This is a genomic window from Chromobacterium vaccinii, from assembly GCF_001855275.1.
GTDB lineage: Bacteria > Pseudomonadota > Gammaproteobacteria > Burkholderiales > Chromobacteriaceae > Chromobacterium > Chromobacterium vaccinii.
Window position 1 is genome coordinate 669,373 of the sequence record NZ_CP017707.1, and the last position, 114,125, is coordinate 783,497.

105 protein-coding genes, 1 pseudogene and 1 riboswitch (2 of these 107 only partly in view) are annotated in these 114,125 nt (G+C 62.3%); of the genes and pseudogenes, 51 read left to right on the plus strand and 55 right to left on the minus strand.

Annotated elements, in window-relative coordinates; genetic code table 11:
• On the minus strand, positions 1-3,677 hold the 5' portion of the coding sequence (locus tag BKX93_RS03030) for an SDR family NAD(P)-dependent oxidoreductase (protein WP_070978687.1). It extends 6,967 nt beyond the left edge of the window; 3,677 of the gene's 10,644 nt are visible here — the first part of the coding sequence; it begins with the start codon at positions 3,675-3,677; the stop codon falls past the left edge of the window.
• 589 nt (positions 3,678-4,266) lie between these two features.
• On the opposite strand from BKX93_RS03030, the gene BKX93_RS03035 reads away from it, so the two are divergent.
• The 3 genes from BKX93_RS03035 to BKX93_RS03045 are packed head-to-tail and all read left to right on the plus strand — an operon-like array spanning position 4,267 to position 10,044.
• Positions 4,267-5,805: an efflux transporter outer membrane subunit gene (locus BKX93_RS03035; protein ID WP_070978688.1), complete on the plus strand. Its 1,539-nt coding sequence runs from the start codon at positions 4,267-4,269 to the stop codon at positions 5,803-5,805.
• A complete protein-coding gene (locus BKX93_RS03040) occupies positions 5,802-6,968 on the plus strand; it encodes an efflux RND transporter periplasmic adaptor subunit (protein WP_244887226.1) in 1,167 nt (388 codons plus the stop codon). The genes BKX93_RS03035 and BKX93_RS03040 overlap by 4 nt, the downstream gene beginning before the upstream one ends.
• A gap of 10 nt (positions 6,969-6,978) precedes the next feature.
• Complete coding sequence (locus BKX93_RS03045) at positions 6,979-10,044, plus strand: efflux RND transporter permease subunit (protein WP_070978690.1); 3,066 nt, start codon at positions 6,979-6,981, stop codon at positions 10,042-10,044.
• Between the two features lie 100 nt (positions 10,045-10,144).
• Here the strand turns inward: BKX93_RS03045 and BKX93_RS03050 are convergent, their stop codons facing one another.
• Complete coding sequence (locus tag BKX93_RS03050) at positions 10,145-11,827, minus strand: HilA/EilA family virulence transcriptional regulator (protein ID WP_070978692.1); 1,683 nt, start codon at positions 11,825-11,827, stop codon at positions 10,145-10,147.
• Here BKX93_RS03050 and BKX93_RS25030 point away from each other — a divergent pair.
• Positions 11,744-11,992, plus strand: coding sequence for a hypothetical protein (locus tag BKX93_RS25030; RefSeq protein ID WP_186009564.1), 249 nt, complete (start codon positions 11,744-11,746; stop codon positions 11,990-11,992). The genes BKX93_RS03050 and BKX93_RS25030 overlap by 84 nt on opposite strands.
• Here BKX93_RS25030 and BKX93_RS24450 read toward each other — a convergent pair.
• Positions 11,971-12,189, minus strand: a complete 219-nt coding sequence (locus BKX93_RS24450; RefSeq protein WP_144408730.1) for a hypothetical protein — start codon at positions 12,187-12,189, stop codon at positions 11,971-11,973. The genes BKX93_RS25030 and BKX93_RS24450 overlap by 22 nt on opposite strands.
• 148 nt (positions 12,190-12,337) lie before the next feature.
• Positions 12,338-13,792: a helix-turn-helix transcriptional regulator gene (locus BKX93_RS03055; protein WP_046166750.1), complete on the minus strand. Its 1,455-nt coding sequence runs from the start codon at positions 13,790-13,792 to the stop codon at positions 12,338-12,340.
• 694 nt (positions 13,793-14,486) lie between these two features.
• A riboswitch (yybP-ykoY riboswitch) is annotated at positions 14,487-14,652 on the plus strand.
• On the opposite strand from BKX93_RS03055, the gene BKX93_RS03065 reads away from it, so the two are divergent.
• The gene (locus BKX93_RS03065) at positions 14,629-15,696 is read left to right on the plus strand and encodes a sodium:calcium antiporter (protein WP_244887269.1); all 1,068 of its coding nucleotides are present in this window, start codon (positions 14,629-14,631) and stop codon (positions 15,694-15,696) included. Its footprint overlaps the riboswitch before it by 24 nt.
• A gap of 59 nt (positions 15,697-15,755) precedes the next feature.
• Here BKX93_RS03065 and ddlA read toward each other — a convergent pair whose 3' ends face one another.
• From ddlA to BKX93_RS03090, 5 genes are all read right to left on the minus strand, one after another.
• Positions 15,756-16,859: a D-alanine--D-alanine ligase gene (ddlA, locus tag BKX93_RS03070; protein ID WP_070981666.1), complete on the minus strand. Its 1,104-nt coding sequence runs from the start codon at positions 16,857-16,859 to the stop codon at positions 15,756-15,758.
• A 71-nt stretch (positions 16,860-16,930) separates the two neighbouring features.
• Positions 16,931-18,406 (minus strand): DNA recombination protein RmuC, encoded by a 1,476-nt coding sequence (locus BKX93_RS03075; protein ID WP_455580242.1) that lies wholly within the window; start codon positions 18,404-18,406, stop codon positions 16,931-16,933.
• 123 nt (positions 18,407-18,529) lie between these two features.
• On the minus strand, positions 18,530-19,087 hold the full coding sequence (locus BKX93_RS03080) for an AAA family ATPase (RefSeq protein ID WP_244887227.1): 558 nt from the start codon (positions 19,085-19,087) through the stop codon (positions 18,530-18,532).
• On the minus strand, positions 19,084-20,772 hold the full coding sequence (recJ, locus tag BKX93_RS03085; RefSeq protein WP_070978697.1) for a single-stranded-DNA-specific exonuclease RecJ: 1,689 nt from the start codon (positions 20,770-20,772) through the stop codon (positions 19,084-19,086). The genes BKX93_RS03080 and recJ overlap by 4 nt, the downstream gene beginning before the upstream one ends.
• An 8-nt stretch (positions 20,773-20,780) precedes the next feature.
• Entirely contained in the window at positions 20,781-21,779 is a 999-nt protein-coding gene (locus BKX93_RS03090; RefSeq protein WP_046156845.1) for a hypothetical protein, read from the minus strand.
• A gap of 195 nt (positions 21,780-21,974) precedes the next feature.
• Between BKX93_RS03090 and BKX93_RS03095 the strand changes: the two genes are divergently transcribed.
• From BKX93_RS03095 to BKX93_RS25970, 8 genes and pseudogenes are all read left to right on the plus strand, one after another.
• Positions 21,975-23,309 (plus strand): M23 family metallopeptidase, encoded by a 1,335-nt coding sequence (locus tag BKX93_RS03095; RefSeq protein ID WP_070978699.1) that lies wholly within the window; start codon positions 21,975-21,977, stop codon positions 23,307-23,309.
• Positions 23,309-24,412 (plus strand): anhydro-N-acetylmuramic acid kinase, encoded by a 1,104-nt coding sequence (locus BKX93_RS03100; protein WP_070978701.1) that lies wholly within the window; start codon positions 23,309-23,311, stop codon positions 24,410-24,412. The genes BKX93_RS03095 and BKX93_RS03100 overlap by 1 nt, the downstream gene beginning before the upstream one ends.
• 58 nt (positions 24,413-24,470) lie before the next feature.
• Positions 24,471-26,771: a DNA translocase FtsK gene (locus BKX93_RS03105; protein ID WP_046156842.1), complete on the plus strand. Its 2,301-nt coding sequence runs from the start codon at positions 24,471-24,473 to the stop codon at positions 26,769-26,771.
• Positions 26,772-26,826: 55 nt separating this feature from the next.
• Positions 26,827-27,915, plus strand: coding sequence for a ferrochelatase (gene hemH, locus BKX93_RS03110; protein WP_070981668.1), 1,089 nt, complete (start codon positions 26,827-26,829; stop codon positions 27,913-27,915).
• A gap of 289 nt (positions 27,916-28,204) precedes the next feature.
• Positions 28,205-29,407, plus strand: a complete 1,203-nt coding sequence (locus BKX93_RS03115; RefSeq protein ID WP_046156841.1) for a branched-chain amino acid ABC transporter substrate-binding protein — start codon at positions 28,205-28,207, stop codon at positions 29,405-29,407.
• Positions 29,408-29,740: 333 nt separating this feature from the next.
• Positions 29,741-30,337 (plus strand): TetR/AcrR family transcriptional regulator, encoded by a 597-nt coding sequence (locus tag BKX93_RS03120; protein ID WP_052717353.1) that lies wholly within the window; start codon positions 29,741-29,743, stop codon positions 30,335-30,337.
• Positions 30,338-30,396: 59 nt separating this feature from the next.
• A pseudogene (locus BKX93_RS25965) lies at positions 30,397-30,882 on the plus strand (heparan-alpha-glucosaminide N-acetyltransferase domain-containing protein); the annotation flags it as partial.
• Between the two features lie 293 nt (positions 30,883-31,175).
• Positions 31,176-31,334: a DUF418 domain-containing protein gene (locus BKX93_RS25970; protein ID WP_425304935.1), complete on the plus strand. Its 159-nt coding sequence runs from the start codon at positions 31,176-31,178 to the stop codon at positions 31,332-31,334.
• A 60-nt stretch (positions 31,335-31,394) separates the two neighbouring features.
• On the opposite strand, the gene BKX93_RS03130 is transcribed toward BKX93_RS25970, so the two are convergent.
• Genes BKX93_RS03130 through BKX93_RS03140 form a run of 3 tightly spaced genes read right to left on the minus strand, consistent with a single transcriptional unit; the run spans position 31,395 to position 33,363 of the window.
• Positions 31,395-32,210, minus strand: coding sequence for a crotonase/enoyl-CoA hydratase family protein (locus BKX93_RS03130; RefSeq protein WP_186009483.1), 816 nt, complete (start codon positions 32,208-32,210; stop codon positions 31,395-31,397).
• The gene (locus BKX93_RS03135; RefSeq protein ID WP_021479070.1) at positions 32,207-32,719 is read right to left on the minus strand and encodes a DUF4442 domain-containing protein; all 513 of its coding nucleotides are present in this window, start codon (positions 32,717-32,719) and stop codon (positions 32,207-32,209) included. The genes BKX93_RS03130 and BKX93_RS03135 overlap by 4 nt, the downstream gene beginning before the upstream one ends.
• A gap of 53 nt (positions 32,720-32,772) precedes the next feature.
• Positions 32,773-33,363 carry a TetR/AcrR family transcriptional regulator gene (locus BKX93_RS03140; protein WP_046156838.1) on the minus strand — a complete coding sequence of 197 codons (591 nt, stop codon included), beginning with the start codon at positions 33,361-33,363 and terminating at the stop codon, positions 32,773-32,775.
• A gap of 141 nt (positions 33,364-33,504) precedes the next feature.
• Here BKX93_RS03140 and BKX93_RS03145 point away from each other — a divergent pair, with 141 nt between their 5' ends.
• The gene (locus tag BKX93_RS03145; RefSeq protein WP_235429412.1) at positions 33,505-35,544 is read left to right on the plus strand and encodes a site-specific recombinase; all 2,040 of its coding nucleotides are present in this window, start codon (positions 33,505-33,507) and stop codon (positions 35,542-35,544) included.
• A 37-nt stretch (positions 35,545-35,581) separates the two neighbouring features.
• On the opposite strand, the gene BKX93_RS03150 is transcribed toward BKX93_RS03145, so the two are convergent.
• From BKX93_RS03150 to BKX93_RS03160, 3 genes are read right to left on the minus strand one after another with little or no spacing between them, the layout of a single operon-like run.
• Positions 35,582-37,189: a GMC family oxidoreductase gene (locus BKX93_RS03150; protein WP_046166760.1), complete on the minus strand. Its 1,608-nt coding sequence runs from the start codon at positions 37,187-37,189 to the stop codon at positions 35,582-35,584.
• Positions 37,186-37,728, minus strand: a complete 543-nt coding sequence (locus BKX93_RS03155) for a twin-arginine translocation signal domain-containing protein (RefSeq protein WP_145929241.1) — start codon at positions 37,726-37,728, stop codon at positions 37,186-37,188. Before BKX93_RS03155 ends, BKX93_RS03150 begins: the two co-directional genes overlap by 4 nt.
• The gene (locus BKX93_RS03160; protein ID WP_046166762.1) at positions 37,701-39,158 is read right to left on the minus strand and encodes a coniferyl aldehyde dehydrogenase; all 1,458 of its coding nucleotides are present in this window, start codon (positions 39,156-39,158) and stop codon (positions 37,701-37,703) included. Before BKX93_RS03160 ends, BKX93_RS03155 begins: the two co-directional genes overlap by 28 nt.
• Positions 39,159-40,010: 852 nt before the next feature.
• Between BKX93_RS03160 and BKX93_RS03165 the strand changes: the two genes are divergently transcribed.
• The 4 genes from BKX93_RS03165 to BKX93_RS03175 all read left to right on the plus strand — a co-directional run bounded on the left by BKX93_RS03165 (position 40,011) and on the right by BKX93_RS03175 (position 43,749).
• Entirely contained in the window at positions 40,011-40,976 is a 966-nt protein-coding gene (locus BKX93_RS03165) for a BON domain-containing protein (protein ID WP_145929242.1), read from the plus strand.
• Positions 40,977-41,346: 370 nt separating this feature from the next.
• A complete protein-coding gene (locus BKX93_RS23540; RefSeq protein ID WP_082107046.1) occupies positions 41,347-41,517 on the plus strand; it encodes a CsbD family protein in 171 nt (56 codons plus the stop codon).
• A gap of 96 nt (positions 41,518-41,613) precedes the next feature.
• Positions 41,614-42,435, plus strand: a complete 822-nt coding sequence (locus BKX93_RS03170; RefSeq protein WP_070978704.1) for a universal stress protein — start codon at positions 41,614-41,616, stop codon at positions 42,433-42,435.
• A gap of 33 nt (positions 42,436-42,468) precedes the next feature.
• On the plus strand, positions 42,469-43,749 hold the full coding sequence (locus BKX93_RS03175) for an NRAMP family divalent metal transporter (protein WP_200895981.1): 1,281 nt from the start codon (positions 42,469-42,471) through the stop codon (positions 43,747-43,749).
• Positions 43,750-43,955: 206 nt separating this feature from the next.
• Here the strand turns inward: BKX93_RS03175 and BKX93_RS03180 are convergent, their stop codons facing one another.
• The 7 genes from BKX93_RS03180 to BKX93_RS03205 form a co-directional block, all read right to left on the minus strand.
• A complete protein-coding gene (locus BKX93_RS03180; RefSeq protein ID WP_070978705.1) occupies positions 43,956-44,273 on the minus strand; it encodes a chaperone modulator CbpM in 318 nt (105 codons plus the stop codon).
• A complete protein-coding gene (locus BKX93_RS03185) occupies positions 44,270-45,217 on the minus strand; it encodes a DnaJ C-terminal domain-containing protein (RefSeq protein WP_046156831.1) in 948 nt (315 codons plus the stop codon). The genes BKX93_RS03180 and BKX93_RS03185 overlap by 4 nt, the downstream gene beginning before the upstream one ends.
• A 109-nt stretch (positions 45,218-45,326) precedes the next feature.
• Positions 45,327-45,551 (minus strand): lmo0937 family membrane protein, encoded by a 225-nt coding sequence (locus BKX93_RS03190; protein ID WP_070978706.1) that lies wholly within the window; start codon positions 45,549-45,551, stop codon positions 45,327-45,329.
• A 40-nt stretch (positions 45,552-45,591) separates the two neighbouring features.
• The gene (locus BKX93_RS03195; RefSeq protein ID WP_070981672.1) at positions 45,592-46,425 is read right to left on the minus strand and encodes a BON domain-containing protein; all 834 of its coding nucleotides are present in this window, start codon (positions 46,423-46,425) and stop codon (positions 45,592-45,594) included.
• A gap of 155 nt (positions 46,426-46,580) precedes the next feature.
• A complete protein-coding gene (locus BKX93_RS24455; protein ID WP_144410204.1) occupies positions 46,581-46,796 on the minus strand; it encodes a hypothetical protein in 216 nt (71 codons plus the stop codon).
• 264 nt (positions 46,797-47,060) lie between these two features.
• Positions 47,061-49,151: a catalase gene (locus BKX93_RS03200; protein ID WP_046156828.1), complete on the minus strand. Its 2,091-nt coding sequence runs from the start codon at positions 49,149-49,151 to the stop codon at positions 47,061-47,063.
• 306 nt (positions 49,152-49,457) lie between these two features.
• A complete protein-coding gene (locus tag BKX93_RS03205) occupies positions 49,458-49,856 on the minus strand; it encodes a PRC-barrel domain-containing protein (protein WP_046156827.1) in 399 nt (132 codons plus the stop codon).
• Between the two features lie 257 nt (positions 49,857-50,113).
• Between BKX93_RS03205 and BKX93_RS03210 the strand changes: the two genes are divergently transcribed.
• Positions 50,114-50,965, plus strand: coding sequence for an alpha/beta fold hydrolase (locus BKX93_RS03210; protein ID WP_070978707.1), 852 nt, complete (start codon positions 50,114-50,116; stop codon positions 50,963-50,965).
• Between the two features lie 626 nt (positions 50,966-51,591).
• Positions 51,592-52,218 (plus strand): hypothetical protein, encoded by a 627-nt coding sequence (locus BKX93_RS03225; protein ID WP_144408734.1) that lies wholly within the window; start codon positions 51,592-51,594, stop codon positions 52,216-52,218.
• 280 nt (positions 52,219-52,498) lie between these two features.
• On the opposite strand, the gene BKX93_RS23545 is transcribed toward BKX93_RS03225, so the two are convergent.
• The gene (locus BKX93_RS23545) at positions 52,499-53,071 is read right to left on the minus strand and encodes a hypothetical protein (RefSeq protein WP_145929243.1); all 573 of its coding nucleotides are present in this window, start codon (positions 53,069-53,071) and stop codon (positions 52,499-52,501) included.
• Here BKX93_RS23545 and BKX93_RS03235 point away from each other — a divergent pair.
• From BKX93_RS03235 to BKX93_RS24460, 5 genes are all read left to right on the plus strand, one after another.
• Entirely contained in the window at positions 53,057-53,752 is a 696-nt protein-coding gene (locus BKX93_RS03235) for a VIT1/CCC1 transporter family protein (protein ID WP_070978711.1), read from the plus strand. The two genes, BKX93_RS23545 and BKX93_RS03235, sit on opposite strands and share 15 nt — an antisense overlap.
• Positions 53,753-53,932: 180 nt before the next feature.
• Positions 53,933-54,424: an SRPBCC family protein gene (locus tag BKX93_RS03240; protein WP_070978713.1), complete on the plus strand. Its 492-nt coding sequence runs from the start codon at positions 53,933-53,935 to the stop codon at positions 54,422-54,424.
• Positions 54,425-54,654: 230 nt separating this feature from the next.
• On the plus strand, positions 54,655-54,846 hold the full coding sequence (locus BKX93_RS03245) for a CsbD family protein (RefSeq protein WP_222103283.1): 192 nt from the start codon (positions 54,655-54,657) through the stop codon (positions 54,844-54,846).
• A 70-nt stretch (positions 54,847-54,916) separates the two neighbouring features.
• Complete coding sequence (locus BKX93_RS03250) at positions 54,917-55,234, plus strand: BON domain-containing protein (protein ID WP_070978714.1); 318 nt, start codon at positions 54,917-54,919, stop codon at positions 55,232-55,234.
• Between the two features lie 92 nt (positions 55,235-55,326).
• On the plus strand, positions 55,327-55,494 hold the full coding sequence (locus BKX93_RS24460; RefSeq protein ID WP_115618076.1) for a DUF3309 domain-containing protein: 168 nt from the start codon (positions 55,327-55,329) through the stop codon (positions 55,492-55,494).
• Between the two features lie 501 nt (positions 55,495-55,995).
• Here the strand turns inward: BKX93_RS24460 and BKX93_RS03255 are convergent.
• The gene (locus BKX93_RS03255; RefSeq protein ID WP_046156935.1) at positions 55,996-56,499 is read right to left on the minus strand and encodes a permease; all 504 of its coding nucleotides are present in this window, start codon (positions 56,497-56,499) and stop codon (positions 55,996-55,998) included.
• Between the two features lie 413 nt (positions 56,500-56,912).
• On the opposite strand from BKX93_RS03255, the gene BKX93_RS03260 reads away from it, so the two are divergent.
• Entirely contained in the window at positions 56,913-57,674 is a 762-nt protein-coding gene (locus BKX93_RS03260) for a Crp/Fnr family transcriptional regulator (RefSeq protein WP_046156934.1), read from the plus strand.
• 120 nt (positions 57,675-57,794) lie between these two features.
• Positions 57,795-58,190 (plus strand): BON domain-containing protein, encoded by a 396-nt coding sequence (locus BKX93_RS03265; protein ID WP_145929244.1) that lies wholly within the window; start codon positions 57,795-57,797, stop codon positions 58,188-58,190.
• 34 nt (positions 58,191-58,224) lie between these two features.
• Here the strand turns inward: BKX93_RS03265 and BKX93_RS03270 are convergent, their stop codons facing one another.
• Positions 58,225-59,448 carry an SAM-dependent methyltransferase gene (locus BKX93_RS03270; RefSeq protein ID WP_070978716.1) on the minus strand — a complete coding sequence of 408 codons (1,224 nt, stop codon included), beginning with the start codon at positions 59,446-59,448 and terminating at the stop codon, positions 58,225-58,227.
• 497 nt (positions 59,449-59,945) lie between these two features.
• On the opposite strand from BKX93_RS03270, the gene BKX93_RS03275 reads away from it, so the two are divergent.
• A complete protein-coding gene (locus BKX93_RS03275) occupies positions 59,946-60,509 on the plus strand; it encodes a lipid-binding SYLF domain-containing protein (protein WP_046156932.1) in 564 nt (187 codons plus the stop codon).
• An 86-nt stretch (positions 60,510-60,595) separates the two neighbouring features.
• On the opposite strand, the gene BKX93_RS03280 is transcribed toward BKX93_RS03275, so the two are convergent.
• A complete protein-coding gene (locus tag BKX93_RS03280) occupies positions 60,596-61,390 on the minus strand; it encodes a Crp/Fnr family transcriptional regulator (protein ID WP_070978718.1) in 795 nt (264 codons plus the stop codon).
• Positions 61,391-62,125: 735 nt separating this feature from the next.
• Here BKX93_RS03280 and BKX93_RS03285 point away from each other — a divergent pair.
• From BKX93_RS03285 to rnk, 5 genes are all read left to right on the plus strand, one after another.
• Positions 62,126-62,884, plus strand: coding sequence for a Crp/Fnr family transcriptional regulator (locus BKX93_RS03285; RefSeq protein ID WP_046156931.1), 759 nt, complete (start codon positions 62,126-62,128; stop codon positions 62,882-62,884).
• Between the two features lie 189 nt (positions 62,885-63,073).
• The gene (locus BKX93_RS03290) at positions 63,074-64,264 is read left to right on the plus strand and encodes a vWA domain-containing protein (RefSeq protein WP_070978719.1); all 1,191 of its coding nucleotides are present in this window, start codon (positions 63,074-63,076) and stop codon (positions 64,262-64,264) included.
• Between the two features lie 123 nt (positions 64,265-64,387).
• Positions 64,388-64,522 (plus strand): hypothetical protein, encoded by a 135-nt coding sequence (locus BKX93_RS25870; protein WP_021479079.1) that lies wholly within the window; start codon positions 64,388-64,390, stop codon positions 64,520-64,522.
• Between the two features lie 172 nt (positions 64,523-64,694).
• Complete coding sequence (locus BKX93_RS03295; protein ID WP_046156929.1) at positions 64,695-65,552, plus strand: flagellin N-terminal helical domain-containing protein; 858 nt, start codon at positions 64,695-64,697, stop codon at positions 65,550-65,552.
• A 161-nt stretch (positions 65,553-65,713) separates the two neighbouring features.
• Positions 65,714-66,118, plus strand: coding sequence for a nucleoside diphosphate kinase regulator (rnk, locus tag BKX93_RS03300; protein ID WP_046156928.1), 405 nt, complete (start codon positions 65,714-65,716; stop codon positions 66,116-66,118).
• A gap of 167 nt (positions 66,119-66,285) precedes the next feature.
• On the opposite strand, the gene BKX93_RS03305 is transcribed toward rnk, so the two are convergent.
• The 7 genes from BKX93_RS03305 to BKX93_RS03335 form a co-directional block, all read right to left on the minus strand.
• The gene (locus BKX93_RS03305) at positions 66,286-67,419 is read right to left on the minus strand and encodes an HD-GYP domain-containing protein (RefSeq protein ID WP_046156927.1); all 1,134 of its coding nucleotides are present in this window, start codon (positions 67,417-67,419) and stop codon (positions 66,286-66,288) included.
• The gene (locus BKX93_RS03310; RefSeq protein ID WP_070978721.1) at positions 67,416-70,493 is read right to left on the minus strand and encodes a response regulator; all 3,078 of its coding nucleotides are present in this window, start codon (positions 70,491-70,493) and stop codon (positions 67,416-67,418) included. The genes BKX93_RS03305 and BKX93_RS03310 overlap by 4 nt, the downstream gene beginning before the upstream one ends.
• Positions 70,494-70,651: 158 nt before the next feature.
• Positions 70,652-71,227, minus strand: coding sequence for an HD domain-containing protein (locus BKX93_RS03315; protein WP_046156926.1), 576 nt, complete (start codon positions 71,225-71,227; stop codon positions 70,652-70,654).
• A 57-nt stretch (positions 71,228-71,284) separates the two neighbouring features.
• The gene (locus BKX93_RS03320) at positions 71,285-71,893 is read right to left on the minus strand and encodes an alpha/beta hydrolase (protein WP_046156925.1); all 609 of its coding nucleotides are present in this window, start codon (positions 71,891-71,893) and stop codon (positions 71,285-71,287) included.
• Positions 71,893-72,201, minus strand: coding sequence for a (2Fe-2S) ferredoxin domain-containing protein (locus tag BKX93_RS03325; RefSeq protein ID WP_021479086.1), 309 nt, complete (start codon positions 72,199-72,201; stop codon positions 71,893-71,895). The genes BKX93_RS03320 and BKX93_RS03325 overlap by 1 nt, the downstream gene beginning before the upstream one ends.
• 20 nt (positions 72,202-72,221) lie before the next feature.
• Positions 72,222-73,628, minus strand: coding sequence for a replicative DNA helicase (gene dnaB, locus BKX93_RS03330; RefSeq protein ID WP_046156942.1), 1,407 nt, complete (start codon positions 73,626-73,628; stop codon positions 72,222-72,224).
• A 79-nt stretch (positions 73,629-73,707) separates the two neighbouring features.
• Positions 73,708-74,883, minus strand: coding sequence for a BaiN/RdsA family NAD(P)/FAD-dependent oxidoreductase (locus tag BKX93_RS03335; RefSeq protein WP_083340424.1), 1,176 nt, complete (start codon positions 74,881-74,883; stop codon positions 73,708-73,710).
• A gap of 111 nt (positions 74,884-74,994) precedes the next feature.
• Here BKX93_RS03335 and BKX93_RS03340 point away from each other — a divergent pair, with 111 nt between their 5' ends.
• Positions 74,995-75,582, plus strand: coding sequence for a superoxide dismutase (locus BKX93_RS03340; RefSeq protein ID WP_021479089.1), 588 nt, complete (start codon positions 74,995-74,997; stop codon positions 75,580-75,582).
• A gap of 77 nt (positions 75,583-75,659) precedes the next feature.
• On the opposite strand, the gene BKX93_RS03345 is transcribed toward BKX93_RS03340, so the two are convergent.
• The 16 genes from BKX93_RS03345 to BKX93_RS03420 form a co-directional block, all read right to left on the minus strand.
• A complete protein-coding gene (locus tag BKX93_RS03345) occupies positions 75,660-76,868 on the minus strand; it encodes an EAL domain-containing response regulator (RefSeq protein ID WP_070978723.1) in 1,209 nt (402 codons plus the stop codon).
• Between the two features lie 2 nt (positions 76,869-76,870).
• Complete coding sequence (locus tag BKX93_RS03350; protein ID WP_070978725.1) at positions 76,871-77,953, minus strand: protein-glutamate methylesterase/protein-glutamine glutaminase; 1,083 nt, start codon at positions 77,951-77,953, stop codon at positions 76,871-76,873.
• Positions 77,950-78,801, minus strand: a complete 852-nt coding sequence (locus tag BKX93_RS03355; RefSeq protein ID WP_070978726.1) for a CheR family methyltransferase — start codon at positions 78,799-78,801, stop codon at positions 77,950-77,952. The genes BKX93_RS03350 and BKX93_RS03355 overlap by 4 nt, the downstream gene beginning before the upstream one ends.
• A gap of 15 nt (positions 78,802-78,816) precedes the next feature.
• Positions 78,817-79,356, minus strand: a complete 540-nt coding sequence (locus tag BKX93_RS03360; protein WP_021479093.1) for a chemotaxis protein CheW — start codon at positions 79,354-79,356, stop codon at positions 78,817-78,819.
• 11 nt (positions 79,357-79,367) lie between these two features.
• A complete protein-coding gene (locus tag BKX93_RS03365) occupies positions 79,368-81,023 on the minus strand; it encodes a methyl-accepting chemotaxis protein (RefSeq protein WP_046156921.1) in 1,656 nt (551 codons plus the stop codon).
• A gap of 46 nt (positions 81,024-81,069) precedes the next feature.
• Positions 81,070-83,229, minus strand: a complete 2,160-nt coding sequence (locus tag BKX93_RS03370; RefSeq protein WP_070978727.1) for a chemotaxis protein CheA — start codon at positions 83,227-83,229, stop codon at positions 81,070-81,072.
• Positions 83,219-83,539, minus strand: coding sequence for an STAS domain-containing protein (locus BKX93_RS03375; protein ID WP_046156919.1), 321 nt, complete (start codon positions 83,537-83,539; stop codon positions 83,219-83,221). Before BKX93_RS03375 ends, BKX93_RS03370 begins: the two co-directional genes overlap by 11 nt.
• A gap of 13 nt (positions 83,540-83,552) precedes the next feature.
• Entirely contained in the window at positions 83,553-83,924 is a 372-nt protein-coding gene (locus BKX93_RS03380) for a response regulator (protein WP_021479097.1), read from the minus strand.
• A 39-nt stretch (positions 83,925-83,963) separates the two neighbouring features.
• Entirely contained in the window at positions 83,964-85,106 is a 1,143-nt protein-coding gene (locus BKX93_RS03385; RefSeq protein ID WP_052729244.1) for a methyl-accepting chemotaxis protein, read from the minus strand.
• A 158-nt stretch (positions 85,107-85,264) separates the two neighbouring features.
• Positions 85,265-86,005, minus strand: coding sequence for a substrate-binding periplasmic protein (locus BKX93_RS03390; protein WP_244887229.1), 741 nt, complete (start codon positions 86,003-86,005; stop codon positions 85,265-85,267).
• 106 nt (positions 86,006-86,111) lie between these two features.
• Complete coding sequence (purF, locus tag BKX93_RS03395) at positions 86,112-87,638, minus strand: amidophosphoribosyltransferase (RefSeq protein WP_046156917.1); 1,527 nt, start codon at positions 87,636-87,638, stop codon at positions 86,112-86,114.
• Between the two features lie 98 nt (positions 87,639-87,736).
• Complete coding sequence (locus BKX93_RS03400) at positions 87,737-88,255, minus strand: CvpA family protein (protein ID WP_046156916.1); 519 nt, start codon at positions 88,253-88,255, stop codon at positions 87,737-87,739.
• 5 nt (positions 88,256-88,260) lie between these two features.
• Positions 88,261-89,025, minus strand: a complete 765-nt coding sequence (locus BKX93_RS03405; protein ID WP_070978731.1) for an SPOR domain-containing protein — start codon at positions 89,023-89,025, stop codon at positions 88,261-88,263.
• Positions 89,026-89,032: 7 nt separating this feature from the next.
• Positions 89,033-90,301, minus strand: a complete 1,269-nt coding sequence (folC, locus tag BKX93_RS03410) for a bifunctional tetrahydrofolate synthase/dihydrofolate synthase (protein ID WP_070978733.1) — start codon at positions 90,299-90,301, stop codon at positions 89,033-89,035.
• Positions 90,298-90,756, minus strand: a complete 459-nt coding sequence (locus tag BKX93_RS03415) for a protein YgfX (protein ID WP_046156913.1) — start codon at positions 90,754-90,756, stop codon at positions 90,298-90,300. The genes folC and BKX93_RS03415 overlap by 4 nt, the downstream gene beginning before the upstream one ends.
• A gap of 5 nt (positions 90,757-90,761) precedes the next feature.
• Positions 90,762-91,118 carry a hypothetical protein gene (locus BKX93_RS03420; RefSeq protein WP_021475596.1) on the minus strand — a complete coding sequence of 119 codons (357 nt, stop codon included), beginning with the start codon at positions 91,116-91,118 and terminating at the stop codon, positions 90,762-90,764.
• Positions 91,119-91,251: 133 nt separating this feature from the next.
• On the opposite strand from BKX93_RS03420, the gene BKX93_RS03425 reads away from it, so the two are divergent.
• Together BKX93_RS03425 and BKX93_RS03430 are read left to right on the plus strand one after the other, a co-directional pair.
• The gene (locus tag BKX93_RS03425; RefSeq protein ID WP_070978735.1) at positions 91,252-93,165 is read left to right on the plus strand and encodes an ATP-binding cassette domain-containing protein; all 1,914 of its coding nucleotides are present in this window, start codon (positions 91,252-91,254) and stop codon (positions 93,163-93,165) included.
• A 156-nt stretch (positions 93,166-93,321) separates the two neighbouring features.
• Positions 93,322-94,119, plus strand: a complete 798-nt coding sequence (locus BKX93_RS03430) for a substrate-binding periplasmic protein (RefSeq protein ID WP_145929245.1) — start codon at positions 93,322-93,324, stop codon at positions 94,117-94,119.
• Positions 94,120-94,125: 6 nt separating this feature from the next.
• On the opposite strand, the gene BKX93_RS03435 is transcribed toward BKX93_RS03430, so the two are convergent.
• Positions 94,126-95,082, minus strand: a complete 957-nt coding sequence (locus tag BKX93_RS03435; protein ID WP_046156910.1) for a substrate-binding domain-containing protein — start codon at positions 95,080-95,082, stop codon at positions 94,126-94,128.
• A 366-nt stretch (positions 95,083-95,448) separates the two neighbouring features.
• Here BKX93_RS03435 and BKX93_RS03440 point away from each other — a divergent pair, with 366 nt between their 5' ends.
• The 8 genes from BKX93_RS03440 (at position 95,449) to BKX93_RS03475 (ending at position 101,096) form a co-directional block, all read left to right on the plus strand.
• The gene (locus tag BKX93_RS03440) at positions 95,449-96,012 is read left to right on the plus strand and encodes a C40 family peptidase (protein ID WP_235429266.1); all 564 of its coding nucleotides are present in this window, start codon (positions 95,449-95,451) and stop codon (positions 96,010-96,012) included.
• Positions 96,013-96,168: 156 nt separating this feature from the next.
• Entirely contained in the window at positions 96,169-96,543 is a 375-nt protein-coding gene (locus BKX93_RS03445) for a COG4315 family predicted lipoprotein (protein WP_046168333.1), read from the plus strand.
• A 29-nt stretch (positions 96,544-96,572) separates the two neighbouring features.
• Positions 96,573-97,553 carry a YncE family protein gene (locus tag BKX93_RS03450; RefSeq protein ID WP_046168332.1) on the plus strand — a complete coding sequence of 327 codons (981 nt, stop codon included), beginning with the start codon at positions 96,573-96,575 and terminating at the stop codon, positions 97,551-97,553.
• 26 nt (positions 97,554-97,579) lie between these two features.
• Positions 97,580-98,050: a sigma-70 family RNA polymerase sigma factor gene (locus BKX93_RS03455; RefSeq protein WP_268750417.1), complete on the plus strand. Its 471-nt coding sequence runs from the start codon at positions 97,580-97,582 to the stop codon at positions 98,048-98,050.
• The gene (locus BKX93_RS03460; RefSeq protein WP_046168331.1) at positions 98,047-98,832 is read left to right on the plus strand and encodes an anti-sigma factor family protein; all 786 of its coding nucleotides are present in this window, start codon (positions 98,047-98,049) and stop codon (positions 98,830-98,832) included. Before BKX93_RS03455 ends, BKX93_RS03460 begins: the two co-directional genes overlap by 4 nt.
• A 160-nt stretch (positions 98,833-98,992) precedes the next feature.
• Positions 98,993-99,823: a diaminopimelate epimerase gene (dapF, locus tag BKX93_RS03465; protein WP_046168330.1), complete on the plus strand. Its 831-nt coding sequence runs from the start codon at positions 98,993-98,995 to the stop codon at positions 99,821-99,823.
• 56 nt (positions 99,824-99,879) lie between these two features.
• Entirely contained in the window at positions 99,880-100,530 is a 651-nt protein-coding gene (locus BKX93_RS03470) for a DUF484 family protein (protein WP_046168329.1), read from the plus strand.
• Positions 100,527-101,096 (plus strand): hypothetical protein, encoded by a 570-nt coding sequence (locus tag BKX93_RS03475; RefSeq protein WP_070978738.1) that lies wholly within the window; start codon positions 100,527-100,529, stop codon positions 101,094-101,096. Before BKX93_RS03470 ends, BKX93_RS03475 begins: the two co-directional genes overlap by 4 nt.
• 75 nt (positions 101,097-101,171) lie before the next feature.
• Here the strand turns inward: BKX93_RS03475 and BKX93_RS03480 are convergent, their stop codons facing one another.
• Positions 101,172-102,113, minus strand: a complete 942-nt coding sequence (locus BKX93_RS03480) for a DMT family transporter (RefSeq protein WP_046168328.1) — start codon at positions 102,111-102,113, stop codon at positions 101,172-101,174.
• 284 nt (positions 102,114-102,397) lie between these two features.
• Here BKX93_RS03480 and moaA point away from each other — a divergent pair, with 284 nt between their 5' ends.
• Entirely contained in the window at positions 102,398-103,372 is a 975-nt protein-coding gene (moaA, locus tag BKX93_RS03485) for a GTP 3',8-cyclase MoaA (protein WP_046168327.1), read from the plus strand.
• A gap of 1 nt (position 103,373) precedes the next feature.
• On the opposite strand, the gene mobB is transcribed toward moaA, so the two are convergent.
• Entirely contained in the window at positions 103,374-103,868 is a 495-nt protein-coding gene (mobB, locus tag BKX93_RS03490; RefSeq protein ID WP_046168326.1) for a molybdopterin-guanine dinucleotide biosynthesis protein B, read from the minus strand.
• 138 nt (positions 103,869-104,006) lie between these two features.
• Between mobB and BKX93_RS03495 the strand changes: the two genes are divergently transcribed.
• From BKX93_RS03495 to BKX93_RS03525, 6 genes are all read left to right on the plus strand, one after another.
• Positions 104,007-105,902: a type IV pili methyl-accepting chemotaxis transducer N-terminal domain-containing protein gene (locus BKX93_RS03495; RefSeq protein ID WP_070978740.1), complete on the plus strand. Its 1,896-nt coding sequence runs from the start codon at positions 104,007-104,009 to the stop codon at positions 105,900-105,902.
• Entirely contained in the window at positions 105,899-106,546 is a 648-nt protein-coding gene (locus BKX93_RS03500; protein WP_046156899.1) for a response regulator, read from the plus strand. Before BKX93_RS03495 ends, BKX93_RS03500 begins: the two co-directional genes overlap by 4 nt.
• A 385-nt stretch (positions 106,547-106,931) precedes the next feature.
• Positions 106,932-107,567 (plus strand): hypothetical protein, encoded by a 636-nt coding sequence (locus BKX93_RS03505; RefSeq protein ID WP_070978742.1) that lies wholly within the window; start codon positions 106,932-106,934, stop codon positions 107,565-107,567.
• Between the two features lie 965 nt (positions 107,568-108,532).
• The gene (locus BKX93_RS24465) at positions 108,533-108,781 is read left to right on the plus strand and encodes a hypothetical protein (RefSeq protein ID WP_145929246.1); all 249 of its coding nucleotides are present in this window, start codon (positions 108,533-108,535) and stop codon (positions 108,779-108,781) included.
• A gap of 24 nt (positions 108,782-108,805) precedes the next feature.
• A protein-coding gene (locus BKX93_RS03515) for an IS3 family transposase (protein WP_145929247.1) occupies positions 108,806-109,905 on the plus strand; the annotation gives its coding sequence in 2 pieces (ribosomal slippage) (positions 108,806-109,067 and positions 109,067-109,905; 1,101 coding nt in all).
• A 430-nt stretch (positions 109,906-110,335) separates the two neighbouring features.
• On the plus strand, positions 110,336-111,166 hold the full coding sequence (locus BKX93_RS03525) for a hypothetical protein (RefSeq protein WP_145929248.1): 831 nt from the start codon (positions 110,336-110,338) through the stop codon (positions 111,164-111,166).
• A 282-nt stretch (positions 111,167-111,448) separates the two neighbouring features.
• Here BKX93_RS03525 and narI read toward each other — a convergent pair whose 3' ends face one another.
• From narI to narH, 3 genes are all read right to left on the minus strand, one after another.
• Positions 111,449-112,135: a respiratory nitrate reductase subunit gamma gene (narI, locus tag BKX93_RS03530; protein ID WP_070978748.1), complete on the minus strand. Its 687-nt coding sequence runs from the start codon at positions 112,133-112,135 to the stop codon at positions 111,449-111,451.
• 73 nt (positions 112,136-112,208) lie between these two features.
• On the minus strand, positions 112,209-112,850 hold the full coding sequence (gene narJ / locus BKX93_RS03535; protein ID WP_070978749.1) for a nitrate reductase molybdenum cofactor assembly chaperone: 642 nt from the start codon (positions 112,848-112,850) through the stop codon (positions 112,209-112,211).
• A gap of 11 nt (positions 112,851-112,861) precedes the next feature.
• A protein-coding gene (narH, locus tag BKX93_RS03540) for a nitrate reductase subunit beta (protein WP_070978751.1) crosses the window boundary here: on the minus strand, positions 112,862-114,125 show its 3' portion. Its footprint extends 287 nt past the window's final position; only the last 1,264 of its 1,551 coding nucleotides appear in the window; the start codon falls outside the window, past its right edge — the gene reads right to left on this strand; the stop codon is at positions 112,862-112,864.

A 114,125-nucleotide genomic window follows, 5' to 3' on the forward strand; every position in this document is an offset into this window, starting at 1 on the left:
CCGTAGACCTGATCGCGGTCAAGCAATGCCTGATCCAGCGGTTTGAGCAACAGCGCGCCCACCCCTTCGCCGGCCACATAGCCGTTGGCTCCGGCGCCGAAGGTGCGGCATACGCCGTCGGGGGACAAGGCGCCGCCGGCCTGGTTGATGTCGAATTTGTGCTGGTGCGCATCCAAATTGACGCCGCCGACGATGGCGCTAGCGCAATCGCCGTTGCGTATCGCCTCGCAAGCCAGATGCAGGGCGGTCAGGCTGGACGAGCAGGCGGTGTCCACCGACAGGCTGGGCCCGTTCAGGTTCATCCAGTAGGACACGCGGTTGGCAATGCTCCACTGGAAGGAATTGGGGTGGACCTCGGCGCCGGCCAGCTTGGCTTCCACGCCGGCCACCTGGTACATCGCCCACACCGCGCCGACGAAGACGCCCACTTTGCGGCCGCCGTCCGGCCCGCCGAGGATTTCCGGATAATAGCCGGCGTCTTCCACCGCCTCCCAGGCCACCTCCAGGAACAACCGTTCCTGAGGGTCCAGCATTTCCGCTTCGCGCGGCGAAATGTTGAAGAACAGCGAATCGAAACGGTCGATGCCGTCGATGAAGCCGCCGCGGTAGGCGCAGTTGAAAACGCGGCTGGCGCGCAGGGCCAGCCGCTCTGCCGGCATCTCGGTCACGCAGTCGCGGCCCTCGCGCAGATTGTCCCAGAACTCGGCCAGCGTGCCGGCCTGCGGATAGCGTCCGGCCATGCCCACCACGGCGATATCGCCCGCGGCGCGCGTGGCGACCGGTGCGGACGCCATCGCCGATGAGGCCTCCGCGCGCGCTTCGGGCGCAGACGCCGCCGATTCCGCGCCAGGGCGGAGGCGGTGGTAGCGGATCAGGCCATGCTCGGCATGCATGTCGCCGGCGGCGGCCTGCTTGCCGCCGACCGGCTCGACCTCGGGAATATTCGCCCGCTCGCGGAAGGCCTGGGCCAGCCGCGCGGCCAGTTCATCGATTTCCGCCGCTTTCAGCCCCAGGGGCACCGCCAGCCTGATCATGCCGCCCAGCGGCCCGTTCTGTCGCATGCCGGCGCTGTGCGCGCCGGCGCGGATGCCCGTGCTCAAATACAACCAGGCCAGGAAGGATGGCAGCGGATGGGCGAAGCCGGAAAACTCAGGCATGCGCGCGACATCGACGACCACGCAATGGCCGCCGGCCGGCGACATGATCGGCGCACCGGCGTTTTTTAGCGCCTGCCACAGTTTTTCGGACGACTCCACGCGGCGCGCGGCCTGAGCGGATGCCCAATCGCTTTCCGCCAGCGCGTGCCCGACGAGTTTTTTGTCGAGCACATCCAATCCGCCGCCATCGCGCCGCTGCTGCTCCTGCAGTCGCCGAAACAGGCCTGCGTCCCTCACCGCGACCACCCCGCCGCGGTTGACGCCAAAGTCCTTGGCCAGCGAGGCTGTGACAATATCGGCGCAGTCCAGTATTTCGCGCGCCAGCTCCCAAACATCGCGCCCGGTCTGGCCAGTTTCTCGCCGAATCAGCAATAACGCGTTTTCCAGCACCCGGGTGGCGTCGATCACCAGCGCGATGCCATGCGCCGACAGCAGCTCCTTGACCTTCTTCAAGTGGGACAGCGCGGCGGGCTGGCCGCCGCAGGCGTTGTTGCACACCTCCACGCAGACGAAGGCGATGTCCCCGGCATGGTCAGCCGTCTGCGCGCGTAGCGCGTCCCAATCGAGATTGCCCTTGAACGGCTCGCCCGCATCCGGCCGCAGCGCCGCCGGGTGCGGCAGCTCGCAGGGTTCGTAGCCCTGGTCTATCTGGTGGAACAGTCCCGACGGAAACAGCAGGTTCTCCAACACGCGGCCGCGTTTCGGCCATGCCTTGCACAACAAGCTCTCCGCAGCGCGGCCGGACTCGGCCGGCAAACAATACTCGAAGCCCAGCAGCCGCTTCAGTTCGGCTTCGATATTGGCCGGTTGCTGCAACTTGGCGCGAAGATAATCGATGCGGCGGCTCACCGCCGGGGTTTCCAGCTGCGCCCACGAGTCGGTCCGCAGATCGAATTCCACCTGCGCCGCCGCCAGATTGTGCGGATTGAAGCCGCAAGCCTCCAGGGCGCGGACCCGCTCGCCATCCAGCCGCGCCGCGCCCTGCGGCGCTGTGCCGGCCGCCACCTCGGCCTCCGTTGCGGCAGGCCGGATGGCCGGCGGATCCATCGCGATGATAGGCTGGGCCATCGCCTCGCTTGCGCCGGACGCAGACAGATTATGATTCTCGTCGTCCGGGGTCTGGGCCCGTTCCGGATCGGCGATCATCAAGATAATGTCGATCACATTGTCGGCGCGGCCGCTGTCAGCCGGACGGCTCAGGTAGATGGTGCGGTTTTCCGGACGGAACTTGTTCTTGAATTGCAGATTGCCTTCGTCGTTGAAGATGCCCTGGCGGTGCAAGTCGTCCAGGATGCGATCTACCTCCGGATCGGCGTTGCCGCTGCCCTCCAGCCGGCAGCCGTAGGTGCCGCCCAGGCTGAGCATGTCGCAGCCTTCTTGCGCCAGCGCGCCGATGATATTGACTATCGCGAATTCCAGGCCGCCCAGCGGCATGTCCTTCGGATAGAACTCGAGGTCCATCAGGTAGCCTTTATGTTCGGCTGCGCTCATCGCCGAGATCAGGATCACGTTTTGCAGCGCGCCGTCCAAATAGGTCAGGAACAAGCGATGCTGCGCATCCAGGCGGCCGGCCAGGATTTCCTCGCGCACGATGCGGATCAGCGGATTGACCATGGGCTTGGCTTCGCACCAGCGATCAATGACAGCCGCGATCTCGCCATCCACCTTGGCGTCCGTTCCACAGCGGTACTCGACCGTGCGCCCCTCGCCGGCCTTCTCGAATTTGGATACCTGATAGCGCAGCCGGCGCATCGCGCCGCCTTCCAAAGTGAACGAACCGATGTCCAGCACCCGCTGCACCACGCCGAAAGGCGTGGAGGAGAACGCCGTCTCGCCCACCGTCTCCACCGGCGCGTCGGTCAGCATGTTCAGCTGGTAGCCTCGCGATTCGCAGTAGCGATGGAATTCGGCGGCAAGATCCGCGAAATGCTCTGCCGGGCCGGTGTAGGCGTAGGCCATCACCAGCTCCTTGTAGCGGCCGTAATGAAAATAGCCACGGCGGGCCGCGCCGATGAACAGATTGGGAGCGATGTTGCGGGTGCCGCGGGATACGCTGCCTTCGTTCTTGTGTTCGGCGAACAGCTTTTCCATCCGCGCCTGCAATTCCGGATGCGCGGACAGATTCTTTTCCAGCATGCGTATGCTGTCGGCCGGCATCGCCGGCGCCGCCGCGCTTGCGGCCGGGAACACGCTCGCAGCGGCAGGCTGCGCAGCGACAGAAGCGCCGCATTTTTCAGCCAGCGCCGCCGCGTGACGGCTGACGAAATAAGCGGCCAGCAATTCGATATTGAAATACTCGAACAGCAGGGTTTTCGGCAAGGTGCCGAAATCGCACTCCAGCCGTTTGATGACTTTCAGAATGCGAAAGGAATCCAGGCCCAACTCGCCGAATGGCGCGGCAATATCGAATGAAGCCGAGGAGCCTGCCGCCGCCTCCGCCGATTCCGCGATCGCGGCCTGCAAATAGGACTGGGCCAGCTCCTGCAAATGTTCATTATTGAACTTTTCAATCTCAGCCATTTCGACGGACACCCCAATGTTCAGGAATGCGAAGCGCGCTCAGCGTTCGCATCGCAGCGATGGCGACAAATTGTCACGGCCGTTCCCCGATAAAACCGGGTCCGGCCGGCGTCGATCCATTCAGCCGCTTGCCATGCGCATGGGTTTTACTGACGCAATTGGCGCGACGGATCGATTGCCGGCGACTATAGCAAAGCGGCATCCCCCGCCATCCGGATAGGCGAACCAGGGGAATCAAATGCGAATGCGCGATATTTCGCCTCCATCCGCCGCGCTTCCCATTGCCCGGAGTGAAAAAACAAAGCCGGGATATATTGAGCCGCATGCCGGGAGTGGCGTTTCCAACGGTCGAAACCATGCCGGCCATCGAATCGGTTTTGTCTGCGGGATTTCGCCGTAAGCCGGAAGCGGAAATCCGTCCTTGTTTCGCCCCTGCGGTTTGTCCTTCGCCTGTCAGCCATCGCCCAACCGGCGCCGGCTCGAAGGAGAGGCCGGACAAGATCAGCGGCCTGCCCTGGCAAATCCTCACGCCCGTCCGCGCTTGCGGCGGAAGCCGGCTTCACGCATAGCAACATCATGAGGTGACTGAATGATCGAAGGTTTTCGGCCGCGCGCCGACAGAACGATCCCGTCGCGCGCGCCGCGGTTGATTTGCGCCGCGGCCCTCGCCGCCGCACTGTCGGCATGCGCCGTCGGTCCGGAATACCGCCGTCCCGCCACGCTTCAGGCAGACCGCTACACCGAAACAGCCTTGCCCGCGCAGACTGTCGACAGCCCGGGGCCGGGAGGCCTGGCTCAACGGTTTTCCGCTGGCGAGGACATTCCCGCCGACTGGTGGAAACTGTTCCGCAGCGAAGCGCTGGACGGCTTGATCCGCGACGCGCTGGCGCGCAGCCCCAATATCGCCGCTGCGCAGGCGGCGTTGCGCCAGGCGGGAGAAATCTATCAGTCCGAACGCGGCGGCCAGTCCTTGCCCAGAGTGGATGGTCAACTGGGCGCACAGCGGCAAAAGATCAACGGCATCCCGTTCGGCCAACCCGACTTCGCCAGCGCGCTGAACCTGTACAACGCCTCGGTCAACGTCAGCTACCGCTTCGATCTGTTCGGCGGAACCCGCCGCGAATTGGAAAAGCTACAGGCAAGCGTGGATTACCAAGGCTTCCAGCTGCGCGCGGCCTACCTGGCGCTGAGCGCCAATCTGGTCACCTCCGCCGTGCAGGAAGCCTCGCTGCGGGCGCAGATCGAGGCCACCGAACGCATCGCGGCCGACCAGGCCAGCCAGCTGGACGTGCTGCGCCGGCAATTCGACGCCGGCGGCGCGGCGCGCACCGACGTGCTGTCGCAGCAAACCCAGCTGGCGCAGACCGAAGCTTCGCTGGCGCCGCTGCGCCAATCCCTGGCTCAAACCCGGCATCGGCTGGCCGCTTTGTCCGGGCGCCTGCCTGGAGAAGGCGGACTTCCGGCTTTCCACCTGGACATGTTCACGCTGCCGGACAGCCTGCCCGTCAGCGTGCCGTCCGAACTGGCGCGTCGGCGTCCCGACATTCTGGCCTCGGAGGCTTTGTTGCGTCAGGCCAGCGCCCAGGTGGGCGTGGCCGCCGCCGCGCTCTATCCCCAACTGACCTTGTCCGCCGGCTACGGCAGCCAGGCGGGGTCGGGATCGCAGTTGCTCACCCCGGCGGCTGCCGTGTGGAACTTCGGCGCGGGACTCGCCCAGCCGCTGTTCCACGGCGGGGAACTGCGCTCGCGCAAGCGCGCGGCCGAAGCGGCGTACGAACAAGCCGAAGCCCAATACCGCGAAACCGTGCTGTCCGCTTTCCAGAACGTAGCCGACGCGCTGCGCGCGCTGGACAACGACGCGGCAGGCCTGCGCGCCCAAACCCAGGCCTGGTCCTCCGCCCGCGACACCCTTGAGCTTGCGCGCAAGCAATACGGCCTGGGCGCCATCGGCTATCTGTCGCTGCTGGATGCTCAACGCCAATACCAACAGACCACCATCGCGCTGGCCCAGGCCCGGGCCGCTCGCTATGCCGACACCGCCGCGCTGTTCCAGGCGCTGGGCGGCGGCTGGCGTCAGGACGAAACCGAGAAAACGGCCGCACCGCCGCAACAGGAGAATACCCGATGACCACAACCACCCTGCCGACTCCGCGACCGCTGCGGAAGCGGATGATCGTGATGCTGATCTGTCTGGCGCTGCTGTTCGGCGCGCTGGTCGGATTCAATTTTCTCAAGGGTTATATGATCGCCAAATTCGTCGGCGAGATGTCGGCGCAACCGGTCACGGTCAGCACGGCCCGCGCCGGCTACCAGACCTGGCAGCCGCAAATCCACGCGGTGGGCAGCATCCGCGCCGCCCAGGGCGTGGACGTCACCACCGAGGTGGCAGGCCTGATCCGTCAGGTACGTTTCAAGTCCGGGGAGGAGGTGAAAGCCGGACAAGTGCTGCTGGAGCTGAACGACGCCGACGACATCGCGCTGCTGCAATCCCACAAGGCCGCCGCCGAACTGGCGAAGACGGCCTATGACCGCGACCGCACCCAATACGAGATCAAGGCCATCCCCAAGGCCACGCTGGATGCGTCGGCGGCCGACCTGAAAAGCAAGCAGGCGCTGGCCCGGCAGCAACAGGCGCTGGTGGACAAGAAAACGATACGCGCAGCCTTCGCCGGCAAACTGGGCATACGCACCGTCAATCCGGGCCAGTACTTGAAGCCCGGCGACGCCATCGTCACGCTGCAGGCGCTGGACCCATTGTTCGTCGACTTCAGCGTGCCGCAAGAACAATTAGGCCAGCTCTCGCCCGGCCAGACCGTCAACGTGGAAACCAACGCGCGCGCCGGGCAATGGTTCGGCGGCAAGGTCACCTCCATCAGCCCCAAGGTGGACGATGCCACCCGCTCGGTACGGGTGGAGGCCCAGCTCGCCAACCACCAGCAGAAGCTGCTGCCTGGCATGTACGCCAATATCCGCATCGATGCCGGCGCCCGTCAGCGCCACCTGACCCTCTCCCAGGCCGCGCTGTCCTACAACGCCTACGGCGCCACGGCCTTCATCGTCAAGCCGGGAACCAAGGCCGGCGAAGACGGTAAGACGCTGCCGGTGGCCGAGCAGGTGTTTGTCACCACGGGCCCTACCCGCGGCGACCAGGTGGCCATCCTGAAAGGCATCCAGGCCGGCGACCAGGTGGTGACCAGCGGCCAGCTCAAGCTCAAGAACGGCACCGCGCTGGTCGTCGACAACCAAGTCCAGCCCGCCAGCGAAGCCAATCCGGCTCCGCAGGAACAATAAGGACGGCCAGATGAAATTCACTGACATCTTCATCCACCGGCCGGTGCTGGCCATTACCCTCAACCTGCTGATCCTGGTGCTTGGGCTGCATGCGTTCTCCTCGCTGAAAGTCAGCGAATACCCGAAGACCGAAAATGCGATCGTCACCATCAGCACCGCCTATTACGGCGCCAGCGCCGACACGGTGGCCGGCTTCATCACCCAGCCGCTGGAAAGCGCCGTCGCCCAGGCCCAGGGCGTGGACTACATCTCGTCCACCAGCTCCAGCGGCATGTCCACTATCGTCGCCACGCTGCGGCTGAACTACGACCCCAACAAAGCGCTGACCGAGATCAACACCCAGGTCCAGTCGATGAAGAACCAGCTGCCGCAGCAAGCGCAGCAGCCTACGCTGAACGTGCAGATAGGCCAGACCACCGATGCGATGTATCTGGGTTTTTACAGCGACGAGCTGCCGGGCAACCACATCACCGACTACCTGCTGCGCGTGGTCAAACCCAAGCTGGACTCCATCGAAGGCGTGCAGAAAACCCAGATGCTGGGCGACCGCCAGTTCGCGCTGAGGGCCTGGCTGGACTCCACCCGGCTGGCCGCCCACAACGTCACCGCCAACGAAGTCTACGCCGCGCTGGCCAGCAACAACTATTTGACGACGCTGGGCGCGACCAAGGGCCAAATGGTCAGCGTCAATCTGAACGCCGGCACCGAGCTGCACTCGGTGGATGAATTCAAGAAACTGGTGATCAAGCAGGAGAACGGCGCGCTGGTGCGTCTGTCCGACGTGGCCAATGTGGTGCTAGGCGCCGACAACTACGACTCCAGCGTGTCTTTCGACGGCAAGCGTTCGGTATTCCTCGGCGTCAAGGTCGCCCCGGGCGCCAACGCGCTGGACGTGGCCAAACGCGTGCGCGCGGCCTTCCCCGAACTGCAGAAAGAGATGCCCACCGGCCTGAAGAGCAGCATCGTCTTCGACGCCACCGACGCCATCAACATCTCGGTCAACGAAGTGGTGAAGACGTTGATCGAAGCGTTCATCATCGTGTCGGCGGTGGTTTTCCTGTTTCTGGGCAATATGCGCGCAGTGATCGTGCCGGTGATCGCCATTCCGCTGTCGCTGATCGGCACCTTCATCATCATGCAGATGCTGGGTTACACCATCAATCTGCTGACCCTGCTGGCGCTGGTGCTGGCCATCGGCCTGGTGGTGGACGACGCCATCATCGTCATCGAAAACGTGGACCGCCACATGCGCGAAGACGGCCTTTCGGCGCTGGAGGCCTCGCTGCTGGCCGCGCGGCAGCTGGCCGGCCCGGTCGTCGCCATGACGGCGGTGCTGATCGCCGCCTACATGCCCATCGGCTTTCAGGGCGGCCTCACCGGCGCGTTATTCACCGAATTCGCCTTCACGCTGGCCGGAGCGGTGACGATATCGGGCGTGATCGCGCTGACGCTGTCGCCGATGATGAGCGCAGGCCTGATGCGCGCCGGCCACCAGCCCGGCCGGCTGGCCCGCTTCATGGACCGGAGAATGGAGCGCATTCAGCACCGCTACGAGCGCATGCTGAAAAGCGCGCTGGACACCTGGCAGGTATGGGTGGCGATGGGCGGCCTGATCTTGTGCGGCCTGATCTATCTGTTCATGACCGCGATGTCGGAACTGGCGCCTCAGGAAGATCAAGGCATCGTGCTGGCGCATGTCCAGGGCCCGCCCAACGCCACCATCCAGCAGATGCAGACCTATGCCGACCAGGTGTATGAAATCGCCAGAAAGCGGCCTGAGTACTCGCAGATGTTCCAGATGACCGGCACGCCGACCGTCAATCAGAGCATAGGCGGCATGCTGCTGAAACCCTGGGACGAGCGCAAGCTGAGCGCCACCAAGCTTCAGCAGGAAATGCAGAAGGAGTGGTCGGCCGTGGCGGGCGCGCGGGTCGCCGCGTTCCAGCTCCCCTCCCTTCCCGGCGCCCAGGGGCTGCCGATGCAATTCGTGATCCGCACCGCCGAGCCGGTGGACAAGCTGAACGGCGTGGCGCAGGCCGTGCTGGCCAAGGCGCAGGCGAGCGGGAGGTTTTTCTTCGTCGACTCAGACCTCAAGGTGGACCGGCCGCAATCCTCGCTGGTCATAGACCGCGACAAAGTCGCCATGCTGGGCATGACCCAGAGCGATGTCGGCCAGGCGCTGGGCGCGGCGTTGGGCGGCGCCTACGTCAATTACTTCTCCATCGACGGCCGCTCCTACAAGGTGATTCCGCAAATGAAGCAAAGCGACCGGCTGAATCCGTCCCAGGTTCTGGATTACAAGCTGCGCACGCCGGGCGGCGGCATCGTTCCGGCCTCCTCTGTCGCCCATCTGCAGCAGGAAGTGGCGCCCGCCGCCATTTACCGCTTCCAGCAACAGAACTCAGCCACACTGTCCGGAGTGCCCTTGATCGGCCTTTCCCAGGGCGAGGCGCTGGACTTCATGCGCAAGACGCTGGCTGAAGTGGCGCCCAGCGGCTACTCGGTGGACTACTCCGGGCCATCCCGCCAGTACATGCAGGAAACCGGCGGGTTTGTCATCGTGCTGCTTCTGGCGGCAATCATCGTCTATCTGGTGCTGGCCGCGCAGTTTGAAAGCTTCCGCGACCCGATGGTCATCCTGGTATCGGTGCCGATGGCCTTGTTCGGCGCGATGGTCTTCATCAACGTCGGCCTCGCCACGCTCAACATCTACACCCAGGTGGGACTGGTCACGCTGATGGGGTTGATCAGCAAGCACGGCATTCTGATCGTGCAATACGCGAACGAGCTGCAACGCGCGGGGCGGAGCAAACGAGAAGCACTGGAAGAGGCGGCGGGCATCCGGCTGCGCCCCATCCTGATGACAACGGCCGCGATGGCGCTGGGCGTGCTGCCCCTGGTGCTGGCCTCCGGCGCCGGCGCGGCGGGGCGCAACGCGATGGGCATCGTCATCTTCGCCGGCCTGTCCATCGGCACCTTGTTCACACTGTTCGTGGTGCCGGCCACCTACCTGCTGCTAGGCGCCGACCGCCAAGGCGCAAAGAAGGACTCGAGCCAGGCGGCCCTCGCATCGTAAACGGCATAAAAACAGCTGGGCCGGCAAAACCGGCCCAGCTTGATGACGGGAACTGACGACAATGACGGACACAGCCTGCCGCCGGAATGAATCGCGGAAACTATACCGCCATGTTGCGGCCGGAAAACAGCGGCTGCAAACGCGGGTCGAAACGCCAAACCCGGAGCCACACATAATCCTCCTTCTCCAGCGTCTGCCAATAGAGCTGAGCCGCTTCCACGCCATCGATTTCCAGAACCAGCGGCAACAGGCTGGTACGCACATGCCGGCTGTCGATGCCGCGCAGGTAGCTACGAATGGCGGGAATGGCCGACGGCCCCTCCACTCTGCTGCGGATATACAGATTATGCGCGGCGAGCATGCCCACCTCGTTGCCGGAATCGCGGACGCGGCGAGCCAGTTCGGCCGCGGCGGCGAGGTCGCCCTTCACCGCCAGCAAAAGGCCAAGATTGCTTTGCAGCACCGGATGGTCCTGGCCATGCTGATTCAACTGCCGCATTCCCAATGCGATGGCCTCTTCCAAATCGTGTTGGCAGTAGGAGATCCACACCTTGAGAATGCTGGCGGCGATGCGCGACGGATCTCGCCCCAGACAGCAGTCCAACTCATGCTGGGCCTCTTCCAGCTTGCCGCACAGAAACAGGTGCCAGGCATAGTGGTAATAGATATCGATCGAATCCGGCGCCAGCAGCCTTGCCTGCCGGAACAGCGTCTCCGCGATGACCGACTGGCCGCGCAAGCTGCTGATTCTCGCCAGCAGGCTGAGCGCCTGAGGATGATCGGCCTTAAGCTCAACCGCCTTGCTGACCAGCTGCCAGGCCCGCTCGATCGCCTGCTCCTGATCGAACAGGCCCAGTTGGGCCATGGACAGGTAGCACTCGGCCAGACAGCAATAAGGTTGGATTTCACGCGAACTGGCGCTGACCTGTTGGCAAAACAGGGCCAATGCTCTTTTCAGGCTGGCCGGCGTGTATTGCTGAAGATCGTTCCGGCCGTTCAAATAGGCGATCGCGGCTTCCATCGACCGGAATTCGGCCACCTCGCCCGGCGTGCCCTGCAGCGCCGGAACGCATTGCACCACCAGTCGCCCCAAGTGGGCGCGGAGCGCGGCGGCAGGCAGGTCCGGCGGCAACTGCACATTGTCATGCAACAGCACCCGGTGTCCTTCGGTCCGTACCAGCTCCAGGTTCAAACGACAGCTTTCGTCATGCCGATGGATCTGGCCGGCGAGATAGTAATCGGGGGCCAATCGATCAACCATGGACATGATCTTGTCCATGTCCTGGCAGTCCCGGGTCAGGCTTGCCGGCAGGACCGAAAGATGGGACGGCGCATAGCCTGAAAGATGCTGCACCAGCTCGGTATGAAGGACCTCTGCCTCCAGCGGCGCATCGGAGCGAAAAGGCAAGATAGCGAGGGTGTAGCGCCTAGCCTGCTGGGGCGGCGCGGAGACGAAAGCCACATGCCGGCAGAATCGGTAACCCTTGCCGTAGACGGTTTCGATGTAGCGGTTGGTTTTGTTCTCGCAAAGAATACGCCGCAAAGCGTAGATGCAGCGGCATAAGGACTCCTGCGCGACATCCCCATCCAGCCAGACTTTCTCCAGCAGTTCGTTCTTGCTTATCAGCGCGCCCGAGGCCTGCAGCAACGCAGTCAGAACCGCCAGTTCCTTCGGTGGGATATCGACTTGCAGATTACGATGCAGCAACACGCCGTCCGCTTGCAATACAAAGTCGCCAAAGATAAATTGCTGGCTCGCAAGGTGGTCTTGCTTTTGAGACATATTCTTTCAACCCTCTTTGCGAATGCAATTCTATTGCTGAGACACCATCGGCACCGCCAGTCTTTCGCAGCCTCATTCAAACGCTTGATCTATTTTTGGCGCAATGCGAATCCAGCCATCGCCATTCAAGCGACAATTCCCTCTCAAAAGAAAATCGAGGAATAAAGAAAAAGCGATGCCGCCGCCGGCCCTGAAAATGGAAGGCCGGCGGCCAAGCCAGGCAATTTGATGGTATGGAAAGAGCGTTTCATTTGATCCAGCTCAAATGCCAAGGCTATCCAATCTGGAACGGCATATGAAAAGAACTGGTCGGCATAATATAAAGTCGCATAATTACTAATGGCAAGAGTTTTTTCATGCATTATCCAAAATGCCAAATATCGATGTCATTTTCGAAAGGGCAGCCATCACCGAAGCAACAACCCCAAAAAAATAACCTGTCATTTAGGTCAGTATCGACTTGTCAATTCAGACTCAGCATGTTACATAAATGCTCTCCAAAAAATAGCTTCACTTCCGATTCAATGTTTGGGATGGCGCTTCATTGAATTGCCGTTTGTACGCATTCAGCAGGGTGGATCGATTCGGCACGCCCCACTTGTTGCCCACCTCCCTCACCTTCTGCCCCACCTTTGAATCATCGCTTTGCAGCTCCCGCCGTATTCTGACCATCCGCTCCTGGCGAATGATTTCAGATGGCGTGGAGCCCAGATTGCTGCGGAAAGTATTTTGCAGAGCGCGAACCGTTACGCCGATTTCCACGGCGATCTCGCGTATGGAAAGGTCACTGCGCTCCAAATTGTCCAGCAGGTATTGGTAAGCGCGGCGATATTTGGCCGGCAGCCTCGCCGTAATGTCATTGCTGACCCCCTGGCCATGGTTCTTGGGACCGTTCTGCGCCACCACTCCCGCCCCCTCCCGAATGCAATGCGCCGCGGCCATCGCATACTTGCTGTACAACTGGCGTGCGCGATCGGTATAGCCTTGGGCCTGATTGACCTTGGACAGACAGTACAAGGTTTCCAGTTGGCGATGGCCGCTTCCGGCGCGCGCGTCGGCGTTCAATGGCCGCAACACCATTTCCGCCAGCTGCGGGTAATCGCCAACCAAGCTGGCCAGCGCGATTTCCTGCCGCAGGGAATTCTGGTACGCCTTAAGACTATTTGAGTCAGCCCAATCTAGATGCGCCAGCAACCTGTCTCGCTCCTCTTTGTTGCCATTGGCCAAGCGATTCAATGATTCCTTGAAGTCCAGCCGCGCCCTCAGCACCGGCAACTCGATATCGTTGCTGCCGCGCGCGCACTGCGGAATGCCCTCCGGCGCGTCACGCAAGGCCATGAAATCGTTCAGCCTTCCGGAATGCCAATAGATGTGATCGGATAGCTGGGGGGCATGGCGCAGCATGCGCTGCACCGCCAAGTCCGCGTACATCGCCCGGATCAGGCCGCGCCAGTTCGAACGCTCCTCATCGGAAGCCGGCAGTTCCTCCGCCTTGGCGGCGATATCGTTCAACATATCCTCGGCATCGTTCAGATGCCCCAGCTCGAACAAGATGCTCATGATGCCGAACATCCCCTCGACCCTGCGGCGGGGATCGATGTCCGGCTCGTTGACCAACCGAGTGAAGCACCCGATAGCCGTGCTGAAACGGCGGCGAAACAATTGCTGCCATCCCATATTGCGGGAGGAAAGTGCCCGCATCTCCTCTTTTGAGGCTCGCATCGCCCGGCAGGCTTGCCGGTACGATTCTTCGGCATCGCACTCCAAACCCATAGCCAATTGCAGGTCCGCGTGCAGTTGCAGCCAGTACGAGGCATCCTGCCCACCCTCGCCATCCTGGACGTGGCGCACCAAGTCCATGGAGGCCGAAAGAAATCTGGCATTGCGTAATTTGACCCACATGCCTTCCGGCAAGGATGGGGAGGACAGCGCGGAAACAAGCGGAAAATAGAAGTCGTAGAACATGCTGGTCTTCCATATTGAGGCGTCGTTGCACACATCGACTGCAAATCAGATTGCAAGCGAAATAGAAATACTAACTATTCCATTTCGTGTTAGTCGAACCACTCAACTCAATGCCACATCACGCAGCCCGCACTCCAGGCTGCGCTCAACCAGATTCACGCCCAGGATAAGCGCGATAACTCATGGAAACGATGAACAACACCCAAACCAGCCGGGCAGTCATTCACGCCTAGCTGGAATATATGAACAAACCAGCAATGGGTCTTGATGAGAAATTGATCAATTATCCGACTGGAAAATAATTGCATGATCATTTGCAAAAAAAAGGTAAAAAAACTAACTATGTAAATGCACTGATTTGTATTGGATGGAAATCTGAGCGCGAACATGGCCAGAAACCCCTTGCAAACCCACTCCATTCTCATTTTTCGCAAATGCCGCTCGCACAATCTGCATGCGGCATGACAATGGGAATTCAGCTTTGTCGCTGTGGTGTCTTGGTGACAATAGCCTCCAGCCGCAAGAGCGTCTGCCGCCTCGGATGAAAAAACGGTGGCGCCGAAAAGAAAGCGCCATGCTGATCCGCTACCCCCAACGCATGCCAATCAAAAGCAGAGGCAAAATCGCCAAAATCATGTAACAATCCACGAACAATCACATCAAGGATTACTTGATGAAAGCTGGTAGCATCTCCCTCTCAGTCATTGGGGAGTAGCCATTTCCGGCCGGTCCGGAAAGCCCGCGTCAACAAGCTTGAGATCGCATGTCTCATGGTGTGGGCAGTTTGCCTTTGTGCTGTTTTCAGCAAGGCAAGCCAGGCAAGACCTTTGGCCGCGATGCGTTTGCCAGCCGGGCAAGCCGCATCGCGCGCCATCGGTATTCGCTTGCCCGGCCGGATCGCTTTCATGCTTGTCACGCTTGTTCTGTTTTTTCTGTCCGCCAGCGCGATCTATGTCGCCTGCGAGTATTTCGTCAATGGCGTCGAATGGCTTGGCCGCCGCTTGAATTTGGGCGCCACCGCCATAGGCTCGGTGCTTGCGGCATTCGGGACCGCGCTGCCGGAATGCGCGGTAACGCTGATGGCCGTGGCATTCGGCAACACGCCTGAACAGAAAAGCCTTGGCGTCGGCGCGGCAATGGGCGGGCCGTTGGTTCTGGCCACCCTAGCCTACGCCGTTGTCGGGCTAGCCCTTCTCTTGAACCGAAAACGATTGGGACGCTCTTCCGGACAAACGCAGGCTGACCATGCCGGGCTCAGCCGGGATCAGGCTGTTTTCTTTGCCGTGTTCGCGCTGAAGGTTGGATTGGGCTTGTTTGCTTTTGCCATCAAGCCCTGGCTTGGCTTGGCGTTTTTGGCTGCTTACGTCGTCTATGTCTGGCGTGAAATACGAGATGCGGAAACCGCGGCGGACGAGGAAGACCTAGAGCCGTTGAAAATCCGCCCTTCCGCCGGCGAAACCTCGCTGGCCTGGCCCTGTCTCCAGACTCTGCTGGCTTTGAGCGTCATCGGCCTGGCTTCCCATACCTTTGTCGGCCAGCTTGAAGCCATTGGCCTGGCCATGGGCTGGTCCCCGCATCTGACTGCCTTGTTGCTCAGCCCGGTTGCGACCGAGCTGCCGGAAATCATGAACGCATTGATCTGGGTGCGCCAAGGGAAGGAGCGGCTGGCGCTGGCCAATATTTCCGGCGCGATGATGATTCAAGCCACCATTCCCAGCGCGCTGGGGCTGATGTTCACCCCTTGGCTGTTTGATGGCCCCTTGCTTGCCGCGGGCGCGATCACGGCGCTGGCTGTCGCTTTTCTCTGGTTGAATTTTCGGCGCGGCGCGGTAGACGGCCGGGCGCTGGTGATGGTTGGCGGCCTGTATGGGATTTTCGCGTGGGCGATCGCTGCCTGTTTTTAGCCATGGCCTAGGCTCCTCCGCTCTACTCGCGCCGTACCGTTAGCAGAGCGGCATCTTGCCTAGACTTGGATATGGCTGCGGCTCAAACCATCGTCCAAACAGCCTCGCTCCAGCGCCAGCTCAATCAGCGCCGTGATCAGGTCGCGATACGACATGCCCGCAGCCTGCCAGAGTTTGGGATACATGCTGATGTTGGTGAAGCCCGGCAGCGTGTTCAACTCATTGATCACCACCTCGCCACCAGGCGTCAGGAATACATCCACCCGCGCCATGCCGCTGCACTCCAGCGCTTGGAAGGCCTGAATGGCAATGTCGCGAATGCGCTGGCACGCATCGTCCGGAATGTCGGCTGGCACAGCCACGCGAGCGCCGCTTTCGTTCAGATACTTGGTGTCGTAGGCATAGAATTCATCGTTGAGCACGATCTCGCCGCAACCGCTGGCCTGGGGATATTCGTTGCCAAGCACTGCGCATTCGATTTCCCTGCCGATCACCGCCTGCTCCACCAAAACCTTGTGGTCGTAACGAAAGGCCTCGTCCAGCGCGACGCGCAGTTCTTCCACGCGCTTTACCTTGCTGACGCCCACCGATGACCCTTGGTTGGCAGGCTTGACGAACAGCGGCAATCCCAATTGCTCGACGATGGCCGTGAGATCGGCCTGCACAGCCTTGGCGCGAGTCAATGTGACAAAGGGAGCCACTCTCAGACCGGCATCCCGCAGCAGCCGCTTGGCCACATCTTTGTCCATGCACACCGCCGATCCCAGCACGCTGGCGCCGACAAAAGGGATATTGGCCATCCTGAGCAGGCCTTGCAAACAACCATCCTCGCCCTGCGTGCCGTGGACGATGGGGAAAGCCACGTCGATCTGCGCCAGCGGCGATGCGTCGGCAGCCGCGCGCAATTGACCTGACTGCTCGCCCGGCACCAGCGCCAGGTTCTCACCGGACTCCCGCAGCGCGATGCGTGCGGGGTCGTCCGCATTCAACAGGTAGTTGGACGAATGGCTGACATGCCAATGGCCCTGTTTGTCCACGCCGATCAACGACACGTCGAAACGATCGCCATCTATCGCTTCCAGAATATTCCTGGCCGATTGCAAAGACACCTCGTGCTCGGACGACTGCCCGCCAAAAATCAAACCTACCCGGATTTTGCCCATGACCGTCTTCAACGTGAAAAACAAGAAGGCGGCATGATAATGTATTTTCGATGCCGCCGCCCTGCGCGCGATCACTCCTCGACCGGCTCTTCGTCGGCGTCCTCGCCGCTCTCCAGCCGCAACTGGGCCGATAGCTGTTTATTGTTGCGTATGCCAAGCTTGCGCAGCTTCTCCGCGCTGGCCATCAGGTTGCCGCGCCCACTGGACAACTGCTTCATCGCGTCGGAGAAAGTGTCGCGGCTGGTATCCAGCTGCTTGCCCAGCTTCTCCATATTGGCGACGAAGCCGGCGAACTTGTCGTACATCGCCCCGCCCTGCCGCGCGATCTCCTGCGCGTTCTGGTTCTGGTATTCGTAGCGCCAGATGCTGGCGACGGTGCGCAGCGTGGCTAACAGCGTGCTGGGGCCGACGATCATGATGCGGCGTTCGAAAGCCTCGTTGAACAGGCTCATGTCGTGCTGCACCGCCAGCAGATAGGCCGGCTCCACCGGGATGAACATGAACACGAAATCCAGCGTGTTCAGCTTGTACAGATCCTGGTAACGCTTTTCCGACAGCGAACGGATGTGGGCGCGGATGGCGGCGATATGGCCTTTCAGCTCGGCCTCGCGCGCGGCGTCGTCTTCCGCCGCCGTGTAGCGGACATAGGCATTCAGCGACACCTTGGAATCCACCACCAGCTGCTTGCCTTCCGGCAGGTCTATCACCACGTCCGGCTGATAGCGCTTGCCGCCGTCGTCGGTTTCCAGCGTGTCGGACACCTGTACCCGGTACTCGCGGTCCTTGGTCAGGCCGGAGGTTTCCAGCACTTTTTCCAACACCATTTCGCCCCAGGTGCCCTGCGCCTTGCTGCTGGCGCCGGTCAGGGCGTTGGTCAACGCGACGGCGTCGTCGCCCAGACGGGTGTTCAGCTCCTGCAGGCGCTTGAGCTCGGTCTCCAGCGTCAACCGCTCCTTGCTGTCCTTGTCGTAGGTGTCCTGCACCAGCTTGCCGAAATTCTGGATGCGCTCGTGCAGCGGATTCAGCAGCGTGCCCAGATTTTGCTGGTTCTGTTCGGTGAAGCGCTTGGATTTTTCCTCGAGGATGTCGCCGGCCAGCGCCTTGAACTGGTCGGACAGCGTCTGGCGCGCCTCCATCAGCAGGGCCAGTTTTTCCTGGCTCTGGCGGCGCTCATTGTCCAGCTGCGTGGCCAGTTCCTGCTCGCGCGCGCTCAGGCGCACGATGTCCTCCCCTTGCTTCTGGCTGCGTTGCTGCAAGGCGTCCAGCAAGCGCCCCTGCTCCTCGCTGGCCGCCAGTTGCGACGACAGCCGGCGCAACTCCAGCTGCAATCCATCCAGCTGTTGGCCGCGCTCCTGCAGTTGCCCTTCCAGCTCCGGCACGCGCTGGGCGCGGGCGACATAAGCGCCCAGTTGGGTCTGGCTGTCGGCCAATTGCTGGCTTTGCGCCTGCAAGGCCCTATTCGCTTCCAGCTCACGGCCTCTCGCGTCTTCCAACTGCGGCCGCAGCGCATCCAGCTGCGCCTGCAATCCAGCAGTCTGTTGCCGCAGCGCGTCCAATTCCCTGGCGCTTCTTCCGCGCGCGGCCCAAGCCGCGGCGCCGCCGCCCAACAGGCCCAGCAACAGGCCAATCACCAACATTTCCATCGAAACACCCCATGCGCGCGAGCCGCGCTACTTGCCCATCTGATTGATTACAAAAGCCGCCCGCTGTTCCAGCGAACCGCGCGGCACTTCCGCCAGCCGGTATCCCAAGCGGGCGTAGACCCGCTCCATCGCCTCGCAGGTGCGCTCGGCCTCTTCCAGGCTCTGCCGGCGCTCGCCGTCCTGCGCGAAAATCTCCGGCCAGGGACGCAGCAAAAAAATCTTGTCGTAACGAAACACGCCGGCCGCCTTTTCCAGATGGGCGGGAACCGGAACCCCCGACAACTCGAGATAGCCGATGACGTCCGGGATGCCGCGATCCAGAAACACCGGCCCTGCCTCCCGCTCCGCCAGGCGGACATTCCTCATGTCCCAGCTCAGCATCAGCTCCGCGAACGCGCGCGGGTCGGTCCAGGGCAGCGCGTTCCCGCCTATCCGCTGCTGGTCCTGGATGATGGCCCGTCCGGCTTCATCCAGCGCCAGGTAGCCCATGGCTTGCAGCGTCGCCAGCAATGACGTCTTGCCCGCGCCGGGCCCGCCGGTCAGGACCAGCAATTTGGCCGGCGCGATCCCATCTTTGCCGTTCAAGCGGCCGCCCAATGCTGCAGATAGACCTGCAGCTCCTTGCGCCCCTGCCATTCATTGGCGATCAGCTGGTACACCGCCTGGATGCGGTCCGGCAGCCAGTCGGCGTGGTTGAACAGCATCGCGTCGAATTCGCAGCCTTCGCGCGCCAGGCGCAGCTTCAGGTGCTTGTCGCCCACTAGTTTCTGGTTGACCACCATGAACTGGTCGTGAAAATACGGCACCGGGAAGCCCTGCCCCCACACCTCAGCCGCCAGCGTCTCGGCCAGCTGCAGATTGACGTCCCGCGCCGGCAGGCTGCCGTCGGTTTCTATCATCCGGGTCAGTTGCTTCTCATCCATCAGCTCGCGCGCCACCGCCTCGAATGCTTGCTGAAACTCCGCGAAGCGGCTTTCATCCAGGCTCAGGCCGGCCGCCATCGCGTGGCCGCCAAACTTCAGGATCAGGCCCGGGTGGCGCTTGTAGACCAGGTCCAGCGCGTCGCGCAGATGGAAACCGGGAATCGAGCGGCCGGAGCCCTTGATCTCGCCCTCGTCGCCGGGCGCGAATACGATGACGGGGCGGTGGAAGCGCTCCTTTAGCCGCGAGGCGACGATGCCGACTACCCCCTGGTGCCAGTCGTCGCGGTACAGGGTCAGCGTGTAGCGGTTGCCGGCGTCGATGCCGGACAATGCCGCCAGCGCCTCGTCCTGCATGCCGGCCTCGATGCCGCGCCGCTCGCGGTTGAGCTTGTCCAGCTCCTGCGCCAGCCGCACAGCCTGCTCTTCATTGCTCGCCAACAGGCAGGCGATGCCCAGGCTCATGTCGTCCAGCCGGCCGGCGGCATTCAGCCGCGGACCCAGCGTGAAGCCCAGGTCAAAAGTGTTGGCTTTATAGTGGGCGCGTCCGGCGACGCGGAACAAGGCGGCGATGCCCGGCGCCATCCGCCCGGCCCGCATCCGTTTCAAGCCGTTCTCTACCAGGGTGCGGTTGTTGCGGTCCAGCCGCACCACGTCGGCCACCGTGCCCAGCGCCACCAGGTCCAGCAGCACGCCCAGATTAGGCTGGGTCTGCTCGTCGAACACGCCGCGCCGGCGCATCTCCACCCGCAAGGCCATCAGCACGTAGAACATCACGCCGACGCCAGCCAGATTCTTGGACGGAAATTCGCAGCCAGGTTGGTTGGGATTGACGATCAAGGCATCCGGCAAGGTGTCGCCCGGCAGGTGGTGGTCGGTCACCAGCACCTCGATGCCGCGAGCCCTGGCTGCCTCCACCCCGGCCACGCTGGCGATGCCGTTGTCGACGGTGACGATGATGTCAGGCCGCTTCTGCGCCGCCAGCTCGACGATCTCCGGCGTCAGGCCATAGCCGTATTCGAAGCGATTGGGCACGATGAAGCCGATGGTGGCGCCCAACATCGACAAGCCCTTCACCGCCACCGCGCAGGCGGTCGCGCCGTCGGCGTCGTAATCGGCCACCACCAGCAGGCGCTGTTTGGCGGCGATGGCGTCGGCCAGGCGGCAGGCCATCGCTTCGGCGTTCTTCAGGTTTTGATACGGCAGCAGGCCTTTCAGGCCGTAATCCAGCTCTTCGCTGTCGGCGATGCCGCGGGCGGCGTACAGCCGCGCCTGCAGCGGGGTCAGCCCTTGGCCAAGCAGCTTATGCTGCAGTTCGGCGGGCACTTCTCGAGTGACGATTTGCGACATATCTTCTTCTAGTACAGCGCCGCCAGCGGCAGCGCGCGTTTCCAGAACTTCCACAGATCGGACGGTTTGAGCGTGAGCTCGAAACCGGCCGGGCCGGTGGCGATCAGCGTCAGTTGCTCCAGCTTGCGCTGGCGCAGCGCGGACAGCATGGGCGCGAACCAGTCGCCTTCCAGCCTCTCCAGCGTTTCGCGCCAGCCCCAAGCGTCGCGATACTGCGCGGCGGCCTGCAGCGCGTCCAGCGCCAGCAGGCAATCATCGCCAGGTTCCAGGCCGCCAAAGGCGAACGGCGCGGCGTCGATGCCCATGCCCGAGCGCTCCGCCAGCAAGCGCAGCGCCTCGTCATCAGCCAGCAGTCTGGCCGCGGGCGCGCTCCACGCGCCGGGTTCGCCCTCGCCCCACAGCCACACGCTGTTGACGGCCAGCTCGCCTCGCATTTCGCGCTCGTCATTGATCGGCTGGGTATACAGCAGCATCTGCAGCTCGTTCAGCATCCGGCTCCAGGCCAGGCCATCGTCGCCTTGCGGCAGATGGCGGTTGATGTCCTCTCCCACCACATCCCACAGCGGCGTGAAGCGCGCGCGCAGCGGTTTGTCGGATCGCAACAGCCAGCGCCCCGGCGTCGCAGGGTGGAAGCTCAATCCGTCTTCGCCGAAGTGTCGGCTCAAGGCATCCGTCAGCTTGACGGCTTCGTCCTGGCTCACCTGCATCACACCCACATCGGCCAGCAGCGCCCGGTCGCGATCCACCCTCAAATGCACCGGATCGGCGAACAGCCAGTCGCCACTTTCGGCGTCCAGGCCGGCTTCGGCGGCGGCTATCCGCGCCAAACCGGCCGGCGCCGCGCCCCATAGCCGGCCCAGGCATTCGGCGTGGCTCTGCTCGCGCCGCTGCAGCATGCCCTTGCCCAGCAATTGTTGCAACGCCGGCACACTCAGCCCCTTGCCTACCTCCGCGCCGTCATGGGCGTCCAGCCAGCATAGGCCGGGTAACAACAGGGTTAATTTCATATTCTTGCCAGATGGGTTGGGAATGGCGGCCATTTTGGCCGCTGGTCATTTGGCTCGAGCATCATTCTGCGGCACACTGACGTCTTTTGCCGGAACTATCGCGCGAGCCGCCTACCAAACATGATTTTGGCGCATGCATGCGCTGGAATCGGATCAATATTTTGCATAGGCAGGCGGCGCCTGCCCGGAAAAGTGATGGATTATCGCAAACTGCTACACATCCCGCAAAAGTGCGCCAGCCGGCTGGTCAACCACCACCTGAGCTGGCTCGGCATCGCCGCCTGCCTGCCGCTGCTGGGCACGGCCACCGCCTTCGCCGTGGCCAACGGCGCCAAAGAAACCCTGCCCGAGCAGGTTAGGCAGCAACAAGTGATCGAACGGCTGGCGCTGCCGGAATTCCATTTCGCAGACAGCCAGACCCGCTACTGGCGCGACGAAGCGGTCAAGCGCGGCGACACCGTGGCCCGGGTGCTGAACCGCCTGGGCGTCCGCGACAACGAAGCCCGCGCCTTTCTGTATACCAGCCCGGTGGCCAAGGATCTGCTCAAGCTGAAAGTCGGCGCCACGCTGACGGTGCAGACCAACGACGCCGGCGAGCTGTTCGGCCTGCGCTTCCTGCAAGACGACGACAACGGCGAGCAACTGCTGGTGGCGCTGGAAAAGCGCGACGGCAAATGGCAGGCCAGCGCCGATCCGGTGGCCGCCGAGAGCGTGGAAACCGTGCGTTCGATCACGCTGAAGCGCGGCGCCGCCGCCGAGCTGGCCGCCGCCCGCGTGCCGGCCGACATCCGCAACCAGTTGTCCGAAGTGTTCTCCGACCAGTTCGAACTCTCCAGTCTGAAGCCGGGCGACCGCATCAATCTGGTCTACGAAACCATGGTCTACGCCGGCAGCTCCATCGCCAGCGGCAACCTGCTGGCGGTGTCTATCGAACGCGCCGGCAAGCTGCACCAGGCGTTCTATTTCGCCCATGACAGCGAAAGCGGCGCCTACTACGACAGCGAAGGCAAGCCGGTCAAGAAGGGCTTCAGCCGCCAGCCGGTGGCCAGCGCCCGCATCAGCTCGGGTTTCGGCCTGCGCATGCATCCCATCCTGCGCTCCCTGCGCATGCATTCCGGCATCGACTACGCCGCCAGCGCCGGCACGCCCATCGTGGCGCCGGCCGACGGCGAGCTGGTCAAAGTGGCGCGCGAGAACGGCTACGGCAACGTGGTGGTGATACGCCACAACGCCAAGCTGACCACGCTGTACGCCCATATGCGCGCCTTCGGCAAGGGCATCCAGGCCGGCGGCAAGGTAAAGGCCGGCGATGTGATAGGCTATGTTGGAAGCACGGGCCGCTCCACCGGCGCCCACCTGCACTTCGAGGTGCGGGTCAACGACCAGCCAGTGGACCCGGCCACCAACGCCCTGCCCACCCCGGGCCTGAGCAAGACCCAGCTCGCGCAGTTCGACGCCAAGAAACAGGTGCTGAGCGCGCGGCTCGACCTGCTGCAGGACATCCCGGTCAACGTTGCCCAGATCGATTGATGACTGACCTATACATTGGAATGATGTCCGGCACCAGCCTGGACGGCGTAGACGCCGTGCTGGTGCGCTTTGACGACGCCGGCCGGCCCCGGCCGCTGGCCGATCATGTCGTCCCCTACCCTGCGGAGGTGAAGAGCGCCGTGCTGGCGCTGCAGCCGCGCGGCCACGACGAGTTGCACCGCGCGGAAACGCTGGCCAACCGATTGGCCGAGATCTACGCCCAGGCCGCGGACGAATTGCTGGCAAAGTCGGGCCGCCATCCAAACGACATCCGCGCCATCGCCTGCCACGGCCAGACCGTGCGCCACGCGCCGCACGACGGCTACACGGTTCAGATCGGCAATATGGCTAAGCTGGCCGAACTGTCCGGCATCGACGTGATCGCGGACTTCCGCAGCCGCGACGTCGCCGCCGGCGGCCATGGCGCGCCGCTGGTGCCCGCTTTTCAGCAAAGCGCTTTCTCCAGCCCGGACGAAAAACGGGTGATCCTCAATATCGGCGGCATCAGCAACATCGCCCGGCTGCATGCCGGCCAAGTGGCGATAGGCTTCGACTGCGGACCCGGCAATATGCTGATGGATGCATGGTGCCTGCGCCACACCGGCCAGCCCTTCGACGACGACGGCCGCTGGGCCGCCGGCGGAGCGGTCCACGCGCCATTGCTGGCCGCGATGCTGGCCGAGCCTTATCTGACGCAGCCGCCGCCCAAAAGCACCGGGCGCGACCTGTTCGATGACGAATGGCTGGCCGGAAAGCTGGCCGCGCTATCGTCCGCGCCTTCTGCCCAAGATGTGCAAGCCACCTTGCTGGCCTTCAGCGCCCGCGGCATCGCCGACTCCATCCTTGAGCACTGCCCCGGCAACCAGGCGGTCTACGCCTGCGGCGGCGGCGCCCGCAACGGCGCGCTGATGGCCGAGATAGCCCGCCTGCTGCCTGGGCAGCAAGTGGGCGCGATCGAAGCGCTGGGACTGCCCGCTCATCTGATCGAGGCGATCGCCTTCGCTTGGCTGGGCTGGCGTTTCGACCATCGCCAAGCCGGCAACCTGCCCTCCGTCACCGGCGCGCAGGGCCCCCGCGTGCTGGGCGCGCTGTATCCTCGGTAAGGTGAAAAGCTTCGCATCAGGCTATAATCATCAGCTGTCATAGCCAAATATGAAAAAAATGCGATTTTTCAAGCGCAAAGCCGTAGTCAAGAACAACCAGACGCCGCTGCCGCCTCAACTGGTCTCCCTGCTTCGCGAAGCATGGTGGCTGCTGATGGCGGTGGCGGCTGTCTACCTTGTGCTGGTGCTTGCCAGCTACTCCCCGCTCGACTCCTCTTGGTCGCACAGCTCCTCCGACCCCACCGTCCGCAATTACGGCGGCGCGTTCGGGGCCTGGCTGTCGGACATGCTGCTGTACGTGTTCGGCTTTTCCACCTGGTGGCTGGTGGTGTTCTGCCTGGTGGCGATAGGCTGGGGCTACCGCCGCATCGAAAGCCTGGGCTTCAAGTTCAACCCCATCACCGCCGCCGCCGTCGGCGGCTTCGTGCTGTTGCTGGTATCCAGCTCCAGCTTCGAAGCCATCGTGCTGGACGGCAAGGCCTTGAAGCTGCCGCTGGACGCCGGCGGCATGTTCGGCCACTTCATCGGCAAGGGCATCGCCCACGGCCTGGGCCTGTCCGGCTCCTACCTGCTGTTGGGCGTGCTGTCCGCCATCGGCTTCTCGCTGTTCACCGGCCTGTCCTGGCTCAATCTGATGGAGCGCATCGGCACGTGGCTGGAGGAAGGCGTGATTGGCCTGTGGCAAAGCTGGCAGGCGAAGAAAGACCGCGAGATCGGCAAGGAAACCGCGCAGAAGCGCGAGGAAAAGGTGTCGGTCGCCAAGAAGAAGATCGAGGAAACCGCGCCGGTGCGCATTGAGCCGCCGGTGCTGGAAGTGCCGGTGTCGGCCAAGGCCCAGAAGCCGGTTCAGCAGTCGCTGTTCGCCGATCCCAAAGACGCCGCCCTGCCTGGCCTGAGCCTGCTGGACACGCCCAAGGAGCTGCTGGAAACGGTGTCGCAGGAAACGGTGGAATACACGTCCAGGCTGATCGAGCGCAAGCTGGCCGACTTCGGCGTGGACGTCAAGGTGATCGCCGCCTATCCCGGCCCGGTGATCACCCGTTACGAGATCGAACCCGCGGTCGGCGTCAAGGGCGCCCAGATCGTCAACCTGATGAAGGACCTGGCGCGCGCGCTGTCGCTGGTTTCCATCCGCGTGGTGGAAACCATTCCGGGCAAAACCTACATGGGCCTGGAGCTGCCCAATCCCAAGCGCCAGATCGTGAAGCTGACCGAGATCATCGGCTCGGACGGCTACCAGAACATGGCCTCGCGCCTGACCATGGCGCTGGGCAAGGACATCGCCGGCCAGCCGGTGTCGGCCGACCTGGCCAAGATGCCGCACGTGCTGGTGGCCGGCACTACCGGTTCCGGCAAATCGGTGGCGATCAACGCGATGATCCTGTCGCTGCTGTACAAGGCGACGCCGCAGGAAGTGCGGCTGATCATGGTGGACCCGAAAATGCTGGAACTGTCGGTGTATGAAGGCATTCCGCACCTGCTGGCCCCGGTGGTCACCGACATGAAGCAGGCCGCCAACGCGCTGAACTGGTGCGTGGGCGAGATGGAGCGCCGCTACAAGCTGATGTCCAAGCTCGGCGTGCGCAACCTGGCCGGCTTCAACCAGAAGATCAAGGACGCCGACAAAGCCGGCGAGAAGATCCCCAATCCGTTCAGCCTGACGCCGGAAACGCCGGAGCCGCTCGACACTCTGCCGCTGGTGGTGGTGGTGATAGACGAGCTGGCCGACCTGATGATGGTGGCCGGCAAGAAGATCGAGGAGCTGATCGCCCGCCTGGCGCAGAAGGCCCGCGCCGCCGGCATCCACCTGATCCTGGCCACCCAGCGGCCGTCGGTGGACGTGATCACCGGCCTGATCAAGGCCAATATCCCGACCCGGATCGCCTTCCAGGTGTCCAGCAAGATAGACAGCCGCACCATCCTGGACCAGATGGGCGCGGAGGCGCTGCTGGGCCAGGGCGACATGCTTTATCTGCCGCCGGGCACCGGCTACCCCAACCGCGTCCATGGCGCCTTCGTCTCCGACGAGGAAGTGCACCACGTGGTGGAATTCCTGAAAACCACCGGCGAGCCGAACTACGTCGAAGGCATCCTCACCGGACAGGCCGACGGCGACGACAACGCCAGCTCCGGAGGCCTGGACGGCGAATCGGACGGCGAATCCGATCCGCTGTATGACGAAGCCGTCGCCATCGTGGTGAAAACCCGCAAGGCGTCGATTTCCTCCGTCCAGCGCCACCTGCGCATCGGCTACAACCGTGCGGCCCGGCTGATCGAGCAGATGGAGGCCGCCGGCCTGGTGTCCTCGATGGAAAGCAACGGCAACCGCACCGTGCTGGCGCCTGCCAGAGAAGACTGAGACCTCCACGGGCGCCGTTGCCGCGGCGCCCGCTTTCCCATAATAAAGGATGGCCATGCCCCGCTATCTGCCCGAACCCTCGTTCCGCCACGACTACACGCCCAAGACCGGCGTGCTGCTGATCAACCTGGGCACGCCCGACGCGCCCACCGCCCAGGCGCTGCGGCCCTACCTCAAGCAGTTCCTGTCCGATCCGCGCGTGATCGAGATTCCGCGCCTGCCCTGGTGGCTGATCCTCAACGGCATCATCCTGAACACCCGCCCCAAGCAATCGGCCCGCAAATACGCCAGCATCTGGACCAAGGAAGGCTCGCCGCTGCTGACCCACACCCGCAGCCAGGCCAAACTGCTGAAGGGGCAGCTGGGCGAAATGGGCCTGCGCGACCTGGTGGTCGACTACGCGATGCGCTACGGCAATCCGTCCATCGAAAGCGTGATCGGCAAGATGCGGGAACAAGGCGTGGAGCGGCTGCTACTGCTGCCGCTATATCCGCAATACGCCGCCTCCTCCAGCGGCACCGCCCTGGACGAAGCCTTCCGCGCGTTGACCCGGCTGCGCAATATGCCGGACGTGCGCACGGTGCGGCACTTCCACGATGATCCCGGCTATATCGCCGCGCTGGCGGCCCAGATACGCCAGCATTGGCAATACGGCCAACAGCCGGACAAGCTGGTGATGAGTTTCCACGGCGTGCCGCGCTTCACCCGCGACAAGGGCGACCCCTACCATTGCGAATGCCAGAAAACCGGGCGGCTGCTGGCGGAGGCGCTGCAGCTGCGGGCGGATCAATACGTCATCAGTTTTCAGAGCCGCTTCGGCCGCACCGAATGGCTGAAACCGTATACCAGCGAAGTGCTGGCGGAGCTGGGCAAGGCTAACACCTCCAAGGTGGACGTCGTTTGCCCCGGTTTTGTCGGCGACTGCCTGGAAACGCTGGAAGAAATCGCGATGGAGGGCAAGGAAACCTTCTTGAGCAGCGGCGGTGGCGAATTCCGCTACATCTCCTGCCTGAACGAAGACCCGCAATGGATAGCCTCTCTTGCGACGATCGTCAGGAACAATCTGGCCGGATGGACAGAAATCCCGACAGAAGATAGCCGCAAAAGAGCCGCCCTAGCCCATGACATGGGGGCATCCGACTGACATCAACATCAGCCGCGCCGATTTCCACCACCCCGCGCAAACCTTTTAAAATCAGCCGGATAAGCTGAAAACACGGGCGTATGACCGAATGGCCATACGCCCGTTTTCAACTTGTTTGCCGCAAAATGCCAAGTTTGGTCCTATATTCATTGAGTGCGCTTCCGGCCAGATTGACACCCTCGCAAACTGGTCACCATAATCAGTCGCAACCAACAGCCTCTTAATGGTGTTGTTGGTTTACCAAAGAGATCATCAAAGTCTACGCAGATAAGATTCAGGGGAACTCTCAATGAACAAATACGCTCGCTACAGCCTGATCGCCACCGCCGTCATCGCCATGAGCGCCTGCAGCAAGCAGGAACAACCGGCGACGGGCAGCCAGCCCGCCTCCGCTCCCAGCCAAGCCGCAGCCGGCGGCGAAACCGTGGTCAAGATCGGCCAAGTCTCACCGATGTCCGGCCCGATCTCCCACCTGGGCAAGGACAACGAATACGGTGCCAAGCTCGCCATCGAAGACCTGAACGCCAAGGGCGTGGAAATCGGCGGCAAGAAGGTCAAGTTCGAACTGGTATCCGAGGATGACCAGGGCGATCCGAAAATCGGCACCCAGGTCGCCCAGCGCCTGGTGGACGCCGGCGTGGTCGGCGTGGTCGGCCACCTGAACTCCGGCACCACCATCCCGGCCTCCAAGATCTACTCCGACGCCGGCCTCCCGCAAATTTCCCCATCCGCCACCAACCCGGACTACACCAAGCAAGGCTTCAAGACCACCTTCCGCGTGATCGCCAACGACGTTCAGCAGGGCAAGGCGCTGGGCGAATTCGCAGCCGGCACCCTGAACGCCAAGAAAATCGCGATCATCGACGACCGCACCGCCTACGGCCAGGGTCTGGCCGACCAGTTCGAAGGCGCGGTCAAGTCCAAGGGCGCCCAAGTGGTGAAGCGCGAGTTCACCAACAACACCGCCACCGACTTCAACGCCATCCTCACTTCGATCAAGGCCTCCAACCCGGATCTGGTGTTCTACGGCGGCATGGACGCTCAAGCCGGCCCGCTGGCCAAGCAAATGCAGCGCCTGGGCCTGAAGGCCAAGCTGATGGGCGGCGACGGCTGGCAAACTCCGGAATTCGTCAAGCTGGCCGGCGACGCGTCCGAAGGCCAATATGCGTCCAGCTGCGGCATCTCGCGCGACAAGATGCCTGGCTTCAAGGCCTTCGACGAGAAGTTCAAGAAGGAATTCAACACCGACGTGCAGATCTACGCGCCTTTCGAATACGACGCGGTGATGGTGCTGGTGGACGCGATGAAGCGCGCCAAGTCCTACGACCCCAAAGCCTACCTGCCTGAAGTCGGCAAAACCGACTATCTGGGGGTGACCGGCAAGATCGCCTTCGACGACAAGGGCGACATCAAGAACGGCGCTGTCACCGTCTATCAAGTGAAGAACGGCAAGTGGGAAGTGGTATCCACCGTCGGCGGCGAGGCTAAATAAACACAGCTCCCGGCTTCGCAACGTAAGAGAGGCGCTTCGGCGCCTCTTTTCATTTGCCTCGCCAGACAACCGAAACTGACGATCAATATTGCAAGAATAAGTCCCCCGCCGCATTTGGCGCGGCCTTCTTCGCTCCCTCTGCATGAAAAACTCTGGCCAGATGCTGCTGTCGCCGGGATGTCCTCACCTCAAGCACACATCGCAGACGCTCTGACGCCTGTTTTGTTTTTCCGCCACATGCAACCGCCAATCCTCACTATTTTTAATGCAAAAATTGAATGAACGTTCGTTCATTATATGATTGAAAAGTCACCTTTCCACAGAGGAAACCGCATGACGCCCAAGCGCCAGCAGCAAACTGAAAACCGCCGCGGACAGATCGTCGAGGCGGCGCTTGCCTGCTTCATCGCTTCAGGCTTCCACCAGACCGGCATGCGCGACATCGCTGACGCCGCCGGCGTCAGCCTGGGCAATCTGTACAACCACTTCCCGAACAAACAGGCCTTGATCGCGGAGATCGCCGCGATGGAAGCGCTGGAAAAACAGAACTTGATCGACACGCTGGCGGCGGACCCAGCCAGTCCCGCCGTCCGGGATTTCGCCGAACGCTATCTGCGGCTGTGCGAGCGACCGGAAGACGTCAGCCTGACCGCCGAAGTGCTGGCGGAAGCGGCGCGCGACGCCGAACTGGCCCGACTGTTCGCAGCCAACCGCCGTCGCCTGGCCAGCGCCTTGGCCGATGCCTTGCGCCGCGGCGCCGAACAGGGAGACATAGACAATGGCCTGCCCTTTGCCGCCTGCGCCCACTGGCTGCTGGACGCGCTGGAAGGCTGCGCCGTCAATCGCGTCCTGCTGGGCGCCCAACTGGACGACGCTGACATCTCCGCCTTGATCGACAAGCTGTTGTCGCCCGCGGGTGGAAAACGATGAGCCTGCGCCCCAACCGTCTGGACGGCCTGGACCTGGCCCGTTGCCTGGCCCTGATCGGCATGGTGCTGGTCAACTTCCGCCTGGCGATCGCGCCCTTCCCGTCCCGCCAGGACCCGCTGCCGCCCTGGCTCTCGCTGCTGGAGGGACGCTCCGCCGCCACCTTTGTCACCCTGGCCGGCATTGGCCTGGGCCTGGCCACCGCGCGACTGGCTCGCGTCCAGGCCATAAGCCAGACCTGCCGCCGCGCCGTGTTCCTGCTGGCGATCGGGCTGCTCAACTTCACCTTGTTCCCCACCGACATCATCCATTACTACGCCTTCTATTTCTTCGCCGCCTGCCTGCTACTGAAACTGCCTGAGCGATGGCTGCTGGCAGCGCTGTGCCTGACCTTGGCGGCGGCCTTCACCATGCAGCTAACGCTGGACTATGGGCATGGCTGGAACTGGGACACCCTCCGCTACGAAGGCTTCTGGACGCCGATTGGCTTCGCGCGCAACCTGCTGCTCAATGGCTGGCATCCCGTGTTGCCTTGGCTGGGCTTTGCGATATGGGGGCTATGGCTGTCGCGGCAATCCTTGGCCCGCTCTGACACGCAATGGAAACTGATGGAGGGCGGCGCGCTGCTGGCGCTAGCCAGCGGCCTGCTGTCGGCCTGGCTGCAAGATTTGTCGCCCGCTCGGCTTTCGCCGTTTCTGGGAACGAAGCCATTGCCGCCCGGGCCGCTGTACATGCTGAATGCAGGCGGCATCGCCAGCGCGGCGATAGGCGGCTGCCTGGCGCTGGCGTCGCGCCCGGCCTTGGCTGCCCGGCTCGCGCCGCTGCTGGCTGCGGGCCGGCAATGGGATGGCTGGACAGCGGCGAGCTCGAGCGGGTGCCTGCGGCGGCGGCGCTGTATTGCTCCGCCGCCGTGGCCTTCGCCTGGCTATGGTCCAAGCGCTTCCGCCATGGCCCGCTGGAATGGCTGATGCGGCTACTCTGCGACCGGCCGGCATCGTGAAAACCATTCCTTTCCGGCAGGAAACCATCCCGCCGGAAGGCTAGGGCTTCTTGCCGGCACTCAGTCCCGGAAGCTGACTTGCTGCTTCATCATCGCGGCCATGCCGGCCTTCTGGATATCCTCCGAGATCAGCATCGCCGCGTTCCAGCCGGCGACGAACTGCAGCCCGTCCGCCACGCTGTGGTCGCGGCTGTAGTTCATCACTTCCTTGCTGCCGCGCACCGCCAGCGGCGACTTGCTCGCGATCAGCTTCGCGCTCTGCAGCGCGGCGGCCAATACGGCGTCGGCATCCGCCAGCACCCGATTGACCAGGCCGACCTCCAGCGCCTCCTCGGCCACCATGTCGCGGCCGGTCAGCGCCAGCTCGCGGGCCACGCCCTCGCCCACCACGCGCGGCAGGCGCTGCAGCGAGCCGACGTCGGCCACCATGCCCAGGTCCACCTCGCGCACGCCGAACACCGCGCTTTCCGCGGCGAAGCGGAAATCCGCCGCCAGAGCTATATCCAGGCCGCCGCCCAGGCAGGCGCCGTGTATCGCCGCGATCACCGGCTTGCGGCAGCGCTCCAGGCTGGTCACGCAGTCCTGCAGGTCCAGGATCAAGCGGCGCAGCTTGTCGCGCTTGCGGCCTTCGCACTCGTCCTGGATGCTGGATTGCAACCCCACCAGCATCGTCAGGTCAATGCCGGAACAGAAATGTTTGCCGCTGCCGGCCAGCACCACGGCGCGGATGCCGGACTCGCCATCGGCCCAATCCAGCGCGGCGCGCAGATCCTGCCACATCTGCAGGTTCAGCGCATTGGCCTTGTCGGGACGGTTGAAACGCAGCAGAGCGACCTTATCGTCCAACTCCGCTGACAGGGTTTGCAGATTGATCATGCCGCTTTAGCCTCCGGACGTTTCTTGGGAACCCAGGCCCACAGCATCTCACAGACGATGGGGGATTCGCCGGACTCGTCGGTCACCAGCACCTCCACCAGCACCTCGCCCTTTTCCTGCTCGTACATGGTCTGGATCTGCTGCGGCGTCAGCGTCGCAACGGCCTTCATATCGCCCTGCGAACGCTTGACGTAATTGACTTTCATCGACTTGAGCAGCATCAGCTTGTCGTCCGGCATGTTCATGCCCACCACGAAACCGGTGGATGTCTCGGCCAGCAGCGCCATCGCCGCCGCGTGCACGCCGCGAATGTGGTTCTGCACCTTCTTGCGGTTGCGGATCGATACCGTCAGCCTATCATGGCCAACCTCTTCGAACCGCAGCCCGGCGGTGGACAGGAAGGGAACGATCTTGCCGAACATCATCGACAGCACCGGCCGGCGCCAACCCACCGGCAAGCGGCCCACCTTGTCGGCGATCCGGCTCATGCTGTTCTTTCTGTACTCCATGCTACCCCCTTTGTTGTTCTCGTGTTGTCTGCGCCCGGCTTGCCGCCGGCCGCTTATTCTTGCGCCTCGGGCATGCCCAGCGTGGTCCTGACCTGGCTCTTCAAAAGCGGCAGCGCGCCATCGTCGATGCGCGCCAGCTGCAGCCCGCCCTGCAGCGCGGAAAACAGCATCATGCCGACGGCCTCGGGCGTCCCGGCGTATGTCATCCGCTCGGAGTCCCGCCCCAGCCTGACGATGGCCACCGCCCATTGCCGCATCTCATCGATGAAGGCCGAGGCCTCTTGCCGCATGTCTTCCGGCAGGGTCTGGAACTCGGTGCTGAGGATGCCGCTGGGGCAGATCTGCTTGTGCTGCAGGTAATATTGGTCCGACAAGCCGAAATACGCCTCCAGCCGGCGGGCGGCGTCCCACTCTCCCTGTTGCTCGATGAAACGCTGGAAACGGCGGCGGTAACGCTGGATCAGCGCCACGCCCAAGTCGCTTTTCTTGGGAAAGTGGTAGTGGATGGCCGCGTTGCGCACGCCCAGCGCGCTGCTGATGTGCTGATAGCTGAAGCCGTTGAAGCCGCGCGTCAGCAGCAGCTCCTCGGCCAGGTCGAGTATGCGCTTGCGGGTGTCGTTCTTGCTGTCGGAACCATTATGCATCAGGCCACTCTACTTACTGGTCAGTAAGGTGTCAATTGGCCCGCCGGCGGGGCATCTTGCCCTCTTCGGCCGCGCATGCCCTAAAATACAGGCGACACTCTTTCCCATTCGCGCGCCAGCGCGCGACCACTCTGGTAGAACATGACCGAACACACCGTTCCCGATCTGGAATCCTCTTTGCGCCGGCTGTGCGAAACGCCCGGCCAGACCGAAGCGCTGGCGGGGCTGATCGCCGCGCTGCGCCCCGGCGACCGCCAGCCGGCCCAACAAGCCACCGTCAATCTGCAGGCCTTGTCCTTCCTGCTCGAGCATCACGCCGAATTCCGCGAAGCCCTGCGCCAGGCGCTCTGCACCTTGCTGGCGGAAAGCCGGCAAATCCCGCTGTACACCGACGCCGGCATCCTGGCCAACGACGGTTTCGGCACCACGCTGCTGCACCGCCTGGGCGAGCGCGCGCTGCCCATGCCCTACAATCCCGATTCGCTGCGCGACCGCTTCGGCCTGCTGTTCTGCGACAAGCAGGACTATCTGTGGCTGGAAACCGTGCCCGACGCCACCTGGCACGCGCTGTGGCGGGCAATGGCCTGGCAGGAAGCGCCGCGGCAGGACAGCGAACGCCAGACCCGGCTGCAGCTGCTCGAGTCGGTGCAGGTGCTGTCCGCCCGCATCACCGCCATCGGTCTGGAGCCGGAGCTGGTGCGCGTCTGCCCCGAGGTGGAGCGTTTCGCATCCCCCTTCATGCATCTGAGCGCCGAGGTGCAGCGCTATGTCGATGGCTATCGCCAGGCGCTGACCGACGGCGTCGAGCCGCCCGAGGACGAGAAACAGGTGCTGGTGCTGCTGGACCAGTGCGAGGCCATCCTGGGCAAAGTCCGCAAAAACGCGGCCCGTTACGGCATCTCGGTCAACCTGACCTATCACGGCCTGCGGCTGGCGCAGAGCATCGCCCGGCTGCGCGCGCTGCTGGAGCTGCTGTCGCCCGGACACAACCCAGCCGAGCGCCCGCAGCTGTTCCAGCTGCTGGTGGATTTCGCCCGCGCGGAGAACCGCAAGTACAGCCTGCGCGATCTGTTCAAGTCCAACACCGAGCTGCTGGCCCTGCAGGTGACCGAGCACGCCGGCCGCCAGGGCGAGCACTACATCGCAGAAGACCGCAAGGAATGGTCGCAGATGGGCAAGGCGGCGATGGGCGCCGGCCTGCTCGTCGGCTTCATGGCGCTGATCAAGCTGATGCTGGCGCGCGGCCACTTGCCGCTGCTATGGGAAGGCATCGCCTTCGGCCTCAATTACGCGATCGGCTTCATCATCGTGCAGATCCTGCACTTCACCATCGCCACCAAGCAGCCGGCGATGACGGCTGCCCGGCTGGCTGCCGTGCTGCAAGCCCAATACGGCCGCAAGAAGCAGCTGGAAGAGCTGTCGGAGCTGATCGTCAAGGTGGTGCGCACGCAATTTGTCGCCATCATGGGCAACGTGCTGCTGGCCATTCCCACCGCGGCGCTGATCGCGCTGGCCTGGAACGCGCTGTTCGGCGCGCCGGTGGTGGACGCGGCCAAGGCGCAAAAGCTGCTGCACGAGATCGATCCGGTGCACAGCCTGGCGCTGCCGCACGCCGCCATCGCCGGGGTGTTCCTGTTCTTGTCGGGCCTGATCGCCGGCTACTACGACAACAAGGCGATCTACCGCCGCATACCGGAACGCATCGCCAATCACCGCCTGCTTAAGCGACTGCTGGGCGAAAACCGCGCCTGGCGGCTGGGCAGCTACATCGAGCACAATCTGGGGGCGCTGGCAGGCAATTTCTACTTCGGCATGTTCCTGGGCCTCACCGGCACCGTGGGCACGATACTGGGCCTGCCGCTGGACATCCGCCACATCACGTTCTCGTCGGCCAACCTGGCCTTCGCCAGCGTGTCGCTGGATTTCCAGGTGCCGCTGTCCGCCGTGCTGCTCGGTTGCGCCGGGGTGGCATTGATCGGCCTTGTCAACCTGGGGGTCAGCTTCTTCCTGGCGCTGTGGGTGGCGTTGCGCTCGCGCAAGCTGTCCGGTTCGCTGTTGCTGCCCTTGATCCCGATGCTGGCCAAGCGTTTCCTGCGCCGGCCGCTGAGCTTCTTCGTGCCGCCCCCCCTCCTGCCCGCTCCCGCCGCGGAAACGCCGCCGTTGGACGAAACCCGCGGATAAAGCAAGCTGCCGGCGGACGCAAACGCGCCCGCCGGACTCATCCCTTGGCCAGCTCCCTCGCCAAACGATCGGCGGCTCGCCAGGAAAAAGCGTAAATGGACAGCTGGGGATTGGCGCCGACGCTGGTCGGAAAAATCGAACCGTCCAGCACCGCGAGGTTTTGCCATTCCCAGTGATTGCCCCAGTCGTCCAGCACCGATCGGCCGGGATCATCGCCCATCGCCATGCCGCCCATCACGTGGGCGCTGACCAGCCTGGCCTGCAGCGCCTGCAAGGGCAAGCCTTCTATCATCTCCCTGGCCCGCCTCCAGCTCGACACCGGTTGCGCGCGCTCATGCAGCGGCATCGCCAGGCTGGCGCCGGCGGCGAACTGCAGCTCGGCCATCGCCAGCCAGCTGCGCCGCACGCCATCCCAGATCACGTCGTTGAGCGGGTAATCCAGCACCGGCGAACCATCGCCGCGCAGCTTCACCTCCCCGCCCCGGCTATCCGGATGAAAACCGTCGCGCAGCAAAGCCAATGTCGCGTGCAGATGCGGCAGTTGTTGCAAAAGCTGCAGTTGTTCGATGCCGAAGCCCGGAAAGGTGACGCTGGCGAGCAAGGGGTGGATGGGCGGCACTTCCAGCTTGAAGCCCAGCGGCCCGTCCAGCGGCTGGGTATGCATGTAGTGGTCGGAGTAAACCGTTTGCGGCGCGCCATTGTAAGGCTCCACCATTTCCGGCATCAGCGCCGCGCTCAGCGCCACCGGATGCAAAAAGGTGCGCTTGCCGGTCTGGCCGGCGGCATCCGCCAGACCGCTGCGCAGCATGATGGCCGGCGTGCCGATGGCGCCCGCGGCCAGCACCACCTGCCGCGCCCGCACGCTGAAGCGGCGGCCGGTCGGCGTGTTGCCGTCGGCGCCGAGCAGGCTGCCCTGAATGGACGCGATGCGCTTGCCGCCCGGGTCCGCCAGCAGCCTGTCCACGCGCGCCCGGCACAGCAGTCTGGCGCCATGGGACAAGGCATCGGGAATGCAGGTGACCAGCATCGACTGCTTGGCGTTGGTGGGGCAGCCCATGCCGCAATAGCCCAGGTTCCAGCAGCCCTTCACATTGCGCGCGATCCGGGCGTGCCGCAGGCCCAGCGCCTGGCAGCCGCGCTCCAGCACCAGATTGTTGCCGTTGGGCTCGGCCTGCCACGGCCCGATGCCCAGCCGCTGCTCCGCCTTGTCGAACCATGGGCGCATGCCTTCGGCCGACAAGGTCGCCAACCCGTGGCTTTCCTGCCACCACAGCAAGGTGTCCGGCGGCGTCCGGAAGCTGCTGGTCCAGTTGACCGTGGTGCCGCCCCCGACCGTCCGCCCCTGCAAGACGGTGATGCCCTTGTCCAGCGTCTGCCGGCTGGCGGACTCCTGGTACAGCTCCGGATAGGCCTTGGCCTCCAGCAAGCGAAAGTCGCTGGAGCTGTATAATCCACCCTCCTCCAGCAGCAACACCTTCAACCCGGCCCGGCTGAGCACCTCCGCCGCGATGCCGCCTCCGGCGCCGCTGCCGATGATCGCCACATCGGCCTCCAGCGACAGGTCCTTGTCTTGCCTGGCTCCATCGAACACCTTCCAGCCGCTTGCCAATCCCGCCCGGACAGGATCGGGTATCTTGCCGGTCAAGGCAGCATCTCCATCACCGCCGCAGGCTGCCGGTAGCCCAGCGCGGCCCAGCTGGCCGGATTGCCGTACCAACCGGCATGAATCAGCCGGTGCAGGCCTTGGTAGGCGCTGCATTGCAAGGCAAAGCGGCTCTCGCGCCAACGCTGCAGGAATTGCGCCAATTCCTGCGAGGAGGCCAGTTGCCAGGGAGAGCGCACGCCGGCCAGCCAGCGCCGCGCCCAGCGGTTGCCCAGGAGATCGAACAGCTGGCGCACTTCGCGCTGCGTCGCGGACGGCAGACCCGCCACGGCCCGATCCACCCCCGCCGCCACGCTGGAGGCGGGAACACCGGGCAAACCCAGCAGCACCGGCGCCAGCGCGGCGACGATCTGCGCGTCCAGCGGCGTCAGCCATTCCAGTTTTCCGCCTGCCGAGGGACGAGGATCGGCCGCCGGCTCCGCCCAATAGCCCGCCAGCAACAGGGCGGCGCTTCCCAGCGCGCCCGCCTGCAGAAATTGGCGACGACTGGCCATCAACGCAGCATCAGTTTCAGCAGCCATTCCACCGCCGCGCCGTAGGGCGGACGCGTCAGCCAGACGCCGGACAAACGGCTCTGGCGGAATACCGGCTTGAGTTTGGAAAAGGTCAGGAAGCCTTCGCGGCCGTGGTAATGGCCCATGCCGGATGGCCCTACGCCGCCGAATGGCAGATCTTCCTGCACCACGTGCAACAGCGTGTCATTGATGCTGACTCCGCCGGAAATCGTCTCCTGCAGCACCCGGTCGATGCGCAATGGGTCGTCATCGAACAGATACAGCGCCAGCGGCCTCGGCCGGGCGTTCACATAAGCCAGCGCCTCGTCGAACTTGTCGTAAGCCACCACCGGCAGGATCGGGCCGAAGATTTCCTCCTGCATCAGCGCGCAATCCTCCGGGCAGCGCTGCACCAGGGTCAACGGCAGCTTGCGGAGCGCGGCCAGTTCCTCGCCGGCTGGATTGATCTCGTCGATGCGGGCGCCGGCCTCGCGCGCGCCCTCCAGCCAGCCCCGCAAACGCTGGTAATGCCTGTCGTTGACGATGGCGCTGTAATCGGGGTTGTTCGCCAGGGTGGGATAAGCGCGCTTGGCGGCCTCACGCACCTCGTCCAGCAGCAACGCGCAATCCTTGTCGTTGACCAACACGTAATCCGGCGCCACGCAGGTCTGGCCGGCGTTCATCATCTTGCCGGCGACGATGGCCTCCGCCGCGCGCTTCAAATTGGCGCCGCGCGCCACCAGCGCCGGCGATTTGCCGCCCAGCTCCAGCGTCACCGGGGTCAGGTTTTCCGCCGCGGCGCGCATCACATGACGCCCCACCGCGGTGGAGCCGGTGAACAACAAGTGGTCGAACGGCAGCCGGACGAAGGCCTGGGCCAGTTCCGGTCCGCCATTCACCACAGCCAGCAGATCATCGCCGAAATACTGGCGCGCCAGCCGCTGCAGCAGCTCGCCGGTGGCCGGCGTGTATTCGGACATCTTCACCATCACCCTGTTGCCGGCCGCCAGCGCCGCGGTGATCGGCCCGAAAGCCAGGAACAGCGGGTAGTTCCACGGCACCACCACGCCCACCACGCCCAGCGGCTGCGGGTGCACGCTGGCGCCGGCCGGCGCGAACCAGAACGAAACCCCGCGCCGCCGCGGCTTCATCCAGCCTTTCAAATGGCGGCGGGCGTGGCGCACACCCTCCAACGACGGAAACAGCTCGGCCAGGCGGGTTTCCACGCTGCTGCGCTGGCCGAAGTCGCGGTTCACCGCATCCACCAACGCTTGGCGATTTTCCTGGATCAGGCGCTCCAGCGCTTTCAGCCAGGAGCAGCGCATTTCGAGTGTGGGGGACCGCTCGGCCTGGGCCTGGATTGTGAGCCGGTTGAAGGCCTCAAGCAGCGCCTTCTCCTCCGGCAAAGACACTTTACTGACATCTGCACCATCGCGAACCTCGCGGACGCTTAACATGAATTTCCCTTTATTATTTGATTTCAGCGACTTGGGACCGCCAGCAAACCCTTGCAGCGCACCGAACCAAGGCCCGCCGATACAGACAAGTACAAGCCGTACGGCAAGGAGTCGCGTCGCAGGATTGGGGACGGCGGCGCTTAACCGAACCTGCCGCCGCAGACCTTGTCGGCCAGCCTTCCTCTCGCGATTGCCGCCGGCAGGACTGTTCGCCAGAGTTGAACTTCCTTCAGTCAAGCCACTCCCCAATGTCATCATACTTGGACACAGCCTTCAAGTACCCGCCAGCCCCGCTCCACTGGCATTTCCGCCCGGCCAGAAGTTAGCCCAGAGGCAGACAGGATTGGCATGCTGCGTGACCTGCCCGCGGCTACCAAACTGCCGGTCCAACAGGTCAAGCGAGCGGCACAATGCAAGATTCAGACTATCCGCTCGGTAGCGCACCGACAACCGCTCCCTCGAACCGCCACAGTATGAGTGTCGGCCGCTTGGCCATTCCGCTTGGCGCCGCGCACTGTAAAGGCAGGTCCGCCATGAACAAGCTCAATCCATCGTCCAGTCATCTCCATGCAGTCAAACAGGTCGACCAAAGGCAGAAAACCTCAGCGGCGAACCTGAAACCCGAGATGGAAACCCCGAGCCCGCCACGCCCGGCTGGCGCCCTGGACCCGCGCCCCCAAATCACCAAGGCGCCGGCCTCGTACGAAACGTCGGTCAGTGAAAATAGCAGTTGCTATCCTCTGCCAAAGTACTGAGTCGGGAGCAAAGCTTCCCAGGTTTGGACGGATAACCTGCGGGCACACATCCGTCGCACCTTTGGCATATGCCGCATTTCTCTATCGGGAGGCGCTGATGGAACGCTGTCGCAGAAATACCCTTCCTCTTGCCAAGATATCCCTGTTGGTTTGGAGCCTGGGCAGCAATATCGCCATTGCCGCCCTCCCCCCGCAGAACCTCACGGACGCCAGGCAAGAGGCTCAGATCGCCAAGACATATGCCTTGAATCCCTATTTTCGTTTCTGCAGGCTCAAGGTGTCTGTTTCTCGGGGGACGGCCCACATATCCGGCGATGTAGAAAACGATATCAATCGCGATCTGGCATTGGACATTGCGCGTGGCGTGAACGGCATCAATATTGTCAAAAGCAACATCGTGATCAGCGACCATCTCAATACGCAACCCCTGGCTCCTGCAAGCACCGCAATCGACGACGCCACCATCACCCTCACAATCAGATCCAAGCTGTATTGGAGCCAGACAACCGATGGTTTGCCTATCGCGGTGGAAACCGAACAGGGCAGAGTCATCCTGAGAGGCAACGTCGACAAGGCTGCCGCCAGAATTTTTGCCGGAACTTTGGCGCTCAGCACTCGCGGCGTGGCCGCGGTGGACAACCGGCTGGTTGTCAATGGCAAGGCCGCTGCGATCCGGGAGTACGAAACCGAACCAAACGGCGGCATCAATGCCTCGCTTTCCGATAACTGGATCACGGCTCGAGTCAAAACCGCCTTCCTGTACTCCGTCGGCATTTTCAAAGAAAATATTGAAGTCAGGACACTGAGTGGAACTGTCATTTTAAGCGGCGCCCTCGACACCGAAGCGGAACGGAACTTGGCCATTGAACTGGCGCGGCATACCCGCGGCGTTGAGCATGTTCATGCTGAGGAATTGACATTTCAGCAATCGACAGCCCCGCGTATGGCTAATCACCCAAACAAAAAGAACACCAGCATCCTCCATGTCGACTTAAAACCCGCCGCTCGCACTCCGGCATCTTTAACTGGGCCATCCTTCTGTTGCCAAGTTAATATTCAATAGCCCCCTAAATTAACTCGCAATTGAATCAGTCAAAAATTTTCGCCGGGCCACTCAAGCAAGGCATCTCATGCAGACAGCATTCTCCGCACGACAATGATGCAGCCACCGGAGCAATGGTTTTAATCATGGATTTGAATGCTGCCAATCCATCGGCAATCGAATTTCACTCGCCAGCCATTCGTCCCTGATTCAGCCTTGGCCGTACATAACAATCTACTGAGAAATCAAAATCGGCCACATCATCCCCACCGAAAATATGTGCGCTGCCGCACATACTTTTTCTTGGCAACAGCCTATTCTCCTGCCGTGCTGCAGAGAAACGCTTATCGCGCGCAGCCATGCAATCTAGTTTAACCGACTGGAGAAAACCATGAACAAGGATCAGATCAAGGGAAAACTCAAGGAAGTTGCCGGCACCGTAAAGGAAGCCGCGGGCAAGGTCGTGCACAACAAGGGCCTTGAAGAAAGAGGCCGCCAGGAGAAAATCCTTGGCAAAGCCCAATCTGACGTGGGCAAGCTGAAAGAAGACCTCAAGAAATAATCGGCCGCATACTCTCTACGTTTCAGACCTCCATGACTGGAACAACAAGTCCAGAATGCGAGGGATATAATCCTTTTTGATTCAGGAATCCCAGCCATGCTGCGCGATCTATTGGTACATGTGGACGGAAGCTTGGCGGGTCGGACCCGGGTGCAGCTTGCGGTCAAGCTGGCTGCCTGCACCGGAGCCAAGCTCAGCGGAATTCACGTCACGCCGCCAATAGAGGTTCCCTCGCGCGTCAGACCCACCGGCATCGCGGACATGACTGCCTATTTTTCCGCCATGCAGACAGTGGAATCTCAAGCGGCGGCGGATACATTCGAGGGCGCCGTCCTGGGACATCTGGCCGATGCAGGCTGGTCCGAGGTTCAGGGCGATGTCGCGCAAAGCATTTGCGACCATGCCCGCTACACCGATCTGGTCATCCTTGGTCAATACGAATGGCAAGGCACGCCGGCAAGCCACCCGCTGCCGATAGCCCACACCGTCGTGGTGCGTTGCGGCCGGCCGGTTCTGGTGGTGCCTGCCGAGACATCAATCAAAGCGTTCGATCATATTGCGCTGGCCTGGGATGGCAGCCGAGAAGCGGTGCGGGCACTCCACGACGCCCTGCCGCTTTTATGCCGAGCACGTTCGGTCGAGATCATCAAAATCCTGTCCTCGACCACTTCCTGCAACGCAGACGACGAACGTCTACGGGAACATCTAGGCAGACACAGGCTAGCCCACCGGGCAGATAGCCTGCTGATAACCAGCACCCAAGACCATGACACTTTGCGGCATCAGATAGAACAAGGCGCATATGATTTTCTTGTCATGGGCGGCTACTCGCACCCGATGTGGATGGAATTCATTTTTGGCGGCGCCACGCAATCGCTGCTGCTTTCGGCAAAAATTCCGGTGCTTGTTTCCCATTAGGCTTAAGGCGCCATGACAAACAGGAAAGCGGCGTTGACAAAAACTTTGCGGCTCTTCTGGCGCCGAATCAAGGCGCATCCGCTGGCACGGATCGGCCCGGGGTTGATCACCGGCGTGGCGGACGACGACCCAAGCGGCATCGCCACCTACTCCCAGGCAGGCGCGCAATACGGCCTCAACATGCTTTGGACCATGCCGCTTGCCTTTCCACTGATGGCAGCCGTGCAATCGATGTGCGCCAATATCGGCCGCGTCACCGGCAAAGGCCTTGCAGCCAACATCAAGGATGCCTTTCCGCCCATGGTGCTGCGGGTAGTGGTGCTGCTGCTGTTGATCGCCAACATTCTGAACATTGCGGCCGACGTCGCCGCGATGGGAGAGGTTTCGGAACTGATCACCGGCCTGAACCGCCATCTGATGACCGCCGGCTTCGTATTTGGCATCCTGCTGCAACAGATGTTCATTCCCTACCATCGCTACGTTTTTTTCCTCAAGTGGCTTACCCTCTCGCTGCTGGCCTACACGGCCATCCTGTTCACCGTTCATGTGCCATGGGGAGAGGTCGCCCTACGCACAGTCTGGCCCCGGTTCAAACCCGACGCCAATGCCGCGGCGGTGGTGGTGGCTGTGTTCGGCACCACCATCAGCCCTTACCTGTTTTTCTGGCAGGCATCGGAAGAGGTTGAGGAAATGCTCGCCATCAAGGGCAGCATCGCGCTGATCCGGGACAAGCGGGCCGCTGCGCCGGAGCTGCGCCGCATACGCTGGGACACTTGGAGCGGCATGCTCTACTCCGACATCACCGCTTACTTCATCATGTTGGCTACGGCCGTCACGTTGCATACTGCAGGCATCACCCATATCAATACCGCCAGCCAAGCCGCCAACGCCTTGCGTCCGCTAGCTGGCGATGCCGCCTACCTGCTGTTTGCCTTGGGCATTATCGGCGTGGGTCTGATTGGCGTGCCGGTTCTGGCCGGCTCTGGAGCGTACGCGGTATCCGAAGTGATGGGCTGGAAGGAAGGGCTGGAGCGCAAGGTGCGCGACGCGCATGGCTTCTACAGCATCATTGCCGTCAGCATGCTGCTGGGGCTGGGCATCCAGTATTCACCGATCAGCCCAATGCGGGCGCTATTCTGGAGCGCCGTCATCAACGGTGTGGTTGCCGTGCCGCTGATGGTGGTGATCATCATCATAGTTTCCAAAAAATCGGTGATGGGTTCCTTCACTGCCAGCAAGCCCCTGACCATCCTGGCCTGGATCGCAACGCTGGTGATGGGCGCGGCGGTGGTTCGCATGCTGATGCCCGGCTAGGGCCGATTGGCGCTGCGTATCCCGGCGAAGCCGTTCAATGCAAAAGGACTCTGATGCCGAGCGTTGTGGCCTCAACGCCAACCCGGCGCCGCCGCAGTGAACGGCTTGGCGAGGAAGCTCCCGTGGCCGATGCCACCGATGCTTCGCTTGTCCCCAAAAGAATCCTCTCCCGGATAGCGCTGGGCCTCCGGATCATGTGAGCCAACTCACCGGATGCCGGCGCGGTCCAGCCGGGCCCGCAAGGTCGCCAGCTCATCCAGCAGATCCAGAGCCAACGCCACCCCGGCTGGATTGATCTCCAGATCGCGTGACAGACGCCAGGCCGTCCGCGCCCGCCGCAGCGCATCGCCGCGAAAACGCCAACTTTGCGGAGAGTCTCCCCACGGATTCAACACGCCTTCCAATACCCAGCTGATGATAAGCGTCTCTTCGGCATGGCTGGCCTGGCAGAGCTCAAGCAGCGTCAGATCCACCTGTTCTTCCACCACAAAAACCTGGGGCAATGCGAGAGGATCCTGATTCATGACGCCTGTCCTTTCAGCGCATCGCGCGGGTTGAAGTCGAAGGCATCCGCCATCGCCTGGTAGGCCGCGCGATCACGCTCATCAACAACAGGAGGCAAGGCGATTTTCAACGCCACATATAAATCGCCGGGCGTTGCGCCGGGTATGCCGCGACCCTTCATCCGCAACTGCTTGCCCGCCGCCGCGCCCGGCGGAATCTTCAACTGGACCGGGCCTTCGGGCGTTGGCGTTTCCACCACGGCGCCCAGCGCCGCCTCCCAGGGCGACACCGGCAACTCCAGAAACACATCCCGGCCCTCCGCCCGAAACAGCGGATGGCGCTTGAATTCTATCTCCAGGTACAAGTCTCCCGCGAGGCCACCGCCCAGAGCCGGCCCTCCCTGGCCCGCCAGACGAAGATGCTGGCCCGCGCGTATGCCTTTGGGAATCGCGACGGCCAGCGTGCGCGTCTGCAGCGCGACGCGGCCTTGGGCATCCTGCACCGGCATGCGCAACTCCATGCTGCGCTCGCAGCCGCGGTAAGCGTCCTCCAGATCGATCAACACCTTGGCGTGATGATCCTGACCGGCGCCATGAGCATGACGATGCGGCCCGCCGCGCGCGCCCCGGCCAAACAGGGCCTCGAACACATCGCCAGGATCGGCGCCGGCCCCTGAGCCAAAGTCGCCTCCGCTGAATTCGAAACCAGCGTCCCAACCCGGCGGCGGCTGGAAATCCTGCCCGTCTTTCCATTCGCGGCCCATTAGATCGTAGGCCGCCCGTTTCTCGGGATCCTTCAGCACCGCATAGGCCTCGCCCAACTCCTTGAAACGCGCCTCTGCATCCGGCGCCTTGCTCACATCCGGATGGAATTTCCGCGCCAGCTTGCGATACGCCCGTTTGACGTCTTCCTGAGCGGAATCGCGCGGGATGTCCAGGATTGCGTAATAATCATGGAACTTCATGGCCGCGGACTCGCGATGCGGGGCCGTCCAGGCCAGTCACCCTTGCCCGACTCGGCAAAGCACAATACGGCATAACCTGCTCCTTCATGCGCCACGCGTCCATTCCAACCTATAGCGGCCTGCCCTGGATAAAGCGCACCAGTATCGCCACGATTGCCAGCAACAAAAGGATGTGAATCAATCCGCCCATCGTGAAGGCCGTCAACAAGCCCAAGGCCCACAAGATCAACAGCAAGACAATGATCATTTCCAACATGGCGCTCTCCCCGGCGGGCATCCCAACAATAATCGGCATCGGCGCCGGATCAGGTCCGCGCGCCAGAATGCCCGCCATCCATCCAAATCCTTGAGCTTGGCCAACATGAAAGCCCAAGCTATTGGTCCGTGGCGCTGAAAACCAGATTGGCCGCCTTGACACTTTTAACGCCACGGACATTCTGCGCCAGCTCAATGGCAAGCGCCCGCTCCGCCCCCGTCTCCACCATGCCTCGCAAGGTCACCACGCCATGAAGCGTACTGACGGCAATATTGGATCCGGCGACATTGTTGGAATAGAGAAAGGTTGACTTGACCTTTGTCGTGATCCAGCTATCGGACAGCTCGGTGCGTACGCTCTCCTGGGTATCATCAATCGCGGCTGCCGACGTCTTTCCATTGACCTGCAGCTGATTGTCGACCGATTCCACGCCGCGCGTGCTCAAAGCCAATTGGCCGGCGAAATTCCGGGATGACAGGCTGTCTGCCGTCCCCCGCAATACGACATGCCCCCGCTCCGTTTTCACCGTGATCGGCAGCCTTTCCGTACGCTGGCTCCAGTACAGCTTGGACTTGATCGAAGCGGTAATGGTGCTATCGTCAATTGCCTCACCGGTATAGGCCGAGGCTTGAGGGTCCTGATTGCTCTGGATCACAATCTGGTTTTCCACCCGAGTCACACCGCTGACGCCCAACGCGATCTCCTTTGCCAGATCGCGGTTGACATCGTCCTCGACGTTGCCGGACAAGGTAGCGGTGCCTTGCGCCACTGCCACCTTGAGGTTGTTGTGGCGCAAATAGGGGTTCAAGGCATATATCGTCGCGATTTGGGCTTCCTGCCTCGCATCGAGAACCTCCTGCGAACGGGCGTCGGCGCGCGCCTGACCGCATCCCGCAATTATCGCCAGAGGGATGGCGGCGCTCAGCGCAAGATTTCTGGAAGAGAGTTTCATGTGCTTCTCCATGGTGGCGTGGCTCAGCCCACAGGCATGGATTGAAGACCGAATCAGGCGTGGGGCTTTGATCATTTCACCGCAGTACCGCTGATTTGCTGCCTTCGACAATGCGCATGCCGCGTCAGACGCTCATCCCGAGCGTCGCTCAATCATCAGTCAGCTAACGGTCCATCAGCCTCATGGGCCTGTAAATCATGCACCAGCGGTTCGTCATTCGGGTCGCTTGCCAGCGGGTCGGAATAAAGAGGATCCTCGGGACGCGGTGTCGATCTGCGTTCGGGTAAATGCTTGCCTGGTAAGGGATTGTTATCTTGCTCGGCCTTTCGAGAAAGGTCGCTGTCGGTATCCTGCTGCTCAAGAGGGTTCATGATCATGCTCCGATGAGGCCGGCCTCCCGCGATATTGCAAAACGTCGGCATCCACAGCATGCCGATGCAGCCGAGCCTTGTCGGTACGCTATCCAACAAAGAGTTGACGTGGGTAGGTGTTCAGGCTTGCAAGCACTGAAACTGCCGCGCGATCCAAGGCCGGCCCTGTGGCCATGTCGAACATGGCCATCCCATAACGAGTCGGCGCGCCAATATCCACGATGACAGGCACTTCGGCCCCATCCCAATCGCTGCGCGCGTGTTTCAAGCCAAAAAGCGCAGCGTCTTTTCACGCGCCCATTGCCGCGTCTTCGCCATCGCGATGAAGCCCGGAATATTGTCGATAGCGACGACACCAGCATCCAGCTCCACTCCAGCCATCCGCAGCAAGCGCAGGCCGCCGCCATCGACCGCCAACGCCTTGAGATGAGCCATGGCATCTCGGACAAAATCCAAGGCGGCAACATCCTGCGCCAACCTCTCCGCAGCGTCCTCCGCCAGCACAATGGCCACGGCATCGAAAATCGCCGATGGCGTACCGGCCAATTGACCATCCACCTTCAACAAAAAATCGTTCGAAAGCGGAACCAGTCCGACCGTAACCGCGACGATCCTGATGCTGGCCCCGGCCTCCCTCACTGCCAGGCTGAGTGCGTCGACTGCGGCGGCATCGCTCCCGCTCGCCACCAACATCCCGACACACCGCCCCTCCAGGCTGCGCTTCATCTTGCCTATGATCTGCAAGGCAGAGGACGGCGCATAGTCGCGAACCGGTTCCGCCAACGGCGGCACCGGCAATTCCATAAAGCCCAGGCCATCGGCCACGCGCCGCGCCAATTCCTCATCAATGTGGCGCAAATGCCCAACCATCGCCTGGCGCACATGCAAGTGCTCGACTTTGGAAAGCTCAAACACCAGAGCCGAAGCGATATGAGCCTGCTCATAATCGGTCTGACTGAGATAGAACAGCCGTGCCTGGCTGTAGTGGTCGGCAAAACTGCTGGCGCGAAGTCTGCCTTTGTCGCCACACTCACTGATTTCTGCGGACTGAAACCCGGTGGAGAACACCTCGCGCGCCGAGTCGCTCTCCAGCGTGCTGGGCTCATACGCCACCCGACCGCGCGGCACCGACATTTGCATATGGCCATCGCGCTGCTGATTGGCAAACGGGCAGTGCGGCATATTGACCGGAAGCTGATGAAAATTGACCGATCCCAGCCGCGACAGCTGAGTATCCAGATAGGAAAACAGCCGTCCCTGCAATAAGGGATCATTAGAAAAGTCGATTCCGGGCACCAGATGCGATGGACAGAAGGCAATCTGTTCGGTTTCGGCGAAAAAATTGTCAGGCCAGCGATCGAGCACCAGCCGGCCAATCGGCAGCAGCGGCACCAGCTCTTCAGGAATCAGCTTGGTGGCGTCGAGGTGATCGAAGGGAAATTGGTCGGCCTGCTCCTGGGTGAACAACTGCACGGAGAATTCCCACTCGGGGAAACCGCCGGCGCGGATGGCCTCGAACAAGTCGCGGCGATGGAAATCGGGGTCGGCCCCAGCGATCTTGCAGGCTTCGTCCCAGAGGGTCGATTGCAGTCCTAGCGCGGGCCGCCAATGAAACTTGACGAAAGTGGACTGGCCTTCCGCATTGATCAGCCGAAAACTGTGGATGCCAAAGCCTTCTATCATGCGCAGCGAGCGCGGCAGCGTGCGGTCGGACATGATCCACATCACCATGTGCATGGACTCTGGCGTCAGCGAGATGAAATCCCAGAAAGTGTCGTGCGCGGTGGCCGCTTGCGGAAAGCCGCGATCCGGCTCCATCTTGATCGCATGGACCAGGTCGGGAAATTTGATCGCGTCTTGAATGAAGAAAACCGGAATATTGTTGCCGACCAGATCCCAATTGCCTTGCCGTGTGTAGAACTTGATGGCGAAGCCGCGTACATCCCGCGGCGTGTCCGCCGAACCAGAGCCGCCGGCCACGGTGGAAATACGGGCGAATAGCGGCGTCCGCTCCCCGAGTTCGGTCAGGATCTTCGCCGTGGTATGGGCTTTAAGCGAGTGGGTCAATTCAAAGTAGCCATGGGCGCCGGTGCCGCGGGCATGAACGATGCGTTCGGGAATGCGCTCATGATCGAAATGGTTGATCTTCTCGCGGAGGATGAAGTCTTCCAGCAATGATGGGCCATGCAGATTGGCGCGCAATGAGTTCTGGTTGTCTGAAACAGACAATCCCTGATTGGTCTTGAGCGCGGGGTGCGTCCCTTGCGCGTATTGGTGGAGCTCCCCGCCGTCGCCGGCGTATCCATCTGAAATGGCGCCCAGCGAGGCTCGCTCTGTGGATTTCCGCTTGCTCATGTTCAATCACCTGGCAGCTGCAGTGCGCCGCGTTTAACGGCATTAACAGGCCTCAGAGCCTGGTCAAGGTCTCGCGAGCCAAGGCGAAAACGGCTGAAGAAGCGGAATGTACATAGAGGATGCATGCACATTCTGAAGCTGTTTTTAACGCCATATCGCCGACGCGCAGCAGACATTGAATAAGACTCTTAGAGCCGCTGCTAACAAAACCCAGCGAAGTGTCTGAGGCAAGGCGCGCCGACGCAGGCAGTACAAGTAGTACGACAAGTCGGCGCAACGCGGCATCAGGGGTTTTGTTAGCGAGACTTAGTCCAGCCCGCCGCCATAATCGCCATCGCTTACGGGGAGACCCTGATCTGGCGATCGCCTCCGGCTACCCTCCGGAATGGGCCTGAGTTTCATTTTCTCCACATTCAGCACGAAGCGTTTGTGAGCCGGGTCGAACATGAAGGCGCGCCATGGCGCATTGAAAAGCGTCTCGTTGATGCTGGGATGGCCGATGGACAGCACCACACGAGCGACTCGGCCGCTTTGCATGTCGAGCATGATCTCCTTGACCACGCCGACAAACTCATTCTTCTGGCTATAGACATCGCTGCCGAGAAGGGCATCGGCGCCTACCAGTCCTGGCGCGGCCTCGGCCAAGGAGCCGAACTTTTCCCTCGGCCGGTACATGCCATAAATATCCCGCTCTGTGTAATCCATGCTCGCCTCCTTGCCGCGGCCTTCCAGAAAACGGAACCCTCGGTTTCAGGGCAACCTTAGCCAGACGAGTGGATGCCGTCTGTTCGGTAACACACCCAGAGCGGCGCGACGCACTACTCTCCCCGGCCATCCAGTTGGCCAACTGCGTGCGGCAACGCACAGACCGGCGGATAAGGCCGAGACTAAAACGATAAAGGCCGAGACCTGATTGCGATCGGCATACCTGCCCGCCACCGCCACCATCCGAAGGAAAGATCATGAACCACATCATCACCAAAGACGGCGTCAGGCTGCATGTCAAAGTCTGGGGAGCCGGCCGCCCTGTCATCATGGCGCATGGCTGGCCCTTGTCCGCCGACAGTTTCGATGACCTGGCGATGGCCATCGCCGATGCGGGGATGCGCGCCATCCGATATGACCGCCGGGGATTCGGCCACTCAGACCAGCCTTGGAGCGGCTACGATTACGACACGCTGGCCGACGATATGGCCGCCGTCATCGAGCAGACCTTTGCCCAAGACGCCGCGCTGCTGGGCTTTTCGATGGGCGGCGGCGAAGTGGCCCGCTACCTGTCTCGCTATGGCGGCCAGCAGGTGACGCAGGCGGTACTGATCTCCTCCATCCTGCCTTTCATCCTCAAGACCGACACGAATCCCGACGGGGTGGAGCAGTATGTATTCGACCAAATAGAAGCCGACCTCAAAACCGACCGCGCGCAGTTCTGGACCGGCTTTTTCAAGGATTTCTTCGGCATCGGCCTGACTTCCCATCCGGCAAGCAAAGAGGCCATCGAGTGGTCGCGCGTCGTCGCCATGCAGGCTGGCCTGAAGCCAACCCTGGCCTGCGTCCACGCTTTTTCCAGCACTGACTTCCGGCCGGACCTCGCCAGCTTCACCATGCCCACGCTGGTGATCCACGGCAACGCCGATAAGATCGTCCCCATAGAAAAGAGCAGCCGCAAGACGGCCAAGTCGATCGCCCAGGCAACCATGATCGAATACGATGGCGCGCCGCATGGCCTCCTGGTCAGCCACAAGGACAGGTTGATCAAGGATGTGGTCGGTTTTCTCATCGAGGGGCCAAGATGGCAGGACCGCTTCAAGAATTAAGCGTCCGCAAGCAGAGCGTGGATGACCCCGAATCTAAACGCTCTCGGCATGCCTGCGTCGCAATTCATGCAAGCAAGCGCTGCGGGGTGCCGTCCAGCGCTTGCTGCCTTCCTGAGTGGGAATCTATGGCCTGCAAGATATCTGCCTCTCCAATCAGGATACGGAAACCCAGCCAACCGCCAGTGTGCAGGCCTTCAAGAAGAAGATTCTCGCAATCGATGCCGTTGGCTTCGCTACGCCAGATCCATCCGGCTTGCTGAAAACGCCATCGATTGCGCCCCAGGCCTTTTGGCGATAGCGCCTGGGCAGACAAGCCGGCGGCAGGCGATGCGAGCTGCCTCTGGATGGTTCGGTTCCACTCGGGCCCGGCACCGCCTTAGGCAGGTCTTTGTCACGCTAAACATGCGGGCGTTGATTCAACATGCTGCCCTGGCATTCAATCTGCAAAGCCAGTTGTTGGTAGATGCAATCAGCCGGCAGCGAATACAGGAGCTGCTGGAAAATCTGGCAGTCTGGGCCCGAAAGCTGCAAGCGGATAGTTGAAACAACCACCTGGCATGCCTACCCCTGCGTTTTTACAGGCAACCCGACATGACGCGGCGCTCCCCACGCATCAGGAGAACATCATGCTCCCCCCCGTTGATCCAAAAGCATCCGCTACCAAGGAGGCCAAAGCATCGTTCCCGCCCTATGCGCTCAACAGGGACCACACGGTATCGGTAATCTACCCCAGCCACGAAGAGGCTGAGGGAGTTCGCCAGCGCCTGATCGCTAGCGGCATCGCCATCAACCAGATGCATATCCTGCATCAAGCGCCGCAGGCCATCACCGACGATGGCCGCGATGAGGTGCTCAAAAACATTCTGGTGGATGGCGCCATCGCCACGGCGGTAGGCGCCGGAGCAGGCGTTGCCGGCACATTGATTCTGATGGCCGAGGGCATCACCCTGTTTATCAGCAGTCCGGCGGTCGCCCCCCTTGTGATGCTGGGCTGGTTCGCCAGCTTGGGCGGCATGCTTGGCTCCATCAGCGGAGTGACCGCGCCCTGTTCCCCCAAAGCCGGCGCCGCGCGCAAGGAGGGCAGGTTTTCCGAATTAGTGATGGATGCCATTCAGACCGGCAATACGGTGTTGATTGTGCACACCCACAATATGATAGAACAGGGAAGAGCCAAAACGATCATCGGCGAATCGCTGCAAGGCCGAGACAAGATCCTGACGGGACATCGCGCCGACTCCACGGACAGCGATTAGTCGCGGGTTTCGGAGATCAAGCAACAGACATACGGGGGACGGGTATGCGAAATCCAACGCCCCCGGAGCGCATAGCAAGAGCGCCGACCCGAACAAGAAGCCGGCGGTAGGCGCCCCCCTGCCGGGGGGCAACACCCCGACGCAAACCACAGGCCACCCAAATCCGGCGAGCGACGCCGCTCCCCGCGACCCGGCCAAGCCGGCGGCCAGTCACGAGGCTCCGCCTCGTGAAGGCTACACCCCGCCAAAGGCCTAAACTCGCAGCCGAAACCACTACGGCTTAGATAGCTGGCTTGGGCGTTGATCCCGAATCAGGGTGGCGCACCACTGGCTTCAACCGCGGCGGGTTCCATGGCGGCGAATGAAAGAAGCGATCGCTCCGCGCAAAGTGGAGCGATCCGGCCCCAATCACCAAGTGATGGAAAGGCATCTCCAGCACTTCACTAACCGTCATCCGCTGTCGCGCCGCGCAGGCCAGCAGATGGCCCAGAGGTTCGGCCGCAGGGCCAAAGACTTCAGCGCCAAGCAGCATGCCGCGGCCCAGCCCAGCGCCCCCTTCAGCGATGCCATACTCCTCCTTGATCAACAACACCGAAAACAAACGCTCCAGATGGTAAACAACCGGTTCCGGCGGCAAGCCTAGCCGATCTGCCGCTATCGTGAAGGAGGGACGGTATCTTCCCGCCAGCGCGCCTCCCCAGTCGAAAAGGGGCATCCGGATGCCTGGAGAACATGCGCAAGAACGAATGCGCCGGCCACCGCCTACAACATACGCAAGGCGGATTTCACGCAACGCGTCGCGGCGAAACGACAGGACGCGCGCCACAGGAGCTTGAGCATGCATGTAGGCCATAGGGAGCGACACCTCTCAGACAGGATAGGCTGGCTGCGGGCAGCCGTGCTAGGCGCAAACGATGGCATTGTCTCCACCGCCAGCCTGATCGTGGGGGTGGCCGCCGCGCATGGGAACCACAGCAATATTCTGGTTGCCGGCGTCGCCGGCCTGGTGGCCGGGGCGATGTCGATGGCCACCGGAGAATATGTATCCGTCCACTCGCAGAAAGACACAGAGCAAGTGGCGCTCGAACAAGAGCGCAAGGAATTGCAGAGCAATAATGCGGCGGAACACAAGGAATTAGCCGCCATCTATGTGCGCCGTGGGCTGGATCCTGCGCTTGCCAGGCAGGTCGCAGAGCAATTGATGGCGCATGACGCGTTGGGCGCGCATGCCCGCGACGAGCTCGGCATTTTTGCGACGCAGCGCGCTCGGCCGTTGCAGGCGGCGCTGGCTTCTGCCGCCAGCTTCACGATGGGGGCGGCGCTTCCGATCGCGGTGGCGGTATTGTCCAGCGGCACCAGCCTGATTCCCATCGTATCAGCCGCGTCCTTGGCGTTTCTGGCGCTGCTGGGCGCAGTGGCGGCGCGGGCGGGCGGCGCGCCGGTCGCAGCCGGCGCCATGCGCGTCACCTTTTGGGGAGCGCTGGCGATGGGCATGACCGCTGGGGTCGGGTCCATGCTTGGCGTCGCTCCATGATTTCAGGGGAGTTTAGGGAGGCTCCTAGATAGCCGGTTTGCCGCGCCCATGGTCGTAAACGACGCAGCCGGACCGGGATTCACCGCAGCAAATTTGGCTGGATGCCAGTCTCGGCCTCTCGCTGCAGGTGAATGGAAATCGACATGGTGTGTTTTCTCCCCATGAACGGCGGGAGGCCAGATGGCTGAGTACCGGTTTTCCACCATATGGCGGATCCACGCGCCGCTGCCCGCGGTGTGGGATGCGATTTTCCATGCGGATGCCTGGCCTTCATGGTGGAAAAGCGCAAAACAGGTTGCCGAAATCGAAAGCGGCGACGCGCATGGCGTCGGCACGCTGCACCGCTATACCTGGAAAGGAGCCTTGCCATACCGGTTGAGCTTCAATATGCGGGTAACCCGTATCGAGCCCTTCCGAGTTTTGGAAGGAAAAGCCAGCGGCGCAGTGGAAGGAAAGGGAATATGGCATTTTTCCAACCATGAAGCCTGCACCGTCGTACGGTACGACTGGCACATCCATACCACTATCTGGTGGATGAATTGGCTAGCGCCACTGGCTTGCCGCCTGTTCCGCTGGAACCACGACGAGGTAATGCGGCAAGGCGCCAGGGGGTTGGCGCAGAGGCTGGGCGTAAATGTTGAAATGGATGGTCGGACATTCCCGCCGCAATAACAGGCCCGCCCCGGCGGTAAAGCCACCGCGCCCTACCCACAAAATGCTTATCGGGTCTGCAAACCGGATCCGGATGCCGCTCATCGGGACCCCATCCATCGAGAATATCCAGACATTTCCAAATATGTGTGACAACAAACAGACCTGGCACAGCCGATGACTTACTGTGCGAGTGTACGGCAGTCGCCGTGCGTCGACATTAAGTCGGCTGGACTTTTCAGGAGAGAATCATGGGCATCAATAAAGATCAGGTAAAAGGGCGTATTGAAGAAGCTAAAGGCAAAGTGAAGGAAGTCGTCGGCAAGGCCGTCGGCAATAAGGAACTGGAAGTGAAAGGCAACATCCAGAAAAACGTAGGCGCGGTTCAGGCATCGGTAGGCGATGCGAAAGAGGATATCGCAAAGACGCTAAAAGCGCCTTAACCGCCAAGCGGAACTGGCATGTGGCTTCGTTCAATGCCCGTTCGACCGAAACCAAGCAAATGGAGAAATCATGGATATCAAACTCAGCCGCACCTTATTATTGTTGGGAGTGTTGCTTGGCCCCGTAGTTGCTTATGCCTACGACACCTCGACGGACACGCCAGGACAATATTTGGATGATGCCGCCATCACAGTCAAGGTCAAAACAGCATTCACCGAAGACAAGTGGGTTAAAGGACTGGCCATCAATGTCCGGACTGATCATGGCGTCGTTGATCTGAACGGCACCGTCAACAGCAAAAATGAATCCGACCGCGCCACAGAACTGGCGACGCAGGTCAAATTGGTCAGGGCGGTTCACAACAACCTGACCATCATGTCGCGCTAGCGACTAACCGGTGGCCGCCAGCACAAGACAATGGCAAATCTGTGCGCGCCAATGTTGACGGTCAAAGTTTCGCTTCTTACTGGGAGAAAAACATGGACTTACTCATTATTGCAATTTTGCTCTTGCTGCTGTTTGGTGGAGGTGGCGGCTTATATTGGGGTCTGGGCATGGGCTGGGGCATTGGCCCTATCGGACTGATCGTTACCGTACTGATCATCTCTTTCTTGCTGTTTGGCTATCGTGGAAGAAGGGGCAACTGAAAATGATGAGCGTCTTGGGGGCGTGGCATGAGATACGGAAGGATATTTCGCTCCGCCCTGAAGCGTTGAATCTATTGATTCTACAGGTCCAACAGCGCCTTGCCCCATGTCCCGGACAAGCCGGCCGCCATGAGACACGGACGTGTGAAGGCTTGCATCCCGCCCAAGGTCTGAACGCGCTGCCACTGCCGCCATTACTCCCCTCGCTGGCTTGAAACTTAATCCTGAGTCAAATGAGAAAAGCGATCGTTCCACGTTGCGCCGACCGATCTGGCGATTCCCCGTTACCGCTCCAGAGCTGGAAGACTCATCTTCAGACTCACCTCACGCGTAAAGCCGCGAGCCGCCAACAAAACCTCATAGAGAACCTGGGACAAGATGCGCCGAAGCCGGCAGTACAAGTGGTGGGCAATAAGGCGCGAGGAAGCGCAACGCAGGATCAGAGGTTTTGTTAGCGGCTCTTCGCAATCGATGCCGCCTGCCACGCTACGCGTAACCCACTCAAACGGTTTGCCAGTTGGCGAAGCCGTCAAGAATCGCATTCGCTCTCCCGACTTCCTCAATATTCCCATGTATCACCAGCACATACTTGTCCGCCTTCAGCGCAGTTTCATACTGGACGGCCTGCTCGGCGCTTACCCCCACCCTGGTCAGCGCGGCCCCCAGCGCGGACAAGCCGCCGATCACCACCGCGCCTTCCAAGGCGCCAATCAAAGCCGTGACCACCGGCCCTGCCATGGCCATCAGCCCCAGCCCCGGCAGAAAGAAGATTGCCGGGGCGATCAGCAAGCCCCACAACCCCCCCCAGAATGCGCCTATGCCTCCCCAGGCTTTCATTTTATCGCCCACAGAATAGAAACCGAAAGGATGCTCCTCGCCATGGTAGCCCTTGCTGATGATCGATAGTTTCTTGACATCGAAACCAGCCTTGCTCAACAAACGCATGGCGTCTTCCGTTTGAATATGGGTGTTGTAGACATACCCAGACGAGTTGATATGTTCCATGGCTTTTCCTTTCGGAATTATCGCTGATTGGACTACCCACCCACATTTATGGGTTCGAATCAAGGCTTCCACCCTCCGCCTTTCAGCACGACATGCCAATATCGACAGTGACCAACTGCGTTACTGTCGTCATAAGATGTCATCCCAAACTGAAGGGTGATGCGGCATAGTGGACTTCATGATTGAAAACATCGGTGCGGTATCACACATAAATTGAAATATGATTCACAAAAACTTAGAATTAAATAATTACTCACACACCCCGAAACCATCCCCCGCTTTGCTGCTTGAAATATGAAATCAACTCAGTCAAAAAGCCTGCCGAATTCTTTATGTGCGATAGCGCACATACAATGCCATTTCATACTCCTAAAGTACAGGCCAAACAAAAGCCTGCCATCAGGGGAATAGACATGACCATGCAGACAGAAGCGGCACTCAACAGCATGTTGGCAACACTATCAGCCACCGAGTGGCAACGCATCCACCCTAAGCTCGAGATGATTGATATGCCATTAGGCACAACTCTATATGATTCCAGCCATGCGATGAGCTATGTCTATTTCCCCTGCAGCGCCACCATAGCATTGCTTCACATAAGCAAAAGTGGCATTGCCGCCGAGATCGCCATCATTGGCAGAGAAGGCATGGCTGGCATTTCTCTTATGGTCGGAGGAGAACCCATCCCTAGCCGGGCCGTGGTGCAAAGCGCGGGCTATGGTTTCCGGCTGGAATCCCGCGCGCTGAAAAACGAGTTTGGCAATTCCACTTTATCCATGCCCCTTTTTCTGCGCTATACGCAAGCCCTGATTACCCAGATGGCGCAAACCACATCATGCAGACACCATCACTCGCTGGAGCAACAACTCTGCCGCTGGCTGCTGCTGAGCCTGGAAAGACAGCCAGGAAATGAGCTGGAACTGAAGGAAGATTTAATTGGCGACATACTAGGGGCTGAACGCGAGGAGGTAATGGATTCCGCGCAGGGCTTGCAACGCTCAGGACTAATCCATTATGAAAATAGCCGCATCATCGCATTGGATAAGGCAGGCCTGAAGCAGCGCGCTTGCGAATGCTACGTCGAGATCAAATCGGCATACGAACGGCTGCTGAACGCCTCCCTTGATGGACTAGCGCCCACGTCTCGCCCGCTAGATTTGAGCAACAGCCCATGACCGTGCTACAGCGCACAGACCATTCGCGCAAGATCCGCCATTCTTTGACGGCAATGCTCTGTGGAGGCTTCAGTACCACCCTCTGCATGACATTGAATTCCCTTGCAAAAGGAGCCAATCATGCTTAGCCAATCCACTCAACACGCGACAGGCATTACGCTGCTCATTGCCTATGCCGCTTTGATCGCCATATCAGGCAACGCTTATGGCAATAACAACGCAACCGAGCAGCTTGATACGCCCCTCTCTGCCGCCACAGGCAATACCTACGCCCAAGGCACGGAGGTGAGCAGTTATGTGGCCGATGCGGTGATTACTGGCAAAGTCAAAGCCGCCATTCTCCACGATCCGGAGCTGACATCCTATGAAATCCGGGTGGAAACCGACAATGGCCGAGTGATGCTGAGCGGACAAGTCGATACCCAGGCTGAAATTGATCGGGCCGGGGATCTGGCGCTTGGGATCAAGGAAGTCAGGGCTGTCATCAACTACATGAAAGTCAATAACGTCCAATAAGCATTTTGTTTCCGATCCGTCATGCCCCACATGCTCAGGGAGTGAGCTTCGAGCCCGCTTCGGGGCCGGCATACATATACCGCCGCGACCACTCCAGGCCATCGGCATGACGGCCGGCCTTGTGGCACAGCACCTGATAGATGCTCACCACATCATGCCGGAAGGCATAGGCGCAGCCCGCAAGGTATACGCGCCAGATACGGAACTTCTCCTCGCCCACCTCCTGGCGGATGCCCTCGCTGTGGTTTTCAAAGTTTTTCGCCCAGCACGCCAAGGTCTGCGCATAGTGGCGACGTAAGTTTTCCACATCCAGAGCCTCCAGCCCGCCTAATTGCATGGTACGCAGCACCTCTCCGACATGCGGCAGCTCCCCACCGGGGAAAACGTATCTTTCAATGAAGCGGCCAGCCCCGAACGGCGCATCCACACTATCGGCGCTGGACATGGTGATGCCGTGATTCAACGCCATCCCGTTATCACACAGCAAGCCGTGAATACGTCTGAAGTAATCCGGCAAGCCCTTGACGCCCACATGCTCGCACATCCCTACGCTGGCGATGCGGTCGAACTGGCCTTGAACATCCCGATAGTCCTGCAGCCGGATCTCGACCCGGTCTTGCAGGCCGGCCGCGCGCACCCTGGCCGTCGCAGTTTCATATTGATTGCGCGACAGCGTGATTCCCAGGCAGCGCGCGCCAAAACGTTGCGCGGCGCGTATCGCCAGCCCTCCCCAACCACAACCTATGTCCAAAAAGGTCTGTCCGGGCGCCAGCCTCAGCTTGGTCAGGATATGATCCATCTTCTTGACCTGCGCGTCCGCCAAGCTCTCGCAGCCAGTTTCGAAATAAGCGCAGGAGTACATCATCTGCGGATCCAGCCACAGGGCATAGAACACGTCCGACACATCATAGTGAAATTGGATGGCCTGCTTGTCGGCCTTGCGCGAGTGCCGGAAATAGCCGGCGATGGTCTGGAAGCGCTTGTTGTGGCTGCGGGACAGGGAGTAGGCCAGGTTGATGACGTCATCCAGCGCGCCGTCCACATCGAAAACGCCACGCACATAGGCCTCGCCAAGGCCATCCAGGCTTGGCGATAACAAGTATCTCAACGCTGACGCCTCCCTGACATACATGGTCACCAGAGGGCGTTCGAAAGCGCCAAAATCGATCTGCTGATCATCCCACACCAGACGCGCCGCAAAAGGATTGTTCTGCCGAATCTGCTTTGCCCATTGTTCAATATCGTTTTGCCAAGCCATGACCCAGCCTCCTTTCAGAAGCGATCCAGACTGCTCTACCCATGGGAGATCCATATGTCGTTCTGCAACTCGCCTGCTACACCCGCCATGTTGAACATGGTTGGGCCAGGGTAGCCCCATAAATACCATCGGTATGTACGCTTGCGCACATACCAGAACCCCTCGAACGACCTCGGCTTTCAACCAAGCCGCACGAGCAAGCTATTGCGTCTGAGGCGCAACGCGCGATCAGGGATTTTACGAGCGCCACTTAAACGCGCGTCATCTGCGATGCGGACTTTTCGAAATAGCCAACGCCTAAGACTGACAGCCGCTTCCCATCGCAGGCATCCAAACGTCGATTCGAGATGCTATGTACGGCAACGAACAGAGCCCTCTCCGTCCCCCCGATAAAATGGGGTGAAATTCACCATGACTACGGCGGAGCATGAATGCGTCAAGTTTTCACGCCATGGGATTAGAGGTGAGTTTTTAAACCCACTCCAAGGAGTCCAGCCATGATCCACCTCATACGAAATTTGCAAAAAATATTTCTGCCGGCAGCAGCTGCCTTCGTTCTGTGTTTTGCCAGCGGCTCCGCCTTTGCCGCATCGGCGCAAGACCTGGATGAGGACGCGCAGCAATCGCTGCAAATGCTGTATCAAAAGAGCCCGGTAGCCGAAAATCTTTCACGAAAAGCCGCCGCCATTTTGGTATTTCCGAAGATTATCAAAGCCGGGTTGATCTTTGGCGGCGCATATGGCGAGGGTGTATTGCTGGAAGAGGGGCGCCCCAACGGCTACTACAACTCAGTCACCGCATCCTGGGGCTGGCAGGCCGGAGCCGAATCCTACGGCTATGTGGTCTTCCTGATGAACCAGAAAGCCGTCCGCTATCTGAAGAAGTCCATGGGATGGGAAATCGGCACAGGCCCCAGCGTGATCGTAGTCAATGAAGGGATCGCAAAAAATCTGAGCACGACGACTTTGCGCAACGATGCCTATGCCTTCATCTTTGACCAACAGGGCTTGATGGCCAGTCTGAGCATTGAAGGCACCAAGATTTCCCACATCAAGCGCTGATGTCCGGCATTCGGCCCCCTGGCGATAACTGTCGTCACAAGCCCAGCCAGGCAGTGGCAGGCCATCTTGGCCTGCCCACCGCCATCTCAGTCTGGGCCCAGCACGGCATGGTCCAAATTTCGCGCGGCAGCGCACGCCGCATCACAGGATTTGGCGCTGGGGACGCTCATTGCAGGCGATATTCGCCATTCACCCAGCGTGTCGGCGTAGATTTGCCGGTTAGCGGCATAACAAACACACGCCATAGCCTCAAGCCCGCCACGATCAAGCACAACAACCCGCCCGCGGTGATATTCAATCAACCCCCTGCTCTGTAGCGCGCCGGCAGCCATGGTTATGCTGACGCGGCGCACACCCAGCATATGCGCGAGAAATTCATGCGTGACATGAAAATCATCCGCACATACATGGTCGTGCTCGATCAAAAGCCTGGATGCCAAGCGCCCGCCCAGAGGGTGAAATCGCATGCAGACTGCAGACAAGGCCCATTGCCTCATCAGTACGGAAAGATATTGATGCACCACCAATTGCAGCGGCTTGTTATTTGACAGCTCGCCGCGGAACGCCTCGGCGCGAATTCTCCAGGCCAAGCCTGGTCTTTGTACCAGGGCATGCAGAGGATCGACTGCCGTACCCCATGCCAGGTGCGCGCCCAACATGCCTTCGCATCCGGCCACGCCGATCTCAAGCTGATGATGATTTAGATCTTCAGCCAGTAAGGAAATGGAACTTTGACGCGGGAAATAGGCATAAGAAGCGCTGCCGCCCTGCTTGCAGAGCGCTTCCGCCAGAATCAACTCCACGGGCTCGCAATGCGCCAGCAAGTGGATGCGGTCATCGCTAGGCAGCAATCCGATTAAATGATTCTCGATGATGGACACGGAAATGCCTCCAGGTCATTCCCCTATTGGACACACAAACAGACTCATCCCTTTAGAGCCGCTGACAAAACTCCTGATTCTGCCTTGCGCCTCCTTGCCGTACCTGTGTATTGCCTGCGTAGGCGCGCCTTGGCTAAGGTTATCTACGTGGTTTTGTTAGCCGCGCTGAGCGGGTCTAATATCGCAACTACATTCTATCCAGCCTAAATCGCGCTGACTGTGGGCAAGCGCACCTAAGCGGAATGGAGAACCTAAAATCATCAACATGTTATGTTTATTGACCAGTTCCACCATTCCCAGCCCCGGGCGTCGCTAAAATTAGTGCCCATGGTCACAAATGGTTATGAGGATATACTTTGCATGCTCAGATTTCACGAACAAATACAAAAGCTTACCAGCCGAAATAGTTGGACAAACCAGAGAACTACAGTACATTTAATTAATTCCGCAACGCACAATGCACTTCTCATGTCCAATCTGTGAATGCTTGTTATTGGGATGACGTAAAAATGCGCTTGACGCAATTCCGTGCCGGTAGGACTTGTTCCTGGTAGGAAATCCAGTCCACAGCCACCCGCTGAGGCATTGTCCGACTGGCATTGAGCGGCTTGATTGGGATGCGCAGCGATAAAGATAGGGTTCGCTTTGCCGCATGGATGATCTCCACGCTAAGCAGCTCAAAACAATCACTCCCATTTCGCGTCGCTGCAAACAGCGGCTTCGCCAGGAGGTTGTATGGAAAATACCGTGATGGAACTACCCTCATTGCAACAGAACCATATTCTGGCGTCCTTGCCAAAAGACACCTTGGAGCGGCTCGTCCAGCACTTGGAACTGGTGTCGCTGCCATTGGGCAAGGTTCTATATGAATCCGGCGACACCCTGCGCAATGTCTATTTTCCGACCACCGCCATCGTGTCCCTGCTATATGTGATGGGAAACGGCGCATCGGCGGAAATCGCCGTGGTCGGCAACGAAGGCATGGTGGGCATGGCCCTGTTCATGGGTGGCGAAAGCACCACCAATCGCGCCATCGTGCAGAGCGCAGGGAAGGTCTACCGCCTGCAAGCGTCCCGCTTCAAGGAAGAAATCAATCGGCACAGCGAACTATTGCAGCTGATGCTGCGTTACACCCAAGCCCTGATCACGCAAATGGCGCAGACAGCGGTCTGCAATCGACATCACACCATCGATCAGCAGTTGTGCCGCTGGTTGCTGCTCTCCTTGGACCGTTTACCCAGCAACCACCTGACCATGACCCAGGAGCTGATCGCCAATATGCTAGGCGTACGGCGGGAAGGCGTAACCGAAGCGGCCTGCAAGTTGCAAAAACAGGGCGTGATCGAATACAACCGCGGCCACATTACCGTGAAGGACCGCCCCAAACTGGAGCAGCTGTGTTGCGAGTGCTATGCCGTTGTAAAAAAGGAAACGGATCGCTTGCTGCCGTACACGACGCGACAGCCCCATGGCAGCTTCAGCACCATGCGCTAGGCCTGTGGGCGCTCCAGACGCCGCGCGGCTCTGGCCAAGTCGGAGGATGCCTGGAAGGATAGGCGCCCCTACCGATATTTCTTGCGCTCCCTCATCCCTGCCAGCCTCCGGCCCCTCCCCTCTCTTCGCCTCTCGACTCTGGCATGGCTATCGGATTACCATTTGCCGCCATCACCTCGCAAACCCAATATGCTAATCGATTTCTTCTATGCCTTGCGCAACGCCGGCTTGCCAGTCACCCTGAAAGAATTCCTGCTATTGCTGGAAGCGCTGCAACGCAACGTCGCCTTCGGCAGCCTCGACGAGTTCTACTACCTGTCGCGCGCGGCGCTGGTCAAGGACGAAAAACACTACGACCGCTTCGACCAGGTGTTCGGCCATCACTTCAAGGGTTTGGCGCTGACGCTGGACGACCTGCAACGCGCCATCCCCGAAGACTGGCTGCGCAAACAGGCGGAGAAATATCTCAGCGAAGAAGAAAAGAAAAAGCTGGAATCCATGGGCTGGGACAAGCTGATGGAGACGCTGCGCCAGCGGCTCGAGGAGCAGAAGGAAAGACATCAGGGCGGCAACAAGTGGATAGGCACCGGCGGAACCAGCCCCTTCGGTGCCTGGGGCTATAACCCCGAAGGCGTGCGCATCGGCCAGAACCAGTCCCGCCACCGCCGCGCGGTGAAAGTGTGGGACCAGCGGGAATTCCGCAATTTCGACGACAAGGCGGAATTGGGCACCCGCAACATCAAGGTGGCGCTGCGCCGCCTGCGCGAGTTCGCCCGCGACGGCGCCGAGGAAATCCTGGATCTGGACGCCACCATCGCCGCCACCGCGCGCAAGGGCGGCATGCTGGACCTGAAAATGCAGCGCGAGCAGCATAATAACGTCAAGGTGCTGGTGCTGTTCGATGTGGGCGGATCAATGGATGATCACATTCGCGAATGCGAGGAGCTGTTTTCCGCGGTCAAGGCTGAATTCAAGCACCTGGAGTACTTCTATTTCCACAACTGCGTGTACGAATCGGTGTGGAAAGACAACAACCGCAGGCAAAGCCAGCGTTTCCCCACCTGGGACCTGATCCACACCTTCGGCCGCGACTACAAGCTGATCTTCGTCGGCGACGCCAGCATGAGCCCCTACGAAATCACCTTTCCCGGCGGCAGCGTCGAGCATATGAACGAAGAGTCCGGCGAGGTCTGGCTCAAACGGCTACTGGAGCACTTCCGCCATGCGGCATGGATCAATCCACTGACGCGGGAACACTGGGATTACACGCAATCAGTGGGCATGATCCGACAGCTGATAGGCCAGAGAATGCACCCGATGACGCTGTCCGGCCTGGATCAGGCGATGCGCGATTTGAAAAAAACTGCCGCGCCCGCTTGAAATTTTAACGTTGACTCACAACTTTTTCCTTGAGTCGGGAGCATGTTGTAGCCCAGAATGAAGTCGAGGGGCCACAACGCCAGTCCGAAACCGGCCTCAGATTAAGTTACGGGGAGTCATACCATGCAAATCCTTCTTATCGCGGCCCTTGCCGTTGCGGTGGTCGCTGTCGCCAAATTGCTGGCTGCCCCGGTACAACAGCAAGCCAAGCTGGTGCCCATCCGCATCCGCGACGAGGAAACACGCCGTCGCCGCTGAGATTCAGCCAGCCAAAGCCCAAGCGCGTCCAGGACGCGCTTTTTTGTTGCCTCTCCGTCAAAGCGCCGCAATTAGACACAATCGTTAAGAAATGGCGCTTGCCCGAACAAGTCGTTGTTTCTAAACTAGATAGGCATCATTGCATTCAATAGATTCGCGACGGAGAAACACCATGGCGCTGACTGTCAACACCAACTCGGCCTCGCTGGCCGGACAGTACCAGCTGAACAAGACTCAGCAGGCCACCAAACAGGTGCTCGCCCAGCTGAGTTCAGGATCCAAGCTGAACAGCGCGGCCGACAACGCCGCCAACCTGGCCATCGCCCAGCAACTTCAAGCGCAGATCAACGGCAACAATCAGGCGATCAACAACACCAATGACGGCGTGTCGATGCTGCAAACCGCCGACTCGGCGCTGAGCCAGCTGCAAGACAACACCCAGCAGATCCAGACCCTGGCGATCCAGGCCGGCAACGGCGCGCTGAGCGCGAGCAACCGCCAGGCGCTGCAGCAGCAGGTTGACCAGCTGACCCAGAGCAACTCGCAAATCATCCAGAGCACGCAATTCAACGGCACCCAGTTGCTGAACAACAGCAACTCCAGCACATTTCAGGTCGGTCCCAATGGCACCAGCAGCAATCAGATCACGGTGCCTGGCATCGATCTGACCAATACGCCGGCCAATGGCGGCTTGAACGGCTACAACGCCAACCTGGGCGCGACCAACACCATAGACATCACCACGCAGGCGAATGCGCTGGCTGCCCAGCAAAGCACCGGCAACGACCTCAGCGCCATCTCGTCGCAACGCGCGACGCTTGGAGCGGTCAGCAACAGTTTCGACACTGTGGTCAACAATCTGCAGAACTCCACCCTGAACACTACGGCCGCGCAAAGCCGGATCAGCGATACCGACTTCGCCGCCGCGACCGCGCAATTGACTGCGCAGCAGATTCTGGGCCGCACGGGAGCAGCCACGCTGAGCCAGGCCAATGTCGCGCCGCAAGCCGCGCTGTCGCTGCTGGGCTGAGCAACTTTACGCAAAAGTTCCCCGGACAAAGAGAAAAATAATTCCAAATCTCTCTTGTTTGCCGGCCTTTGATTCCATTATCATCGACAACTGAATCCCTACGGGATTTGTCCATCGGGCACCGCAAGCGGTGCCCTTTGTCCATTTGCAAGGAGCCTTATATGTCGACCACGCCGGCAATCACCATTTCCTCCCTAGACTACGACAGGTTGTCCGTCCTGCTGGAGAGCTGCGAGCACGACCATCCGGTTGCCGGCCGCCTGGAAGACGAACTGGAGCGCGCCGACGTCGTGGATCCGCAGGCGATACCGCCCAATGTGGTCACGATGAACAGCTCCGTCCGCATTCGTCTGGGAGACGGGCAGGAAAAACTGCTGACCCTGGTCTACCCCAAGGACGCGGACAGCGAACAGGGACGAATTTCGGTGTTGGCGCCAATAGGCGCGGCGCTGCTTGGACTCTCTGTCGGCCAGAGCATCCAATGGCCGACTCCGTCCGGGCATACCGAATTGAGCGTGCTGGAAATCACTTACCAACCGGAAGCCGCCGGGGAGTACCACCGCTAGGAGCCTGACCGGAGAATCGCAAGCCAGGGCGAAAATGGCTGAAGAAGCGTAGATTGGTATGCTGAAGCTCTTGTCAACGCCGCATCGCCAACACGCAGCGGACAATGGCAGGAGCTAGACGCGCCGCATCCGGCCAGACGGATATCGAAACGATGGCGCCGCGACGCTCAGCCGCGCTCGACAGCCAACTTGGCACCCATGTCGGAGTCGGCATAAAGCAGGGCAATTTCGCGGAAGCTCTCCGTAATCTGCAAAAACGCCTTCACCATCTCCGGATCGAAGTGCCGGCCGCTGCCATCCCGTATGATCTCCACCGCCTTTTCATGCGAAAACGATGGTTTGTACACCCGCCGGGAAATCAAGGCGTCGTACACGTCGGCCACCGCCATCAACCTGGCGGACAAGGGAATGGCTTCACCGGCCAAACCTTGCGGATAGCCGCTGCCATCCCACTTTTCCTGATGGCAATACGCGATTTCCCGCGCCAACCGCAGAAAACTGCTGGGCGCGTCCAGCATGCGCTCCGCGGTGGCGATGGTGTCCCGCCCCAGCACCGTGTGCGTCTTCATCACTTCGAATTCCTCAGGCGTCAACGGCCCCGGCTTCAGCAGAATGTCGTCGGGAATGCCCACTTTGCCGATATCGTGCAGCGGAGCCGACTTGTACAGCAACTGCACCGTTTCGTCGTCCAGCAGCGGCCGATAGCGCGGATGATTGCGCAACTCCAGCGCCAGCGCGCGGACATAGTTCTGGGTGCGGCGCAGATGGTTGCCGGTTTCGTGGTCGCGCGTCTCCGCCAGCGAGGCCAGCGCCATGATGGTGACATCCTGTATCACCTGCACTTCCCGTGTCCGCCTCTCCACCTCTTCTTGCAGGAAAGCGGCCTTGTCCTCCAGAAAATCAGCCACCGCCTTGGCCCGCAAGTGAGTGCCCACCCGGGCCAGCATGATGGGGGGCGACACCGGCTTGATGATGTAGTCCGCGGCGCCGGCGTCGAAACCGGCCTGCTCATCCTCGTGTTCGCTCATCGCGGTCAGGAAAATCACCGGGATCGACTCGGTGCGGGAATCCGCCTTGAGCCGGCGGCAAACCTCCAACCCTCCCAATCCCGGCATCATCACGTCCAGCAGCACCAGATCGGGCAACACATCGCCTTCGACGATCTGCAACGCGCGCTCGCCGCTGTTCGCGATCAGTGTCCGATAGTGCGGCTTCAGCAAACCATACATCTGCGTCAGGCTCTCGGGGCTGTCGTCTACCAGCAACACCGTCTGTCGCTCGGGCAGGTTCGCTTCGCTCATCTCGAGTCCTCCGGCAGCTTCTTGCCATACGCCCGCGCCAGCTCACGCAAGGCGCCCAGCGCGGATACGAAATCAAAACCGTTCAAGGCTTGTTCGAATGGCCCGCAAGCGCCTTCCGGGAAGCAGCCCCGGATGCGGGGAGCGTGTTCGAGAAAATATCCCAGCGCGTCGCCATCGCCGACCGCCAGCAACGCCGCCAGCCGCTCAAGCAACGCATCGTCGGCTTTGGCGCCCGCCTCGGGACGCCCGAGCTCCGCCAGGCCGGCGCGCAAGGCCGCCACCACCTGTCCCAGCTCGATTTCCAGCTCCACCAACAGGCTCCGCCACTCCTCGCGCGCTCGGATCGCCATCTCCAGCCGCATCGCCGCGCCTTGCAGATCGACGAAGCCTATGCTGCCCGCCGCCCCTTTCAGCGTGTGCGCGATGCGCTCGGCAGTCTGAAAGTCGCCCTCATCCAGGGCCACGCCGGCTCGGGCGGCCGCGCCGGTCTCCTCCTCGACAAACTGCCTGAGCAGGTGCAGATAAAGCTGGCGGTTGCCGGCCACCCGGCGCAAGCCAGCCGACTGGTCCAGCCCGTCGATCTGCGGCAGCGGCGTGTTGTCGACAGCCGCCCCGCCCCGAACCTGCGGCTCACTGGTTTTCCCCACCCAGCGCGACAGCGTGGAAAACAGGATATGCGGATCTATGGGCTTGGCGACATGGTCGACCATGCCCGCCATCAGGCAGCGCTCCCGCTCTTCCACCAGCGCATCGGCCGTCATCGCGATGATGGGCAAGTCGATGAATCCGGGCAGCGCCCGGATGCGGCTGGAGGCTTCGATCCCGTCCATCACCGGCATCTGCACGTCCATCAGCACCGCGTCGAAAGCCTTGGGGCCGTAAGCGAGCAGCTTGTCCAGCGCCGCCTGCCCGTTTCCCGCCACCGTGATGGTGGCGCCCGTCCCCTCCAGCAGCTCGATCGCGATCTGCTGGTTGATGTGGTTGTCCTCCACCAGAAGCAGGTGGGCGCCGTCGAAACGGGGAAGCTGGTCAACCTCGTCGAACAGCGGCAACCCGCCGCTGCGGCCAAAACCGAACACCTCCAACAGCACATCGAACAACTGCGACAGATTGACCGGCTTGACCATGAAGGCGTCGCAGCCCGCCGCGCGCGCCTTCAGCCGAATATCGTCGCGCCCAAAGGCCGTCACCATCACGATGCGCATCTTGCGGCTGATCTGCCGCATCCGGCGCACCGTCTCCACGCCGTCCATTTCCTGCATCATCCAGTCGACGAAGACAACATCGAACGGCTTTTGCAGGCAATCCTGCCTCACCCGCGACAGCCCCTCGTTGCCGTTCAGGCATCCCTGAACTTCGAAGCCCAGCTGTTTCAGCTGCGCGCACAGCACGTCGACGGCGGACTGGTTGTCGTCCACCACCAATACCCGCAATCCGCGGATTTCCTTGGGCAGGGATTGCCTGCGCGAGTCCGTCTCCGCCGAAACGCCCAGCCAGCAACTGAAAATGAAGGAGCTGCCCCAGCCAGGGGCGGACTCCACCAGCATGGCGCCGCCCATCAGCTCCACCAGGCGCTTCGCGATGGTCAGGCCCAGGCCGGTGCCGCCGAACCGGCGGGTCGTCGAGCCGTCGGCCTGGCTGAAAGCCTGGAACAGCCGGCTCTGCTGCTCTTCGTTCATGCCGATGCCGGTATCGTGGACGCAGAATTTCAACTGCACTTTGTCGCCTATCCTCTCGGTCAGGCCGATGATGATGGACACCTGTCCCGTCTCGGTGAACTTGATCGCGTTGCCGGTCAGATTGGTCAGCACCTGTCCCAGGCGCAGCGCGTCGCCCAGCAAACCCTGCGGCACGTCGCTGGCGGTTTCGAACAGCAGCTCCAGTCCCTTGTCCTCCGCCTTCTGCGCCACCAGCGCCGACACGCCGTCCAGCACGTCGTCCAGCCAGAACGGCTGTGACTCCAGCTCCAGCCTGCCGGCTTCCACCTTGGAAAAATCGAGTATGTCGTTGATGATGCCCAGCAGCGACGTGCCGGCGTTGTGGATCTTGCCGATGTAATTGCGCTGCTGATCGTCCAGGTCGGTCCGCAGCGCCAGATAGGACATGCCGATGACCGCGTTCATCGGCGTGCGGATTTCGTGGCTCATATTGGCCAGGAACAATGATTTGGCCCGGGTGGCCTGCTCGGCGGCCTGCTTGGCCTCGCGCAGCTGCGCCGAGTTGTCGACCAGCCGCGCATACAGCAGACCGTACTCCAGCAACAGCGCCATCAACACGAAACTGGCCGCCATCAATCCGTAAATGCGGCCGGCGTAGAAGCCAAGATCGAAACGGCCGGCGTTGAACACCACGGACAGCGCGATGTCGAGTATCCAGCTGACCATCACCACGATCAGCCACAGGTCCAGCATGCTGCGCGGCCGGCGCAGCGACACCGCGACCAGAGCCAGCATGCACAAGCCCCAAACACAGGTGATCACGCCCCACATCAGCGGCGAATAGCGGCTGCCCTGCATGATCACCGGCAGAAAATCATGGCCCTGGGTGGCGAGCGCGCCCAGCAAGACCACCAACAGGAACGCCAGGGAAGCCGGCAACGCGATGGCGCGGCCAGTTCCAGCCCGCACGTCGCCGCTCAGGGTGCAGTAGAGAATCACCAGCAGGGGAAAGCCGCTGTGCCAGAACATATACAGCCAGGCCGTGGTCTGCGGCCCCGAGCCGAACAAGCCATGCTCCGCGAACAGTCCGGGAAAACTCAGCGCATGCAGCATCGCCATCAGCGCGGTGAACAGGTAGGCCGTCGCCAGTATTTGCAGGGAGCGCAGCCGCAGAATGGCCAACTGGCCGAACAACAGCACCGCGGTGATCAGGTCATTGACGGCCAGTGCGGACTGATACAGAGGAATGAACGCCCATACCTTGGGCAATTGGGTTTTGGCGAACGGCAGGATGGCGAGAAAAACCAGCGTCGAGACCACGATGACGCCGATGGCCAGCCGCGACTGCCCGCGCGTAGGGGGCAGCGAGGACAGGAATTCGAGTCCATGGTCGGTCGTCGAATCTGATGGCTGCATAAACAACGTTCTCCGCGCTGCGGTTCCGGTGTCTGCCCGTCCGCGCATGCTCTATGGCGGACGCGCCGGATTCCGCACCCGGCATCTGAGGTATAGCACAGCCATGGCGGCGACATACTGCCGCGCGCCGGATTCAGACCATCAATGTCGGCCGGGCCTCAGGCCAGCCAGCCGCGCTCGCGGGCCTGCCCCAAGCGGCTTTCCAGATAATCCCACAAGGCGGGACAGCCCTGGCGAACCGGAGGGCCGATGCGGTCGACCACCTGCTGATGGCGGATCCCGTTCTCGCGCCAGCTCTGCCCGTTGTTGGCCAGGTTCAGCAACACTGGCATCGCGCGGTCAGCCGCGTGGGCGAAACGGGCTTCGGCGGTTTCGGCCGCTTCGAACTCGTTCCACAGCGCGAGGAGGCGCTGCCCCTGCTCGGTCGGCAGCATGCCGAAGATGCGGGTGACGCAAGCCAGTTCCTGCGCCTTGCGCTCTTCCCAGCCGCCTTCGGCGTAGACGATGGTGTCGCCGGTCTCGATTTCGCCGATATCGTGCACCAGCAGCATCGCCACCACGCGGTCCATGTCCACCGCCTCTACCGCGTATGGCGCCAGCGAGGACGCCAGCAGCGCGATCTGCCAGCTGTGCTCGGCGGAGTTTTCATAGCGGTCGCTGTTCAATACGCGCGTCTTGCGCGTCACTTGCTTGAGCTTGTCGATTTCCAGCACGAAATCTACGATGTTCTGCATATTGTTTTCTTTCCATCGATACAAAAAAAGCAGACCAAGGTCTGCTTGTTCCGGCGCTTACCAGCACCTCTGAATCATCTGCGCCAGCTGCACCAGCCGGCCGTGGAAGAAGTGGCCCGCGCCGGGAAACACCAGCACCGGCAGGTTCTGCGGCCGCGCCCACTCCATCACCGCGGACAGCGGAATCACCTCGTCCTCTTCGCCGTGGATCACCAGCGTGTCGGCCGGCACCGCCGGCGTCGGGATCGGATACTTGCCGACCGCCACGCCCATCAGCAGCAGCTTGTCCGCCTCGATGCGGTCGCGCGCGCGCGCGGCGACGAAACCGCCGAAGGAGAAGCCGGCCAAGGCCAGCGGCAGCCCGGGATGTTGCGACTTCGCGTATTCGACCACGGCGATCGCGTCGTCCACCTCGCCATTGCCGTAATCGTGCTCGCCCTCGCTGTCGCCCACGCCGCGCAGGTTCGGGCAGTAACAGGCGTAGCCCAGCTGCGACAAGGCCTTGGCCGCGGTCTGCACCACCTTGTTGGTGTGGGTGCCGCCCTGCAGCGGATTGGGGTGGCAGATCACGGCGACGCCGGTCGCTTCGCCCTGGGCCGGCACGAGGATGGTGTCGAGCGCGCCCACCGGGCCGGCGACGCTGATCTTGTTCATGGCCTTCAGCATCAGATCTTCAGCCTTTCCACCACGCGGCCATGCTCCATATGCTCGCTGACGATTTCATCGATATCGTTCTTGTCCACGAAGGTGTACCAGGTCTCCTGCGGATAAACCACCATCACCGGGCCGTCGTCGCAGCGGCCCAGACAGCCTGCCTTGTTGACGCGGATCTTGCCCTCGCCGGCCAGCCCCAGCGCCTTGACCTTGTCCTTCATATAGCCCAGCAGTTCGCTGGAGCCGAAGTTGTTGCAGCAGCTTTCGCCGGCGGCGCGCTGGTTGCAGCAGATGAATACATGCTTGTCGAAAAAGCTCATGACTGTGTCCCGTTATCCGCTTAGCCGTCGTTGTCCGCCCAGCCGGCCGCGCCGACGGTGGCCGCGTTGTCGAACTTGGCGTAATGGCCGATGAAGGCCAGCCGCACCGCGCCGGTCGGACCGTTACGGTGTTTGCCGATGATCGCCTCGGCCAGGCCCTTGTCCGGCGAATCCGGATTGTAGTACTCGTCGCGGTACATGAAGATGATCAAGTCGGCATCCTGCTCGATGGCGCCCGATTCCCGCAGGTCGGACATCATCGGCCTCTTGTTCGGCCGCTGCTCCACCGCCCGCGACAGCTGCGACAGCGCGATCACCGGCACCTGCAGCTCCTTGGCCAGGCCCTTCAGGCCCCGCGAGATTTCGCCAAGCTCGGCGGTACGGTTGTCGCCGCGGCCGGAGCCGCTCATCAACTGCAGGTAGTCGATCACGATCAGGCCCAGCTTGCCGCCGTGCTGGCGGGCCAGCCGGCGCGCGCGGGCGCGCACTTCCAGCGCGGTCAGCGCCGCGGTCTCATCGATGTACATCGGCGCGTCGGACAGTTTGCCGATCGCGTAGGTCAGTTTCTGCCAGTCGTCATCGCCCAGCTTGCCGGTGCGCAGCACATGCTGATCCAGCCGGCCGACCGAGCCCAGCATACGCATCACCAACTGCGAGCCGCCCATTTCCATCGAAAACACCGCCACCGGCAGGTGGGTTTCCACCGCCACGTGCTCGGCGATGTTCATCGAGAAGGCGGTCTTGCCCATGGACGGGCGGCCGGCGACGATGATCAGGTCGCCCGGCTGCAGGCCTGAGGTTTTGGCGTCCAGATCGAAGAAGCCGGTGGGCACGCCGGTCACTTCGTCCGGATTGTCCCGGCTGTACAGCATGTCGATCCGTTCCACTACCTCTTTCAGCAGGCCCGGCATTTCCAGGAAGCCCTGCTTGGACTTGGCGGTGGATTCGGCGATCTGGAACACGCGGCCCTCGGCCTCGTCCAGCAGTTGCGCCGCGTCGCGGCCCATTGGCGCGTAAGCGGCCTCGGCGATTTCGGTGCCGACTTGCGCCAGCTGGCGCATGACGGAGCGCTCGCGGACGATCTCGGCGTAGCGGCGGATGTTGGCCGCCGATGGCGTGTTCTGCGCCAGCGTCGCCAAGTAGGCCAGACCGCCGATCTCGACCAACTGAGCATTCTTGTCCAGCGCCTCGGACACCGTCACCACGTCGGCCGGACGCCCCATTTCCACCAGTTTGGCGATGTGCTTGTAGATCAGACGGTGGTCGTGGCGGTAGAAGTCGGCCTCAGACACCACGTCGGCGATCTTGTCCCAGGCGCTGTTGTCCAGCAGCAAGCCGCCCAGCACCGACTGTTCGGCCTCCACCGAATGCGGCGGCGTGCGGATGGACGCCATCTCGCTGTCAAAATTATCGTACTGTTCTGTCATGTAGACCCGGAGGAAGGCGCGCGGCAAGCGGCGCGCGTAAGGCAAAACGCAATTCTAACCCGAAACAAACCGGGCCCGCTCAGCAGTTCATCCCGGCGACGTAGCCGGACGACCATGCCCACTGGAAGTTATAGCCGCCCAGCCAGCCGGTGACGTCCACAACTTCGCCGATGAAGAACAGGCCGGGCACGTCGTTGGCCTCCAGGGACTTGGACGACAAGGCCTTGGTGGAAACGCCGCCCAGCGTCACCTCGGCCTTCTTGTAGCCCTGGGTGCCGTTGGGCTTCACGCACCAGCGGTGCAGCTGCTCGGCCAATTGGCGCCGCTGCTTGGGCCCCAAGTCCTTGGCGCGCTTGTTCAGGCCTACCCGGTCCAGCCAAGCGTCGGCGAAGCGGCGCGACCAGCCCAGTTCGGCCAAGGCATTGGCGATCAGCTGCTCGCTGTCGCCCTTCTCCTCCAGCCAGCGCTCGGCGTCGCCGTCCGGCATCAGGTCCAGCAGCAGCTCCATGCCGGGCTGCCAGTACGACGACACCTGCAGGATGGCCGGGCCGGACACGCCCTTGTGGGTGAACAACACGTTCTCGCGGAAACGCCCCTTGCCCGCCCTGGCCTCCACATCCACCGACACGCCGGCCAGCGGCGTGAAGATCTCGGCATCCTCGACATGGAAAGTCAGCGGCACCAGCGCCGGCGACAGCGGCGTCACCTCCAGGCCGAACTGTTCAGCCAGTTGGTAACCGAACGGCGTCGCGCCGATCTGGGGAATCGACAAGCCGCCCGAGGCGACGACCAGCGACTGCGATTGAAAGCGCCCGCGGCTGGTTTCAACGACGAAGCCGCCCTCCCCGGTTCGGGAGACGCCCTGTATCGCGGTCTCCATCCAGCGGTCCGCGCCGCCCTTGCGGCACTCCTCGTCCAGCATGGCGATGATGCGCTCGCTGCCATCGTCGCAGAACAGCTGGCCCAGCTTTTTCTCGTGGTAGCCGATGCCGTGGCGCTCCACCATGTCGATGAAGTCCTGCGGCGTGTATTGAGCCAGCGCGGAACGGCAGAAATTGGGGTTGGCCGACAGATAGCAGTCGAACCGGGCATTGACGTTGGTGAAGTTGCAGCGCCCGCCGCCAGAGATGCGGATTTTCTCCGCCAGCTTGGCCGCGTGGTCCAGCAGCAGCACGCTGCGGCCGCGCTGGCCGGCCGTCGCCGCGCACATCAGGCCGGCCGCGCCAGCCCCGATGACAATCACATCAAATTGCAAAAACTTATCCTTATCATTTTAGTCAACTATTAGCCACGCAGAACATATTCCAGTAAACTACGATCAAAGCCACCGCTTATGCGGATTACTCTACTCAACAAGGAGAGCATAATGGAACACAAACTGCCTGAACTGCCGTACGCGCTGGATGCCCTGGCTCCGCACATCTCCAAGGAAACCCTGGAATTCCACTACGGCAAGCATCATCAGACCTACATCACCAACCTGAACAATCTGATCAAGGGCACCGAGTTCGAAAACGCCTCCCTGGAAGAGATCGTCAAGAAATCCTCCGGCGGCATCTTCAACAACGCCGCTCAGGTGTGGAACCACACTTTCTACTGGTTCGGCTTCGCCCCGAACGCCTCCGGCGCGGAACGCAAGCCGTCCGGCGCGCTGGCTGACGCCATCAACGCCAAGTGGGGCTCCTACGACGAGTTCAAGAAGGCCTTCACCCAGACCGCCATCGGCACCTTCGGTTCCGGCTGGGCCTGGCTGGTGAAGAACAGCGACGGCAGCCTGGACCTGGTATCCACCAGCAACGCCGCCACCCCGCTGACCACCGACAAGAAGCCGCTGCTGACCTGTGATGTGTGGGAACACGCGTATTATATCGACTACCGCAACAGCCGCCCGAACTATCTGGAGCACTTCTGGACCCTGGTGAACTGGGACTTCGTGGCCAAGAACTTCGCCTGATTTCCGCTGCTGTCGATCCAAAGGGGCCTTTCGGGCCCCTTTTTCATGCCCGCCGCCAAAGCGGTCTGTCAACGGCGCTAAATATGGCCGTTGTCCCGCATCCACTGCACGAACTGGTCGAACGGCAGCGGACGGCTATGGTAATAGCCCTGAGCCACGTCGCAACCCAGCGCCGCCAATTGTTGCCAATCTTCTTCCGTCTCCACGCCTTCCGCCACCGACAGCAACTGCAGCTTCTGGCACATCGCCACCGCGGAGGTCAGGATGGCGAGCTTCTTGGGGCTGCTGCCCGCGTCGTGGACGAATTCCCGATCTATCTTCAACTCGGTGAACGGGCTGCGAGATAATTGTTTCATGGATGAATAGCCAGTGCCGTAATCGTCCATCGCCAGACCGAAGCCATTCAGACGCAGCCTGGCCAGCGTGCCGAGCGAGGCGGCCAGATTGGACATCAACGACGTTTCCGTCACTTCCAGCGCGACGCTGTCGCTGGGCTGGCCGCAGGATCGGACAATGGAAGTCATCTCGTCCACCAGGTTGGCGTCGTTGAGCAAGGGCACCGGCAGGTTGATGGACGCATGCAAGCCGGGATGCAAAGCCAGAAACTGCCTTATATCGACGCAAACATCGCGCAAGAACTGGTAGAAGAAACGGATGGCCAGCTCGCCCTCCTCCAGATGATGGACAAACGCCGCCGGCGGCAACACCCCGTACTGCGGATGATTCCAGCGCACCAATGCTTCCATGCCGAACAGGGAACCATCCTTGATGGATACCTTGGGCTGGTAATACGGCACCAGTTGGCGCTGCTTCAGGGCGTCGGCGACATCCTGCTCGCTGATGTCGAGCTTGCTCATCGCGTCGCTCGCACCCGGCCATTCGGGGTTGTAGCCGTCCAGCACCCGGATCAGTTCGTCTTGTCTGAGCGGCTTGGGAAATACCGCCAGCAGATTCAGCTCGGACGCATCCACCACGCCCTGCACCGTGTCCAGCACATCCCGCGGCACGCCGCTCATCACGGCGACGAAACGCACCTTGCCCTTCAGCTTGCCGGCGATGCTCTCCAGCAGCTTGACGCCGTCCATATAGGGCATGTTGAGATCGGTCACCACCAGGTCCACCCGGTCCAGCGCCGCCAGCTTGGTCATCGCATCCAGGCCATTCTCGGCCTCGTGGACCACGCAGAATCCCATGTCTTTCAGAAGGCCAGCCGCCAGCAGCCTTTGCGTGACGGAGTCTTCCACCACCATTACCGACAGGCTCTTCCACTTGTCCAGATATCCCATGATCAGCCCCTGATGCCCGCCAACATGTGGGTGATGCGCTCCAGCGACATCACCTCATCCACGCCGCCGTGGTTGATTGCCTCGGCCGGCATGCCGAACACCACGCAGGACTCCTCGTCCTGGGCTATGGTGCGTGCCCCCGCGTCATGCATCTCGCGCATGCCGCGCGCGCCGTCGTCTCCCATTCCCGTCATGATCACGCCCACCGCGTTGCCCCCGGCGCAGACCGCCACCGAGCGGAACAGCACATCCACCGACGGCCGGTGGCGCGACACCAGCGGCCCATCCTTCACCTCCGCCACGTATTGCGCGCCGTTGCGCTTGACCAGCAAATGCTTGCCGCCCGGCGCGATCAGCGCCACGCCGGCAATCAGCCGATCGCCGTTCTTCGCCTCCCTCACCTCCACCCGGCACAACCCATCCAGCCGCTGGGCGAACGAGGCGGTGAATTTCTCCGGCATGTGCTGCACCACGGCCACGCCGGGACAAGTGGCCGGCAGCCGCGGCAGCAGGTATTCCAGCGCCTGGGTGCCGCCGGTGGACGTGCCTATCGCGATGATCTTCTCCGTCGTGCGGTACTTCTCCAGCCCGGACGGCGCCTCCAGCACCACATCGGCAGTCAGCTTGGGCGCCGGCGAGGCTGCCGGCGTTACCGAAGTCTGCGAAATGCGCTTCACCACCCCCATCTTCGCCCGCGCCGCGTCGCGCACCTCCTGCACCAGTTCCTTGGCCGCTTCCAACAGAAAGGCGCGCTGATTGAGCGCCGGCTTGGTGATCACCGCCACCGCGCCGGCCGACAGCGCGTCCAGCGTGATGCGCGCGCCCTTCTCGGTCAGCGACGAGCAGATGATCACCGGCGTCGGACGCTCGTCCATGATCTTGCGCAGAAAGGTCAAACCGTCCATCCGCGGCATCTCGATGTCCAGCACGATCACATCGGGCCAGCGCAGTTTCATCCGGTTCATCGCGAACAGCGGGTCGGGCGCGGCGCCCAGCACCTCGATGTCCGGGGCCGATGACAGCATTTGGGACAATACCTCGCGCACCACGGCGGAATCATCGACGATCAGCACAGAGACGCTCATTTTGCACCTCCACTCTTGAGGCGGGCAGCTTCGAAACGGTAGCGCGACGGCACCTCCTGAACCAGCGGCAGGTCCAGCTTGTGCAGCGATTCGGAATGGCCGATCAGCAGATGTCCGCCGTCGCGCATGCGGGTGCACACCCGGGCCAGCACATCGCGCTTGGTGCCTTCATTGAAGTAAATCAGCACATTGCGCAAAAAAACAATATCAAAATCCGTCTGCTGGAACTTGTCGCAATGCAGCAGATTCAACTTGGAGAACTCCACCCTGCGCGCCAGCTCCGGCGATACCTTCACCATGCCCTCGTACTCGTCGTGCCCGCGCAGAAAGTACTTTTGCCACAGTCTGGGCGGCGTGCGCCTTACCCTGTCCAGCGGATAGACTCCGCGCGTGGCGGCGGCCAGCACCTTGGTGTTGATGTCGGTGGCGCAGACTTTCCAGTTGCCGGTCAAGCCCAGGGTTTCCGCCATCACCATCGCGATGGTGTAAGGCTCTTCGCCGGTGGAGCTGGCCGCGGACCAGACTTTCACCGCGCCGGCCCGCTGATCCCGCAACGCCTGCGCCTGTTGTTCCAGCCAATGGAAATGCTGGGGCTCGCGGAAAAAGTAGGTTTCGTTGGTTGACAGCAGGTTCACCGCCCGCTGCCGCTCCGCCTGGCCCCGCGGATCGCTCAACAGTTTCCAGTACGCCGAATAGCTGTCCAGCCCCAGATGGCGCAGCCGTTTGGACAAGCGGGACTGCACCAGCGAACGCTTGCTGGCCGGCAGGTCTATGCCGGCCTCGCTGAGGATGAATTGCTTGAAACGGGCGAATTCCGCATCGTTCAGCACGGGATCAGCGGTGTGCATGCGGACTCTCCGGCATCAGGCCACCTCGGCGTCGTCGCTGAAATGCTGCAGGGAGACGGTCTCCGCCATCGCGCTCAATTCCGATACCGACAAGGCTTGCTGGACATTGAGCAGGATGGCGAATCGCTCGTTGATGGTGGCGATGCCCTGGATGAAATCGCCGCGGATGCTGACCCCGAAAGTAGGCGAAGGATCGATGTCGCTATCCGGTATCTCCAGCACTTCGCATACTGCGTCCAGCAGGATGCCCACATCGTTGTAGCCGCCCTCCAGCCCTGGCAGGGACAGGATCGCCACGCAGGAGGACGGCTTCAGCTCGGTCAGCCCCCTGCCGAAGCGGATCGACAGGTCGATCACCGGCACCACCGACCCGCGCAGATTGATGATGCCGCGCACGAAACTGGGCATCATCGGCACATGGGTGATGCCGTCAAGCTCGATGATCTCGCGGATGAAATTGATCTGGATGCCGAACAGGTCCTCGCCCAGGATGAAGGTAACGCAGTGGAACTTGCCGCCCTGCGCCGCGCCTGCCGGATCGGAACGCTCGCTCATGCCCGTGCTCCTCAGTATTTGGAAAACTTGCCGTCGTCCACTTCTTCATCGAAGTCTTCGTCGAAGGCGCGGTTGGACGACGCAGGCGCAGCCTTGTGGCTGCTTCCGCCATGTCCGCCGGAATGCATCATCACGCTCTTGCGCGCATTGCGGCTGCTGCGCAGCTTGAACTGCTGCATCAGGTCCTGCAGCTGCATCGCGGCGGAGCTGAGCTCTTCCGAGGTGGAGCTCAGCTCTTCCGCCGACGAGGCCGATGACTGCATGCCGGTGCTGATCTGCGATACCGCGGTGTTGATCTGGTCGATGCCGGTGCGCTGCTCCCGCGAGGCGGCGGAAATCTCCTGCACCAGGGAGGCGGTCTGGTCTATGCCGGGCAGCATTTCCTGCAGCAATACGCCGGAGCGTTCCGCGACTGTGACCGAACGCCCCGCCAGGTCGCCGATTTCCTTGGCCGCCACCTGGGAGCGCTCCGCCAGCTTGCGCACTTCCACCGCCACGGTGGCGAAGCCCTTGCCGTGCTCGCCGGCCCGCGCCGCCTCGATCGCGGCGTTGATCGCCAGCAGGTCGGTCTTGTTGGCGATATCGTTGATCGCGGTGATCCGCGACGCGATCTCCTTCATCGCGTGCACCATGTCGCCCACCGCCTTGCCGCTCTCGGTGGCGCTGTCCGCCGACTTGGACGCGATGCCCTCGGTGACCCGGGCGTTGTCGGCGTTCTGGGTGACGGTGGAAGCCATTTCCTCCACCGAGGCGCTGGTTTCCTCGACGCTGGAGGCCAGCTCCGACGCCGTCTGCGCCAGCGAGCTGGCGGTGGACGCCACCTCTTCCGACGCCGCGCCGATGGACTCCGACATCGAGCTCACCTCGGCCAGCGTGTCGGACAAGCGGTGCGCCATGCCCTTGATCGAATACAGCAGGCTGCTGTCGTCATTGGGGCGCAGCTTGATCGGCACCGCCAAATCGCCGTCCGCCACGCGCGCCACCACCTGCATCGCGTAGGACGGGTCGCCGCCCAACTGCCGCAAAATGCTGCGGATGATGGCCAGCGCCAGCAGCACCGTGACCACCAGCGCCGCCACGCCTATGCCCACCATCAGGCTACGGGAATTGGCGGCAGTGTCGGCGTCCTCCTTGCCTTGCTTCTGCATCTGCTCCGCCTGCAGTCTATTCATTTCTTCGAGGGATGCGATCAAGGCATTGTTGGCGGGAGCGAAATCTTTCAGTAGATAAGTGACCGCTTGTTGGTGATCCTTGGCCATCAAGGCATACAGTTCGGTGTACTTCCCCCCCAGATTATCCCGAGCGGCTACCACTTTCTCCAATAGGGCGCGCCCCTGCTGCGATTCCACCAGCTTGTCCAGCTTAGCCAGCTGTTCCTTATTGTCCTCCCGCAGCTTTTCGACCTGCGCCCGCATTTTCTGTACGGTGGCCGGATCGGTTTCCAGCAGCATATTCCGGACAAAGCGGCCATTATTCAGCGTATTGACCATGATATCGCTGGCCAACGCCACTTTGACGAAGCGCTCGGAGACGATCTGATTAATGCTCTCGTTCATCGCCGCCATGCTGCGCAAGCCCACCAGCAGGATGGAAGCCATCAGCACCAGGATGAGTCCATAGCCTATGGCCAGCTTGACGTGCACTTTCATATTGTGGAACCAGTTCATCTCTGCCTCCTGAAACCATCAGAACAATCACAAGCTACTGTTGAGATTACGGTTTTTCCGCCACCAGCGCCTCTGCGCTCTGCCGAATCAGCCTTCGCTCCCGCCGGCAGGCATGGTGTATCAGCTGCGGAATATCCAGCACCAGCGCGGGCTTTCCGTTGCCGAGAATGGTGGAGCCGCTGATGCCGCGCAGCGACTTGAAGATCTCGCCCAGCGGCTTGATCACCGCCTGGACCTCGCCCATCAGCTTGTCCACCACGATGCCGGCCCGGTATTCGCCGTAGTGGACGATCACGATGTACTCGGGATGATCGGACGGCGGCAGGCCGAACAGCTCGCGCAGGGACACGAAGGGCAGCCAGTCGCCGCGCAGATTGATCTGGCGGGCATGGTGGCTCATCGCCCCATCCGGCATGTCCACGCACTCGATCATCATGTCCAGCGGCATCACCAGCGCCGACTCGTTCACCTCTACCCTGAAGCCGTCGATGATGGCCAGCGTCAGCGGCAGCCGCAGCCGGAAGGTAGAGCCCATGCCGGGCTGGGACTGGATTTCTATCTCGCCGCGCAGCGCCTCGATGTTGCGCTTGACCACGTCCATGCCGACGCCGCGGCCGGACAGGTCGCTGACTGCGTCGGCGGTGGAGAAGCCGGGCAGGAAGATCAGCTGCAGCGTTTCCTGATCGCTCAGCAGCCGGCCCTCGGCAATCAGTCCCCGCTCGATGGCCTTGGCCAGCACTTTCTCGCGGTTGATGCCGCCGCCGTCGTCCCTGACTTCCACCACCACCGAACCGGCGTCGTGATAGGCGTTCAGCGTCACGGTGCCCTGCTCCGGCTTGCCGGCGGCTCGGCGCCTCTCCGCCGACTCGAGCCCGTGGTCCACCGCGTTGCGGACGATGTGCATCAAGGGATCGTTCAGCTTCTCCACCATGGACTTGTCGATCTCGGTGTCGCCGCCCTTGATTTCCAGCTGTATCGCCTTGCCCAGTTGCTTGGACACTTCGCGCACCATCCGCGGGAAGCGGCTGAATATCTCGTCCACCGGCACCATGCGCAGCGTCAGCGCGTCGTCGCGTATGCTTTCCACCAGGGTGTTGATCACGGCCACCGATTCCAGCAACTCGCCGTCGCCGCGGCTCTGGGCGATCAGCTTGGTGCCCGCCGACGCGATCACCAGCTCGCCGACGCGGTTGATCAGCCGATCCAGCTTGCTGGCCTCGATGCGGATATAGCTGTCGCCTCGCCCGCTCTTGGCCGGAGCCGATCCGGCCTGAGGCGCTTCCCGGGGCGCGGCCGCCGGCGCATCCGGCAATCCGGCATCCTCCGCCGGATCCGTCACGTCGCCATTGCGCAGGCGGTCCGCTTCGTCCGCGGTCAGCGCGCCGCGCGCGGTCCAGCGCTGCAGCTGTTCCTCCAGCGGCTCGTCCAGCGCCTCCGCTTCGGCTAGGAAGTCCGCCAGCGGCGCGCGCGGCGCCAGAATGCCGATATGGCTGTCTTCGGCGATGAACTCGAAAGTGTCGACGATGCGCTGCCGGCCCTCGTCCGTTTCCAGGGCCAGATCGAAGCCGATGAAGCATTCGGTCACGTCCAGCAGCTGCGGCGGCGGCCAGTTTCGCCAGACGGGGGTCACATCGCGCAAGACGCTGAAGCTGCCCAGATAGCGCAGGAAAGACAGCGGATCGAAGCCGTGGCGGAAGGTGTCCGGGTGAAAGCGCAACGATAGCTGCCAATACGGGCTGCCCGTCTCGACATCGCCCGCGCCCGCCTCCGCCGCTCCGGTAGCGCCGGCGCTCTCGGCCGGCGCCTCATTCGCCCGGCCCTCCTGATAGCGCTTCAAGCCGGCCAGCAAGGGTTCGCCTTCCGGCAGATCGCGCTGCGCCATTTCGTCGCTGACCGCGCTGGCGTCCAGCAGCCGGCGCAGATGGTCATTGCAGGCCAGCAGCAGGGTGATCAGGTCGTCGCTCAGCGAAACCTGGCCGGAGCGCAGCCGCTCCAGCACGTTTTCCATCACATGCGCGAAGCGCACCAGCGCGTCCAGGCCGAAGATGCCGGCTGAGCCCTTGATGGTGTGCGCGGTGCGAAACAGCAGATTGTAGGTTTCCTCCCCCGGCGGATAGGCGACCGGGTCCAGCAACGCCGACTCCAGCCCATCGCACAACTCGCGCGACTCTTCGAAGAAAACTTCCTTGGCCTTGCTAAGATCCATCGCCCGCCTCTCCTTGCCCATTCCCGCCCACCGGCAGGAAGCCCAGCCATGCGCCGACTTCGTCCACCAAGGGGTTGCCGGCCGCGATCGCCACCGTTTTCTCCAGCCTGGCGGCCTCCGCCAGCATGATGCTCAGCAACTGCGCGCCGCAGCCGTCCAACTCCGTGACGCCGGACAGGTCAAGCTCCACCCGCTCGTGATTGAGCAGACCAAGCAACTCATCCTGTATTTCCTCCGCGGTGAAGATGGTCAGCTCGCCGTCCAGCGCCGCCCGCGTCGTTCCGCCATCCTGTTGCAGCAGCAAGGCCATGGCGCGCTCCGGTTCAGGGCTGAATCAGCTTGGACACGGCGTCCAACAGCTTGGCCGGGTCGAAAGGCTTGACGATCCAGGCCTTGGCGCCGGCCTCCTTGCCCTGCATTTTCTTGTCGTCGCTGCCTTCGGTGGTCAGCATGATCACCGGCAGGAAACGGGTGGCCGCCCCCTCCTTCAGCCGCTTGAGCAGGGTGATGCCGTCCATGCCCGGCATATTGACGTCGGAAATGACCAGATTGACGCGGACGCCGTTCAGCTTGGCCAGCGCATCGTTGCCGTCGCAGGCCTCGATCACCTCGTAACCCGCCCCCTTGAGCGCAATGCTGACGGTGGCGCGGATGCTGGCAGCGTCGTCAACAATCAAAATGGATTTGCTAGGCATGAATCTCTCCGGGATAAGTCCGAAAAACTCGATCAAACATCAGAAGAAATCGACATCGCCGCTAGACGCCGCGGGCTTGCCGCCGCCGCCCTTGTGAAGCGCGGCCTGCTCCAGCGTGGTGTAGGTGGATTCGAGGCGCTTGAGCCATTCCCGGGGCTCGACCCGGGGGGCTTTCTCCCCGCGCCGGCGCGCCTCGCGCACCGCCTCCAGATGGGCCTGCATGTGTTTCAGATCCTGAGCGACATGCTGGACGATCTGGCTGACCCGGTCCTGGAACTGCAAGGCGATCAGCGAAGCGTGCAGCTCCTTCTCCACGCGGGAGCCTTCGGTCTGCATCCTTTGGTTGATCTGAGCCAGTTTCTCCGCGGCGGCGCTGAAATCCCGCACCGAATCGTCCAGCAGCCCCAGCGCGTTATTGCCCCGGTCCGCGTCCTGCGCGCCCAGGCTGGTGGTGGTCTGGCGGGTCTGCTCCAGCGCGCCGTTGATCTCCACCACTTTTTCCGACATCTGCTTGCCAGTCTGCTCCGATTGCTGCGACAGCTTGCGCACTTCGTCCGCCACCACCGCGAAGCCGCGGCCGAACTCGCCGGCGCGTGCGGCCTCTATGCTGGCGTTCAAGGCCAGCAGATTGGTTTGATTGGAGATGCGGCCCACCTGATCGGCCATGGACAGCAATTCGCTTGAATAGGTGGCGAGGCGGGTGACCTCTTCGATCAGCTGCTGGCGGTGGCCGACGATCTCCGCCAGCACCGACGAGATTTCCTTGCTGCGCAGGCTGGCGTCCGCCACCATCTGCTCCAGGCTGGCGTTGCCGATGTCGCTGGAAGCCGAGCCCGCCGCTTCGATGGTGGCGTGCAGTCCGTCCGCGATGCCGGTCAGCGTGCCCGCCAGCTGGTTGCCGCCGCTCACCGACTGCTCTATCACCAATTGCAGATTGCCTTCCCAGCGCTCGATCACCTGATGCAGCAGTTCGAGGCTCTCGTCATCGTCCGCCGCCGGCGCGGCGGATGACGCCTCAACAAGCGCTTGGGGCGCGTCGCCCCCGCCCCAGGCCAGCAGCAGCCCCCCGCCGCCCAGCACGGGGATCAGCCAGCCCAGCCAAGGCGACACCCACACCAACGCCGCCATCGCCGCCAGGCTCAGTCCGGCGAAGATGAACAGCGGCTTGCTCCTGTTTCCCATTCAACCATGCCCCCGCCAATGAGGAATCTTATAATCGGCGGCGCCCGTCGCGGACCCGCCGTTTGTCATCGCCAAGCGCTTGATTGCAAGCGGAACCGGCTGACGCATGGTTTCACTTAAGTTTCCGCCGACAAGACTGTCAAGAAAGACTATGGAATTCAGGGCATTGCCGCCGAAACCAGGCGGCCATAGCTGCCGTCCCGCTTCATCGTTTCCAGCGCGGCATCAAAACGATCGCGCATGCCGGCCAGCTCAGGCTTGCGCGCGAAGGCGATGTAGCTGGGAATTTTCTCGACCGGCGGCTTCAGCTCGCGCACCAGGGCCTCGGCATGCTGCCGCCGGATGATGTCCCAGGCGCCCAGACGGTTGCTGACCAGGATGTCGAAACGCCGCGCCAGCAGCTTGTCCAGGTTCTGCTCGCCGCTGGCGGCCGTCTCCGCGATGCGGATGCCTCCCTGCCTCACCGCCGCGTCGAAGACCGCGCCGTAGCTGACGGCCCTCACCGCGCCGAAGCGATAGCCGGCCAATTGGCTCAACCGGCCGTCGAAACGGATCGGGGAATCCTGCAGCACAAACAGCGACACCTCCTGCGGCATCAGCACCTGGCGGGAATAGTCCAGCCGGGCCTCGCGCTCGGGCGTCTTGTAAAGCGTGAAGACGGCGTCCGCCTGGCCCGACTCCGCCATCGCCAGCGAGCGTCCCCAGGGATAGACGCCGACATGGACGGACCGCCCCATCCTGCGGAAGGCCTCGCGCACGACGTCCACCGCGACGCCCCTCACCTCGGCTCCATCCTGATACTGGTAAGGCGGGTATTGCAGCGTGACCAGCTCCAGCGGCCGTTCGCCGGCGGCGGCCAAGGCGGACAGCAGGCACAGCAAGACGAGCAAGCGGGACAAGATTCGCGCGCTCCATAAAGACAAAGAGGACGTCCCGATGCCGGAACGCCCTCTTTGGCGCAGAGCCGGCCTGGACTCTTCAAGATAGTCCAGGCCTAAAGGCTGATCAGATCAGATTCTGCTCCGCCACGTTCAGGTTGAGGTCTATCATCTGCTCGCTGCCGCCCTTGTCCTTCAAGTCCAGCCGCGCGCACTCGATGGCGTCGAGATACGCTTCGGTGATGTCGCCGGTGATGTATTGGCCGTCGAAGCAGGAGCTCTCGAACAGGCCCAGCTCGCGGTTGACGCTGCGCACCGCGTCTTGCAGCGCGTCCAGATCCTGGTAAATCACCACGTCGGCGCCGATTTCGCGCGCGATCTCCGCCTCGTCGCGGCCGGTGGCCAGCAACTCGGCCCGGGTGGGCATGTCGATGCCGTAGACATTGGGGAAACGCACCGCCGGCGCGGCGGAGGCGAAATAAACCTTCTTGGCGCCGGAGTCGCGCGCCATCTGCACGATTTCCTTGGACGTGGTGCCGCGGACGATGGAGTCGTCCACCAGCAGCACATTGCGGCCGGAAAACTCCAGCGGCACCGGGTTCAGCTTCTGGCGCACCGATTTCTTGCGCACCGCCTGTCCCGGCATGATGAAGGTGCGGCCGATATAGCGGTTCTTGATGAAGCCCTCGCGGTACGGCAACCCCATCGCATTGGCCAGCTGCAGCGCGCTCTGACGGCTGGAATCGGGAATCGGGATCACCACGTCGATGTCCAATTCAGGCAGATCGCGGCGGATCTTCTCAGCCAGCATCTCGCCCATGTTCAGGCGAGACTGGTAGACCGACACGCCATCGATCACCGAATCCGGACGGGCGAAATACACGTATTCAAACAGGCAGGGCGCGAGGCGGGTGTTCTCGGCGCAGATCTGGCTGTGCATGTCGCCGTCGAAGGTCACGTATACGCACTCGCCCGGCTGCACGTCGCGCAGCAGCTTGAAACCGGAACAATCCAGCGCCACCGACTCCGACGCGAACATGTACTCGGTCTTGCCGTCGGTCTCGGTGCAGCCCATCACCAGCGGACGGATGCCGTTGGGGTCGCGGAAAGCCACCAGACCGAAGCCGGCGATCATCGCCACCACCGCGTAGGCGCCCTTGACGCGGCGGTGCACGGCTTCCACCGCGCCGAACACAGCGTCCACCGTCAGCTCATGGCCCGTCACCCGTTGCGCCACTTCGTGGGCGAACACGTTCAACAGCACTTCAGAGTCGGAATTGGTGTTGATGTGCCGCAGATCGTTGCGGAACATGTCCGCCTTCAGCTCATCGGTATTGGTCAGGTTGCCGTTGTGCGCCAGCACGATGCCGAAAGGCGAGTTGACGTAGAACGGCTGGGCCTCCGCCAGGCAGGAAGCCGAGCCAGCCGTCGGATAGCGCACATGGGCGATGCCGGCGTTGCCCAGCAGCGAACGCATGTTGCGGGTGCGGAACACGTCGCGCACCATACCGCTGCCCTTGTGCATGTGAAAGGTCTTGCTATTGGCGGTAACGATACCGGCCGCGTCCTGTCCGCGGTGTTGCAGCACCTGCAAACCGTCGTACAGCAGCTGATTGACCGGCGATTGACCGACCACGCCTAGAATTCCACACATCTTTAATGCCCTCTATCCCAACTTGCTGAAAAGGAAAAGCCCAAAAGAAAGAGGCGGAATCTTGAAGTAAAGATATCAAGATATTCCGCCTCTCTCGCCTAACTGTCCGGCGGCAGGCCGCCGGGCGAGTCGTAGTGCAAATTGTCCGCCATCGTTGGCGGCAACCATGGCCTCAATGACAAGGCCAGAGATTCGAATGGAGCCGCGAGCACCGCGTTCCTCCACATAGGCTTCTGCGGCAGATTGCTCAATCCGCCCAACAGCACCAGCGCCGTCACCAGCACCATGCCCCGCGCCAGGCCGAACATGCCGCCCAGCAGCCGGTTGACCGCGCCCAGGCCTATGCTGTCGATCAGTCCGGTTAGCGTCACACGCAGCAAGGCGGTGGCCAGCCACACCAGGAAAAAGACCAGCACAAAGCCCGCCACCATGCGCAAACCCTCGCTCTGCAGGCTGGCCGGCAGGAAGGCCATCGCCAGCGGCGAAAACTGCTTCGCGCACCAGAAGGCGATCAGCCACGAGCCCAGCGACAGCACCTCGGCGATCAGACCGCGCATCAGGGCCATCAGCACCGATCCGGCGATGATGGCTATTGCGATATAGTCGAACACGGTCATGGCGGCTACTTGTTGATGATGATGCCGTTGATGCCGGACTTGGCCAGCTTCTGCAGCGCGGCCTGCGCCTCAGCCTGGCTGGCGAACGGACCGACGCGGACGCGGGTCACTTCGCCCTTGCTGGTTTCCACCTTGGAAAAGTGGGCGGTCACGCCGATGGCGGAGAGCTTGCCGCGCAACGCGTCCACCTTGGCCGGATCGGACAGCGCCGCCAGCTGGATCACTGACTTGCCATGGGCCGGTTCAGCCTTGGCCTGATGGCTGTCCGGATCGACGCGGCCTTCCAGGATGGCCGCCGGATCGGCCTTGCGCGGCTTCTCGGCTTTGGGCTCTTCCTTGCGTTTTTCCGGTTTGGGCTCAGGCTTGGGTTTCGGTTCGGGCTTGGGTTCCGGTTTCGGCGCGGCTTCCGCCACGGCCGGAGCCGGCTTCGCGGCTGGCTTGGCGGTTTCCGCCGGCGGCGGCGCGATGACGGAAGACAGGTTGGCCGGCAGCTCGGTGGCGTTGCCTGGCGCGGGCGCTGGAACGGCGGCGTCCGCCAACGCCTGCGACGCGGCGGGCTTCGCGGCCGCGGCGGGCGCGGAAGCAGCCACCGGCGCAGACGCGCCGCCCATGATCTCGATGGACTCGGGCTTCATCTGCTGTTCCGGCAGATGGCCCACCACGTTCCACAAAACGACGGTGGCGATGGAAACCAGCACCACCGCGCCCACCAGGCGGCGGCGGGCGCGCTTTCTCAGCAATATCAGTTCATCGTGGCTGGACAGTGCCATGCATTCCTCAAACCGGGTGTTGCCGGGCCGCTTCCACTTCCGCTACGGTGTGGAATGATCCGAAAACGACGATTCTATCATTGTCGCCGGCCCGCGATAAGGCTGCCGACCACGCTTGGGCGACTGTATCGAAAGCCGACACCGACGCGACGCCGGCATTTTTCAGCGCCGCGGCGATGGCTTCGCCGCTCTGTCCGCGCGGCATCTCCAGCCCGGCGGCCAGCCAGTGGTCGAATTCGCCCTTCGCCAGCTCAACCACCGCCGCCATGTCCTTGTCCGCCAGCATCGAGAACACCGCGTAGCGGTTCTCCGCGTACGGCAGCTGCTTGAGCGCGGCCACCATCGCCTTTACCGCATGCGGGTTGTGTCCGACATCCAGCACCACCGCCGGGCGGCCCGGCAGCACCTGGAAGCGGCCCGGCCACTCCACCTCCACCAGACCCTGCTTGATCGCGCCTATGCCAACCGGCAGCTTGTCGCGGATCGCCTCCAGCACGGCCAGGGCGCCGCAGGCGTTGACCATCTGGTAAGCGCCGCGCAGCGCCGGGATGGGCAGCGCGTGGCGGGCATGGTCGCCGCAGCGGAACGACCACTGGTTGTCCATCCGGGTGTAGCCGAAGTCGCGGCCGTACAGCTTCAGATCCGCGCCGATGGCTGCCGCGTGGTCCAGCAGCCGCTTGGGCGGCTCGGGGTCTACGCAGATCGCCGGCTTGCCGGCGCGATAGATGCCGGCCTTTTCGAAGCCGATGTCCTCGCGGTTGTCGCCCAGGATGGCCTGATGGTCCAGGTCCACGCTGACGACGACGGAGACGTCCGGCTCGAAGATGTTGACCGCGTCCAGCCTGCCGCCCAGCCCCACTTCCAGGATGATCACGTCCACCTTTTCGGCGACGAAGCTGTGCACCGCGGCCAGGGTGCCGAATTCGAAATAGGTCAGCGTGGTGTCGCCGCGCGCGGCGTCTATCGCCTCGAAGCTGGCGATGATGCGCTCGTCGCTGGCCGGCTTCAGATCGATGGCGATGCGCTCGTTGTAACGCAGGATGTGCGGCGAGGTATACGCGCCGACCTTGAAGCCGGCGGCGCGGAACATGCTGGACAGCATCGCGCAGGTGGAGCCCTTGCCGTTGGTGCCGGCCACCATGATCACCGGACAGGCGGGCTTGAGGCCCATCGCGTCGCGCACCCGGGACACGCGGGCCAGGCCCATGTCTATCGCCGCCGTGTGCAGGCTTTCCTGCCAGCTCAGCCAGTCGTCCAGCGTCTTTTTCATCGTCATCGGTGGGTTTCCGTCTCTTCTTCAGGCTGCGGCAGATGGAACCACAGCAGGTAAACTCTGAGCAGGCGGCGCGCTTCGGCGCCGGCCGAATCCGGCCACAGCATCACGCTGCGGCGCCTGCCGTCCTGCCTGGCGCTCAGCACCGTCAGCAGCGGCGTGACGAAGCAATCATCCTGCACCTCCGCCTCGCGCCGCTCGTCTCCGCGGCACAGGAACAAGCGGCCGCGCGGGTCGATTTCCAGCCGCTCCGGCGCGTCGCCCCGCAGCCATCCGTCGGCGCGCAGCGCGCGCCGCGCCAGCCAGGCGGCGGCCGGCACGCTGATCAGATAAGCCGCCGGCAGGTGCCAGGCCACGACGGCCGCGTAGCCGGCGAAAGCGGCCGACACCAAGGCCAGCCACCACCGCGACGGCCGCAGCGGCACCGAGAAGGGTTGCAGCGGCGGCCGTTCGCGCATGGGTTTTACAGCTCGCTGGCCGGGCTGTTGGTGATGTCGTCGTCGACGCTGTCCATCACCGTGGAGTGGATTTCCACGTCGAACCACTCCCAGAACGCCTTCAGCGACAAATCCTTGGGCCACAGGGCTTCGTCCTCGTCCCAGGACGCGAGTTCCATCTTGAACAGCTGTTCGCTGATCTCGTCGATATGGGCGACGCCCTCTTCCGGCTCGATGAACTCCGGCAGCAGGATGGCGGTGCAGTCGCTGCGCAGGCTGTCCAGCGACAGGTCGATCATGTCGGTGTCCGGCAGCTGGTTCAGCCAATCCAGGAACGGTTGCTTCGGTTTGATCACGGCAACGGCGCGGTCGACGAAATACATGGCGGGACCTTTCGGACAAATGTTGATTCGGCGCGCATTGTATCAGCCCCGAAGCCGCCAGGCGACCCGTCCGCCGGCAGGGCCATCGTGTTAAACTGGCCGGTATTTTCCCATCTAGCAAGACACACAGAACATGGCCCTGATTACCGTCGAGAAGGCGTGCCTCGCCTTCGGACACCACGCGCTGCTGGACAACGTAGACTTCGCCCTGGAACCGGGCGAGGCGGTCGGCCTGATCGGCCGCAACGGCGCGGGCAAGTCGTCGCTGCTGAAAGGCATCGCCGGCGCGGTGCAGCTGGACGACGGCCGCATCAACACCAAGGGCGACGTCAAGGTCGCCTACGTGCCGCAGGAACCGGAATTCAACCCCGAGCACACTGTCTTCGAGGCGGTGGCCGAGGGCCTGGGCGAATTGAAGGCGCTGCTGACCGACTATCACAAGGTCACCCAGCAGCTGACGCAGGCCGACGCCGACCACGAGCAGGCGCTGGCGCGGATGGAAACCATCCAGCACGAGCTCGAAGCCCGCGGCGGCTGGCAATTCGACGCGCTGATCTCGTCCACGCTGAGCCACCTGGACCTGGACGCCGACGCCCGCATCTCGGCGCTGTCCGGCGGCTGGAAAAAACGTGTGGCGCTGGCGCGCGCGCTTGCGTCCAAGCCGGACGTGCTGCTGCTGGACGAGCCGACCAACCACCTGGACGTTTCCGCCATCGAATGGCTGGAAAGCCTGATCAAAGGCTTCTCGGGCAGCGTGCTGCTGATCACCCATGACCGCCGCTTCCTCGACAACGTCGCCACCCGCATCATCGAACTCGACCGCGGCATCCTGCGCAGCTACCCGGGCAGCTTCTCCGCCTACCAGACCCGCAAGGCGGAAGAGCTGGCCATCGAAGAAGAGCAGAATCGCGTGTTCGATAAATTCCACGCTCAGGAAGAAGTGTGGATCCGCAAGGGCATCGAGGCGCGCCGCACCCGCAACGAAGGCCGCGTGCGCCGGCTGGAGGCCATCCGCCGCGAGCGGTCCGCCCGCCGCGAGCGCGTCGGCAAGGTGAACTTCCAATTGGACGCCGGCGAGCGCTCCGGCAAGCTGGTGGCCGAGCTGGAACACGTCGGCAAGGGCTTCGGCGGCAAGCAGCTGATCCGCGGCTTCACCAGCCGCATCCTGCGCGGCGACAAGATCGGCCTGATCGGGCCCAACGGCGCCGGCAAAACCACGCTGCTCAAACTGATCCTGGGCGAGCTCGAACCCGACTCCGGCTCGGTCAAGCAAGGCACCAAGCTGGAAATCGCCTACTTCGACCAGTTCCGCGAGCAGCTGGACGAGGAAATGAGCGTGGCCGACGTGATCAGCCAAGGCAACGACTTCGTCGAAATCGGCGGCGTGAAGAAACACGTGATGAGCTATCTGGAAGACTTCCTGTTCTCGCCGCAGCGCGCCAGGAGCCCGGTGCGCTCGCTGTCCGGCGGCGAACGCAACCGCCTGCTGCTGGCCCGCTTGTTCACCCGCCCGGCCAATGTGCTGGTGCTGGACGAGCCGACCAACGACCTCGACATCGACACGCTGGAATTGCTGGAAGACGTGATCGCCCAGTATTCGGGCACCGTGTTTCTGGTCAGCCACGACCGCGCCTTCCTCGACAACGTGGTCACCCAGGTGATCGCCTTCGAGGGCGAAGGCCGGCTGGAAGAGTATCCGGGCGGCTACCAGGACTGGCTGGACGCCAAGAAACGCATGGCCGAGCTCACTACCGCCGAAAAGGCCAAGGAAAGCGCTCAGACCGCCGCGCCCGCGCGCCAGGACAAGCCCAAGGCCGCGCGCAACAAGCTGTCCTACAACGAAACCCGCGAGCTGGCGGCGTTGCCGGACCAGATCGGCGCGCTGGAGACGGAGCAGGCCGAGCTGAACCAGCGCCTGCTTGATCCCAACTGCTACCGCGACACGCCCAAGGAGGCCATCGCCTGGCAACAGCGCATTGAGGAAATCGACGAGCTGCTGCTGGAAAAGCTGGCCCGCTGGGAAGACCTGGAGCAACGCGGCCGCTGAGTCTCCGCTCCGCTGCGCCGGGCGGCGCTTTGCCGCCCGGCCGCGAATGGGCTACACCGGAAGGAGCAGAGGCGACGCCCGGACTCCATCCAGCCTCTCCAAGCCGCGCTGCGGCCTGCGTCGCCAGGACCCAACCAGACACGGGGCGGAGGACATGTGGCGCCACTCGAGAGCCGAAAACCGCGGCATGGGCAAGGCTGGCGGCTCGCGGCCGCGCTGGCGATGCTTGCCGGCGCCGCCCAGGGCGCGCCGCTCGCCTGCGCTTCCGACGTGGACTTCCCGCCCTATGTATTCACCTCCTCGTCCGGCTTCGCCGGCGGCGCCCAGGACACCGGGCTCGCCATCAACGTGCTGCAGCGCGCGCTGAGGCGCACCGGGCGCGAGCCGGCGGTCATCGAAAGATTGCCGTGGAAGCGTTGCCGCGAAATGGTCGCCCACGGCCAGATCGACATCGCCATCGACGTTCCCTCCCGCGAGCTAGACGAGAAACGCTTCCTGGCCACCGACGCCTACGCCGAAGTCCATCACCTGTATTTCTATTCCGCCAGAAAGCACCCGAAGGGCGCGCCGCTGCGCGCGCTGTCCGATCTCAAGCGCTATACCGTGTGCGGCCTGTTCGGCAACCGCCTGGACGCGTTCGGCATCGACCCCTCGCGCCAGGACATAGGCTCGAAAAACGAGCGCAGCGCGATCGCCAAGGTCACCGAAGGCCGCTGCGACGTCTTCATCGAAATACGCGAAGTGGTGGACAGCCTGTCGGAACGCGATGCGACGCTGCGCGACCTGTTCAACGGGCCGGCGCTCCGCCGCGCCGACCTGCCCGGCGACACGCCCACCGGCCTGCACTTCGAGCTCAGCCGCGCGTCGAAAGACGGCCGCGCGCTGCAGCAGTCGTTCAACGCCACCATCCGCGATCTGATCCGCAACAATGAAATGACCCGAATGATGCCGTGAGGCCGGTCACTTCAGCGGTTTGCCGAACACCGTTTTCGAGGCGACCGGCATCAGTTGGTCGACATTGCGGCGAGTGGCCACCAGGATGGGCACCAGGATTTCCTTGGCCGGCGGGCGGCCATGCAAATGCGAAACCAGCGCGCCGGCGGCGGAGCTGCCCATCAGATAAGGTTGCTGCATGCCGACGGCGACCAAGGCATCGCTCTTGAGCAGGCGGACCACGTCCGGCATCGCGTCGAAGGAGACCAGCAGCACCTGTTTTTCCTTGCCCGCCTCCCGTATCGCCCGCATCGCCCCGTCCACCGGCTGATCGGTTTCGATGAAGAAACCCCGCGCCATCGGATGCGCGGCCAGCATTTCCTTAACGTAGCGGTAAGTCTCCTCGGCGGAGTAATCCTTCATCTGCCTGAGCACGATCTCCCGCGGAAAGCCGGCGTCCTTCATCGCGTCGCGGAATCCATTGGTGCGGTCCTGGCCGTTCTTCCTGGACAATTCGATGGTGACCATGCCGTAAGCGCCGCCGCTCCAGTTTCGCGCCTTAAGCGCCTTAGCCAACTCCGCCCCCACATCGTATGCGCCGCGGTAGTTGTCCGATTTGACGAAGCTGACGTAATCGCCGCCGCTGGCGCCGATATCGGCGATGGCGACCGGAATGCCGGCCCGCCGGGCCAGGGTGAGCGCCTCCTCGGCCGATTTGCTGTTGGTCGGAGAAATCACGATCCCCGCGACATGGCGATCGATCGCCTGGCGGACATTGTTCAGCTGCATTTCCGCGTTGAGCTTGCTGTCCAGCTCCGAAAACGCGTAGCCATTCTCCTCCGCCACCGCCTTCACGCCCTTGCCGACCGTGTTCCAGAACGGCAGATCCGCCTTGGCGGTGATGTAGGCGATTTCAGCGGACAGGGCATGAAGCGGGACCAGCCCGATGAGGATCGCCAATGCCCGCGGCAACGCGCGGCGCATCAGCGACGCGATCCTCAAAACGATTGTGGAGACCGTTACAATATTCACGGCGCATCCCCCTCGGAAAGATGTCGAATCGAGCTTCCATTTTAGCCGGGCAGGCGCGATATCCATGGAAAATCACGGGCGTCCGCATGCCGGCGCGGCCCACCCGAGCGCCATTCACCCCGCATCGTCCATCCGCCCGCCATAGCCCGATCCGCTCCCGCATTTACAGTGGAGCCGGGGCCGGCGTCCCTGCTCGCGCTATACTGCCCCCAAAGCAGCCTTCCCGCGCAAAGCGCGGGAGCCAGACGAATCGCCGCGGCGCGCGATGCGAGGGGGACAGCCCCTCCGCGGCATGGAAAGACAGGAGTCCACGCGACAATGGAAGACACCCAGCTGAATGACGGCGGCGCCGGCCGCCGCCGCCTGCTTCAAGGCGCTGCGCTGGCAGGCCTGGCGGCCCTGCTCGCCGCCTGCGGCACCACGCCGGTGAAGACCAGCCAGCAGCGCCCGCGCCCGGGCAAGCCGGGCGGCGACACCTCGCTGTCCAACATCACCGCCGACGGCAACGGCCGCGAGATTCTGCTGTACACGATAGGCCTGCTGGACGGCGGCTATCAGTTCGGCGGCAGCAATCCGGAAGCGGGGCTCGATTGCAGCGGCATGGTCAGCTACATCTACCAGAACGCCGTCGGCATCCGCCTGCCGCACAACGCCGCGCAAATCGCCGGCATCGCGCGGCCGATATCCGACAGCCAAATGCAGGTCGGCGACCTGGTGTTCTTCAACACCATGAACCGGCCGTTCTCACACATGGGCATCTTCATCGGCGACGGCAAGTTCGTCCACGCCCCGCGCACCAACAGCACCATACGCGTCGCGCGGCTGGACAACGTCTACTTCGCGCCGCGCTACCAGGGCGCGCGCACCGTGCTGCGCGCCTGATTTCCGGGCCGCCTCCCGGCGGCCCCGCCATCCCTCCAGCTCTCCCCATCAAAAAAATTTCTCCTTGCCGGGAATAATCGGCGGCATCCCTGCGTATACCCCTTGCAAGCGCGGACCAAGCGTCCCGCTTTCCTACCACACGACCAGGAGCCATCGATGAAACGCACCCTGTTGCTAGGCGGCATGCTCGCCGCGCTCGCCGCCGCGCAGATCCAGGCCGCGCCGTCCCCGATATCAACCCGCGAAGGCGCGCTGACCGACCCCGCCGGCATGACGCTCTATGTTTTCGCGAAAGATCAGGCCGGAAACGGCCGCAGCGCCTGCAATGGCCCCTGCGCGGCATTATGGCCGCCACTGGCCGCCAAAGCGGACGACCAGCCCGAAGGCGAACTGGGCCTGATTGACCGCGACGACGGCTCGCGGCAATGGTCGTGGCGCGGCAAGCCGCTCTACCGTTTCTCTCAGGACCAAGCGCCCGGCGAACGCAAAGGCGACAACTTCAAGCAACTCTGGCAAGTGGCCCGGCCCTGACCCCCTCTGAACAAACCAGGAAAACCAGCATGCGAAAAACCGCCTTCCTTTTGGCCGCCTCCGCGCTGTGGGCGCTTGCGCAAATCTCCGCCGCCGCCCAGGCTTTCGATCCGGACATCCGCAACAACACGCTGGCGGTCAGCCCCGATGAAAGCCTGGCGATAGCCGGCAATAGCCAGACGGCCGAGCTGAAGGTATACGACCTGGCGCAAGGACGGCTCAAAGCCGCGCTGTCCGGCTTCATCACCCCCCGCAACATCGTGTTCGCGCCGGATGGCCGCCGCTTCTATGTCACCGACAGCAGCAAAGGCCTGCTGGAGCGATGGAATGCCGGCACATTGACGCTGGAGGCCAGCCTGGCTCTGGGTCCCGGCGCCTTCGGCAGCGCCATCGACCGCCAGGGCGCCCGCCTCTATGTCAACAATCAGGCATCCAATACCGTCAGCGTGGTGGACTTGAACGCCTGGCGGGTCAGCAAGGTGATCACCGGTTTTTCCGGCCCGCGCCAGGGCGTCAAGCTGTCGCCGGACGGCGCCGACCTCTACGTCACCAACTTCCGCAGCGACAAGCTGAGCGTGGTGGATACCTCGTCCCTGTCCGTGCTCCGGGAAATCGGCGGCTTCAACAAGATACGCGCGATTTCGGTGTCCGCCGACGGCGGCACGCTGTACGCGGCCAACAGCGGCGACGACACCCTGGCCAGGGTGGATACCCGGTCCGGCAAGATCACAGCCACCGTCGCCGTGGGCCGCGAGCCCTACGGCGCCGCGCTGCGCCCCGACGGGAAAGTCCTGTACTCTGGCAATTTGAAGAGCGATTCGCTCACCGAGGTCGCCTTGCCGGCATTCCGGCCGGCCGCGCAGATCGGCGGCTTGTCCGGCCCGCGCCAAGCCATCTCCTTCAGCAAGGACAGCCGCAAGGCCTGGGTGCTGAACGAGGACTTGAGCGTAGCGGAGCTCGACTTGGCGACGCGCCGTATCACCAGGGAGCTCAAGCCATCGGCGAATTAGAACCGGAGCGGCAGTTTCATCGACTGCTGCTGGACAACCTCGCCCGGCTGCGCCGCTATGCCCGCGTGCTGGAGCGGAACGCGGCGCACGCCGACGATCTGGTCCAGGACACGCTGGAATCGGCCTGGCGCAACTGGCGGCAATGGCGGCCAGGCTCGGACATCCGCCCCTGGCTGTTCGGCATCATGCACAACCGGCACGTGGACCACGTCCGGCGAAACCGCCCGCCTTGCGAGCTGTCCGGCGAAGAGTGGACGCAACTGGCCGTCCCGCCCGCCCATGAGCGGGAGCTCCGGCTGCGCGACCTCGACCGCGCCATCTCGCGGCTGCCCGAGGAGCAAAGAGAGGTCCTGCTCCTGGTGGTGGTGGAAGAGATGCGCTACCAGGATGCGGCCAAAACGCTGGGACTGGCGGTGGGCACCGTGATGTCGCGCCTGCACCGGGGACGGGAGCGACTGCGGCAATTGATGGTTGAATATGGAGGCGCAGAGCCATGACCGAACCGAACGAGGAAACGCTGCAAGCCTATCTCGACGGCGAATTGCCTCCGCGACAGGCGGCGGAACTGGAAGCCTGGCTGGAGAAGCATCCCGACGCCGCCCAGCGGCTGGATCAATGGCGCGGCCAGGACGACGCGCTGCGCGAGCTGTGGGCGCTGCCTGAGCGTGAGCCCATGCCCAGCCGGCTGCTGGCCGCGGCCAGGCCGCCCGCCAGGCGCTTCACTCCGCCGTGGCTGAGCCAGGCCATGGCCGCCGGGCTGGTGTTCGCGCTGGGCCTGGGCGGCGGCTGGTACGGACGGCAAGCCTATCAGACCGAACCCGCCGCGCCAGCCGCAAGCCTGGCGATGGATAGCCTGCCGCGCCAGGCCGCGATGGCGCATGTGGTCTACAGTCCCGACATCCAGCGCCCGGTCGAGATCGGCGCGGACCAGGAGACGCAGATGGTCGCCTGGCTTTCGCGCCGCATGCGCAGCCCGATCACGCCCCCGCGGCTGGCCGAGGCCGGCTATGAGCTGATAGGCGGGCGCCTGCTGCCCGGCGAACAAGGCCCGGTGGCCCAGCTGATGTACCACGACGCCTCCGGGCAACGGGTGACGCTCTATGTGGCCAACGGCGCCCGGCCGCAAGCGGAGCAAGGCTTCCATTTCGCCAGCCAGGGGCCAGTCAACGTCTATTACTGGTGGGAACGCGGCCGCGGCTACGCCTTGTCGGCCGGCATGCCGCGCGGCAAATTGGCCGAGTTGGCGGCGCTGGCGCAACGGCAGCTGGCGGGCGGCTGAGCCGCTGGCAAAGCCCCGGGCTTGGGCGCGCCGACGCAGGCCGCGACAAGCCGGCGTAACGCAACGTCAGGAAGGAGGCCAGCCGCGCGGCCGGACCGATGTATCTCGCGCCCGGCTGTGCTAAGCTGGCCCATCCACAATGCATCGCCACGCGACACCGATGAAACTGAAATTCAGCAAGATGCACGGCCTCGGCAACGACTTCATGGTCATCGACGGCGTGCGCCAAACCGTGTCCCTCGCCCCGGAGCAGATCCGCCTGCTCGGCAACCGCCAGTTGGGCATCGGCTTCGATCAGCTGCTGCTGGTGGAGCCGGCGCGAGAAGCGGGCCACGACTTCCGCTACCGCATCTTCAACAACGACGGCGGCGAGGTCGAGCAATGCGGCAACGGCGCGCGCTGTTTCGCCAAGTTCGTCCGCGACCAGGGGCTGACCGGCAAGAGCCGGATCGAAGTGGAAACCGCGCGCGGCGTGATATCCCCGGAGTACCTGGGCGACGGCCTGGCCCGCGTCGACATGGGCGTGCCGCGCTTCTCGCCCGCCGACCTTCCCTTCCTGGCCGACGCCGAAGCCTTGACCTACGCCTTGCCGCTGGCCGGCGGTGCCTACGAGATCGGCATCGCGTCGATGGGCAATCCGCACGCGGTGCAATTGGTGGATGACGTGGACGCCGCGCCGGTGGCCGAGATCGGCCCGCGCATCGAGAGCCATCCCGCCTTCCCGCAACGGGTGAACGCCGGCTTCATGCAGATCGTCAACCGCGGCGAAATCCGCCTGCGCGTCTACGAGCGCGGCGCCGGCGAAACGCTGGCCTGCGGCACCGGTGCCTGCGCGGCGGTGGCCTGCGGCATCCGCTGGGGCCTGCTGGACGCCCGCGTCACCGTGCACGCGCGCGGCGGCGACATCGTGATCGAGTGGGCCGGCGAAAGCAGCCCGGTGATCATGACCGGCCCGGCCGTCACCGTTTTCCAGGGCGAAATCGAACTTTAACCCCCGCAGCCACACCAACCCATTTCCGCATCCCGATTAAGGAAAGGACAAGGCAGATGCACAGCGAACAAGTCCTGGCGTTTCTCGACGAGCATCCCGACTTCCTGCAGCAGCACGCCGCGCGCTACAACCTGCAGGCCGCGCCGCAGAACGGCGAGCGCGTGATCTCCTTCGTCGAGCGCCAGATGCTGGAGCTGAAGGACCAGAACCGCCAGCTGGAGGCTCAGCTGCAGCAGCTGATCGAGCGCGGCCAGGACAACGACCGCCTGCTGGCCAGGCTGCACCGCCTGACGCTGGCCCTGCTGGCCGCGCGCGGCCCCGGCGAGCTGATCGCCGAGCTGAAAGGCAGCCTGCGCCAGGAATTCCAGCTGGACCGCGCCGCGTTGAAACTGTGGCACCCCGCCGCGGAGAAGGACGCCGAGCATTACAACGCCCGCAGCGAAGTGCAGGGCCTGGCCCGCAATCTGGTCGCGCCGTATTGCGGCCCCTACGTCAACGACGAGGTGCTGAGCTGGTTCCCCGCCACGCCGGTGCTGCAGTCTTTCGCCCAGGTGGCGCTGAAGGACGCCGGCGGCCAGCCCTTCGGCATCCTGGTGCTGGCCAGCGACGATTCCCAGCGTTTCACCTTCGACATGCACACCCAGTACCTGGCCCAGATCGGCGAGCTGCTATCCGCCGCGCTGCTGTCGGCGCTGGAGGCTGCATGACGGCAACGCCTGTCGGAATCCTGCTGCTGCTCGTCCTCATCCTGTTTTCGCTGCACATGGCCTGGCGGCTGGTCCGCAGCCGCGACGGCACCGCCGTCGCCTGTTTCATGGCCGCCTACCTGATACTGGCGGCACTGCTGGACCACCATCCGGAGCCTGTGTCGATCGAACCTCTGGTATTGCCGCTGTTCTACCCCTACGCCTGGCTGGGCATCGCCGCCGCGATGTGGGCGGCGGTCCACATGCGAGTGAACCGGCGCGCGATGCGCTTCCCAGGCCGCGACCTGCGGCTGGCCGCGCTGTGCGCCAGCCAGCTGGCGCTGCACCTCGGCGTGCTGGCGCTGTCGCCGTGGCTGGAGTGGCGGCCGATGGCCGCCTATGTGCTGGTGTCGCCGCTGGTCGCCGTCATCAGCTATCTCGCCTACCGCCTGCAATTGATGGAAATGCGCCGACGCGCCGACTGCGAGACGTCCTGGGTCTTCTGGGGCGGGCTGTGCCTGATCCTGCCGGTCGCGCTGGCCTGGCTGACGGTGCGCGTGATGCCGCTGCTGCTGTACCTGACCTAGCCCGACCGGCTATTCGGCCATGAAAAAGGCGGCGCTGAAAAGCGCCGCCTTTTTCATTTTGGCCAGGCTGCCGGATCAGGACTCCTTCGCCCTCAGCGCCGCGCCGGCAAGCTCCCGCGCGGCTCCGCGGCTCAGGGAGCTGAGCGCGATGCCGCCGAAAATCGCCGCCAGGCCGGCGGCGTGATACCAATGCAGCTCTTCGCCCAGCAGCGCAATCGATTGCATCGCGCCGAAAGCCGGCATCAGGTACAGGAAAGCGGCCGCCTTGGCGGTGCCCACCATCGCGATGGCGCGGTTGTACAGCAGATAAGCCACCACGGAAGGCAGCGCGCCCAGATACAGCAAACTGGCTGCTGCGCCGGCGTCCAGCGTCGGCAGGCCGCGCGACGACAGCTCACCCAGGAACAAGGGCAGCAGCACCGCCTCGCCCACCAGCAGCAGCGCGGCCATCTGCACCATGGGATCGATGCCCGGCTTCAGCTTGCGCAGGCCCAGCGTGTAGATGGCCCAGCTCAGGCCGCCGGCCAGCACGAACAGGTCGCCGCCGCTGAAATGAAAGCCGCCGATCTCCAGCAGATTGCCCTTCAGCACGATCAGCAGCGCGCCGCACAGCGCCAGCGTCATGCCCATCCACTGCCGGCTGCTCAAGCGCTGGCGGAAATACAGCGAGCCCAGCAGCAGCACCATCACCGGCGTCGCGCTGTTGAGGATCACCGCGTTAGTGGCGGTGGTGGTCTGCACCGCCCAGTAGACGAAGGTATTGGTCAGGCCGATGCCGAACAGGCCCAGGACAAGCAGCAACGGCCATTGCGCGCGCAGCTTGCTCCAGTTGCGGCCCAGCCTGGGCAGGGCGAACGGCAACACGCAGGCCAGGGCGATGCCCCAGCGGGCGAAAGCCAGCGTGAACGGCCCCAGCTGCGTGTGCAGCGCGCGGGCGATGACGAAGTTGGTGGACCACATCAGCATGGTCAGCACCAGCAGGATGTAAGCGTTGCGTTGGGAATGAATGGCGGGCATGGCGACGAATGTAAATAATTTGTGCCATTTTACAATAATTCAAAGACGTATTATTTCAATAAATAATCAAATAATGAAATCTTTTACATATTAAAAAATCATGGCCGGAAGAAAAGTTCAAGAAAGAACAAAATCGCGCAAACTACGTTCGCCAGAGCCAAATCAAGCCAACACACGCCCCCTACGACTAAATAGCTAGACCGCCTCCCACCTCTAGGCAACTGCCTCGCGGCGCTTTCCCGCATACAATTTCCACCATATCGGCAGTCCCCTAAGGATGCACCATGTTGTCCGACCGCTTCGGCCGCGCCATCGATTATCTGCGGCTTTCCGTCACCGACCGCTGCGACCTGCGCTGCAGCTATTGCCTGCCCAAGGGTTTCAAAGGCTTCGAAGAGCCCGCGCACTGGCTCCGTTTCGACGAGATAGAACGCGTCGCCGCCGCCTTCGTCCGCCTGGGCACGCGCCGCATCCGTCTGACCGGCGGCGAGCCGCTGCTGCGCCGCGATCTGCCCTTGCTGGCCGGCAGGCTATCCGCCCTGCCCGGGCTCTCCGATCTCTCGCTGTCCACCAACGCCACCCAGTTGGAACGCCATGCCGAGGGCCTCCGCCGCGCCGGCGTGAGCCGGCTCAATGTCAGCCTGGATTCGTTGCGCCGCGACTGCGTGGCGCAGCTGACCGGCAGCGACAGCCTGCCCAAGGCCCTGGCCGGCCTATCCGCCGCCAAGGCGGCGGGCTTCGAGAGAATCAAGATCAATATGGTGCCGATCGCCGGCGTCAACGACGGCGATATCGAAGCGATGGCGGAATTCTGCATCGAGCACGGCTTCATCCTGCGCCTGATCGAGGCGATGCCGATGGGCGACAGCGGCCGGGACACCCGCGGCAGCGAGCTGGCGCCGATACTGGAGCGGCTGAGCCGCCGCTTCAGCCTGTCCGAGCTCAGCGTCAGCCTGGGCGGCGGTCCCGCCCGCTATTGGGGATCGAGCGACGGCCGCTTCACATTGGGCCTGATCACGCCGATCAGCCAGCACTTCTGCGCCAGCTGCAACCGCTTGCGGATGTCTGTCGACGGCACGCTCTATCTATGTCTGGGCCAGGAGCAGCGCTTCGAGTTGCGGCCGCTGCTGCGGGCCGGCTGCAGCGACGCCGAGCTGGAAGCCGCCATCCGCGCCGCCATCGAGCTGAAGCCGGAAAAGCACGACTTCCGCGAAGCGCCGGCCAAGGTGATGCGCTTCATGTCGCAGACCGGCGGCTGAATCACCGCCTATCCGCCAGCCAGGCGGCAATGAAATGCGCCACCCCGTCCGCGTCGTTCAGATCCAGCACCGAAATGGCGGCCGACAGCGGCGCGTCGCTGGCCACCGCGATCACATCCCGGTCATCCAGATAGCGCGCCGGCTTGCCGAGCGCCGGCCGGTACACCTCCAGCTTGGGCACCGCCAGACTCTTCTGCCCCTCCAACAGCACCAGATCGCACGGCGACAGACGCGCCAGCTGCTCCTCCAGCGTCAGCTCGCGCGCGGTCTCGGCGAACACGCCCACCCGGTACGGCGACACGATCATCACCTCGCAGGCGCCGGCCTGGCGATGGCGAAAACTGTCCTTGCCGGGCGAATCCAGCTGCACGTCGTGGTGGCTGTGCTTGATCACCGACACCCTCAGCCCGCGCCGCGTCAACAAAGGCAGCAAGGCCTCCAGCAAAGTGGTCTTGCCGCTGCCCGAATAGCCGCATATGCCCAGTACCGCTTGCATGCATTCTCCTTTTGGCGGATTGTCTCGAACACCGATAAAAGCTATGTTAAAACAATCAATATTTAAACCATAACCGCGACTGCCTATTGTGCAGCCCGCCGCTGCAGTTCGCCATCCGCCAAAAGCAGAATCACGCCCATGCCCGACATCCGCCTCGCGCCCCCCCGCTTCCAGACCTTGGCCAGCAAATTGCTGGTGCTGTCGCTGCTGGCGCTCTCCATCGCGCTGGTCTCGATAGGCTACACGCTGGCCCTATCCTGGCGGCTGGAAGGCGGCGCCGCCGCGATCAACGACGTGGGCAGCCTGCGCATGCGCACTTTCCGCGCCGCCTACCTGCTGTCCACCCAGGCCCCCGACCGCCTGCTGCGCGACGAGATAGACGGCTTCGACCAGACGCTGGCCCGGCTGAAGCACGGCGATCCGGCCCGGCCGCTGTTCCTGCCCGACAACCGCGACATCCGCACCCAGGAACAACGCCTGGAGCAACGCTGGCGCAGCGACATCCGCCCGCGGCTGCTGGCCGCCGGCAGCCAGCCCACCACCCAGCAGCTGCACGCCTTCGTCGCCGAGATAGACAGCCTGGTCAGCCTGCTGGAGCGCGACAACGAAAACCACACCAATCTGCTGCGCATGTTCCAGATGGTGCTGATCGCGATGGCGCTGGCCGGCGCGGTGACCATGGCCTATATGCTGTTCCTGATGGTGATCAACCCGGTCCGCGCGCTCAGCGACGCGATGCGCCGCCTGCGCGAGGGCGAACTGGACACGCGGGTCAAGGTAGACCGGCAGGACGAATTCGGCATGCTGGCCGAAGGCTTCAACCAGATGGCCGAGCGGGCGCAAGACCTGTACCAGAACCTGGAAAGCAAGGTCCAGCAGAAAACCCGCGAGGTGGAAGAGCAAAACTTGCGGCTGAAAACGCTGTACGACATGACATCCTTCCTACACCAGCAGCGCGCGCTGGACGAAACCTGCCACGGCTTCATCGGCCGGCTGATGCAGCTGACCGGCGCCGACGCGGCCAACGCCAGGCTGGTGGACCCGGAGCGCGGCAAGCTGGATCAGATCGCCCAGCAGGGGCTGCCCGAGGACATGGTGCTGGTCGAGGAATGCATCCCCGACGACGCCTGCCACTGCGGCGAGGCCGCGCAGCAACCGTTCGCCGTGCTGCGCCATATCGGCGAGCTGGAAGGCGAGGACATCCGCCACTGCGGCAGGGCCGGCTTCGCCTCCATCGCCGTGTTCCACATCCGCAGCCAGCGCGAGGATGTCGGCATTTTCACGCTGTACTTCCGCCAGAAGCGCGTTTTGTCTATGCCGGAACAAATGCTGATCGAAACCCTGGGCCAGCATCTGGGCGTCGCCATAGAAAACCAGCGCCTGAGCGCGCGCGAGCGCCAGTTCGCCGTTTCCGAGGAGCGCAACCTGATGGCCCAGGGCCTGCACGACAGCATCGCCCAGTCGCTGTCCTTCCTCAATCTGCAGACGCAGATGCTGGAGGATGCGATGAATTCGCGCGAGGAGGAACTGGCCCGCGAGAACCTGGCGTTCATCCGCGCCGGCGTGCAGGAGTGCTACGAAGACGTCAGGGAACTACTGCTCAACTTCCGCACCCGCATCAGCCGCCAGGAATTCCCGGAAGCGGTGCGCACCCTGCTGCAGCGCTTCGAGCAGCAGACCCGGGTGCCGGTGGCGCTGGAAATGCGCGGCGAAGGCAAGCCGCTGGACCCGCAACAGCAGCTGCAGGTGTTCTTCATCCTGCAGGAAGCGCTGTCCAATATCCGCAAGCACGCCGAGGCCAGCGAGGTGGAAGTGGAAATCGACAACACCGCCAGCTTCAGCATGCGCATCCGCGACAACGGCCGCGGCTTCGATTCCGGCCAGCTGGCGGCGAAATCCGCGCGCCACGTCGGCGTGTCCATCATGCAAGAGCGGGCCAACCGCATACACAGCCAGATTCAGATCAGCTCCGCGCCGAAACAAGGCACCACGGTGGAGCTGACCCTGCCCAAAGAGGAGCGCACCAGCGCATGACACAAGCCATACGCATTTTACTGATCGACGACCACACGCTGTTCCGCAGCGGCCTGAAGGCGCTGCTGCAGCGCCAGGACGACTTTCTGGTGGTCGGCGAAGCCGCCGACGGGCTGGACGGCGTCAAGCAGGCCGAGCTGCTGCGGCCCGACGTGGTGCTGCTGGACCTGGACATGCCGGTGATGAACGGCCGCGAAGCGCTGGCGCAAATCCTGAGCGGCTGTCCCGACGCCGCGGTGCTGATGCTGACCGTGTCCGAGGACGGCGACGATCTGGCCGAATGCATGCGCGGCGGCGCCCGCGGCTACCTGCTGAAAAACATCAATGCCGATTTCCTGCTGGACAGCATTCGCCGCGCGGTGGACGGCGACAGCGTGCTGTCGCCGGAAATGACCGCCAAGCTGCTGGCCCGCCTGCGCCAGCCGGCGGCCAAGGCCAGCGAGGCCGACGCGCTGACCCCGCGCGAGCGGGAAACCCTGAGCTGGCTGGCCCGCGGCTCCAGCAACAAGGAAATCGCCCGCGCGCTGGATCTGGCCGAGAGCACGGTCAAGGTCCATGTGCAGAACATCCTGCGCAAGCTGTCGCTGAGCAGCCGGGTGCAAGCGGCGGTTTATGCCGTCGAGCATGGGCTGGATAAGGTCTGAGCGCGCCTCGCCAGGGTTGCTCGCTACCCTGGCGCGTCCCATTCCCATGCCGGCGCATGCGCCGACCGCAGCAGAGCTGGCCAAGGGCCATGCCCGCGAACAATGCAACAACAAGCCGCAACGTAAGCCCGACAACTAGTTGCGGGTATGGCCTGCCCCACCAAGCCGCGTTGCTTGGCTACCCGCTGTCCATGAGTTCGGCGTTGAATGGCCATGCCTGGCAAGTGGCGTGTTTCCGCCAACCTTAGGCCCCACAAAAAACGCCCGGCCGTCATCATTCGGATCCCAACAAAGCAATCTTGACGGCATATTTTTTATGCGCCAAGATTTTCCGATTTTCACTCGACGTTTTGGGCGGCTAAATTACAAGTTAGCCGGAAATTTTATGCTTATCGTTGTCGAAGGAATCAGTGCCGTCGGAAAAACCACCTGGGCATCAAGATATGGGCCCATGGTCGTCGATGAAATCAGCGGAAATCCCCCCGAGGACAGCAGCGTCACTGCTGCGGGCCAGTACTGGAGTGAGCGTCACAGTGAGCGTTGGCAGCTCGGTTTGGCTCTAGAACAGGGGCACAAAATCGTATGCTTTGACACCGACCCGTTGAAAATCCACTATTCATGGTGCTTGTGGCAGATCGGTGAAGGCTCACGCGAAGCATGGATGGCGACTGTCGAGAGCAGCCGCGAGCTTATCGTCCAGAAGCGGCTTGGCTTTGCCGACCGGGTTTTATTTCTTGAACGATCCGAAGAGGAAGTCAGGCTGCAGAGGGCAAACGATATAACGCGACGACGCGGCAACTTCGAAACCAATGTCCGCCTCTGCAAGCCACTACGGCACTGGTACCAAATGCTAGAAACCTTATCACCCGGCAGCGTGGTTTTTAATGCGCATCAAGCGACAGACCCGGCGCAGCCTCACTTGCGGACCGATCGCTACAACCTCCAGTTATTTGATGCACTCATTAATGCTGCTGATCGTCATCCGGTTAACCCTGCACTTCAGGGCTGCAGGTTGGAGTGAATAAAATCAAGCCCAACATTTACCGAAAATAAATAGACACCGCCCAATCCATCGTCATCGCCAAATGATCCACTGCAAGCGTTGGGCTTCGCAAGCTTAGCCCAACCTACTGTCCTGAGCAGCCGGGTGCAGGCGGCGGTCTATGCCGTCGAGCATGGGCTGGACAAGGTTTTAGCACCCCTTACATGGGTTGCTCGCTACCCTGGCGCGTCCGACCCCTACGCCAGGCAATGACGCATGCATGGCCGCAAGAAAGAGAAACAAACACAGCCGTCGTCCCAATGAGCCAATCGCGACGTATTCACGGCGAATAGAACATAGGAGTGGACTGACAGACCAGTCAGCCCGCGCTACTCGGCTGCCTGTTTATGTGTCTATGAGTGCAACGTGGAATGCCCCCTGTCCAGCAAGTGGTGTACTTCTTCCAACTGTAGGCCTCCTCAGAAGTGACCCGATCAGCATGGCGTTGATTTTAATGCTAAAATTCTAAAAGCATATTTTTATGCACCATGATCTTGTGGTTTTCACTCGACATTCCGGGTGGATAATTACAAGTTAGCGCTTTCATGTACGACCTCCTGAAAGGGGCACTTATGTCGATTACTTGTACTCTTCGTTTTCATGGATCTGACTCTCTCCTCCAATCCATCACTCTCCAATGCCTACCCTCTATCGGAGAAACACTTTTCCTTGACGGAAATGTAGAAGCTGTTGTTGAACGTATTCATCACGAAATATCGGCAAAAGAAAAAACACACAAAATTGTCGTCACCTACAAACCATGTCAATGATAAATTTTCAGATAAACTTCCTCAACTGGAGGTAGTTTTCTGGCAGCCACGGTAATCAATTTTCCTGGACCGCGCCGACGCATTCATGCCAGAGAGTTAGTTCTAACATTTCATTTAAGCCGACACCGCATAGCTGCGCAGCTTCATTCAGACATTAGAAGGAGCTTCAACCAAATGGCAGCAACAAAATTAGAAACCCTCTCCTATGAGTTCTTCCGAGAGTTCGCGCGCTATGAGTATTGTCTCAAAGCAGTCGGACTCCGTGAAAATTCACATACAGCCAAAGCTAGCTGGGCCAAATATGCCGTTGAGGTCGCAAATGTAATTGAGAATCCACAGGAATTAGTTCTTTCTGACGCTATCACTTTGACCTCCTCCCGCAAAAACGTAGCGGCGAAAAGTAGAGATTTCTGGCAAATTTAAGCCCATCCGGGCAGGAGATTTGTCATGAAAAAATCGAAGTTCACCGAAGAACAGATTGCCTTCGCCTTGCGCCAGGCGGAATCCGGCACCACCGTCGCCGAGGTCTGCCGCAAGATGGGCGTCTCCGAAGCCACCTTCTACAACTGGAAGAAGAAATACGGCGGCCTGGGCGTCAGCGAATTGCGCCGCCTGAAACAACTGGAAGAAGAGAACGCCCGCCTCAAGCGCATGGTCGCCGACCTGAGCCTGGACAAGCAGATGCTGCAGGAAGTCATCCAAAAAAAGCTGTGAGGCCGGCTCGCAAACGCGAGCTGGCGAACTTCCTGATCGACGCCTACCGCGTCAGCATCCGTCGCGCCACCGCGGTCATTCAACTGCGGCAAGCTACCTATTTTTATCGCCCTCACCCTCGAGACGATCGTGCGGAGCGGCAGCGAATCCACGAGATCGCCGCCACGCGTATTCGTTATGGCGCGCGCCGCATCCACGTCCTGCTGCGGCGTGAGGGCTGGCAGATCAATCACAAGAAGACCTACCGGATCTACTGCGAGGAGGGTTTGAACCTCCGGCGCAAACGGCCCAAGCGGCGAGTGGCGGCCGCGCACCGGCAAGCTCGGCCGGCGGTCTCCAGTTTGAATGCCTGCTGGAGCATGGATTTCGTCGCCGATCAGTTGTTCAACGGCCAGAAAATCCGGGCCTTAACTGTGGTGGATAATTTTAGTCGGGAGAGCTTGGCGATCACGGTGGATTTCGCGCTGAAAGCCGCAGACGTGGTTGCTACGATGCAGCATGTGCAAGCCTTGCGCGGGACACCGCAACGAATTCAGGTCGACAACGGCAGCGAGTTTATTTCCCTGGCGCTGGACCAGTGGGCCTATGAGCAAGGCGTCACGCTGGACTTCTCACGACCAGGGAAACCCACGGATAATGCCTTTATCGAGTCATTTAACGGCAGTCTGCGGGATGAGTGCCTGAATGTGCATTGGTTTTTATCGCTGGATGACGCACGTGAAAAGATCGAGCGTTGGCGGCAGGATTACAATGAATTCAGGCCGCACAGTTCGCTGGGCGACCAGACCCCGAGCGAGTTCAGACTTGCTCACCTTGAAGCCGGAAATCTCTAGACTAGACCGCTCGGTTAGCCGGGAGGAGGTCAGAAGCCGGAAATCTCTAGACTAGACCGCTCGGTTAGCCGGGAGGAGGTCAACTTACTTCATAGAGTATCCACCTAAGAAGCAGATCATTAGGGATGGCGCGCTAGACTGGGATGAGGCACTACCAAACCATCAAAGTAGGGCGGAACTGATCTTGCTGTTGATCTGTCGTGTCAGAAACAACTTGTTCCATGGCGGAAAATTCAACGGTCGTTGGTTTGAACCACAACGCAGCGAGCATCTCATACAGCATGCGCTCACCATCCTCAAGGCTTGCGGCCAGAGTCACGCCAGAGTGTATGAGGCATATGCCGGCAACACCCTCTAACAATTCATTCAGGCCGACGCCGCAGAGCGGTACTGCTTAACTCACACGTTAGATCCAAGGGACATGTCATACATGCTACTCGGTCTCGATCTGAAAACATGGTTGGGCTTTACGATTTTGGGTGCCATCGTCTCGACGCTTGGTTCCCTATTTGGCGTAGTTCTCAAGGACTACTGCTTCACCCGCTCCTTCGAGCGGTGGAGGCAGCGTCAAACGTTAGAGCAGCTTTACCAGAAGTTCCGAGACCCTCTGCTCTTGTCAGCGCGCGAGCTTGCCTCACGAACAGCCGAAGTCATTGACCACTTTCCAACCGTCTATCTCAATGAAAGAGTTCTCGCATCACGCCCAGAGACGCAAGTGGCGAACAATATCGATGACCCTTATTTCAAACGCTACAAACTGGTCAGCACGGCCTACCGACTGAGCGCGTTCATGGCTTGGGTGGAGCTCTATCGTCAAGAATTAACCTTCCTACATTCGGGGAATAACGCGCATGCGACAGAGCTCGAGCGAGCCGTGGGTCGCATTCGCAGCGATCTGGCCGATGGTCAACTGAATAACGCTAACGATTGGGACAAGTGGAAGGACAAGCTTATTTTTCGAGAGGAGCTTCGCGCCATCGGTGAATCTCTGATTGAAACACGAGGTGCTACTCGCACTGTCATAGGCTATGGACGGTACTGTGAGCAGTTGGAGACAACAACCCCGAACGCTGTTCAACGGTGGTCGCCGGTCGTTCTTAACTTCTTTCTCGAACTACAAACGAACGGTAAGGACTTCCGCCAAACGAGACTCAAAAGGCTTCTTGTTCACCTTGTCGAGCTGATGCGTCTCATAGATCCCAACTCTACCGAACCTTACCTGGAGAAAGCATGTGCTGAACTGCGAAGCGAGGTGAAGTAGGACCGTAAGTTCGGCTAAGTTTGCGAAGCCTGATATTTACCGCGAAACATTTGATGATGCCTATGGGTTAGGTAATGTCTATTCATGCTCGGCAAATGTTGAGCTGCATTCTATTCAGCCCGACCCAAGGCTCTGGACTTAGCCAGATACAACCGTGTGCCAAATGACCCTAGGTATAGCCTAATAGGCCAAGCCGCGCTACACCCTCGCCCCCCAAACAAAACGCCGCGCCCTTCTCCGGATGCGCGGCGTTTTTCATGCCCAAGCGTTCAGCCCCGCGGTTCAGCCCCGCGGGCGCACCAGCTGCCAGGCGCGTCCCAGGTAGGTCACGGCGCCAAAGCCGCTCCACACGTGCACCAGCCGGGTGAAGGGGAAGATCACGAACAGGCTCATGCCCATGAACAGGTGCAGCTTGAACACCGACGAGGCCGAGACGATGAAATCCGCCGCGTCGCCGCGGAAAGTGACGATGTGCTGCGCCCAGCTCATCAACAGCACCATTTCGTGACCGTCCAGATGTTGGGCCGACACGAAGATGGTGGACAGGCCCAGCAACAGCGTGGCCAGTATCCACAGCAGCACCAGCTTGTCGCGCCAGGTGGTGTTGGCCGCCAGACGGTCGCATAGGAAGCGGCGGTGCAGCAGCAGCACGATGCCGATCAGGCACAGGCCGCCCATCAGGCCGCCGGCGCTCATCGCGAACACCTGCTTGAAGCTGTGCGTCACACCCAGCGCCTCCCACACCGCCAGCGGCGTCAACAGGCCGGCCAGATGGCCGAAGAACAGGCCGATGATGCCCAGGTGGAACAGAATATTGCCCAGGCGCAGCTGGCCGCGGTACAGCAGCTGCGATGACTCGCTCTTCCAGCTGTACTGCTCGCGCTCGAAGCGGATCAGGCTGCCCAGCAGGAAAATGGCCAGCGCGATGTAGGGATAGATGCCGAATACGAATCTATGCAGATAGTCCATGTTTGTCTCCCGATGGCGAGGCGTCAGCGCCGCCCGCCGCCCCTCTCCCATTCAGCGAAGAGGGGGCAAGGTTTCAGGCGCTTGCGCCGCGTGGATAGAAATTGACCGGGGCGATCGCCGGCGGCGCCGGGCGCAGCAGCGGCTCCACGCCGTCCGCGCCTGGGCCGAAGGTTTCCAGCATTTCGTCCATGTCGCGGATAGGCGGCGCCTGAAGCGGCTCCGGCTTGACCGGCGACAGCGTCAGCAGCGCGTCGAACAGGCCGGCGTATGCCGACTCCGCCTCGTTCAGCCTGCCGGCGACGTGGCCGATCACATGCACCGCGTCGCTCAGCAGCCGCTCGGACTCGGCCCTGTCGCACTGCCCCAAAAACTCCAGGAACAGCGGCAGGTAGTCCGGCAGCTCGCTGCAGGCCAGCTCGAAGCCGTGCCTGCGGTATTCCTCCAGCAGGTCCACCATGGCCTGGCCGCGGGCGCGGTCCTCGCCGTGGATATGCTCGAATAAGTGCAGCGAGTGCGACGGATTGCGGTCGAAGGTGAGCACGTAACGCTGCTGCAGCTCGATCAGGTCCTCGTTCTCCAGCGCCTGCAGCAACGGCTCCAGCAGGCTGGCGGTTTGCAGGTGCTCGGCCGCCTCGGCGCGGATCTCGTCCACCGCGGCGACCAGCTCGGCCTCCGGGTAGCACAACAGCGCGGATAGAATGGCGTGGATGCGCATGATGGTCTCCCTCAGTTGCCGGCGTTGGACTTGCGGTCGCGCCGCATGTCGTGGAACACGATGGGCGTGGCCTTCTTCTTGCCGAACAGGCTGGCCTCGGATTTGCCGCCGGAGCAGCCGTTGCCGAAGCTGAAGCCGCAGCTGGCCTTGTCCTCGAACGCCTCCTCCACCATTTCCTTGTGGCTGGACGGAATCACGAAGCGGTCTTCGTAATTGGCGATGGCCATCACCTGGTACATCTCTTCCACCTGGCTTGCGGTCAGGTGGGTGCCGGCCAAGGTCGACGCGTCGCTGACCTTCTCCACGCTCTTCTTGCGCATGTAGCGGCGCATCGCCACCATGGTTTCCAGCGCCTTGACCACCGGCTCTTCCTTGCCCGCCGTCAGCAGGTTGGCCAGGTACTTGATCGGTATCCGCAGGCTCTGCACGTCCGGAATGATGCCGCCCTCGCCTATCAGGCCGTTCTCCATCGCGCTCTGGATCGGCGACAGCGGCGGGATGTACCACACCATAGGCAGCGTCCGGTATTCCGGGTGCAGCGGGAAGGCCACCTTCCATTCCATCGCCATCTTGTACACCGGCGAGCGGCGGGCGGCGTCCAGCCAGCTTTGCGGGATGCCCTGCTTCAGCGCCTCGGCCGCGATGGCCGGATCATTCGGGTCCAGGAACAGGTCCAGCTGCGACTGATACAGATCCTGCGGATCTTCCACCGCCGCCGCCTGCTCGATCTTGTCGGCGTCGTACAGCAGCACGCCCAGGTAGCGGATGCGGCCGACGCAGGTTTCCGAGCACACGGTAGGCTGGCCGGACTCGATGCGCGGGTAGCAGAAGATGCACTTCTCGGCCTTGCCGGACGTCCAGTTGTAATAAATCTTCTTGTACGGACAGCCAGACACGCACATCCGCCAGCCGCGGCACTTGTCCTGATCGATCAGCACGATGCCGTCGTCTTCGCGCTTGTAGATGGAGCCGGACGGGCAGGAGGCGACGCAGGCCGGGTTCAGGCAGTGTTCGCACAGCCGCGGCAGATACATCATGAAGGTGTTTTCGAAGGCCGAGTACATCTCCTTCTGGATGCCTTCGAACAAGGCGTCCTTGGCGCGCTTGGAGAATTCGCCGCCCAGATCGTCCTCCCAGTTCGGGCCCCATTCGATCTTGTCCATCTTCTTGCCGGTCAGCACCGACACCGGCCGCGCGGTCGGCGGCGTCTGCATCCGCGGCGCGTTCTGCAAATGCTCGTAGTCGTAGGTGAACGGCTCGTAGTAGTCGTCGATG

Coding starts and splice junctions, on each gene's coding strand:
- BKX93_RS03035 (WP_070978688.1), top strand. CDS start 4,267: ATGATCGAAGGTTTTCGGCCGCGCGCCGACAGAACGATCCCGTCGCGC.
- BKX93_RS03040 (WP_244887226.1), top strand. CDS start 5,802: ATGACCACAACCACCCTGCCGACTCCGCGACCGCTGCGGAAGCGGATG.
- BKX93_RS03045 (WP_070978690.1), top strand. CDS start 6,979: ATGAAATTCACTGACATCTTCATCCACCGGCCGGTGCTGGCCATTACC.
- BKX93_RS25030 (WP_186009564.1), top strand. CDS start 11,744: ATGCAGCAACACGCCGTCCGCTTGCAATACAAAGTCGCCAAAGATAAA.
- BKX93_RS03050 (WP_070978692.1), bottom strand. CDS start 11,827: ATGTCTCAAAAGCAAGACCACCTTGCGAGCCAGCAATTTATCTTTGGC.
- BKX93_RS24450 (WP_144408730.1), bottom strand. CDS start 12,189: ATGCATGAAAAAACTCTTGCCATTAGTAATTATGCGACTTTATATTAT.
- BKX93_RS03055 (WP_046166750.1), bottom strand. CDS start 13,792: ATGTTCTACGACTTCTATTTTCCGCTTGTTTCCGCGCTGTCCTCCCCA.
- BKX93_RS03065 (WP_244887269.1), top strand. CDS start 14,629: ATGCGTTTGCCAGCCGGGCAAGCCGCATCGCGCGCCATCGGTATTCGC.
- ddlA (WP_070981666.1), bottom strand. CDS start 16,859: ATGGGCAAAATCCGGGTAGGTTTGATTTTTGGCGGGCAGTCGTCCGAG.
- recJ (WP_070978697.1), bottom strand. CDS start 20,772: ATGTCGCAAATCGTCACTCGAGAAGTGCCCGCCGAACTGCAGCATAAG.
- BKX93_RS03090 (WP_046156845.1), bottom strand. CDS start 21,779: ATGAAATTAACCCTGTTGTTACCCGGCCTATGCTGGCTGGACGCCCAT.
- BKX93_RS03095 (WP_070978699.1), top strand. CDS start 21,975: ATGGATTATCGCAAACTGCTACACATCCCGCAAAAGTGCGCCAGCCGG.
- BKX93_RS03100 (WP_070978701.1), top strand. CDS start 23,309: ATGACTGACCTATACATTGGAATGATGTCCGGCACCAGCCTGGACGGC.
- BKX93_RS03105 (WP_046156842.1), top strand. CDS start 24,471: ATGCGATTTTTCAAGCGCAAAGCCGTAGTCAAGAACAACCAGACGCCG.
- hemH (WP_070981668.1), top strand. CDS start 26,827: ATGCCCCGCTATCTGCCCGAACCCTCGTTCCGCCACGACTACACGCCC.
- BKX93_RS03115 (WP_046156841.1), top strand. CDS start 28,205: ATGAACAAATACGCTCGCTACAGCCTGATCGCCACCGCCGTCATCGCC.
- BKX93_RS03120 (WP_052717353.1), top strand. CDS start 29,741: ATGACGCCCAAGCGCCAGCAGCAAACTGAAAACCGCCGCGGACAGATC.
- BKX93_RS25970 (WP_425304935.1), top strand. CDS start 31,176: ATGGGATGGCTGGACAGCGGCGAGCTCGAGCGGGTGCCTGCGGCGGCG.
- BKX93_RS03130 (WP_186009483.1), bottom strand. CDS start 32,210: ATGATCAATCTGCAAACCCTGTCAGCGGAGTTGGACGATAAGGTCGCT.
- BKX93_RS03135 (WP_021479070.1), bottom strand. CDS start 32,719: ATGGAGTACAGAAAGAACAGCATGAGCCGGATCGCCGACAAGGTGGGC.
- BKX93_RS03140 (WP_046156838.1), bottom strand. CDS start 33,363: ATGCATAATGGTTCCGACAGCAAGAACGACACCCGCAAGCGCATACTC.
- BKX93_RS03145 (WP_235429412.1), top strand. CDS start 33,505: ATGACCGAACACACCGTTCCCGATCTGGAATCCTCTTTGCGCCGGCTG.
- BKX93_RS03155 (WP_145929241.1), bottom strand. CDS start 37,728: ATGGCTGCTGAAACTGATGCTGCGTTGATGGCCAGTCGTCGCCAATTT.
- BKX93_RS03160 (WP_046166762.1), bottom strand. CDS start 39,158: ATGTTAAGCGTCCGCGAGGTTCGCGATGGTGCAGATGTCAGTAAAGTG.
- BKX93_RS03165 (WP_145929242.1), top strand. CDS start 40,011: ATGGAACGCTGTCGCAGAAATACCCTTCCTCTTGCCAAGATATCCCTG.
- BKX93_RS23540 (WP_082107046.1), top strand. CDS start 41,347: ATGAACAAGGATCAGATCAAGGGAAAACTCAAGGAAGTTGCCGGCACC.
- BKX93_RS03170 (WP_070978704.1), top strand. CDS start 41,614: ATGCTGCGCGATCTATTGGTACATGTGGACGGAAGCTTGGCGGGTCGG.
- BKX93_RS03180 (WP_070978705.1), bottom strand. CDS start 44,273: ATGAATCAGGATCCTCTCGCATTGCCCCAGGTTTTTGTGGTGGAAGAA.
- BKX93_RS03185 (WP_046156831.1), bottom strand. CDS start 45,217: ATGAAGTTCCATGATTATTACGCAATCCTGGACATCCCGCGCGATTCC.
- BKX93_RS03190 (WP_070978706.1), bottom strand. CDS start 45,551: ATGGCGGGCATTCTGGCGCGCGGACCTGATCCGGCGCCGATGCCGATT.
- BKX93_RS03195 (WP_070981672.1), bottom strand. CDS start 46,425: ATGAAACTCTCTTCCAGAAATCTTGCGCTGAGCGCCGCCATCCCTCTG.
- BKX93_RS24455 (WP_144410204.1), bottom strand. CDS start 46,796: ATGAACCCTCTTGAGCAGCAGGATACCGACAGCGACCTTTCTCGAAAG.
- BKX93_RS03200 (WP_046156828.1), bottom strand. CDS start 49,151: ATGAGCAAGCGGAAATCCACAGAGCGAGCCTCGCTGGGCGCCATTTCA.
- BKX93_RS03205 (WP_046156827.1), bottom strand. CDS start 49,856: ATGGATTACACAGAGCGGGATATTTATGGCATGTACCGGCCGAGGGAA.
- BKX93_RS03210 (WP_070978707.1), top strand. CDS start 50,114: ATGAACCACATCATCACCAAAGACGGCGTCAGGCTGCATGTCAAAGTC.
- BKX93_RS03225 (WP_144408734.1), top strand. CDS start 51,592: ATGCTCCCCCCCGTTGATCCAAAAGCATCCGCTACCAAGGAGGCCAAA.
- BKX93_RS03235 (WP_070978711.1), top strand. CDS start 53,057: ATGCATGTAGGCCATAGGGAGCGACACCTCTCAGACAGGATAGGCTGG.
- BKX93_RS23545 (WP_145929243.1), bottom strand. CDS start 53,071: ATGGCCTACATGCATGCTCAAGCTCCTGTGGCGCGCGTCCTGTCGTTT.
- BKX93_RS03240 (WP_070978713.1), top strand. CDS start 53,933: ATGGCTGAGTACCGGTTTTCCACCATATGGCGGATCCACGCGCCGCTG.
- BKX93_RS03245 (WP_222103283.1), top strand. CDS start 54,655: ATGGGCATCAATAAAGATCAGGTAAAAGGGCGTATTGAAGAAGCTAAA.
- BKX93_RS03250 (WP_070978714.1), top strand. CDS start 54,917: ATGGATATCAAACTCAGCCGCACCTTATTATTGTTGGGAGTGTTGCTT.
- BKX93_RS24460 (WP_115618076.1), top strand. CDS start 55,327: ATGGACTTACTCATTATTGCAATTTTGCTCTTGCTGCTGTTTGGTGGA.
- BKX93_RS03255 (WP_046156935.1), bottom strand. CDS start 56,499: ATGGAACATATCAACTCGTCTGGGTATGTCTACAACACCCATATTCAA.
- BKX93_RS03260 (WP_046156934.1), top strand. CDS start 56,913: ATGACCATGCAGACAGAAGCGGCACTCAACAGCATGTTGGCAACACTA.
- BKX93_RS03265 (WP_145929244.1), top strand. CDS start 57,795: ATGCTTAGCCAATCCACTCAACACGCGACAGGCATTACGCTGCTCATT.
- BKX93_RS03270 (WP_070978716.1), bottom strand. CDS start 59,448: ATGGCTTGGCAAAACGATATTGAACAATGGGCAAAGCAGATTCGGCAG.
- BKX93_RS03275 (WP_046156932.1), top strand. CDS start 59,946: ATGATCCACCTCATACGAAATTTGCAAAAAATATTTCTGCCGGCAGCA.
- BKX93_RS03285 (WP_046156931.1), top strand. CDS start 62,126: ATGGAAAATACCGTGATGGAACTACCCTCATTGCAACAGAACCATATT.
- BKX93_RS03290 (WP_070978719.1), top strand. CDS start 63,074: ATGCTAATCGATTTCTTCTATGCCTTGCGCAACGCCGGCTTGCCAGTC.
- BKX93_RS25870 (WP_021479079.1), top strand. CDS start 64,388: ATGCAAATCCTTCTTATCGCGGCCCTTGCCGTTGCGGTGGTCGCTGTC.
- BKX93_RS03295 (WP_046156929.1), top strand. CDS start 64,695: ATGGCGCTGACTGTCAACACCAACTCGGCCTCGCTGGCCGGACAGTAC.
- rnk (WP_046156928.1), top strand. CDS start 65,714: ATGTCGACCACGCCGGCAATCACCATTTCCTCCCTAGACTACGACAGG.
- BKX93_RS03305 (WP_046156927.1), bottom strand. CDS start 67,419: ATGAGCGAAGCGAACCTGCCCGAGCGACAGACGGTGTTGCTGGTAGAC.
- BKX93_RS03310 (WP_070978721.1), bottom strand. CDS start 70,493: ATGCAGCCATCAGATTCGACGACCGACCATGGACTCGAATTCCTGTCC.
- BKX93_RS03315 (WP_046156926.1), bottom strand. CDS start 71,227: ATGCAGAACATCGTAGATTTCGTGCTGGAAATCGACAAGCTCAAGCAA.
- BKX93_RS03320 (WP_046156925.1), bottom strand. CDS start 71,893: ATGCTGAAGGCCATGAACAAGATCAGCGTCGCCGGCCCGGTGGGCGCG.
- BKX93_RS03325 (WP_021479086.1), bottom strand. CDS start 72,201: ATGAGCTTTTTCGACAAGCATGTATTCATCTGCTGCAACCAGCGCGCC.
- dnaB (WP_046156942.1), bottom strand. CDS start 73,628: ATGACAGAACAGTACGATAATTTTGACAGCGAGATGGCGTCCATCCGC.
- BKX93_RS03340 (WP_021479089.1), top strand. CDS start 74,995: ATGGAACACAAACTGCCTGAACTGCCGTACGCGCTGGATGCCCTGGCT.
- BKX93_RS03345 (WP_070978723.1), bottom strand. CDS start 76,868: ATGGGATATCTGGACAAGTGGAAGAGCCTGTCGGTAATGGTGGTGGAA.
- BKX93_RS03350 (WP_070978725.1), bottom strand. CDS start 77,953: ATGAGCGTCTCTGTGCTGATCGTCGATGATTCCGCCGTGGTGCGCGAG.
- BKX93_RS03355 (WP_070978726.1), bottom strand. CDS start 78,801: ATGCACACCGCTGATCCCGTGCTGAACGATGCGGAATTCGCCCGTTTC.
- BKX93_RS03360 (WP_021479093.1), bottom strand. CDS start 79,356: ATGAGCGAGCGTTCCGATCCGGCAGGCGCGGCGCAGGGCGGCAAGTTC.
- BKX93_RS03365 (WP_046156921.1), bottom strand. CDS start 81,023: ATGAACTGGTTCCACAATATGAAAGTGCACGTCAAGCTGGCCATAGGC.
- BKX93_RS03370 (WP_070978727.1), bottom strand. CDS start 83,229: ATGGATCTTAGCAAGGCCAAGGAAGTTTTCTTCGAAGAGTCGCGCGAG.
- BKX93_RS03375 (WP_046156919.1), bottom strand. CDS start 83,539: ATGGCCTTGCTGCTGCAACAGGATGGCGGAACGACGCGGGCGGCGCTG.
- BKX93_RS03380 (WP_021479097.1), bottom strand. CDS start 83,924: ATGCCTAGCAAATCCATTTTGATTGTTGACGACGCTGCCAGCATCCGC.
- BKX93_RS03385 (WP_052729244.1), bottom strand. CDS start 85,106: ATGGGAAACAGGAGCAAGCCGCTGTTCATCTTCGCCGGACTGAGCCTG.
- purF (WP_046156917.1), bottom strand. CDS start 87,638: ATGTGTGGAATTCTAGGCGTGGTCGGTCAATCGCCGGTCAATCAGCTG.
- BKX93_RS03400 (WP_046156916.1), bottom strand. CDS start 88,255: ATGACCGTGTTCGACTATATCGCAATAGCCATCATCGCCGGATCGGTG.
- BKX93_RS03405 (WP_070978731.1), bottom strand. CDS start 89,025: ATGGCACTGTCCAGCCACGATGAACTGATATTGCTGAGAAAGCGCGCC.
- folC (WP_070978733.1), bottom strand. CDS start 90,301: ATGACGATGAAAAAGACGCTGGACGACTGGCTGAGCTGGCAGGAAAGC.
- BKX93_RS03415 (WP_046156913.1), bottom strand. CDS start 90,756: ATGCGCGAACGGCCGCCGCTGCAACCCTTCTCGGTGCCGCTGCGGCCG.
- BKX93_RS03420 (WP_021475596.1), bottom strand. CDS start 91,118: ATGTATTTCGTCGACCGCGCCGTTGCCGTGATCAAACCGAAGCAACCG.
- BKX93_RS03425 (WP_070978735.1), top strand. CDS start 91,252: ATGGCCCTGATTACCGTCGAGAAGGCGTGCCTCGCCTTCGGACACCAC.
- BKX93_RS03435 (WP_046156910.1), bottom strand. CDS start 95,082: ATGCGCCGCGCGTTGCCGCGGGCATTGGCGATCCTCATCGGGCTGGTC.
- BKX93_RS03440 (WP_235429266.1), top strand. CDS start 95,449: ATGGAAGACACCCAGCTGAATGACGGCGGCGCCGGCCGCCGCCGCCTG.
- BKX93_RS03445 (WP_046168333.1), top strand. CDS start 96,169: ATGAAACGCACCCTGTTGCTAGGCGGCATGCTCGCCGCGCTCGCCGCC.
- BKX93_RS03450 (WP_046168332.1), top strand. CDS start 96,573: ATGCGAAAAACCGCCTTCCTTTTGGCCGCCTCCGCGCTGTGGGCGCTT.
- BKX93_RS03460 (WP_046168331.1), top strand. CDS start 98,047: ATGACCGAACCGAACGAGGAAACGCTGCAAGCCTATCTCGACGGCGAA.
- dapF (WP_046168330.1), top strand. CDS start 98,993: ATGAAACTGAAATTCAGCAAGATGCACGGCCTCGGCAACGACTTCATG.
- BKX93_RS03470 (WP_046168329.1), top strand. CDS start 99,880: ATGCACAGCGAACAAGTCCTGGCGTTTCTCGACGAGCATCCCGACTTC.
- BKX93_RS03475 (WP_070978738.1), top strand. CDS start 100,527: ATGACGGCAACGCCTGTCGGAATCCTGCTGCTGCTCGTCCTCATCCTG.
- BKX93_RS03480 (WP_046168328.1), bottom strand. CDS start 102,113: ATGCCCGCCATTCATTCCCAACGCAACGCTTACATCCTGCTGGTGCTG.
- moaA (WP_046168327.1), top strand. CDS start 102,398: ATGTTGTCCGACCGCTTCGGCCGCGCCATCGATTATCTGCGGCTTTCC.
- mobB (WP_046168326.1), bottom strand. CDS start 103,868: ATGCAAGCGGTACTGGGCATATGCGGCTATTCGGGCAGCGGCAAGACC.
- BKX93_RS03495 (WP_070978740.1), top strand. CDS start 104,007: ATGCCCGACATCCGCCTCGCGCCCCCCCGCTTCCAGACCTTGGCCAGC.
- BKX93_RS03500 (WP_046156899.1), top strand. CDS start 105,899: ATGACACAAGCCATACGCATTTTACTGATCGACGACCACACGCTGTTC.
- BKX93_RS03505 (WP_070978742.1), top strand. CDS start 106,932: ATGCTTATCGTTGTCGAAGGAATCAGTGCCGTCGGAAAAACCACCTGG.
- BKX93_RS24465 (WP_145929246.1), top strand. CDS start 108,533: ATGGCAGCAACAAAATTAGAAACCCTCTCCTATGAGTTCTTCCGAGAG.
- BKX93_RS03525 (WP_145929248.1), top strand. CDS start 110,336: ATGCTACTCGGTCTCGATCTGAAAACATGGTTGGGCTTTACGATTTTG.
- narI (WP_070978748.1), bottom strand. CDS start 112,135: ATGGACTATCTGCATAGATTCGTATTCGGCATCTATCCCTACATCGCG.
- narJ (WP_070978749.1), bottom strand. CDS start 112,850: ATGCGCATCCACGCCATTCTATCCGCGCTGTTGTGCTACCCGGAGGCC.